Origin of the sequence: Pseudoalteromonas sp. PPB1, assembly GCF_015356275.1 — a bacterium.
GTDB classification, from domain to species: Bacteria; Pseudomonadota; Gammaproteobacteria; order Enterobacterales; family Alteromonadaceae; genus Pseudoalteromonas; species Pseudoalteromonas rubra_D.
On sequence record NZ_JACEQV010000004.1, the window covers coordinates 173,015 to 288,357 of the forward strand.

General features: G+C 46.3%; 82 protein-coding genes (2 of these 82 running past the window's edge). 39 read left to right on the plus strand and 43 right to left on the minus strand.

The genetic code is table 11. From position 1 onward, the window contains the following. Positions 1 to 160 carry the start of a fibronectin type III domain-containing protein gene (locus IY568_RS05865; RefSeq protein ID WP_194867022.1) on the minus strand. 974 nt of this gene lie to the left of the window's left edge, so the window shows 160 of its 1,134 coding nt (coding positions 1-160); it begins with the start codon at positions 158 to 160; its stop codon lies off the left edge, out of view. Positions 161 to 433: 273 nt separating this feature from the next. Between IY568_RS05865 and IY568_RS05870 the strand changes: the two genes are divergently transcribed. Further along, positions 434 to 907 (plus strand): GNAT family N-acetyltransferase, encoded by a 474-nt coding sequence (locus tag IY568_RS05870; RefSeq protein ID WP_323744723.1) that lies wholly within the window; start codon positions 434 to 436, stop codon positions 905 to 907. Between the two features lie 105 nt (positions 908 to 1,012). Here the strand turns inward: IY568_RS05870 and IY568_RS05875 are convergent, their stop codons facing one another. Then, complete coding sequence (locus IY568_RS05875; protein ID WP_194867023.1) at positions 1,013 to 2,134, minus strand: response regulator; 1,122 nt, start codon at positions 2,132 to 2,134, stop codon at positions 1,013 to 1,015. Between the two features lie 17 nt (positions 2,135 to 2,151). Beyond that, positions 2,152 to 3,231, minus strand: a complete 1,080-nt coding sequence (locus IY568_RS05880; RefSeq protein ID WP_138539238.1) for an HD-GYP domain-containing protein — start codon at positions 3,229 to 3,231, stop codon at positions 2,152 to 2,154. A gap of 91 nt (positions 3,232 to 3,322) precedes the next feature. Here IY568_RS05880 and IY568_RS05885 point away from each other — a divergent pair, with 91 nt between their 5' ends. The 4 genes from IY568_RS05885 to IY568_RS05900 all read left to right on the plus strand — a co-directional run bounded on the left by IY568_RS05885 (position 3,323) and on the right by IY568_RS05900 (position 10,754). Then, positions 3,323 to 7,324 carry a hybrid sensor histidine kinase/response regulator gene (locus tag IY568_RS05885; protein WP_194867024.1) on the plus strand — a complete coding sequence of 1,334 codons (4,002 nt, stop codon included), beginning with the start codon at positions 3,323 to 3,325 and terminating at the stop codon, positions 7,322 to 7,324. Between the two features lie 220 nt (positions 7,325 to 7,544). Next, positions 7,545 to 9,578 carry an alpha/beta hydrolase family protein gene (locus IY568_RS05890; RefSeq protein ID WP_194867025.1) on the plus strand — a complete coding sequence of 678 codons (2,034 nt, stop codon included), beginning with the start codon at positions 7,545 to 7,547 and terminating at the stop codon, positions 9,576 to 9,578. Between the two features lie 50 nt (positions 9,579 to 9,628). Continuing rightward, positions 9,629 to 10,387, plus strand: coding sequence for an alpha/beta hydrolase (locus IY568_RS05895; RefSeq protein WP_194867026.1), 759 nt, complete (start codon positions 9,629 to 9,631; stop codon positions 10,385 to 10,387). A gap of 76 nt (positions 10,388 to 10,463) precedes the next feature. After that, positions 10,464 to 10,754: an energy transducer TonB gene (locus tag IY568_RS05900; protein ID WP_194867027.1), complete on the plus strand. Its 291-nt coding sequence runs from the start codon at positions 10,464 to 10,466 to the stop codon at positions 10,752 to 10,754. 441 nt (positions 10,755 to 11,195) lie between these two features. Here the strand turns inward: IY568_RS05900 and IY568_RS05905 are convergent, their stop codons facing one another. After that, the gene (locus IY568_RS05905; RefSeq protein WP_125557654.1) at positions 11,196 to 11,549 is read right to left on the minus strand and encodes a MerR family transcriptional regulator; all 354 of its coding nucleotides are present in this window, start codon (positions 11,547 to 11,549) and stop codon (positions 11,196 to 11,198) included. A gap of 81 nt (positions 11,550 to 11,630) precedes the next feature. Here IY568_RS05905 and IY568_RS05910 point away from each other — a divergent pair, with 81 nt between their 5' ends. Beyond that, positions 11,631 to 12,446, plus strand: a complete 816-nt coding sequence (locus tag IY568_RS05910; protein WP_194867028.1) for an aminotransferase class IV family protein — start codon at positions 11,631 to 11,633, stop codon at positions 12,444 to 12,446. A 59-nt stretch (positions 12,447 to 12,505) separates the two neighbouring features. Here the strand turns inward: IY568_RS05910 and IY568_RS05915 are convergent, their stop codons facing one another. The 4 genes from IY568_RS05915 to IY568_RS05930 form a co-directional block, all read right to left on the minus strand. Beyond that, the gene (locus IY568_RS05915; protein WP_194867029.1) at positions 12,506 to 13,108 is read right to left on the minus strand and encodes a hypothetical protein; all 603 of its coding nucleotides are present in this window, start codon (positions 13,106 to 13,108) and stop codon (positions 12,506 to 12,508) included. After that, positions 13,105 to 13,593, minus strand: coding sequence for an RNA polymerase sigma factor (locus IY568_RS05920; protein ID WP_194867030.1), 489 nt, complete (start codon positions 13,591 to 13,593; stop codon positions 13,105 to 13,107). The genes IY568_RS05915 and IY568_RS05920 overlap by 4 nt, the downstream gene beginning before the upstream one ends. Before the next feature lie 183 nt (positions 13,594 to 13,776). Continuing rightward, positions 13,777 to 15,939, minus strand: coding sequence for a S9 family peptidase (locus IY568_RS05925; RefSeq protein WP_194867031.1), 2,163 nt, complete (start codon positions 15,937 to 15,939; stop codon positions 13,777 to 13,779). Positions 15,940 to 16,229: 290 nt separating this feature from the next. Continuing rightward, positions 16,230 to 17,102: a LysR family transcriptional regulator gene (locus tag IY568_RS05930; protein ID WP_194867032.1), complete on the minus strand. Its 873-nt coding sequence runs from the start codon at positions 17,100 to 17,102 to the stop codon at positions 16,230 to 16,232. Positions 17,103 to 17,203: 101 nt separating this feature from the next. On the opposite strand from IY568_RS05930, the gene IY568_RS05935 reads away from it, so the two are divergent. Further along, the gene (locus IY568_RS05935; RefSeq protein WP_194867033.1) at positions 17,204 to 17,557 is read left to right on the plus strand and encodes a DoxX family protein; all 354 of its coding nucleotides are present in this window, start codon (positions 17,204 to 17,206) and stop codon (positions 17,555 to 17,557) included. Between the two features lie 42 nt (positions 17,558 to 17,599). On the opposite strand, the gene IY568_RS05940 is transcribed toward IY568_RS05935, so the two are convergent. Together IY568_RS05940 and IY568_RS05945 are read right to left on the minus strand one after the other, a co-directional pair. Further along, positions 17,600 to 18,589 carry a tetratricopeptide repeat protein gene (locus tag IY568_RS05940; RefSeq protein WP_194867034.1) on the minus strand — a complete coding sequence of 330 codons (990 nt, stop codon included), beginning with the start codon at positions 18,587 to 18,589 and terminating at the stop codon, positions 17,600 to 17,602. A 90-nt stretch (positions 18,590 to 18,679) separates the two neighbouring features. Beyond that, complete coding sequence (locus IY568_RS05945) at positions 18,680 to 19,135, minus strand: DUF6326 family protein (protein ID WP_194867035.1); 456 nt, start codon at positions 19,133 to 19,135, stop codon at positions 18,680 to 18,682. Positions 19,136 to 19,344: 209 nt separating this feature from the next. On the opposite strand from IY568_RS05945, the gene IY568_RS25260 reads away from it, so the two are divergent. Continuing rightward, entirely contained in the window at positions 19,345 to 20,535 is a 1,191-nt protein-coding gene (locus IY568_RS25260; protein WP_194867036.1) for a helix-turn-helix domain-containing protein, read from the plus strand. Between the two features lie 33 nt (positions 20,536 to 20,568). Here the strand turns inward: IY568_RS25260 and IY568_RS05955 are convergent, their stop codons facing one another. The 6 genes from IY568_RS05955 to IY568_RS05980 form a co-directional block, all read right to left on the minus strand. Then, entirely contained in the window at positions 20,569 to 20,982 is a 414-nt protein-coding gene (locus tag IY568_RS05955) for a GNAT family N-acetyltransferase (protein ID WP_194867037.1), read from the minus strand. Then, positions 20,975 to 22,930 carry a methyl-accepting chemotaxis protein gene (locus IY568_RS05960; protein ID WP_194867038.1) on the minus strand — a complete coding sequence of 652 codons (1,956 nt, stop codon included), beginning with the start codon at positions 22,928 to 22,930 and terminating at the stop codon, positions 20,975 to 20,977. Before IY568_RS05960 ends, IY568_RS05955 begins: the two co-directional genes overlap by 8 nt. 194 nt (positions 22,931 to 23,124) lie before the next feature. Then, on the minus strand, positions 23,125 to 23,280 hold the full coding sequence (locus IY568_RS05965; protein WP_155946430.1) for a hypothetical protein: 156 nt from the start codon (positions 23,278 to 23,280) through the stop codon (positions 23,125 to 23,127). Between the two features lie 193 nt (positions 23,281 to 23,473). Then, entirely contained in the window at positions 23,474 to 24,814 is a 1,341-nt protein-coding gene (locus IY568_RS05970) for a sigma-54-dependent transcriptional regulator (RefSeq protein WP_194867039.1), read from the minus strand. Continuing rightward, positions 24,814 to 25,350 (minus strand): hypothetical protein, encoded by a 537-nt coding sequence (locus IY568_RS05975; RefSeq protein WP_194867040.1) that lies wholly within the window; start codon positions 25,348 to 25,350, stop codon positions 24,814 to 24,816. Before IY568_RS05975 ends, IY568_RS05970 begins: the two co-directional genes overlap by 1 nt. After that, positions 25,347 to 26,756, minus strand: a complete 1,410-nt coding sequence (locus IY568_RS05980; RefSeq protein ID WP_194867041.1) for a HAMP domain-containing sensor histidine kinase — start codon at positions 26,754 to 26,756, stop codon at positions 25,347 to 25,349. The genes IY568_RS05975 and IY568_RS05980 overlap by 4 nt, the downstream gene beginning before the upstream one ends. A gap of 284 nt (positions 26,757 to 27,040) precedes the next feature. Here IY568_RS05980 and IY568_RS05985 point away from each other — a divergent pair, with 284 nt between their 5' ends. From IY568_RS05985 to IY568_RS25265, 3 genes are read left to right on the plus strand one after another with little or no spacing between them, the layout of a single operon-like run. Next, on the plus strand, positions 27,041 to 27,265 hold the full coding sequence (locus tag IY568_RS05985; protein ID WP_228553151.1) for an EF-hand domain-containing protein: 225 nt from the start codon (positions 27,041 to 27,043) through the stop codon (positions 27,263 to 27,265). A gap of 26 nt (positions 27,266 to 27,291) precedes the next feature. Beyond that, positions 27,292 to 27,519, plus strand: coding sequence for an EF-hand domain-containing protein (locus tag IY568_RS05990; protein ID WP_125557622.1), 228 nt, complete (start codon positions 27,292 to 27,294; stop codon positions 27,517 to 27,519). Next, on the plus strand, positions 27,482 to 27,736 hold the full coding sequence (locus IY568_RS25265) for an EF-hand domain-containing protein (protein WP_323744724.1): 255 nt from the start codon (positions 27,482 to 27,484) through the stop codon (positions 27,734 to 27,736). Before IY568_RS05990 ends, IY568_RS25265 begins: the two co-directional genes overlap by 38 nt. A 109-nt stretch (positions 27,737 to 27,845) precedes the next feature. Here the strand turns inward: IY568_RS25265 and IY568_RS06000 are convergent, their stop codons facing one another. Together IY568_RS06000 and IY568_RS06005 are read right to left on the minus strand one after the other, a co-directional pair. Next, complete coding sequence (locus IY568_RS06000; RefSeq protein ID WP_194867043.1) at positions 27,846 to 28,403, minus strand: GNAT family N-acetyltransferase; 558 nt, start codon at positions 28,401 to 28,403, stop codon at positions 27,846 to 27,848. Positions 28,404 to 28,423: 20 nt separating this feature from the next. After that, the gene (locus tag IY568_RS06005; RefSeq protein WP_230090695.1) at positions 28,424 to 29,590 is read right to left on the minus strand and encodes an MFS transporter; all 1,167 of its coding nucleotides are present in this window, start codon (positions 29,588 to 29,590) and stop codon (positions 28,424 to 28,426) included. Positions 29,591 to 29,697: 107 nt separating this feature from the next. Between IY568_RS06005 and IY568_RS06010 the strand changes: the two genes are divergently transcribed. After that, positions 29,698 to 30,582 carry a LysR family transcriptional regulator gene (locus IY568_RS06010; protein WP_125557616.1) on the plus strand — a complete coding sequence of 295 codons (885 nt, stop codon included), beginning with the start codon at positions 29,698 to 29,700 and terminating at the stop codon, positions 30,580 to 30,582. Positions 30,583 to 30,669: 87 nt separating this feature from the next. Here the strand turns inward: IY568_RS06010 and IY568_RS06015 are convergent, their stop codons facing one another. Further along, positions 30,670 to 31,260, minus strand: a complete 591-nt coding sequence (locus IY568_RS06015; RefSeq protein WP_125557614.1) for a hypothetical protein — start codon at positions 31,258 to 31,260, stop codon at positions 30,670 to 30,672. Positions 31,261 to 31,454: 194 nt separating this feature from the next. On the opposite strand from IY568_RS06015, the gene IY568_RS06020 reads away from it, so the two are divergent. Next, the gene (locus tag IY568_RS06020; RefSeq protein ID WP_194867044.1) at positions 31,455 to 33,638 is read left to right on the plus strand and encodes an OsmC domain/YcaO domain-containing protein; all 2,184 of its coding nucleotides are present in this window, start codon (positions 31,455 to 31,457) and stop codon (positions 33,636 to 33,638) included. A gap of 192 nt (positions 33,639 to 33,830) precedes the next feature. On the opposite strand, the gene IY568_RS06025 is transcribed toward IY568_RS06020, so the two are convergent. The 8 genes from IY568_RS06025 to IY568_RS06060 all read right to left on the minus strand — a co-directional run bounded on the left by IY568_RS06025 (position 33,831) and on the right by IY568_RS06060 (position 47,920). After that, the gene (locus IY568_RS06025; protein ID WP_194867045.1) at positions 33,831 to 35,879 is read right to left on the minus strand and encodes a YcaO-like family protein; all 2,049 of its coding nucleotides are present in this window, start codon (positions 35,877 to 35,879) and stop codon (positions 33,831 to 33,833) included. Next, positions 35,876 to 37,009 carry an amidohydrolase family protein gene (locus IY568_RS06030; protein WP_194867046.1) on the minus strand — a complete coding sequence of 378 codons (1,134 nt, stop codon included), beginning with the start codon at positions 37,007 to 37,009 and terminating at the stop codon, positions 35,876 to 35,878. The genes IY568_RS06025 and IY568_RS06030 overlap by 4 nt, the downstream gene beginning before the upstream one ends. An 8-nt stretch (positions 37,010 to 37,017) precedes the next feature. Next, positions 37,018 to 37,788, minus strand: coding sequence for a phytanoyl-CoA dioxygenase family protein (locus IY568_RS06035; protein WP_194867047.1), 771 nt, complete (start codon positions 37,786 to 37,788; stop codon positions 37,018 to 37,020). Positions 37,789 to 37,831: 43 nt separating this feature from the next. Continuing rightward, the gene (locus IY568_RS06040; protein WP_194867048.1) at positions 37,832 to 38,818 is read right to left on the minus strand and encodes a hypothetical protein; all 987 of its coding nucleotides are present in this window, start codon (positions 38,816 to 38,818) and stop codon (positions 37,832 to 37,834) included. A 166-nt stretch (positions 38,819 to 38,984) separates the two neighbouring features. After that, positions 38,985 to 40,502, minus strand: coding sequence for a YcaO-like family protein (locus IY568_RS06045; RefSeq protein ID WP_228553152.1), 1,518 nt, complete (start codon positions 40,500 to 40,502; stop codon positions 38,985 to 38,987). 487 nt (positions 40,503 to 40,989) lie between these two features. Next, positions 40,990 to 42,804: an asparagine synthase (glutamine-hydrolyzing) gene (asnB, locus tag IY568_RS06050; protein WP_194867050.1), complete on the minus strand. Its 1,815-nt coding sequence runs from the start codon at positions 42,802 to 42,804 to the stop codon at positions 40,990 to 40,992. A 76-nt stretch (positions 42,805 to 42,880) separates the two neighbouring features. Beyond that, positions 42,881 to 43,981, minus strand: a complete 1,101-nt coding sequence (locus IY568_RS06055; protein WP_194867051.1) for a BMA_0021/BMA_0022 family TOMM bacteriocin — start codon at positions 43,979 to 43,981, stop codon at positions 42,881 to 42,883. A 9-nt stretch (positions 43,982 to 43,990) separates the two neighbouring features. After that, positions 43,991 to 47,920, minus strand: a complete 3,930-nt coding sequence (locus IY568_RS06060; protein WP_194867052.1) for a TOMM system kinase/cyclase fusion protein — start codon at positions 47,918 to 47,920, stop codon at positions 43,991 to 43,993. Positions 47,921 to 48,375: 455 nt separating this feature from the next. Between IY568_RS06060 and IY568_RS06065 the strand changes: the two genes are divergently transcribed. From IY568_RS06065 to IY568_RS06115, 11 genes are all read left to right on the plus strand, one after another. After that, entirely contained in the window at positions 48,376 to 49,104 is a 729-nt protein-coding gene (locus IY568_RS06065; RefSeq protein ID WP_194867053.1) for a hypothetical protein, read from the plus strand. Positions 49,105 to 49,200: 96 nt separating this feature from the next. Continuing rightward, entirely contained in the window at positions 49,201 to 50,439 is a 1,239-nt protein-coding gene (locus tag IY568_RS06070; protein ID WP_125557598.1) for a hypothetical protein, read from the plus strand. Between the two features lie 10 nt (positions 50,440 to 50,449). Next, positions 50,450 to 51,421, plus strand: a complete 972-nt coding sequence (locus IY568_RS06075) for a methionyl-tRNA formyltransferase (RefSeq protein WP_194867054.1) — start codon at positions 50,450 to 50,452, stop codon at positions 51,419 to 51,421. 172 nt (positions 51,422 to 51,593) lie between these two features. Beyond that, on the plus strand, positions 51,594 to 52,067 hold the full coding sequence (locus tag IY568_RS06080; protein ID WP_194867055.1) for a hypothetical protein: 474 nt from the start codon (positions 51,594 to 51,596) through the stop codon (positions 52,065 to 52,067). Positions 52,068 to 52,236: 169 nt separating this feature from the next. Further along, positions 52,237 to 52,851 (plus strand): phage tail protein, encoded by a 615-nt coding sequence (locus IY568_RS06085; RefSeq protein ID WP_010380455.1) that lies wholly within the window; start codon positions 52,237 to 52,239, stop codon positions 52,849 to 52,851. 136 nt (positions 52,852 to 52,987) lie between these two features. Beyond that, on the plus strand, positions 52,988 to 56,317 hold the full coding sequence (locus tag IY568_RS06090) for a beta strand repeat-containing protein (RefSeq protein ID WP_194867056.1): 3,330 nt from the start codon (positions 52,988 to 52,990) through the stop codon (positions 56,315 to 56,317). Between the two features lie 32 nt (positions 56,318 to 56,349). After that, positions 56,350 to 71,241, plus strand: coding sequence for an Ig-like domain-containing protein (locus IY568_RS06095; protein WP_194867057.1), 14,892 nt, complete (start codon positions 56,350 to 56,352; stop codon positions 71,239 to 71,241). Between the two features lie 264 nt (positions 71,242 to 71,505). After that, positions 71,506 to 73,176 carry an O-antigen ligase family protein gene (locus tag IY568_RS06100; RefSeq protein WP_194867058.1) on the plus strand — a complete coding sequence of 557 codons (1,671 nt, stop codon included), beginning with the start codon at positions 71,506 to 71,508 and terminating at the stop codon, positions 73,174 to 73,176. Between the two features lie 156 nt (positions 73,177 to 73,332). After that, positions 73,333 to 73,653, plus strand: a complete 321-nt coding sequence (locus tag IY568_RS06105; protein WP_058798168.1) for a hypothetical protein — start codon at positions 73,333 to 73,335, stop codon at positions 73,651 to 73,653. A 16-nt stretch (positions 73,654 to 73,669) separates the two neighbouring features. Then, entirely contained in the window at positions 73,670 to 78,226 is a 4,557-nt protein-coding gene (locus IY568_RS06110) for a hypothetical protein (protein ID WP_194867059.1), read from the plus strand. Positions 78,227 to 78,347: 121 nt separating this feature from the next. Then, positions 78,348 to 79,283 (plus strand): class I SAM-dependent methyltransferase, encoded by a 936-nt coding sequence (locus IY568_RS06115; RefSeq protein ID WP_194867060.1) that lies wholly within the window; start codon positions 78,348 to 78,350, stop codon positions 79,281 to 79,283. Here the strand turns inward: IY568_RS06115 and IY568_RS06120 are convergent. After that, the gene (locus IY568_RS06120) at positions 79,280 to 80,023 is read right to left on the minus strand and encodes a substrate-binding periplasmic protein (RefSeq protein ID WP_194867061.1); all 744 of its coding nucleotides are present in this window, start codon (positions 80,021 to 80,023) and stop codon (positions 79,280 to 79,282) included. The genes IY568_RS06115 and IY568_RS06120 overlap by 4 nt on opposite strands. 147 nt (positions 80,024 to 80,170) lie before the next feature. After that, on the minus strand, positions 80,171 to 80,932 hold the full coding sequence (locus IY568_RS06125; RefSeq protein ID WP_125557583.1) for a hypothetical protein: 762 nt from the start codon (positions 80,930 to 80,932) through the stop codon (positions 80,171 to 80,173). Positions 80,933 to 81,340: 408 nt separating this feature from the next. Here IY568_RS06125 and IY568_RS06130 point away from each other — a divergent pair, with 408 nt between their 5' ends. The 3 genes from IY568_RS06130 to IY568_RS06140 all read left to right on the plus strand — a co-directional run bounded on the left by IY568_RS06130 (position 81,341) and on the right by IY568_RS06140 (position 87,357). Next, positions 81,341 to 83,356 carry a sensor histidine kinase gene (locus IY568_RS06130; protein WP_194867062.1) on the plus strand — a complete coding sequence of 672 codons (2,016 nt, stop codon included), beginning with the start codon at positions 81,341 to 81,343 and terminating at the stop codon, positions 83,354 to 83,356. Between the two features lie 335 nt (positions 83,357 to 83,691). Next, a complete protein-coding gene (locus IY568_RS06135; protein WP_194867063.1) occupies positions 83,692 to 85,929 on the plus strand; it encodes a M14 family zinc carboxypeptidase in 2,238 nt (745 codons plus the stop codon). A 369-nt stretch (positions 85,930 to 86,298) separates the two neighbouring features. After that, positions 86,299 to 87,357, plus strand: coding sequence for a hypothetical protein (locus tag IY568_RS06140; RefSeq protein ID WP_125557577.1), 1,059 nt, complete (start codon positions 86,299 to 86,301; stop codon positions 87,355 to 87,357). Positions 87,358 to 87,387: 30 nt separating this feature from the next. On the opposite strand, the gene IY568_RS06145 is transcribed toward IY568_RS06140, so the two are convergent. The 6 genes from IY568_RS06145 to IY568_RS06170 all read right to left on the minus strand — a co-directional run bounded on the left by IY568_RS06145 (position 87,388) and on the right by IY568_RS06170 (position 97,941). After that, complete coding sequence (locus IY568_RS06145) at positions 87,388 to 87,744, minus strand: gamma-glutamylcyclotransferase family protein (RefSeq protein WP_194867064.1); 357 nt, start codon at positions 87,742 to 87,744, stop codon at positions 87,388 to 87,390. 357 nt (positions 87,745 to 88,101) lie between these two features. Then, positions 88,102 to 90,276, minus strand: coding sequence for a DUF6351 family protein (locus IY568_RS06150; RefSeq protein ID WP_125557573.1), 2,175 nt, complete (start codon positions 90,274 to 90,276; stop codon positions 88,102 to 88,104). A gap of 62 nt (positions 90,277 to 90,338) precedes the next feature. After that, complete coding sequence (locus tag IY568_RS06155) at positions 90,339 to 91,559, minus strand: response regulator (protein WP_194867065.1); 1,221 nt, start codon at positions 91,557 to 91,559, stop codon at positions 90,339 to 90,341. 28 nt (positions 91,560 to 91,587) lie between these two features. After that, on the minus strand, positions 91,588 to 91,956 hold the full coding sequence (locus IY568_RS06160; protein ID WP_125557569.1) for a response regulator: 369 nt from the start codon (positions 91,954 to 91,956) through the stop codon (positions 91,588 to 91,590). Next, positions 91,953 to 93,158, minus strand: a complete 1,206-nt coding sequence (locus IY568_RS06165) for an EAL domain-containing protein (RefSeq protein ID WP_125557567.1) — start codon at positions 93,156 to 93,158, stop codon at positions 91,953 to 91,955. Before IY568_RS06165 ends, IY568_RS06160 begins: the two co-directional genes overlap by 4 nt. Before the next feature lie 67 nt (positions 93,159 to 93,225). Continuing rightward, positions 93,226 to 97,941: an ATP-binding protein gene (locus IY568_RS06170; protein ID WP_194867066.1), complete on the minus strand. Its 4,716-nt coding sequence runs from the start codon at positions 97,939 to 97,941 to the stop codon at positions 93,226 to 93,228. Positions 97,942 to 98,016: 75 nt separating this feature from the next. Between IY568_RS06170 and IY568_RS06175 the strand changes: the two genes are divergently transcribed. Beyond that, positions 98,017 to 98,511: a GAF domain-containing protein gene (locus IY568_RS06175; RefSeq protein ID WP_194867067.1), complete on the plus strand. Its 495-nt coding sequence runs from the start codon at positions 98,017 to 98,019 to the stop codon at positions 98,509 to 98,511. 22 nt (positions 98,512 to 98,533) lie between these two features. Here the strand turns inward: IY568_RS06175 and IY568_RS06180 are convergent, their stop codons facing one another. The 6 genes from IY568_RS06180 to IY568_RS06205 all read right to left on the minus strand — a co-directional run bounded on the left by IY568_RS06180 (position 98,534) and on the right by IY568_RS06205 (position 104,792). Next, positions 98,534 to 99,316, minus strand: a complete 783-nt coding sequence (locus IY568_RS06180) for a substrate-binding periplasmic protein (RefSeq protein ID WP_194867068.1) — start codon at positions 99,314 to 99,316, stop codon at positions 98,534 to 98,536. 18 nt (positions 99,317 to 99,334) lie between these two features. Continuing rightward, positions 99,335 to 100,072 carry a substrate-binding periplasmic protein gene (locus IY568_RS06185; RefSeq protein ID WP_194867069.1) on the minus strand — a complete coding sequence of 246 codons (738 nt, stop codon included), beginning with the start codon at positions 100,070 to 100,072 and terminating at the stop codon, positions 99,335 to 99,337. Positions 100,073 to 100,214: 142 nt separating this feature from the next. Next, complete coding sequence (locus IY568_RS06190; RefSeq protein ID WP_194867070.1) at positions 100,215 to 100,841, minus strand: hypothetical protein; 627 nt, start codon at positions 100,839 to 100,841, stop codon at positions 100,215 to 100,217. 170 nt (positions 100,842 to 101,011) lie between these two features. Beyond that, positions 101,012 to 103,447, minus strand: coding sequence for a TonB-dependent receptor (locus IY568_RS06195; protein ID WP_194867071.1), 2,436 nt, complete (start codon positions 103,445 to 103,447; stop codon positions 101,012 to 101,014). Positions 103,448 to 103,706: 259 nt separating this feature from the next. Then, a complete protein-coding gene (locus IY568_RS06200; protein ID WP_194867072.1) occupies positions 103,707 to 104,417 on the minus strand; it encodes a helix-turn-helix transcriptional regulator in 711 nt (236 codons plus the stop codon). A gap of 57 nt (positions 104,418 to 104,474) precedes the next feature. Further along, positions 104,475 to 104,792: an antibiotic biosynthesis monooxygenase family protein gene (locus IY568_RS06205; RefSeq protein WP_125557551.1), complete on the minus strand. Its 318-nt coding sequence runs from the start codon at positions 104,790 to 104,792 to the stop codon at positions 104,475 to 104,477. Between the two features lie 1,105 nt (positions 104,793 to 105,897). Between IY568_RS06205 and IY568_RS06210 the strand changes: the two genes are divergently transcribed. The 10 genes from IY568_RS06210 (at position 105,898) to IY568_RS06250 (ending at position 112,540) form a co-directional block, all read left to right on the plus strand. Next, the gene (locus IY568_RS06210; protein ID WP_194867073.1) at positions 105,898 to 106,224 is read left to right on the plus strand and encodes a hypothetical protein; all 327 of its coding nucleotides are present in this window, start codon (positions 105,898 to 105,900) and stop codon (positions 106,222 to 106,224) included. A 118-nt stretch (positions 106,225 to 106,342) separates the two neighbouring features. Further along, entirely contained in the window at positions 106,343 to 106,825 is a 483-nt protein-coding gene (locus tag IY568_RS06215) for a hypothetical protein (RefSeq protein ID WP_194867074.1), read from the plus strand. Between the two features lie 157 nt (positions 106,826 to 106,982). Then, the gene (locus IY568_RS06220) at positions 106,983 to 107,210 is read left to right on the plus strand and encodes a hypothetical protein (RefSeq protein WP_228553153.1); all 228 of its coding nucleotides are present in this window, start codon (positions 106,983 to 106,985) and stop codon (positions 107,208 to 107,210) included. Further along, complete coding sequence (locus IY568_RS06225) at positions 107,207 to 107,533, plus strand: low molecular weight protein tyrosine phosphatase family protein (RefSeq protein WP_125557545.1); 327 nt, start codon at positions 107,207 to 107,209, stop codon at positions 107,531 to 107,533. Before IY568_RS06220 ends, IY568_RS06225 begins: the two co-directional genes overlap by 4 nt. A gap of 468 nt (positions 107,534 to 108,001) precedes the next feature. Next, positions 108,002 to 108,472: a hypothetical protein gene (locus IY568_RS06230; protein WP_125557543.1), complete on the plus strand. Its 471-nt coding sequence runs from the start codon at positions 108,002 to 108,004 to the stop codon at positions 108,470 to 108,472. Positions 108,473 to 109,138: 666 nt separating this feature from the next. Beyond that, positions 109,139 to 109,579: an SUKH-3 domain-containing protein gene (locus IY568_RS06235; protein ID WP_194867075.1), complete on the plus strand. Its 441-nt coding sequence runs from the start codon at positions 109,139 to 109,141 to the stop codon at positions 109,577 to 109,579. Then, entirely contained in the window at positions 109,566 to 110,456 is an 891-nt protein-coding gene (locus IY568_RS06240; protein WP_194867076.1) for a hypothetical protein, read from the plus strand. Before IY568_RS06235 ends, IY568_RS06240 begins: the two co-directional genes overlap by 14 nt. A 487-nt stretch (positions 110,457 to 110,943) precedes the next feature. Next, positions 110,944 to 111,399, plus strand: a complete 456-nt coding sequence (locus IY568_RS06245; RefSeq protein ID WP_194867077.1) for a hypothetical protein — start codon at positions 110,944 to 110,946, stop codon at positions 111,397 to 111,399. 256 nt (positions 111,400 to 111,655) lie between these two features. Next, positions 111,656 to 111,787 (plus strand): hypothetical protein, encoded by a 132-nt coding sequence (locus IY568_RS25090; protein WP_267251319.1) that lies wholly within the window; start codon positions 111,656 to 111,658, stop codon positions 111,785 to 111,787. Positions 111,788 to 111,919: 132 nt separating this feature from the next. Further along, a complete protein-coding gene (locus IY568_RS06250; RefSeq protein WP_125557534.1) occupies positions 111,920 to 112,540 on the plus strand; it encodes a LysE family translocator in 621 nt (206 codons plus the stop codon). A gap of 3 nt (positions 112,541 to 112,543) precedes the next feature. On the opposite strand, the gene IY568_RS06255 is transcribed toward IY568_RS06250, so the two are convergent. Together IY568_RS06255 and IY568_RS06260 are read right to left on the minus strand one after the other, a co-directional pair. Then, positions 112,544 to 113,197 carry a hypothetical protein gene (locus IY568_RS06255; protein WP_125557532.1) on the minus strand — a complete coding sequence of 218 codons (654 nt, stop codon included), beginning with the start codon at positions 113,195 to 113,197 and terminating at the stop codon, positions 112,544 to 112,546. Positions 113,198 to 113,231: 34 nt separating this feature from the next. Further along, on the minus strand, positions 113,232 to 114,662 hold the full coding sequence (locus tag IY568_RS06260; protein WP_194867078.1) for a PLP-dependent aminotransferase family protein: 1,431 nt from the start codon (positions 114,660 to 114,662) through the stop codon (positions 113,232 to 113,234). An 86-nt stretch (positions 114,663 to 114,748) separates the two neighbouring features. On the opposite strand from IY568_RS06260, the gene IY568_RS06265 reads away from it, so the two are divergent. Further along, positions 114,749 to 115,343, plus strand: the 5' end (the start) of a protein-coding gene (locus IY568_RS06265) for a pyridoxal phosphate-dependent decarboxylase family protein (protein ID WP_125557528.1). Its footprint extends 785 nt past the window's final position; the window shows 595 of its 1,380 coding nt (coding positions 1-595); it begins with the start codon at positions 114,749 to 114,751; the stop codon falls past the right edge of the window.

The following is a 115,343-nucleotide window of genomic DNA, read 5'->3' on the forward strand; positions in this document are numbered from 1 at the left end:
TGTCCCAGCTCATAGGCGGCGCGCCCGGTTGGGTTCTGGATATTTCACAATATCCACTTTGCGTCGCTGCGGTGGCAGAGAAAGTGGTGAGAAGTCCGAGTGCCAGAGTGGCGCTCACACATAGCGCTGAAGCACAGCTTGGTAATAACTTAGAGATCATACTTACTTTCCTTTTATAGTCTGTCCTAAAAAATGTGGGGCTGGCACATCTTGCCAGCCATGAGAAAAGTGCACTTTTAATTACAAAGGCCATTTGATGTTATATTAAAATATTCATCAGGCAATTGATTTAATCGGCATTCCAGATGCGAATTTTCGAAGTTGAAAAGCCTTGAGTGTTTAGTACATACAGACAAAAGGCACGGAGTTATTACTTTCTTGCAAGTCTGTATCAATATTGAGACAGCTGACCTATTCAACAAACAGACAAGGCATGATGACACTGGAATTTTGTTTTCTCGCTGAAAGACCGGAGTTTACGGCGCTGGTTGCTCACTGGTATTTCAACGAGTGGGGGGCGCTGGCACCTGGCGCCACAGTAAACTCGTTTGAAGATAAGCTCGCAGGGTATCTGCAAAAAGATGCTATCCCACTGGCGTTGCTGGCAATGCAGGCAAACAAACCTGTCGGCGTTGCTCACCTGCGCTTTCACGAAATGACCATTTACCCGGATAAAACGCACTGGCTGGGAGGTGTGTATGTCGCACCTCAAGCAAGAGGGGAGCAGGTCGCTTCTGCGTTGGTAAAAAGAATCGAGCAGTTGGCTCAGTCTTTTGGTGTCCGGGAACTACACTTACAAACCGAACAACAAGACGGCGGGCTTTACCAGCGTTTAGGCTGGCAGGCACAGGAACGAGTAAATTATCGCGGCGTGGATGTGGTTGTAATGAGCAAGTCGCTTTCCTGATTTGAGCCCCCGGTGTATGCGGTTTCTTTGCTTAGCATGGCACTCGCTTTCGATGTAAAAACACTGAGTGCCATGATGCATTTAACCTTGATATTACCCTCAGCATTAATCGATTAGCTTATCCAGCTTGATAAAAAAGTCATTAAAGGTTGTCGACATGTCTTCTGAATGTGCTTGTATCTGTTGCAAATCGTCCTTTGCTCCGTCGAGGGTCTCGCGAATTGTCCGCTCCTGCGCATCGCTGAACCCAAATGTTAGCATTGACTCCTCGATATCAAAGATAAGTCGTTCAATCAGCTCCTGACACGATTCATTATAGTGCTTAAAAATGTGCTCGATACTTTCTAAATCTTTGCTGGCAATCTGGCTCAACTCCCTAAGGCCCTGGTTTTTTGCCTGAATGGCCTGAACATTGCTCTCCAGGCTTTTTAGTCTGGCATTCGCCCCTCTGACGACCAGAGCCAGGATGTCATTGAAGCGCCCATATTTCTCTTCGTCGTCTGTGGGCATATTTTTAACCAGCAAGGAGCAATAGGCGCTGTTAAAGAAGCTCCGCTTTTCAATATTGATAACGGTTTTGCTCTCGCGGCCTTTTTTTAATAACTCGCGCTCAAGCGGGTTAATTACACCAAAGTTGCTAAAATCCCGAAACTCTCCCAGTAACCCGAGCTGTACGGACGCTTTCAGGTTAAGGTTTTGACAGAGCGCCAGGATGGCTGTGGAGAGCTCTGAGAGTGTATTACACCGATATGTGTTTTCAATAAACTCAAGGCACAGTCCCAGCTCGCTGCAACTGGTTATGGCAGTCATCGTGACTTCTTCAGCGGCTTCGCAGTTTACTTTCAAAGTATCTATTTCATTGCTGTACTTCACCAGGCGCTCGATTCTGAAAGCCAGCTCGTCTGCATCAAATGGCTTGGTGATGTAATCATCACCACCCGCCTTAAAGCCTTCCAGTTTGTCGTCAATACAGTCTTTGGATGACACAAATAAAACCGGGGTATCGTTATGACTTGAGGCATTACGAATTGCCTGACAAACCTCGTAGCCGTTCATTCCCGGCATGACGACATCCAGTAAAACAGCATCGTACTTTCGTTCACTGAACAGTGTCAGTGCGTCTTTCCCATTAAATGCCGAAAAGTAGCTATGTGTGTCGCCCAGCATGGTCATTGCGATGTCATGGTTTACCTCATCATCGTCCACCAATAAAATTGAGTAAGGCATAAGTCCCCCGTTCGATCTTAGTCCCGGTATTGTTGAGAAATCTTAAAAAATGCGCTTTCTTGTGCCAGAAATTCATCTAATAGTTCGGGGTCAAAATGACTACCTCGGCCTTCTTTCATAATCGCAATTGCGTCGCTGTGTTCCATGGCATCTTTATAAACTCGTCGACTAATGAGCGCATCGTAAACATCGGCAATGGCCATCAGCCTGGCACTGAGTGGGATATCTTCTCCTTTGAGGCCTTCGGGGTAACCTGAGCCATCCCATTTTTCATGGTGATAATGAGAAATCTCTTTTGCTGTTTGTAAAAAGCTGTCGGTCTGGCCCAGCGCTGACTCGGCTGTTTCGATAGCATTGCGGCCAAATACGGTATGGCTTTTCATAATCTCAAACTCTTCAGCTGTAAGCCGGGCTGGTTTGAGTAGTACATTGTCCGGTATGCCAACTTTGCCAATATCATGCAGTGGCGCAGATTTGTAATAAATATTGATGACTTCGGGGGTCAGTATCTGCTTATACTTTTCTTTGCCACTGAGTATGGTGGCGAGCAACTTGACATAAAGCTGTGTACGGCGAATATGATTACCGGTTTCCTGATCCCGGGTTTCTGCAAGGCTTGCCATTGCCTGAATAGTAACGTCCTGCAGCTGCGACATTTGCTCGGTCCGTTTCTGGACTTCTTCTTCTAAGTAATTGTTTTTGTTTTTAAGAATATCTTTAGATTCTTTGTTTAGCAGATGCGTATTTAGGCGAGCCAACAGGATGGGGGGGCTAATTGGTTTGTTGATATAATCACATGCGCCCAGCATAAAGCCCTTTTCTTCATCCGAGACACTGGTTTTTGCGGTCAGGAAGATGACCGGAATTTCACAGTGAGACTCATGTGACTTCAGATACTTGATGACATCGTAGCCATTCATTTGTGGCATCACAACGTCCAGCAAAATGATATCTATCTGATTGTTCTCAACAAGGTTAATCGCGGCTTCGCCACTTTTTACTGCCAATACACGATATTTGTCTTTGATAATTTCCGCCATGAAAGCCAGGTTCTCTTTCACATCATCTACTACCAGCACGGTCTTCAGTTCTTCCATAGCCTCTGTTACCACTATGTTGCACGATTGCACGACGTACTCAGAAATATAGGTCTATTATTAGTGAAACGCCAAATAGGGATAGAGTAAAATGAAAAGCTTAAGAGCTAGCTTCTTTATCACTTTTTTAATGATGCTGGTTGTGAGTTGTGGGATCGGCTTGATGTCGCATTTTGTCAGGATAGAGGTCAATGCCTTATCACAGAAGCAAGCTCAGTTATTTCAGCTTACGGAACTTGCCCATGAATTGAAACTCAGCTCGGATAACTTAACTAATTTTGCCCGGGCCTATGCAGTAACCGGCGATGAAAAATGGCAACAGTTGTTTCAGTTTGTTTTGCTTGTACGGGATGGCAAAGTGCAAGCGCAAAGCGCCAATACTTTTGATTATTGGGATAATCTCGCATCACCTCATGCCAGCTTGCCAAAGTTAGAGCGGATAGAAGACGGGCATAATATTATCGAGCGCTTCCAACAACTGGGGGCACAAGATTTTGAGCTGTTGCAAATGCAAAATGCCCTGTCCACGTCGAATGGGTTGGTGGGATTAGAAAGACAGGCTTTTAATGCCATTCAGGGGATCTATCGGGATGAGTATGGGAATTGGGTGGAAGGCGGGGAGCCCGATTTAACAAGTGCGCAGAAAATTTTATTCAGTGATACGTTTTTAGCCGAAAAATCAAAAATTATGACCGCAATTGGCGAGGCGCACAGGGCCATTGCAACACGTCTTAATAATGAATTGCAAAGCCATCAAGAAAGCCTCAGCACTGCTTATATGTTCAGAAACATATTTAACCTGATTTTACTCATCAATATCGCATTGTCATTTTATCTGCTGTGGAAATTGTATATTAACCCCGTTGCCTCCATCCAAAAGCAGGTGGTCAAGAATGTGGAGCAAGGTAACTATAATTTTACGCTTGATGAATCCGTAAAAGGGGAGCTGTCGGAACTCTCTATGTCTATGAACAAGCTACTTAATGACTTATCTGAGCAACTTGAGTTTAACACCATTATGAAGGATTTTGGCCTTGCATTGCGAGGCAAGAAAAGTCCGCATGATCTTGGTGAAGAGCTGTTACAGTTTCTGGAGCAGCGGTTATCTGTGCCATTACTTGGCTTATATGTGTTTGAAGATCAGAAAGCACTCAACCGAGTTGCCGGAACAGGCTATAGCAGCAGCTGCGCCACAACATACAGCAATTATGACTCCATTCACTTTCATGTTCTTAGCACTCAAAAGCCCTACTCTATGAAGTTTGAAAAAGAGCAATATGCTATCGAGTTGAACGGACAAAAGCTCTCTATTAGTGAGCTATATTACTTCCCGCTGGTGGTGAGTAACGACAGTATCGGGTTATTGGAATTAGGTAGCCTGGTTGAATTGACGGAGCAGGACTACAAGTGGGTTAAATCGGTTATTAATGATCTGGCGGTGAGTTTGCAATTGACCCAGAATATTGACCTACAGTCTAAAGCAGAAAAGCGCATTGTCGAGCAGCTTGAGTTGAATAAGAAAATTCTCGACGCCATCCCCAGCCCCATGTACTACAAAAATAGCGAAGGCCAATATTTAGGCGTAAATAGCGTTTTTAATCAATATTTTGGGACATTCGATGCCGATGTGTTGGACGCCACGGCTGAGGATATTTTCGATTACGAGATTGCTCAGGTTTTTGAGCAATCCCATCAGGATTTAATCGACAGAGAGTCAAACCACCATTATGAAATAACAATCGAGAATGCAGAAGGCGACCCCAGAAATTTCATTGTGTATGAGGCGTTATTTACCAATGCTGAAAATCGGCTTGCAGGCGTGGTCGGTTTGCTGCTTGACGTGACAGAGCGCAAACAAATGGAGCAAGAATTAAGGCAGGCTAAGGATAAAGCCGATGAAATGAGTACCGCAAAAGGGGAGTTTTTGGCAAATATGAGCCACGAGATCCGAACCCCGATGAATGCCATTATCGGAATGAGCCATTTGGCGCTTAGAACCGATCTTACCCCGCAACAGATGGGCTATATCAATAAAATAGATCAAGCCGCGAAAAGTTTGCTGGGGATCATTAACGATATATTAGATTTTTCCAAAATTGAGTCAGGTAAACTTGAGATTGAACACATCGACTTTTCTTTACAAGAGGTCCTGGACAATGTGGTCAACATCAATGTGATTCGGGTGCAAGAGAAAGGCCTGGAGATGTTGCTAGATATCGCCCCTGATGTGCCAATTAGCCTGGTTGGCGATCCCCTGCGCTTGGGGCAGATCCTGATTAATTTGTGTGGTAACGCCATTAAATTCACTGAGCAGGGTGAAATTACTATTTCGGTGACCGCCGCCGAGCAAATTGAAGACCAGGTAACCTTAAAGTTCTCGGTGAAAGATACGGGCATTGGCATGTCTCGCGAGCAGCAAAATAAGTTGTTTCAGGCCTTTTCGCAGGCAGATGGTTCAATCACACGTAAGTATGGTGGTACTGGGCTTGGTCTGAGTATCTGCAAGAAGCTTGTGGAGCTCATGGGGGGCTCTATTGGTGTTCACAGTGAGCAGGGGAAAGGCTCTGAGTTCTTTTTCACCATAAAGAGTGGCTTACAGTCGGCTAAGCTCACCAATGTAATTTGTCCTGACAGTCAGCTCGCGGGTAAGCAAGCACTGGTTGTCGATGATAATGAAAGTGCACGGGCCATTTTAACTAATTTGCTTAAAGCAATGAAGTTTCAGGTGACATGCTCTGCCAGCGGTTCAGGTGCCGTCGAACTGGCGCAAGCCGGGGGCTACGACATTATTTTTATGGACTGGAAAATGCCGCATATGAGCGGTATTGATGCGATAAAACATATTCGGGCATTAGAGCTGGAAACAGAACCTAAATATGTGCTTGTGACAGCATATGGAACGGATATTGGCATGAACTCAGAGGTGCATGAACTTATTGATTCGGTCATTTTGAAGCCCGTGAATGCGTCTGTGCTGCTCAATTCGATCATGGAGTCTTTTCAGTTGTCGGATCAGAAGGGGGGCAATGAGTCATATAAAAAGATCGACAATACTGCGCTTTTGTTTGAGCAGCAGCATGTACTTTTAGTTGAAGACAACACCACAAATCAGGAAATCGCCAAAGAAATGCTGTCCTCGTTAAACCTCCAGGTGAGTATTGCTGAAAATGGTCAGATTGCGGTCGAAATGATTAAGGCACAAGCGTTTGACATTGTACTGATGGATATACAAATGCCTGTTATGGACGGGTATTCTGCAACAAAGTACATCAGAAAGCTCAGTCAGTTTAATGCATTACCAATTATCGCAATGACAGCAAACGTTATGAAGGAAGATCTTCAAAAGTGTCAATCTGCCGGAATGAATGGCCATATTGGTAAACCAATCAACTTCAATCAAATGGCAGAAACAATACGCTGTCACTTATATAAGCAATCTGAGCCTACTGAACCTGTTGCGCTGCAAACTGAAATGCAGCTGGATAAAGGCAAGGAAGCGAAAAACGATGAGCAAATCGAGATAGCTGGTGTAGACGTTGAACGTGCAATCAAGCGGCTGGGCGGCAATGACAAGGCGTTTTGGAGCATTATTAAGAAATTTGCCAGAAACCAAATTGAGGAAACCATCAATTTGAATCAGGCGCTGGTCATAGGTGATCTGGAACATGCTGAGCGTATTGCTCACTCTTTGAAAGGCGCTAGTGCCAATTTATGCATGGATGACTTATCAAAACGCGCCGCAGAGATTGAAAAAGCGATTGGCAGCGGTGAGCAAGTCGAGTTGGAACAGGTAGAGCATCTGACTGAATTCCTGAGGGGGCTACACAAGCAGCTGAGTGAACTAAATCAGGAAGATACGCCTTTAATTAAGCGAACAAATGTGGTTAGTTTAAAGGTAACGAAAGAGGATTTTATTCAGCTGAAAGCACTGTTGCTCAGTTGTGATACGCAATCAGTTGAACAGGTGCGTGAGCTTGCCGCCAGCCATAAGTTGGACGAGGCGACCAGCAAGCGGTTGATTGATCTGATTGAAGACTTTGAATTTGAGGAGGCTTCCAAGGTGGTTGCCCATTTGTTAGAAAAATCAGCGTAGTGAACCCACAGTGCCCATCAAGGGATACAAACAAAAGCGTATCAAGCTCAACCGATTAACAGCCAGACATTGGTTTGGCTGACTTAAACGACATTCAATATCTGTGTGACTTTATAACACATCGGGTTTTTATTCCGTTTTATCGCGTATTAGATGACATCTGTATTCAGCTGAATAACTATGTGGCCTTTATTAAAATGATAACAATAGGAGGCTGCCCATGCCTTTTGGACTGAAACGTACTTTGCAATGTTCTTTACTGGCGTTTGCAACACTACCCGTATTGGCGCAGGCTAATGCCGGGCTACAGGCTGAAGATATTTTTGAGCTTGAATATGCAAGCGATCCGCAAATATCGCCTAATGGTGAGCAAGTGGTGTACGTACGTAACAGCAACGACGTTATGAAGGATGCCAAAAGACAAAACTTGTGGTTGGTCGATGCAAAAACGGGCGTACAGTCTCCGTTGTTTTCTGACGAAAACCGTTATCATCAGCCGCGCTGGTCGCCCGATGGCAGCAAGGTAGCGTTTTTGAGTGATGTGTCTGGCAGCACTCAGGTGCATGTGCATTACATTGCGCAAAATCGCACCGCTTTGTTGACTCAGTTACAGGCTGGGATCAGTGATTTGACCTGGTCGCCTGATGGTAAATGGCTGGCATTTAGCCAAAAGGTAGAAGAAAAGCCTGCGGTCATCGCCAAAATGCCGGCAAAGCCAAAAGGCGCCAAGTGGTCCGAGTCGGCCATTGTGATTGATAAAGCCTATTATCAGGCGGATGGACGCGGTCTGGTTAAGCCAGGATATCGGCAGATTTTTGTGTTGCCAAGTGAAGGCGGCACGCCCCGTCAGCTGACTTCAGGTAACTATCACCACAGCGGTAAACTGGCCTGGCGCAGCGATTCCGAAGGTATTGTGTTCTCGGCAAATCGTATTGCGGACTGGGAATATAAGCGCTTAGAGGGTGATCTGTTTGAAGTAGATTTTGCTGGTAAGATCACGCAATTGACCAATGCACCGGGTCGTGAGCACTCTCCGAGCTTTTCAGAAAATGGCAAGCAGCTGGCGTTTTTGAGTTCATCGGGCGAGCTGAACCCGTATCGTAATCACAAACTGAACATTATGAACTGGCAAAGCAAAGAATCGCGCATGATTGCGAAAGACTTTGACCGTTCAATCCAAAGCCCAAGCTGGATAGGCAGCGCTAAGCTAGCAATAGCCTACGACGACCACGGTATGCGCAAGCTGGCGACAATCACGACTAAAGGCAAAATTAAAGATCTTACCAATACGCTGTCAGGCACCACGCTGGGCCGTCCTTACCTGAGCGGTCAGTTCAGCGCCAACTTTGATGGTGAGATTGCCTTTACCAAAGGCTCAAGCTCGCGTCCGGCTGATGTCGCAGTGACAACCAGTAAAGGCAAAGTGAAATCGCTGACTGCGCTGAACGAGGACTTACTGGCACACAAAACACTGGGTAAAGTGCACGAAATCACATACAAATCATCGTTTGATGGTGAGCAGATCCAGGGCTGGTACATCACGCCACCAAATTTTGATCCGAATAAGAAGTATCCATTGTTGATGGAGATCCACGGTGGTCCACACCTGGCTTATGGCCCACATTTCTCGGCTGAGTTACAACGCTACGCAGCACAGGGCTATGTGGTGTTTTACGACAACCATCGTGGTAGTAGCTCATATGGTGAGCGTTTTGCCATGCTGCTGAAATACAAGTACAGCTCAAAAGAAGACTTTGCCGATCACAACTCTGGTGTTGACGCCATGATTACCAAGGGCTTTATTGATCAGGATAACCTGTTTATCGCGGGTGGCTCTGCAGGCGGTATCGCCACTGCCTATGCCATTGGCCTGACAGATCGCTTTAATGCTGCTGTGGTTGTTAAGCCAGTGATCAACTGGTTGAGCAAAGTACTGACGGCCGACAGTGGTCTGGTGCAGATCCCCACTCAGTTCCCAGGGATGCCGTGGGAGCATGTTGATCATTACTGGGAGCGCTCGCCGCTGTCTTTGGTAGGCAATGTTACCACGCCAACCATGTTAATGACTGGAGAGGAAGACCTGCGTACGCCAATGGCTGAAACAGAGCAGTTCTATCAGGCACTAAAACATCGTAAAATAGACTCCGTGCTGGTGAAAATTCCGGGTGCACCCCATGGTATCGCCGGGCGTCCTTCGCGGATGATCAGTAAAATAGAACACACGCTTGCGTGGTTCGAAAAGTACAAAAAATAATGGAAAAGCCGCGCAATGCGGCTTTTTTAACAATATAGTTCAGGAGTTTTATGAAGTTTCTAAAAGGATTTGGTGTGGTGGCTGCCTGCTGGTTGAGTACAGCTGCGGCCGACGTTCAACCTGCCAGTGTTTACGATAAAGCCCGTGATAGGGCCATTCCGGTGGAGATCACTTACCCCAAATCTCAGGCACAATGCAGTGAACAAGCCCTTTGCCCGGTGGCGTTCCTCGGAGCAGGCTACGGTATGTCGCATACTGATTACACCTTTTTATCCAAAGTGCTGAATAAACACGGGTATCTGGTGGTCGCAATCGGACACGAATTACCGGGCGATCCGCCGCTTTCTGTCTCTGGTAATTTGTTTGAAACGCGCAGTGAAAACTGGCAGCGTGGTGCAAAAACACTGGCGTTTTTACACGAAGAATTGCAACACAGCATAACCGGATACGATTTTAATAATTTAACTTTGGTTGGCCACTCAAATGGGGGTGATATTTCTGCCTGGCTGGGTAATGAAGGCAAGCCCTATGTTAAACAGATCATTACCTTAGACCATCGCCGTGTGCCATTACCAAAAACTAAGGATATCAAGGTGCTGTCTATACGTGCCAGCGACTTTCCGGCAGACTCGGGCGTGCTGCCCAGCGAAGCGGAGCAAGTCGAGTTTGGCAGCTGCGTGGTGACCATTCCCAAAGCGCGCCATAATGATATCTCCGACTTAGGTCCAGGCTGGTTGAAGGATAAGATCACGCAATTGGTACGATTACACTTTGATGGGAAGCCGTGTTCACAGTTGCAAAAAGCATAGTGGGCTGACAGAAAATATCATGGCAGTGTGCCAGTCGCATTGCCATAGTCACACATAATCATAAGCGCACTTTCATATGAAATACTTATTGACCGCCCTGTTTACCCTTATTTTTATCGGTGGTTGCACGTCAACTCAGCAGGCAGATCCTCAGATTAAAAACGGCTATGTTCGGATGCAATTCGATATTAACGAGCAAGGCAGGCCCGAGAATATTCGCATCATTGAATCGAGCCATAATGGCTTATTTGATCAAGAAGCCATACGCTCACTAAAAAAATGGAAATATAACCCTAAGACAGAGAATGGCACACCCGTTAGGCAGACCAACCAAAAGGTACAGCTGGAATTTGATATTAAAAATTAAGCAGGTAGTTCGTGAACGAATTTATTTCGTTTTGTTCTGCTTATAGGCAATTTGACGCGCGGTTCTTCGTTTAGTGCCTATTCTAGATTTGACTTTCAGCGGGCACAACAAAGCAGCAACTGCGGCCAACAGTGGAATTATCACAAGGCCCAACAAAATCACGTCGACAGACCGTTTAGTAAAAGCGAAGACTGACATGAGTATTATACTCAGGCTCATAGCGCCTGTTATCGTCCATAAAGCGCCTTGGTGAAGATAAAGTAGCGAACCACATAGTTTACAACGGACTTTTGTATCAAAGATAAGAAGCGATTTCTGCAGTGGAGAAATCCCATTTTGGGCACAGTCAGGGCACAGTCAGGGCACTTCATTCAAAAATTCCATTGAGCAAGGTGAGTAATATACTACTTTGATTTAACAACAATGGGTATCGACGCTGACTTACCCTTGCTCAATTTCCTCTAAAAACCGACTGAGTATCGCTTTGCTCTTGGCCAGCTGTACCGTTTTCTCATCAACGGCTTTGATTTCGCTGTGTAACAGGTTTCTGAGCTCGTCACAGGGCTCAAAAATGGGCCTGTCGCCGCGAATACAGGGTAAAAACTGCAAAATGGTATTGAGTGTCATGCCTGCCGCGCTCAGTAACTGAATACGGGTCAGAGTCTGGATATCGTTCTGTGTGTAGTGGCGATAGCCTGAGGGGGAGCGGCTGGGGTGAAGTAAGCCTTGCTCTTCGTAATACCGCAGCATGCGAATGCTGATCCCGGTTTGTTTTGATAATTCGCCGATTTTCATGATGTACTATTGACTCTCACAGTGCTGTCAGGGTTTATAGTACTGGCTTCCAAAAAAGGTTTCAAACCGGGAGTTAATTGTATGAAAGAACAAACCTTTACGGTGCAAACTGTGGTTAACGGCACGCTACTTCAGAGTTCACAGATGAGCCAGCTGGCCTTCTCTGGTTTTGCACATTTTACCGCCATGCAGGTACGAGATGGCATGGTTAAGGGGATGGATCTGCACCTGGACAGGTTACGTCATGCCTCAGTCGAATTGTTTGGCCAGGCACTGTCTGATGAAGAAATTCTGACGTCTGTTCGTACGGCCATCGCTGCGGCGGGGACGGACTTGTCTTTGACGCTGACTCTGTATTCTGCCCATGGCGAGTTCACCCTGGATAGTATGGACACCCAGCCGAGTATTATGGTTCGCACTAGTGCACCCGCGAATGGACCGAGTGGGTCGCTGAAACTGCTGGCTACCGAATACAGCCGGCCGTTACCTCACATTAAACATGTCGGGGAGATCAGTAAAACTTACTACCTCCACAAGGCTGCACAGCAGGGCTATGATGATGCGGTATTCATAGATGATACCGGTTGTCTGAGTGAAGGGACCATCTGGAATCTGGCCTTTTGGGATGGTGAAACGGTGATTTGGCCACAGGCTGCAAAATTACAAGGCACTATGATGAGCATGGTCCAGCGGCAACTAAGGTTACTTAATATCAAACAGCGCACTGAGTCTGTGACATTGGCGAGTTTGCCATCGCTTTGCGGGGCTGTGGTGATGAATTCCTGGACACCAGGTGTCGAAGTGGCGGAAATTTCAGGGCACCGCCTGAAAGAGTCTCAGTCCTTATCTGCGCTTCTTCATCGGGCATATCAGGCAGAGCCCGCTCAGGTAATCTAGTGCGCTGAGCCCCGTTGCGTCAGCAGTTCGGGGCTCGATGATGCATGGTCGTAATGTGCCTATTCGTCGCTCAGTTCATTAAGCTGTTGTTCGACGCGCTCCAGCAAAGGTCCAAACCTCTTCTCGGCGGCGCGTTTATTCCAAAAGTAGATCCCCACCATACCAAGCAGTACGACCAGGTAATACAATTGCATGTGGGTATCGAGTTGAATCACCCCATTGTCATCCATGTTGGCGCCCAGCGTGATCAACATGACACTGACAAAAATGGGCGCTATGTACCACCATACTATACTCTCTAAAAGTTGCTTTTGCTGAGTAAGCCTTTGCTGCTCCTGACGTAAATATGCCCGGATGCTGTCATCTTTGCAGGGGGAAAGGCGGCGAGCTCTAAGCAATTTATAGGGGATGTACAGGCTCGTCAGGGTGGCCAGAATACAGCCTAAAGACTGGACCCAGTTAAAGCTAATTGTGAGGCCATACAGCCAGACAGGAATAAGCAACAATGAAATGGCGATTTCCATAAAATCGCGCATTTTAATATCACGCTGATATTTTTTAGTTTTGACTTTAAGCTCATCGATTTGCAACGCCAGTTTTTTTTCTGAGCTGTTCGTTTCGATTTGCTGTGCAAAGTTGTGTTTTAGATCATCCAGCTTCATGACTCGTCTCCTACAAAGTTTTGTTCAAACTCACGCTTAATGCGCTTTATTCGTGAGCGCACTGCGTTGTCACTTATCCCTAATACCTGTGCAATGTCTTCCGATTTCAGGCCATCCAGATACATCATCAGGACACCAGCATCGATATCACTGAGCTTGTCCATAAACTGATTCAGAATATCGGCCTGACAGCCTGCTTGTTCAGCGTGAGGTTGCTGTTTGCTGTGCCTGGAAACGGATTGTTTAATGTCATTGTGTTTAATTCGGGTTTTGACAAAGGTGTTGGCCGTATTCAGTGCCACCTTATACACCCAGGTGCCGATAGAGGACTGCCCCGAAAAGCTTTCATAGCTGCGCCACAATTGCAGCAGGATTTCCTGATACATATCGTCGCGGTCACTCACTCCGCCATAGCGGTCGGCGATGTATCGGATCCGCCCGTCGTTGTCAGCGAGCATCTGTTTGAATGCGTTTTGTGTGTTCACTATGTCCCTGCTTGTTGTTATTGATGATACTTAGTTAGTCGTCCACAGAAGTGGAATGTGTCACAGCTTGGCAAAAAAGATAAGTGTATCGGGGTAAAAGCAGGAAAAACGCAGGATTGCGGCGGGAGCATGATGATATGCCAAAGCCCCGCAGGAGGGCTTTGGCAGCAATGGAGCACGCAGTTACAGCTTGCCCTCAGCCAGGCCAATGATAAAGCCATAGCTCAGCGCGATATCATGAATGCGCTTAAAGCGACCCGATGCGCCACCGTGACCGGCAGACATATCGGTTTTTAACAACAGCGTGTTATCGTCGGTTTTGTACTCGCGCAGTTTCGCAACCCATTTCGCAGGTTCAAAGTACTGTACCTGAGAGTCATGCAAGCCAGTGGTGACAAGCATGTTCGGGTAGTTTTGTGCACTCACCTGATCATAAGGTGAGTAAGAGCGCATATAGTCAAAATAGACTTTGTCATTCGGGTTACCCCACTCATCGTACTCATTGGTTGTCAGCGGTAATGACTCATCCAGCATGGTGTTGATAACATCGACAAAGGGCACAGCCGAGTGCACACCGTGATACAATTCAGGCTCCTGGTTGATTACCGCGCCCATCAGCAGGCCGCCAGCACTGCCTCCCCGAGCATATAGACGTTTTGGATCGCCGTATCCCGACTCAGTCAGTGCCTTGGTGACGTCGATGAAGTCATTAAAGGTATTCTTCTTATTGAGCTTTTTACCATCTTCATACCAAGGTCTCCCGAGTGCCTGAGAGCCACGAATATGGGCAATGGCATAAACAAAGCCACGATCCAGTAAGCTCAAAGTACTGACTCTGAAGTAAGGGTCACGGGTTGAGCCGTAAGATCCATAACCATACTGTAAGAGTGGGTTAGTACCATCTTTTTTGAATGTTGCCTTTTTATAGACCAGGGTTACCGGCACTTTGGTGCCATCCCTGGCCTCGATAAACAGACGTTCAGAGGCATAATCATTAGCGTTAAAGTCGCCCAGTACTTTAGTTTGCTTGCGCTGGGTTTTTTTCAGAGTAGTCAGGTCAATATCATAAATGGTTTTCGGCGTGGTCAGGCTCTGATAGCTGACCCGGACAAACTGACTATCCAGGGTTCGGTTGCCTGTCATTGACACCATGTAGGCGGGATCTTTAAACGTGAGCGCTTTGTGCTGTTTGGTTTTAAGATCTAACACGTTCAGGGTACCTATCCCTTCAACGCGAGACTGATAAACCAGATGCTGATTAAACAGTTCTACTTCTTCCAGCTTAGCATCGGGGTTGTGCGCAATGATGGTTTTCCATTTCCGCTTGTCAGCCACATCATTTTTGTGGGCTTTCATTAGCTTGAAGTTAACGGCATTGTCATTGGTATAAATAAAGTAGAAGTCGCCCTGTTTGATCAAGCTATATTCATGGCCCTTGGTACGTGGCAAGAGGCGTTGTGGCTGAGCGTTAGGGTTGTTGGCATCAATGACAGACACCCCTTTGGCTTCTGTACTGTCGTGGACAATGTAAATTTCACTGCCTTCTTTGCTTTTTTCCAGGTAGGTATAGTAGGTGTTGTCTTTTTCTTCGTAGACCAATTCATCTTGTGATTGTTCTTGGCCCAGCACGTGACGATAGACCTGATATCCCAGCAAAGTGACGGGGTCTTTTTTAATGTAGTAAAGGCTACGATTGTCGCTTCCCCACTCAATGCTATCCGCAGCACCCTCGAGTTTATCGGTATAAATTTCGCCAGTGTCAAGGTTCTTAATACTGATGGTATAAATGCGACGGCTGAGGGTATCTTCCGCAAATGCCATGAGCTTGCCATCCGGGCTGATGCTAATCGCACCCAGCGCATAATAAGACTGGCCTTCGGCTTGTTTGTTGGCGTTAAAAATCTCAGTGGCATTGCTGCCGTCTGCGCTTTTACTGCGATAGAAGTTGCGGTATTCCTGATCGCCTTTCACTTCACTGAAATAATAGTAGTCGCCACGTTTATAAGGGACGCTGCGATCGTCTTTGGCGATTTTATTTTTAATTTCTTCAAACAGGGTCTCACGCAATGTCTCAATAGGCGCCAGCTTCACGTCTGCGTAGCGGTTTTCCTGCTCAAGGTGAGTAAGCACTTTTTCTGAACTTCTTGAATCATCGCGTAGCCAGTGATAGTTGTCGACCAGCTCATAACCATGGATTTGGGTAACATGGGGCACTTTTTGCGCCACAGGGGGCTGAATTTGCTGCTGCGTTGTTTGGGTGTCTGTGTTGTTATTTGATGTGATCTGGCTGCAGGCGCTGGCCAGTAAAACGGCACCAGCAATGGTGCTGAATTTAATCGTTGTCATGTTTGTCCTTGTTGATTGCAGAGGGAGTGACTTTGCATGGCTCTGAATGAAATTGGGATTCATTGCCTGAATCAATTGTTGTCGAATTGTAGTCTGAATTTTAATAAATGGTCAAAGTGGCTGAGATAAACCGAATAGTTTTGCGATTAGCGGCATAAAATAATGGAAAACTAGTTGAACTTATTACCGAGGCGACTGATGTTCAACTGCTGGGGTGAGCTTGGTTTAAGCTCCTTGGGTGCGCAAAGCGTAGGCGCGCATCACATATCACCCGGGGCAGGACTGTAGGGTTAATAAGCAAAATGCTCCGCGAGGAAGTCAATTAGGGCTCTAAACCTTACTGGCGTAAACTCGGTATTTTTATATAGAGCGTACATAGGCAGGGTATGGCCTTGCCAGTTATCAAATAACGTGACGAGCGTTTTGTCTCTTAGTTGTTGGGTGATCATCCAGTCTGGCATTGCCGCGATACCGAGCCCGGACAAAGCCAACCTGACAATCATCTCGGGACTATCTGAGCGAATATACTCGTTGAGTTTGTAGTGTGTTTTATCAAATAACCAGACATTTGATGGTTTGTTCAGCGAATAGGTGAGGCATTGATGCGCTTTTAATTCGTCAGGAGAGTGTGGCATACCTTGACGTTTCAGATAATCAGGTGATGCAAAATAGCAAACTGAGTGATCCAACAACTTCTTTGCTTTTAATCCGGAGTCCTTCAGGACTGACGCTCTGATGGCTATGTCTACGTCTTCGTTGATCAAATCTACCTGTTGATCGCTGACACTGATGTCTAACGTAACTTTTGGGTAACGACGCATAAATTCAGCAAGTGGCTCAGCCAGGCGCTGTGTTGCGAAGGCACTGGGCGCGGAGAGTTTTATATGGCCATTTACCTGTGCCTGTTCATCGCGGATCTGGTGTTCTACTTCGGCCATAGTATCTAGTAGTGACTGGCTGTAGGTGAGGTAAGCCTTGCCTGCTGAGGTCAGGGCTATGGCGCGGGATGTCCTGTGAAATAAGGCGAAACCAAGATGTTGTTCAAGCCAGGCCACTTTCTTGCTTACAGAACTTTGCGTCATATTGAGAGCGTTTGCGGCATGCGTAAAGCTGCCCTTATGTGCGACTTCGGTAAATAGTCTGATGCAAACGAGTTTGTCCATATTGATTCCAATTTGGAATAGTAACTAGCTTAATAATACGGTTCTTAATGTTGTTTTGGAATGTTTTAATGCATTCACTTTAACTTGTCAGGAACATTTTTATGCTAATACTCGCAGGCTTGCTGGCCACTTTTTTCACTCTTGCCGGTTCTCAAAAGATATTTTCCTGGAGCACACGGGTGTTCACTATACAAAGTGCGTTTTTCAGGCGATATGGGCTTGGCAGAAAGCACATGTATGCGATTGGACTCATTGAGTCGCTTGCTGCTGGGTTGATGGTGTTTGCTATTTTGACTGAGCACGCAGAAAGTTTGCTGCTTGGTGCAGTATTAATACTAATAACCTCAGTAGGGGCGTGCTACTTCCACTTTAGGTATGACACCTTTAAGGATGCCATTCCCGCAATATTAACGGGAACTGGCTCAGGAGTTTTGCTGGCTTTAGGGTTGCTGTGATGTGAGAAAGGGCTTGTTGTAAAGCCCACTGGCAGAGTGCGCTCAGGCCCTGGCTAACTTTTTCAAAGCGGAGCGGGCTTTTTTCTTTAGCTTATCACTCAGCGTTTCAGTTATGACTTCGTTTAATAGCCGCTGCGCGAGTGTGGTTTTCTTTTGTGCCATGGCTATCGAAGCCAACCTGAATTTGACCAGGTTTTTGTCGGGCAGGTCGTAGTGATGGGCTGCCTCATTCAGGTACTGCTGAAGCGCGTTCTGCCCCTCGTCGTAATTGCGCTTCAGTTGCTGACTTAAAGTACCAATTAACACCAGAGACTGATATCGGGCTTTTTCTTGTTTCAGGTTTTTTGCCTGCTTGTTAGCTGCACTTCTGAACTGATTTAGGGCCATTTCAGACTCTTCCTGATCAAGATAGATTTGGCCTAAAGTATAAAAATAGCGGGGGTCGGCGGCAAAGTTTTGCTGCCCAATCTTTATCAGACGAGCGAACTCTTCTTGTTTATCTGACTTAGCGGCCAGGTATAAGCGAGTCAGAAAAGCATCAAAGGGCGAGACTTTTTCCAGTGCCTGAATGTGCGTTAAAGCGGCCTGTTTGTCACCACCAAACATGCTGGGCGCATTGATGTAAAACTTGATCAGCGTACTGCGGTATTCACGATTGTCTGGTGCCAGTTCGACTGCTTTGATGAATGAGGCTTTGAGTTTTTTGATATACCCAGACACGCTAAAAATACTGGCTTGTTCGGCAATTTTAGCGACGACTTCGGCATGTGCAAAATAGAGCTCCGGATTGTTTGGGTGCTGCTCTATGGCTGCTTCTAAGTGTTGCAGTGCCGTTTCGTCCTGATCGCTTCTAAGTGCTATGCGTGCCAGAAGCAGTGGTTTTTGATAATCAGAGGTTTGCTGTTGCGACAAAATGGATTTCGCAAGGCGCAGATTACCTTTGTCGAATTCTGCCTGGCCCAGTTCAACACTGGCTGTGGTTATGTTGCAATAAACAAGCAGAGTAAGGGGAATAAGCAGTTTGCTTTTCATGAGTCTGTTTCCTTCTTAAATGTTCTAAATACAAATGTAATCTGCTGAATCCTTGGGTGCTTATGGTTCAGAGTCCTGTCATCTATCGATTCAACTTTGAGCTGTGCTTAACACTGCCGCTTCAGGTGCTCGCCACCGTATGACCAACCAGGCTATGCTTAAAAGTAGGGTGAGCTGTATGCATGCCAGAAACAGGTAGAAAGGATCCGTTTCAATACCACCCAGTACAAACAGAAAAGTTAACGGGACAGCCACCAGATTACAGAGGCGGTTTAATCGATAGCTGAGATATTGGGACAGGAAAATCATCACGATGGGAATCTCGATGAGTATGGCTGAGACCAGAAGTAACTCTTGGGTGAGTTTAACTGAGCCTGAGTAGCCGCTCATCAGTGTGTCTATTACCCCCGGAGTGATAAAGGCTGAAACAAAGGCCAAAATATCGGCATAAATCATATTCAGCATAACTAACAGCCATAGTGTCGCGATTTTGATGCGAGTGCGGCTATCCTGTGATGCACTGGTGGTTAAAATTGCGTTTGTCATAAGCGATTCCTTAAGTCATATTGAATGTCCCTGCAAGGTTTGCCAAAAGGCATGTGCCCTGTTTTATCCAGGTTAGTATCAGGCTAATCACTTTGCAGGGATACGTCGTCCTGGCGTAAAGGCGCGGACAGTCTTTGTGGAAAGGAAAATTTAAAAGCAGATAAAACAAAATATTATGGATAAATTTATTTTGGTGTCAGGGGAGTTACGTGACTGAATCTATCGTGATGTTGCTGATTGCTATGCTCATTGGGCAAATCGTGTTGAGTGTGCCTGTGCTGCTACTGCCGCGAGCGACACGTGTTTATCGTCTGCCTCTGGTGCTTTTTCTTTGTGCCAGTGGGGTGCTTGCGCTCAATGCAATCGTGCCGGTTCTATTACCCGGCTGGTATCAGGTATATACCGTTTTGGGTTTTCCCATGCTCTTCGTGTTGTGTCCGGCGCTGCGCTTGTATATTGAAGGGATTACCACACATAAACGATGGATACTTAACAGAGCCAAGTTAAGCAAATTTGTTTTGTTATGGCCTGCCGTGCTGATTTCCGGCGCGGTTGCGCTATTGCCTGCACAGCATCACAGGGGAATGTTCGTGACAGATGATATGCCTGCGGGTCCTTATGTTGTGGTGTTGGCCTGTGCGATGCTGGTTTTGATGTGTTTTTGGTTGCTTGAGTGCGGGTTTACGCTACTGGTGGTCATCAGGCGTCTGGCCAGATTCAATGCGCAGCTAAAAGAAAGTTACTCTAATCTGGACAGCCCCAAGCTCACTGTTATCAGAAAGCTCATTTTTATCGCCGTTTGTATTTGGATTTTTGTGCTGGTGTCAGTCTTCTTATCTAGTCTGCTAGAACACGCATTACTGTCGCGCAGCGCCGAAGTGTTTGTTGCATTGGTGCTTATCTGGAGCGTAACCTTTTTTGCAATGCAGCAAACAACGCCGTTGCTTCAACCACAGCCCGCTAGCATGGTTGAACGCACTGATGCTCCGACTCTGTCGCCCAGTGAAGATACAGGGAGCAAGTATCATAAATCAGCACTGGATGAGTGTCAGTCAGCCCGGATAGTTGAAAAAATTACGCAGGCTATGCAAAACAGTAAACTCTATCTGGATGCCGATCTGACTCTGCAAAAGCTATCACAGGCAAGTGGGATATCACCTAATTACCTGTCACAGGCTTTAAATGAAACCCTGAAAATGAACTTCTTTGATTTTGTCAATCACTGGCGTATCAAGGCTTCGAAATCCCGCCTGTTGAGCAGCGATGAATCGGTGTTGAATATTGCTCTTGAGGTGGGGTTTAATGCGCGTTCTTCGTTTTACAAAGCATTTAAGAAAGAAACAGGTATGACACCAGGCCAGTTCAGGCGTGAACATGCAAACCCACCAACATGCGAGTAGCGCAGTGATGCAGGCAACCGTTATCGTTTGCGACTAGTAAAACTTACACATCCCCAACCCCAGTTTTTCGCCGTCTCGCAGTGAATAACCGTAGCGCTGGTAGAAGGTTTCTTTGCCAGCCGCAGCCAGCAAAGCGGCGGTCGCGCCACTTTGGCAATGTGCCGCCAGATACTGTTCTATGTTATCCATAATAAGGTGGCCAAGGCCCTGGCCCTGGTGGCTTGGGTGCACTATGACATCCTGAATGTAAAAGTACATGTGCCCGTCGCCTACAATCCGACCACAGGCAATTAATTTATCTGCCTTCCGACACCGCACCCAGTAAAGTGACGCAGTAATGCTGGCCGCAACGATATCGGGCGCAGGGTTTTGCCAGCCTACACTTTTGCGCAGCGCGCTAAATTCCCTGGGATCAGGAGGGGTATGCAGGATCTTTAGTTCAGTCATCGACATCAAACCTGTCAACCAATTGATCCAGGTTGTTGGCCAGTTCAACCAATTGTGTTGCACCTGTATGCAGCGCATCGGCAGAGTCACCCACTTGTTGTACTGACTGACTTACGCCGTGAATACGAGATTGGGTGTCCTCAGCAGCTTGCCCTTGCGCATTGGCCTGCTGAGAAATGTCAGCAATGATCCCCTTAACGCGGGAAACTGAGCTGGCAATATCATCGAATGCCTGATGGGCTAGCTCCGACTGGTCGATGGCATGTTTTGATTCCCCTACACTGGCAGTCATGCGTTCAGACACACTGCGAGTTTGCTCAATCAGCTTAGTTAAAACCTGTTCAATATCCTGAGTGGCATCGTGAGAGCGCTGTGCCAGCGTCCGTACTTCGTCGGCCACAACTGCAAACCCCCGGCCTTGCTCACCGGCACGGGCCGCTTCAATAGCGGCATTAAGGGCCAGCAAGTTAGTTTGTTCGGCAATGGTGCGGATCACCTCCAGAATATTGGTGATGTTGTTACTTTCATTTTCAAGCTTGCTCATGGCCGTCGCTGAGTCGCCCAGAGAGTCGTTAAGCTTAGCGACCTGAGCCACAGTGCTTTGGATCATCTGGTTACCAGTCTGGGTGTGTTGCTCCGTCGTCGAGATTTCGTTGAGTGCATCACCACAGTTGTCGCTGACTGTCATGGCCATGCTTGCCATGGATTGCGTGGTATCCGTCGCGGTTTGCGATGTTTTTTCCTGATGACGGCACTGGCTACGAATATCATTGATCCGTGATTGAGAGCTCTGGGCTTCACTATTCAGGGTGCGTGCATTGCCCTGAATGTCTTTCACCAAGGCATTAATGGAGTTGAGGAATTGGTTAAACCAGGTTGCCAGCTCGCTTATTTCATCATTGCCAATGACCTGGAGTCGTTTTGATAAATTACCCTCACCCTGAGCGATTTCTTTTAGCCCGTCCGATACCATTTCAATGGGGTAAACGATTTTGTTAGCCAGCACAATGGCAATGACCACAAACAGCGCCAGCATGATGACCGCAATGATACTGATGCTGTAGGTCATATTATAAGACGAGGTGAGGATCTCATCTTCTTCAATGATGGCGATGAAGGTCCAGCCAAGTTCTTCAGAGCGATAAAACTTGGCATAGAAGGCTTTGTCCTGATACTCCAGCGTAATGAAAGGCGCATTCCCCGCGTTCTGTATTGCCTTATAACGGGCATCATTCAAATCACGAATGTTCTTAAAGTTACTGTCGGCATTTTTCGGATCTGCCAGCACCGTCCCCTGATTGTCGAGCAGCAATAAGTAGCCGGTTTGGCCGAGTTTAATGTTGCTCACAATGTCGGTGAGTGTCGATAAGGTTACATCCAGTGATTGTACGCCTAACATCTCGTTGTTTTTCATGATCCCGGTGGCGACGGAAACCATCGCCTGTCCGGTGACGCCTTGATAGGGTTCTGTGATAATGACCTGAGATGGGTTTGAGCTAACTTGCTGATACCAAGGGCGCTTACGAGGGTCGTAGTTACCAAGTGGCTCTGCGGGATACTGAATAAAGCCACCCTCACGGGTACCGAGGTAGACAAATAATAGTTCGGGGTGGGTTTTGCCAAAGGTGGTGTACAAATCGAAGATGGCCGCCTCGGCCTCGCCGGACGCGTCGGGCATCATCATCTTTTCGGCGCCCAGGTAGGTTGTGGTGTCTTTGCTCACCGACTGTACCGTTTTGCTCTGCGCTAAGAATCGGGCATTACTTTTCATCTGATCAAAAAAGATGATAAATGCATTCTCAATTTGTCTGATCTCGTTAACCGATGTCTCTAAGAATCGGTCCAGTGACTCCTGTTTGGTGCGCGAGATACTCATGATGGATATTGCAAGAATAGGAATGATAACGGTCATAACAAAGCTTAAGATCAGCTTTTTACGCATTCTCATGGGCAACCACCTCGTTTTTTATTCTAATAATAGTGTAGTTGTGAACGGAGCATGTTGCTCTGATGTGATGTCAATTTATGACATTAATTCGAAGATACTATTGCAAACTTTGCACGGGAGGACAAGGGGCGAGGCTGAAGGATGTACGGCTTTCTTATCGATGCAGAGTTCTGAACTCAGAACTCTGTTTTGGCTTAACGGCAATAGTGGTACAAGGAAAACATATCACAAATTTTGCCTGATAATGAGGCGGCCACATCACCACCCGCGATTTGCGGCGTCGCCTGTTGAGGAAGTGAATGAGACTCCGAAAGGCGTTTTAAATTGGTTTTCTTTACCTTTATTTTCATGTTGTTATCCAGTTTTTGTTGTATTAGAGATCATAGCTTTTCAATCCCTGTATGATAGTGATAAATAACCAGGCTCACTCAAACGTACTAAAAGTACAAAAGTAACCTTGTGACTGAAGGGCTAAGCACTCCTTGCCTGCCTTCATATTCATTTAAGCGCATGTATAATAATTGGTCAAATGTTTTTACTAATTTATTTTATATCGTGTTTTTTCATCAGTTTATAGAAGTCTGAGCGATTTCTTTGAGCCAGTTTGGCGGCCTGAGGGACATTGTTCTCACACAGGGCGAGCACTTTTATCAGATAATCACGTTCAAACTGACGTTTAGCTTCATTCAGTCCGACAAAGGCTTGCTTGTCGTCTTGTTCTGGCAGTGCGCTGATAATACTGTCTGCAGTGATTAATTTGCCGGGTGTCATCGCTACACAGTATTCAACTACGTTATGTAGCTGACGAATATTGCCTGGCCAGGCATAACTTAACAGCGCCGTTGTGGCGTCTAAAGAGAGGCGTTTTTGTCCAGCGGCGAGTTGCTTGATAAACAAGTCTGCCAGTAGGGGGATGTCTTCCACTCGCTCACGCAGCGCAGGCAACTGAATGGCGACGACGTTGAGCCGATAGTACAGATCTTCTCTGAATTTTCCTTCGCTGACAGCCTGCGCCAGGTTCTTATGGCTGGCGGAGAGAATACGGACATCAACCGTTTGTTCGTGCTGCCCGCCGATCGGCCGGACCGTTTTTTCCTGTAATACCCGTAATAGCTTTACCTGTAAATCGAGTGGCATATCTCCTATTTCGTCCAATAATAAAGTGCCTTTATCGGCACTTTGGATCAGCCCCTGTTTATCCGAAATTGCGCCGGTAAATGCCCCCTTTTTATGGCCAAACAGCTCTGATTCAAGCAAGTGCGCGGGCAGGGCACCACAGTTGATGGCGATAAAAGGACCCTGGGCATGACTGCTCGCCCGGTGAATGGCGCGTGCGGTGACTTCCTTACCCGTGCCACTTTCACCCTGGAGCAAAATATTAGCCTGACTGGGCGCGATGGCTTTAATCTGCTGTACCAGTTGGCGCATGCTCGCGCTCTGGTGATACAAGCCGTGAAAGTTATCCGGATCAGTGAGTTGTATCACCCTGTTTTTAGGTAATGCTTTGTCGATCGCTGCCAGTAGTTCTTCGCTGTTTATCGGTTTGGTAATAAAAGCGGTGATCCCTTGCTCAATGGCATCCACAGCATCGGGGATCGAGCCATGCGCAGTCATCATGATCACAGGCAGGCCTGGGTATTGGGCTTGTAATTTCTGGTTCAGTGCCAGACCGTCCATGTGCTCCATTCGTAAGTCGGTGATCACTACATCAACAGGTATACTGGCCAGTTGTCGCAAGGCCGCATGGCCACTACTGGCCAGGGTTACGTCAAAGCCATGACTTTCCAGGCGTATTGCCAGCAGCTCGCTCAATGCCGGATCATCATCGACCAGCAAAACAGAGAGGGTGTGGGTGTCTGAGGTAGGCGGTGTTGTATAAGACATTATTGCTGCTCCGGCGTTTGAATGGGCGCATTCAGGGGCATGTCCTGAAGCCTTTGTTGTTCGATCTCGGCCAGCGCCTGTTTGAGCGTGAGCAGTGCCTGATTGGTTTGGGTCAACTGCGTTTGGATCTGGCTCAATTTGGCGTTGCTTCGATGCAAACGGATCTTTTGTCCCCGCAGCACCTGCGTCTGTTGTTTCAGGGTATCGAACCACAGATGGTAGTGTTGGGGCCAGGACTGACTTTGTTTGATCTTTGCAATTGCTTGCAACTGTCTGGTTGTTGACACGGTATTGCAGTAGCTGTGTATGAAGGTCTCAATAGCGGCCTGACCGATATAAGGTTCAGGCTTTTGTTGCTCAACAGCTTGATTGTTTTGACACAGCCTCAGGTAGCGTTGCAGTAGTAGCGCCAAAGAAGCGTATTGTGGCTCAAGCGTTTTGCGAGGCCCGACAAAGTGGGTGTTTTGCTGTGTTGGACTCAGTTGGCAACCGCTCAGGCCGATAACGAGTGTCACGATTAAAAAGAGGGGTTTCATCTGCTTTCTCCGTGTTTTGGCAGTGTCAGAGTAAATTCGCAGCCTGGCCGGGTATTTTGCCACTGTAACTGGCCACCGCACTGGCTCATACATTCATGCGCAATGGCCAGGCCCAGTCCACTGCCTGCTATTTTTTGGCTGCGCTGGCCTCTGACAAAGGGTTTGAATAAGTGACTGGCCTCCTGGGGATCGAGCCCGGGCCCATCGTCCCGGATACTGATCTGCCAGTGGCTTGAGGTAGCCAAAAAGTCGATGCGGATCTGGCTGTGTGTATATTGAATTGCATTACTGAGCAGGTGTGTCAGAGCCAGTTTGACTGGTAGCTCAGGTAAGTCTGCGAGTTGCTGCTCAAAGTGCCAGTGAATACGGATATCTCGCCTCTGCAGCCGTTGTGCAAAGTGGTCCTCCAGTTGTGCTTTGATCGCCCGGGCACTACAGCGTGCCTGTTGGCTGTGTGGGTGACTGGCAGCGCTAAACGTAAGCAGATCGTCAATGAGCTGAGTGAGCTTGGCGACAGAGACGTGGAGAATATCGGTTACGCGTCGTTGCTTGTCATTGAGCTGCCCAAGGTGATCGCTATTCAGCAACTCTGTGCCCTCTTTAATGGAGGCGAGTGGGGTTTTCAGTTCGTGCGATACGTGGCGTAAAAAGGTTTCCTTTTGATGTTTGCTGGCAGCCAGCTCCTGGCGCAATTGCTCAAGACGCTCACCCAGCTGGCTGAACTCGCGGCTGCCTGCTAGCTGGATTGGCGTAGTAAAACGGTCTTCACCAATGACTTCTATGGCTCGCTCCAGCTGAAATAGCTGACCGGAGATCCGCTTGATAAGCCAGATACTCATGCCGACTAGGATAGGTAACAGAATGCTCAGTCCAATTAAAAAGCGCTGCCGGATGAGACTTTGCTGCAAGAGCGCATCCGTTAGCTGTTTGTCCAGAGTCTGTTGCAGCGGTTGTGACTGGCGAGTTAGTGCATCGGCCAGTGCTGACAGGGTGTTACTGTCTGGTGTCTGGGTGTGTTGGAGCAGGTGTTGCCAATTAGCAACTGTTGCATCTTTCTCAAGTCGCGTAAGCAGTGATATAAGTCTATTTTTTTGCACCTGCCAGCTTTTGTTAATGCTTATTTTTAATTGTTCGCTTTGTAGTAACTGATTGTTTTGTTGTGCTTTCTGAAGTGCCTGAAAGGCGTTTTTTAACTCACTGAATTCTGATTTAACTTTCTGATTTTCAATATAAATATCCTGAACTCTATGCTGCTGATAGGCAACAGACTGAATAAACCACAAGGTCAACAGCAACAGAGGAACCAGGGCCAGCATTAATGCCATAAGTGCCTGTTTCCACAATGCCTGAGAAAAAAAGGGTCTGAGTGGCGTGTGTGAGCGTAATTTTGAGCTGGCATGGAGCATAAAGAGCCTGATAGTTTGCGCGCTTTTGGTTGACTGTTGCCAATTAGCGACAGATATAAGTAACTGATTTTAAATAGTAAGCTAAAAACGCGAGTTGAATTTTGTCGCCATTTAGCAACAAATCGCCTTAATGTCCCCTGAACTTTTTTACCCAAGAAAAACTAACTTATTGAAAATTAATATCTAATTAAACCTGGCATCAAAGTTGGAATAGTCTTGTCAAACGCAGCCGGAAAGCTCAGAACAGTTTCGCGGCGGCACACATTCAAAAACAGAAGGAAAATATGATGAAAACAGCGATGACAATGATGACAGCTATGGCTCTGACGGTGTTGGCGACACAGGCAATTGCAGGCGAGGATTTTGAAAAGTATGACACGGATGGTGATGGCACCATTAGTTTGAATGAGGCGACGGCAAACTCCTTGCTCATGGGCCAGTTCAAAGTTCTGGATAGCAATAGTGATGGCTTGCTGAGCAGAAAAGAATTCTCTGAGTTTAACGGCTAAATCGCGTTTTAGCCGGAGGATCAGATATGCAAATTACATACGTTTTTGCGTTGACCCTGGGAATGTTCACCTGTGCGTTAGCGTTTGCAACTGAAGTCGATTTTGCACTTTTGGATGACAACAGCGATGGCCTGATCAGTCGCTCAGAAGCAGCTAAGGTCTCTCTGGTCGCTGACGCATTTAAACGCCTGGATACAAACCGGGATGGCGCGCTGAGTGCCAAAGAATTTAAACACTTTAACAAGCATTTATGAGGAACTTGATATGTACAAGCTTATGTTAAGCACCATTTTGATGGCAGCCAGTATTGGCGCGCATGCTGCGGACAGTTCGTTTTCAACTTTTGATACCAATGGTGATGGGTATATCTCTAAGTCGGAAGCCGCGGGCTCGGATACATTGATGGTCATTTTCGAAAAACTGGACACCAATGGCGACGGTAAACTATCGGAACAGGAGTTTAGTCAGTAGGACATCATTCTGACACAGTTTTCTTCTCCCAATTTTGTATTTTTACGCAACGATCTTCATGGGTCCTTCCATGAGTCAAGGCACCTGATAAGGGTGCCTTTTTCGTTTATCAGGCTGTTGCTGCCATGATATGTTCACTACGTAGTAGGCCGTACATATAGCCATCATAGTAACCATGGCTAAATTTAAAGTGCTGACGTAAATGGGCCTCACGTTGCATGCCGAGCTTTTCCATTAAGCGCCAGGAAGCCTGATTTTCGACAGCACAAAATGCACAGACTTTATTGAGTCCAAATTGCTCAAAGGCAGCTTCAATCAGCCCGTTTGCAGCTTCAAACGCATAACCCTGGCCAATATATTTTTCACTCAAACGATAACCGATTTCGGCTGTTTTGGCGTTATGGCACAAAAATTTATACATGAGTTCACCAACCAGTACATTGTCTTCACGTCTGATGATGGCCAGCAGCAGTCTTTCATGCTCATTTGCCTGCCAGGGGGCTGTTGCCTGATCAATTCGGTCCTGAGCATCTTTTAGTGTCGCTGGTTCACCAATATACCTGGAGGTATCCGGATTACGCCGGCTCTCGTAAATGGCATGAAGGTCACTTTGCTGAAGCGGCCGGATAGTAAATCGGGCAGTGTTAAAGTGGAGTTTTTCGAACATGATTGATCCCAATATTATACTTATGTGTGTTCAAAATGAGGTCGCTGAATACGGATAGTACGCCAGCAAAGTAGCAACAATGCAGCACAGACAGCGATCAGTAGCGCGATGGCTTGCGTGTTATCTGGCAGCCATTGATTCACCAGCCAGGCAATGACAGAAAATATCAGTAACTCAATTGCCCCGACCAAAGCGTTTGCGGTGCCCGCGTGAGTAGGGTGTAGTAAGCCAATCAGGTGCATATAGCTTGGAAAATATCCGCCAAATACCAACATAATGGCGGCATAGGCCAGTAATATCGCTATGGCGTTGTCGCTGGCTAATACGAAGGTCAGTGCACTCAGTAATAGTGCAGGCCACAGCCACAAAACAATTTTCATATAGCTAACGTGGCGCTGTAAGACTTTAGCAAACACAGCGCCCAACAACAGACCCACCATAGGCAGCATCATGGCTTGTCCGGTCTGGCTAGTGGTGAAGCCAAAGCGGTCCTGAAGTAAAAACGGCAAATGTAGCTGGAGCGTCAAATACAAAAAGGTTGGCACCCATTTGAGACTGGCCAGCGATAAAAAGACCTGACAGCGCACCATATTTTGATAGTGCCGAACCAGGCTCATTGGGTTAATCACAAAAGGTTGAGGTTCGCTGGCTTTGAGCAGACTCAGCCCGAATATGGTGATGAACAGATAGTATGTAATGAGCACCAGTGACAAACCCTGCCAGCCAAACCAACTGCTCAGCATACCGCCGAGCAGGGGGGCAATAATTGCGGTGACGCTTGCCGAGATGGCCACGGTTGCCATGGCACTTTTTAATCTGGCCCCCGACAGTCGTTGAGCCAATAATGTGCGGCTGATTAACACCGGTGAAGCGGAGCCCGCACCTTGCAAAATTCGTCCGAGTAAAAAAGTGGTGCTGTCTGGTGCAACGGCACATAACAGTGTACCTGCCAGTAAGATGGCTTGCCCGGCGATAAACAGTGGCCGATCACCGTACTTGTCGCGCAGCGGTCCAACAATCAGTTGAGAGGCGCCAAGCGTAATGAAATAGCTGATGATCATTGCCTGACTCATGCCATTGGTTAGCACCAGGCTGTCTGCAATATCTGGTAAAACAGGCATATACACCTGGCTGACCAGCTGAGAGCAGGACATGAGTAAAACAGCAAGCATGGTAAATAGATGCACGAGCACTCCAGCGCGAAGTAAATTTGACCCGGGCACTATACGCCGCTTTCATTGTCCTAAAAATAAGGTAATAATTAAAATACTATTTCCTAATAGGAATTAATTTAATGGATTGGTTAACGGCAACACGCAGTTTTTGCGTTCTGGCAGAGCTGGGTAGCTTTACTAAAGCGGCTGAGCATCAAGGGGTTTCGGCATCTGCTATGAGTAAACGAATTGACTGGCTGGAAAGGCATCTGGGGCAAAGTTTGTTCATTCGCACGACCCGACAGGTTAATCTCACGGAGCAAGGGCAGCATTTTTTTCCTCGTGCCAGAGACTGGCTTGCCCAGTTTGAAGCACTGCTAGAAACCGCGCAATCTGAGCAATGCGAGTTACAGGGCAGTTTGAAAATAGCGGCGACACAGGCGGTGGGCAGCAGTGTATTAATGCCCAAAATTGAGCAGTTTTTGTCGCAATATCCGCAGATCACCATTCACCTGAATGTACTGGCGCCGGGAGAGCCGCCGGATTTACAGCACGATGTGGTGATCACCCGGTATAACGAGTCGTTTGATTCAGTCTCGCACAAAGGCACCCGGTTGTTTGACTATCAAATGCAGCTGTTTGGGGCCCCTGAATATCTGGCACGTTGCGATGAAATAACCTGTGTTGAGGACCTGGCACAACATAAGATGTTGCTGAGTAGTTATTATCATAAAATTGGGGGCGTTGTACTTGAAGATGGCAGATTGTTTGAGTTTACCAACTATAATTTTGTGACCGATCATCTCGATGCCATTTTAAAAGCGGCAGTGCAGGGAATTGGTTTGCTGTTTATCGCACCAAGCTATATTGAGCGGGAGTTAAGATCTGGCGCCCTGGTGCCCATTTTGCCGGATATTCGCTCTGAGATAAAACAACTCTGGGCCTATTACCCAAAGGCTAGCTATACACCCCGTAAAACCAGGTTGTTTATTGAACACCTTAAAAATAACGTTGTAACTCTGTAAGAGTGGGCACTTGTTTAGTGTGACCGTGGCTAATTACAGCGTTACCCCGGCCAACGAGCCGGGGCTGATAGCGATGCTGGCGATTTTTTAAAAGCGGTAAGTCAGGCCCAGACTCAGCTGGAATTGGTTAAGTACATCGCCATCAAAGTGCCATGCACAGACGTCCTCATCGCTGCCATCACAGCGTACTTTAGACGAGTTTTTGATAGAAGACGCAAGCCAGCGCAGCTCTGTTTGCGCGCTGAACCCGGCTCCTAAATGATATTTCAGGCCACCATAAAAGCCCGCAGCAAAAAAGTGATCAGCTTCTTCAAAATTGGGAGTTACTCTATTTACACCGATCTGAGCACCGATATAGCTGTCCAGATTATCTGTGATATCCACATCTATGGCGCTTTGAAACATCAGATATTCCATATCCACTTTCTGGATTGGTGCATCTTCAAATTCAGTTTCTAGCATGCTGTAAAACAGGCCATAGCGTTTTTTATTCAGATAGCGATCAAAGCTGATGCCAAAGTGGTTTTCATCGGCCAGGTTAACCACTGCTTTTTGACTGGTATGCAATTCCTGATTGCTACTTTTGCCACCATACAGGGTGACACCAAAGCCGTTATTGGCCAGAGCAGAGCCGGAAAACAGGCCTAAACCAAGTGCTAACCACACATAGCTGCGCATAATAAATCCTTGTTATCTCGTGTGTTGTCTGATGAGTTTATTTGCCAAGAAAGTAACATGCCTTTACGACCAATAATAGGTATTTAGTAACTTAATTTGTGTTGGCAGGGTTATTTGTGTCATCAGCATTGGCGCCGTCTTGCAACCTCAAGTACAATAGGGGTTTTCGATCGCAATACACCGGACTCTTTCCTATGGAAATCAAAGTAAATTATCTCGATAATCTTCGAATTGACGCCAAATTTGATGATTTTTCTGTCATTGCCGACCAACCTATTCGTTATAAAGGCGATGGTTCGGCACCCAGCCCGTTTGACTATTTTCTGGCGTCGTCTGCGCTGTGTGCTGCTTACTTTGTGAAAGTGTATTGTAATGCGCGTGATATTCCGACCGATGGAATTCGTGTGGCGCAAAACAACATTGTTGACCCGGAAAATCGTTACAACCAGATCTTCAAAATTCAGGTTGAGCTGCCAGAGAGTATCTCTGAGAAAGACCGTCAGGGCATCTTGCGTTCAATCGACCGTTGTACTGTGAAAAAAGTGATCCAGACCGGACCTGAGTTCCAGGTTGAAGCGGTAGAGAGCCTGGATGACGATGCACAAGCCATGCTGATGGTAAACACCGACTCTGACGCCAGCACCTTCATTCTGGGTAAAGATCTGCCACTGGAGCAAACCATTGCCAATATGACGGGTATTCTGTCAGAGCTGGGCATGAAAATCGAAGTAGCCTCATGGCGTAACATTGTGCCCAACGTTTGGTCTTTGCATATTCGTGATGCTGCATCGCCTATGTGTTTCACCAATGGTAAAGGTGCGACTAAAGAAAGCGCGCTGTGCTCGGCGCTGGGCGAGTTTATTGAGCGACTGAACTGCAATTTTTTCTATAACGACCAGTTCTTTGGTGAAGAAATTGCCAATGCCGAGTTTGTTCATTACCCCAATGAAAAGTGGTTTAAGCCGGGCCACAACGACGAGTTGCCAGCCGAGATCCTGGATGGCTACACGCGTGAAATCTACGATCCGGAAGGCGAGCTGCGCGGCTCTAACCTGATAGACACCAACTCGGGCAATATCGAGCGTGGTATTTGTTCTATTCCTTACACGCGTCACAGCGACGGTGAAACGGTTTATTTTCCATCTAACCTGATTGAAAACCTGTTTCTGAGTAACGGTATGAGCGCCGGTAATAACCTGTTTGAAGCCAAAGTACAGTGTTTGTCTGAGATCTTTGAGCGCGCGGTGAAAAAGCAGATCATTGAACAGGAAATTGTACTGCCAGACGTGCCTGAAGACGTACTGGCCAAGTTCCCGGGTATTGTGGCGGGCATTAAAGGCCTTGAAGAGCAGGGCTTCCCGGTTGTGGTAAAAGATGCATCCCTGGGCGGCCAGTTCCCGGTGATGTGCGTGACTCTGATGAACCCGAAAACCGGCGGTGTGTTTGCCTCTTTTGGTGCGCACCCGAGCCTGGAAGTTGCGCTGGAGCGCAGCTTAACCGAGCTGTTGCAGGGCCGCAGCTTTGAAGGTCTGAATGATGTGCCAAAGCCGACTTTTAACAGCATGGTAGTGTCTGAGCCGGAGAACTTTGTTGAGCACTTCATTGATTCTACCGGCGTGATCTCATGGCGTTTCTTCAGTGCCAAACATGATTATGAGTTTGTGGAGTGGGACTTCACGGGCACCAACGAAGAAGAGTGTGACAAACTGTTCGCCATTCTTAAAGATTTGGGCAAAGAGGCGTATATTGCAGAGTTTACCGATATGGGCACCGCCTGCCGTATTCTGGTGCCTGGCTACTCTGAGGTTTACCCGGCCGAAGACTTAATCTGGGACAACACCAACAAAGCCCTGCAATACCGCGAAGACATTCTGAACATTCACTCGCTGGAAGACGAAGCACTAGCCGATTTGGTTAATCGCCTTGAAGAAAGTCAGCTTGATAATTATATCGATATCATCACGTTGATCGGGGTTGAATTCGACGAGAATACAGTGTGGGGTCAGCTGACCATTCTGGAGCTGAAGATCCTGATCTATCTGGCGCTGGGCGACATTGAAGCGGCCATTGAGCTGGTTGAAACCTTCCTGCAATACAACGACAACACGGTTGAACGCGGCTTGTTCTACCAGGCTATGCACGCCACGCTGGAAGTGGCGCTGGACGAAGAGCTGGAAATTGAAGACTACATCCACAGCTTTACCCGTATGTTCGGTAAAGAAGTGATGGATGCGGTGATTGGCTCAATCAACGGTGATGTAAAGTTCTATGGTCTGACACCGACCAACATGCAACTGGAAGGCCTGGATAAGCACCTGCGCCTGATCGACAGCTATAAAAAGCTGCACGCCGCACGCGCTAAGTTTGCGAAGGGGTAAATTGTACTGTGTCATTCAAGCTTGCTGGGTTAATTGCCAGCCAGCTTGAGTGACTTAGGGTAAGGTGAGAGGGAGCCTCTACCAACAATACTCCCTCTCGCTACAAAGTGAGCTCGCATTCTGCTATACCGGCCTTGAGCTGGTATTTTGTCACAAGTATTTTAGGTTATTCACAGCCATCAAGGAGCGTAGTTAAATATACAACCCTTGCTGATTAATCGTTTTCTCCGTCAATGCTTTATCCAGCCAACCGAGTTTGACAGGTGTCTCGTAAAGCCGTGGATTACCTAGTTGTGGCCAGATGTGGCACAGTCCGGGTACAAAGACTTTAGCAGTGCTCAGTGGAATAGGCGAGCGTGAATAATCCAGTGCCAGTGTTTCCATATCCAGTCTGTTTAACTGTTCAACAATGGCCAGAATATCATCCTTCAGATCACCGCTTTGCGTTAGCTGATAGCTTGCACGAGATGCATTGGCCTCAGGCTGAAGGAAACTATCATCGGTAATGGCATCAAAATCAAAGGGGGCACCATTTTGGTCCCGGATAGGAATAAGCTGACATAACTCAGTGAGCGCGCGTTGTGCGGCCATTTCCGGCTTTAAGTGGCAGCCGAAGCCAAATACATACCCCTGAGTTGCTTTGTTACGGCCAATCGCTGCCATTACGGGCACGCCGGTATCCACGGTGAGGTCCAGCACCCAATAGTCGTGTTCAGCGGTGATTGTTTGGTGCAGCGGTGCCAAATAATCCGGATCCAGGCCGCTTAACTCAAACTGTGGACGCGGTAAGCGGTTGTACCACCAGACAGCAGTTGCATCACGCTCAAGCAATTCAAACAAAGCCTGTAAAATGGCCTCTTCCAGGTTATTGCCTGCGGCACAGCCATTAGAATGCCATTTGCCAAAGCGGTCTTCTTCAAACGGCGTATTGGCAAAGCAGCAAACGGTGGGCACAAAGACTTTTTCATCGCATGTAAGCGACCACAGAGCAGTCCAATTGACAGCCTCTCCAGTATAGGAAAGCGCGGCTTGCTTACGCTGAGACTCTGAGTCCGCAGGGTCCGCAAAGCGCGCATACTGTTGCTCGCTGTAGGGTAACAACTGAGAAAAGTTATAACTGCGGGCGTCCAGTTGATGAGCCTGTGCGACTTGAGTTAGCTCATCGCCCACATACTGTGCATTTTTACGTTCGATAGCTTCGCATAATGCACTGGCCTTAGACTGTTCGTGTGTGACGCCTTTGCCTAAGCAAACTTGTATAAAGCTTTGTGAATCAATGTTTTCTGAAGCCCTAACGGTTGGGGTTTTAAAAAATGCTGTTCTATAAATTATGATTGGGGTGTCGCTCTTTTGTGAAATAGGCTCTAGGTGAGTAATTGCCCCAACTTTTGTACCTACAAATGGCATTAATCGTTCAACAGTCGCTTTAGCAGTTTGAATACGAGAGCCGCCATCGGAATTTGTTACCATCGCTGAAGAGGCTAGGGTGATATGGTGATCAACACTAAGAGGTGAGTTGAGCCTCAGTGGCACCACATACTCTTGAGTATTAATATCTCTGATATCAATACATAACAGTGTCTGTTTTTCTGTATCGATATGATGATTTAAGCGCATGCTTAAACTGTCGAGGTTTTTTTTCAGGTATGTGGCAGTATCCTCATTAGTTGGTGGGTTGACGTCCTGTCCAGGCAACTTTTTGGATAAGTAGTGTATTACTGGTTTATTGTGCAACAAGAGCTTTCTAAGTGTCGTAAAGTCGCCATAGTTACAGAGCTTAGGTGTGATGCTTACCGTGTGCCCAGAAACTTCAATCAGATAACCAGGTACATTCTCACTGGATAATGTCCTGTTGAGCTTGTCACAAAGGAAATTTTCAGTTATTTGGATGTGGGTATCAGGCAGTTTACTAATCAACCTATTGAAAGTGCCATCACTTTCGAGCGAGTTATTGATATTACGTGCATACTCTGAGTCTGGCTCTACGAGTTGTAAAAAAGTCCCTTTACGCAGGAAATTGCCAACATATCTTAAGAAGTGGTTGGCATCTTCATGAGAGGTAGGTTCATCTATAATCGACTTGATAGTTCGCTTACCATCAATACACGATATAAGAGGGAAGTCCTGATTGCTGAACAAAACCTCACCTTCAGTAGATATTACAACAATATCACTGTTATTTAGGATGATAGGTTTATATTGAGGTTGCCAGCCAATTATCAAGTCAAAATTAAGTGTCATAAATTGAATAGAGGCCTTGGGTTATTTTGCAAAATATCTGAAATTTGCTCATTGCTAAGACTGGGCATTTCATTAGCCATTTGTGCAAGGTCAAAGTGAAGGTGGTCCGGGTGAGGGTAATCACTCCCAAAGATGAGCTTTTCGTGACCTATCGCGTTAACCGTTTCACTTATAGGCTCTCCAATTTCAACACCAACCCAACAGTGCCTGATAAAGTATTCAGACGGGCGCATTCTTATATTGGTATGTGTGATGGATGGAAACTCGTTGTGACAAATATTATCCAGCCTCCATAACCAGTGGGGTACCCATGAACAACCAGCTTCCAGAAAAGCTATTTTCAATTTCGGGTTGCGCTCAAAGACGCCAGACTCGAGAAGAGAAACAAATGCCATTTGTGCCTCCATTGGATGAGAGCACGCATGGAGTGAGAAGCGATTCTTGAATCGATCCATACCAACAGTCTCACCTTGCAAGTGTGTACCGCCATGGAATGTAACTGCTAATTCATGATGCGCACACGCTTGCCAAAATTGTTCGTATCGATCATCGCCAAGCGATATGCCAAGTATTGGTTCTGGTCTTAGCGCAAGAGCACTCCATCCCTTTCGCACAGCATCTTCAACTTGTTCCAGTAAGGAGCTGGGATCATGACGGCTAATCAGATAAGCTGGAATAAATCTGTCTTTGGCATAATTGCAATAGTCCTCAATCCAACGGTTATAGCCTTTCGCAAACTCCCGCGATGTCAGCGCATCTACCTTACTGTGATTTACGATAAGGCCAGCAAAAGTAGGATATATGATTGCCTTATCCACACCCGTTCTGTTTAGTTCTTCTAGGTGATCAATTGGATTTGTAGCAGAAATTCGTTCATTGATACTTTCGCTATTGATTAGCGCTGAGGCGATTTGTAGATCTTTACCCCAGTTACTGAATACTGGTTCTTCACCGACCATATAGCTCGGAGGAATAGGGATCTGTTTGCCCGATTCGTCTTTCAGGTCAATTTCCGCACTTGCAGGTTTTAACCAGATAGGCGTTTTTTCGTATACTTCTTTGCTTATATATTCTTTCCAGATTTCAACTGGCTCAATTACGTGTCTGTCACAGTCAATGACTTTTTGCATGCTAAAAATTACTCTCTTTCGTATATAATAGGGCAGAATCGTTCATCATTAATTACTAGTGCATACCCGTAATCTTCTACGTTATTATCAAATTCAACCTCGTCCGTGAAAAGGCCAACGGTGATGACGATTCTGTCTGTTGGAGATTCGTTAGGATAACTACCATGTAAAGCGTTGAAATCATGGAAACTGATCCCACCTAAGGGCAATGTCACTTGTTCCTCTTTCCAATTCTGAGTTTTGTAGAAGTTTTGTAAGAGAGGTACTTGTGAGTTCATATTTTGGATCTCGCCACCTGTATGCTCAAGCGTTGGCTCCCATGTATGTGAGCCTGGTATGATCACCAGTGGGCCAGAGTTTGAATTAATATCAACCAGAGGGATCCAAGCAGTCAGAGTACCTTTTTTAAAAAAAGGCATATGTTGCGAATCTCTATGAAATCCTACGTTGCCCTTGGATTGGGAGCCACTCGGTTTATAAAATAGTTGGCATCCCCATACATTTATTTTTGAAGCACCTGTTAATTTAGCTGCTAGATTACCAATTTGAGATTGTGTAATTGCCTGATAAATACGTTCATCCGACATGTGTATCTGTGTCAGACGAGTTAATTCTGAGTTGCCATCGCCAAAGTGACACCAAGGCTGAACTCCTGTTTGGTATTCTTTTTCGAGGACTTGTTTTACACCCTGTTTGGCTTTAAGTAGTAAATCTATATCCAGGATAGGTTGGTCAAAAACGGCATAGCCGTTTTCGGAGAAAAAGTTTTTTACCGTCATTTTAATTCGAGGCCATTTATTAAAACGGCCTCACTCCAGGTTGTCAGGTACTGGTGAATGGCTGGTTTGCTCGAGCTGCGACAAGGTCTGCAAGTGCCATTGGGGAGACATCTTCAGAGTAATCAGGTGCAGGCAAGTCAATAAACAGCGTGCTGGTGTATTCGTTTACGTTATACACTTTTTCTCCAGCCTCTTCTGTAGCCGGCTCTTTGCTTGCATATGACAGATAGATATTTAGCTCATCAGCAACTCTATACCCCAGGTTTTCCAGCAAAACAGGGTAATCTCTTAGATTTGGCTTTGTAACAGGATCAATACACTCAGTTGTACTCAAAGCCCAGTTATAAGAGATCAGGCGAGGTACAAAATGCAACCAGCTGTAGTCGTCATCAACACCTTCGCTGCCGCCTCTGTCTGAATTTTCAACTTCATTATTGCCTATGGCAGAGTTTATGTTGCTATAGCCACTAGCTTTATGACTTGAACTTGAATCGACCAGAGCATCTATTTTTAGGTTTAGCGGGATATGATCAGAAGAAGTTGAACTAGCTGGATAATGAAATAATTGAGAAAATGGAAAAAATCTTTGCATTGAGATGTAGTCCGATAACACGCTACTTCTCTCTGCATTTATATTATGGGGCGGTAGCTTGACTTCCAAGTCTATCAGTAAGTTTTTCCAACCATTTTTACTGGACCAAAAGGTAGATGAGTCATATATTGGTGTCCGATTTTCTTCATTTCTTTCGCAAATGTTAATGATTGAGTACTGTTGACTCGCGTCTTTACCTGTCAGGTTTGATAATAGGCTCACCCCATGTGAAGCACTACCGTCTTTGTTAAAATGGGTGTATTCTCGGATATTAGAAATGCCCAGATTCTTCATTATGTAAAAAAGTCGGTTTTCTCCCGCGTTAGCTAATACGCGTTCCTTGTTGTCCCATAAATAAGATATTATCTTTTGGAAGGCAATATCCCACTCAGAGTTTGTTGTTACTTTCCAGTTAATTTCATTTGTGCTGTTTGTCATGGTAGTTCCTTTTGCTTACAGAATGTAGACCTGTTACTCGATACGAGTATAATTAACACAGCGTTTGTAGTGAAGGCTTTCCTTTTTAAGTTTCATCAATCAATAGTTATAGAATTTGATCAGGCTTGAAATATAGTGACTGTAGTGTAAGTCACAGCTCTTGTCGCTAAATATACAACCCTTGCTGATTAATCGTTTTCTCCGTCAATGCTTTATCCAGCCAACCGAGTTTGACAGGTGTCTCATAAAGCCGTGGATTACCTAGTTGTGGCCAGATGTGGCACAGCCCGGGTACAAAGACTTTAGCAGTGCTCAGTGGAATAGGCGAGCGTGAATAATCCAGTGCCAGTGTTTCCATATCCAGGCTGTTTAACTGTTCAACAATGACGAGAATATCATCCTTCAGATCACCGCTTTGTGTTAGCTGATAGCTTGCACGAGATGCATTGGCCTCAGGCTGAAGGAAACTATCATCGGTAATGGCATCAAAATCAAAGGGGGCACCATTTTGGTCCCGGATAGGAATAAGCTGACATAACTCAGTGAGCGCGCGTTGTGCGGCCATTTCGGGTTTTAAGTGGCAGCCGAAGCCAAATACATATCCCTGGGTTACTTTGTTACGGCCAATCGCTGCCATTACGGGCACACCGGTATCCACGGTGAGATCCAGCACCCAATAGTCGTGTTCAGCGGTGATTGTTTGGTGCAGCGGTGCCAAATAATCTGGGTCCAGAGCGCTTAACTCAAACTGTGGGCGCGGTAAGCGGTTGTACCACCAGATAGCAGTTGCATCACGCTCAAGCAACTCAAATAACGCCTGTAAAATGGCTTCTTCTAGATTATTACCAGCGGCACAGCCATTAGAATGCCATTTGCCAAAACGGTCTTCTTCAAACGGCGTATTGGCAAAACAGCAAACGGTGGGCACAAAGACTTTTTCATCGCGTGTAAGCGACCACAGAGCAGTCCAATTGACAGCCTCTCCAGTATAGGAAAGCGCGACTTGCTTACGCTGAGATTCTGAGTCCGCAGGGTCCGCAAAGCGCGTATACTGCTGCTCGCTGTAGGGTAACAACTGAGAAAAGTTATAGCTGCGGGCGTCAAGTTGATGAGCCTGTGCGACTTGAGTTAGCTCATCGCCCACATACTGTGCATTTTTACGTTCGACAGCTTCGCATAATGCACTGGCCTTAGACTGTTCGTGTGTGACGCCTTTGCCAAGCGTTTGTTGGGCAAAATCGCCACCACTAATTAGCTTTGGAGCTTTCATTGGGCATTTGTAAAATCCTGAAGTGAATATCTTAATTGAGTCCAAAGGAGAGGACAGTTTAGTTTCAGGAAAAATATAACCCAGTTGGCGGCCAATAAATGGTGCAAGTTTTTTGAGTGTGTCTTCTGCTTTATAAGCCCTTGAACCACCATCTGCGTCATAGGTGATTGGAGTGCTTTTAAGAGATAATTCAGACGTGCTATTAGAGTGCGGTATACGCTCCAAATTATCAAAATTATACCTGGCAGATGAGCCATGCTGAATATCAAAAACCAACGCTTCAACGCAGTCGAGGGTATTAACTAGCGAGCAAAGCTGTTTTGGTATTTTCGGGAAAGACAGCAAGCGACCTTTGCCTTTACCAAACTTATCCATAAAGAGGTCGAGTGGCCGGCTGGCAAAAATCCATGCCAAGTAACTCTCTAATTTGTCAGTACATGTTATAACCGGTGAAATATAAATGCTATTTTTATATACTTCACAAAACCTTAGGGGGAAATGTTCCTGTAGATTTGTTACTTTCCTAATATCTTCGATTAGTATGCAAGAGTTCTGCAAGTGTGATGATATACGCTGCCAGTTTTCTGCGAAGCTTTGTACGAAACAACTTGATCCATATATTCCTTCGATAAGTTCTGTTTTCGTATCTTGTAGATCAACCGCTTCAACTAGCCAGCCTCTTTTAGTCGCGTTTTCTACTTGATAATAAAAGTGGGCTAAAAGTTCGGCAGGAACACTTTTCGCCAGCTCATCAACATTTGTCAGGCTTTTGAAGTGTGAGAACAAGGGGAAATTCTTAGCATCCAAAACAAATTCATTAGTTTGGCTGTTAAGCAGAACGTTATCATGCTTATCCATAAAGAAACTGAATTTGCTATTAAACTTGAGTTTCATAATATAGTTACGTTTCCAAATTAAAGTGTTTTTGCAAAAACAGAACACTTAGGAAGTGGCAAACAATAATGTCATCTGAAAAATCTAGCTGAGTCTGATTTTTTACAACAGACTCAAAAAAAGTGATGACTTTATCTATATCGTAAATACCCAATTGTGATTCTCTGTTAGACAATTCATATAATTCATCTAGCAGATAAAGTGTAATGTTTTTGGTTAAGTTAGTCGGAGCTAAAAAAGGTTTTTTGATTTGCTCTACATGCAAATGAGGGAAGTTCACAGTAAATGCATCTCTTAAAATTCTCTTATTTTTACCGTTGCAATACTTGAAGGCAGTTGGGAGTGAGTGAATGAAAGCGACCAATGAGTTATCCAGGAAAGGCTGGCGACCTTCTATTGAGTTTGCCAGTTCAGTTTTATCTCCCAGAGCAAGCAAGTTATAGTCCTGATATACAGTGTTATAGTGAAGCCATTGGCTGTATCCAATGGAGGAGGTAATTATGTCACTGTGCGGTGCGGTTAAGTGCGTTGTGTAACAAGCATCAGAGAAACCAGCAGAGCGCAAAGCTTTGAATAACTGAAAGTTCGATGTAGCACTTACAATTGCGCTGGGTGTAAAATTCAATGCAGCCTCAAGTATGCTTTGACCTTCAAAAAGCAGAGTGTGTTCGCCTTGTTGTGTTAGAGGAGAATTCAAATCATATTGGAAAAACTGATAGCCAAGCAATGATTCATCAGCCCCTTCTCCTGTCAGTGCAATTCTAATCCCGCTTTCCTGTACTTTACGGCTCAACAGGTATTTGGCTGCAACATTTAAATTTGGCACTATCGATTCTGCATGATAGATAGATTTTTCAAATGATCCAATGAGATCGCTGTGATCTAGTTGAAGTGTATGGTGTTTAATTCCAAGCTGCTTAGCCAATTTTTCAGCTGCCAGACTTTCATCTAGTGGACTATTAGAGAATCCGATACTGAATGATTCAGCTTTGTCGCTCAGTCGAGCTGATAAAGCGCTGATATATGATGAGTCTATGCCAGAGCTTAAGTAACAAGCAAAACGCTCTTGAGGTATTCTTTTGTGCACGGCTTGCTCAAACTGCCGGCTAAACTCTTGCGTTGCTTGTTCGTAAGAAATATCACACTGTTCAAATAAATCGGGGTTAAACGGAGACTGCTTGCAAAATGGATAGCTTTTTAGGTCTTGATTTGTGAACTCAACTATATGACCTGGGGGGACAGAAAAGACTCCTTTAACAAATGTTTCTTTGGCACCTACTAAAAATCGTTCTTTTGCAACTAAATAGTGCTCATTCCATACAGCTGGTACACCCGCAGATAGCAAAGCTTTAATTTCTGATGCGGCTATAAAATAATCATTATTATGGTAGTAATAGAGTGGCTTGCTGCCATTTCTGTCTCGGGCAAGGTATAGCCTATTGCTTTCTCTGTTGTAAGTACATAATGAAAACTCACCATCGAGACTCGCTACAAAGCTGATTCCAAAAAGCTCTATACCTTTGAGTACATATTCGCTGTCAGAATTTGTTTGAAATACAGCTCCTTTTGCCTTTAGTTTTTCTCTGTCATTATATATCTCACCATTTACAGAAATTATCCATGGGGTATTATCGGACAGCATTGGTTGGGTTGCTATTTTGCCACCATTAATTGCCAGTCTATTATGACCTATGTAAGTGTTATGGTTTTTATCTGAATAGAGTCCCGTTTGATCTGGCCCCCTGTGCTTCATAGATACAAGAGCTTGTGGGAGGTTCAATGATGAGGTTTTACTATATTGAGCTGCTAATATTCCACACATAAAAACTAACTAATGTAGAGAGGTAATAGAGTTTTACATGTAAATTTACATGTAAAACTCTAATGGATTTATGTTTTTAACAGGTGAATGGAAAACCTGGGCCATCGTTATTATAACGAGTTAGTGCAACAGGTTGACTCGCTTTATCATCTGGTGCTTCAGGGAAAGATAAAATAATACCAAGAGGAGTTTTTTGAACCTGCTGATAATTTCCTTCACTTTCAACGCACCAAACCCACTTATCAATTGCAATGGTTGACTCTGATACTGAAATGGATTCAATATTTGCTTTTTCAATAGAACTTTCATTTGCAAATAGGAAGTCGCTCAAATTGGATGTTAGGTTATTGAGTTTCTCTTCGTAGTTCTCAGTGTTTAATGCAAAGGCGACATTGCACTCAATTGACTCACCTGAGGTTAGCTTTACAGTAGCAGGGAAAGTTCTGGCGTACTTAGCATTCTCATCTTCTCTGACAACAAGATCAACATCCCAAGGGTAGTCGTAATCAAGCCACTCTTTCAAGAGTACCGCGGACGCACCAATTTCTCTTGTTTCAGATTGGTTAGTATTAATAAAGCTGTTTCTAAAGACTTTGTTAGACCAACTCAAAGCCAAAGCAGAGAACATGACACCGCCGAAATTGGTAAAGTCTGTATTGCTGTTACCTAAATCATAGCTTGCTTCAGGAATACGTAAGTCTTTGACTGGATGAGAGCCTGCACCTTCTGAAATATCATCGTTGTTACTATTAGAAGGAAGTGCTTGATGAATTAAATCGTCAAAGTTCTGCAAGAACGAAGTCAATTGAGATAGATCTTCCTCGTGCTCGTGCTGTTTATTCTCCAGCAACCAAGTATTTTGACTGTAGTAGTCTGCAATGGCATCAACTGGCGTTGGGATGCTTGGTTTTTTTGGAACATAGACAAGAAATCTATCGAACGATAGTGCACTTGTCATATATACGCCACGAAGTGAGTTATAAAAAGGACCTTCTCCTTTATCACTAATTGTAAATGTAATATTCCAAGGGCAATCATAATCAAAATATTCTTTGAAAATACTTAGCGCGTTATTTTCAGAGCAAAGCTTAGTTCTAAAATCTTTATCATTCCAAGCTTTCGCTAGAGATTTCATATATACAGAGCGGAATTCAAGTAGTTGTTTTGTGAGTTCCATTACATTCTCCTAAGTGCATTTTATGCTATTAATTTTAATACTATATAATTTACTATCTAAGTTTTCTTTAAGTTCTCTAAATTTAGAGGTGTCAATGTGTAAGCCATTTACTTTTAAAACTTTGGACATTTCTATTAGAGGGGAGATGTACTCGTTCTCACCAAATCTTTCTGCATGGAGTAGGCAGGACTCAATAATATCCTTGGCCTTTTGGAAATCACGCAGTTCAAGGCATGTTTCAGCTGCAAGGGATGAGTAGTAACTATTTAGTAAGTTACATTTTAACGTTAAAAGCTGCTCAGATAGGGCTATTTGTTCATCAATGTTGTTATCTGTTATGGCCCATTTATGGACTAGTATCGCAAATGCTTCATATGCAGGTAGGCCATACTTTTCGCAAAGGGTCAATAGAGCTGCAGACGAGTTCTCAGCCTCTTTTTTATCCGCTAGTAAGTGATGCACTTTAGCCTGAAACAGTAAAGCTAGTCCCAGCGTTGGGATATGGTTTATTGACTCGCTCCACTCGACAGCTGACTTAGATATTTCTTTTGATGAGCTAACATTCCCTAGTATTGCCTCGTTAAAAGCTAGAGAAGCGAGAGACCAGCCCTTGGCATCAATACCAAAAATATTCAGGTCAAACTTCTTTTCTCTTTCGTAGTACTCTATAGATAGCCTGAGAGTATTGTTTGCTTCCTGAAACTGACCTTCAATATTAAGTAATTGCCCTTCCAGACAGTAAAGAGAAGCAGCCAAGTTGTTGCTGTCAGTTTTCCTAATCTCAGATTTTAAAGTATCTATGTCTTCGCGCATTTCTGAATATGCACCAGAAACATAGTTATGTGTTGCAGAAGCCCAAAAAATCGCCAGAGAACTCTCGAGATCTTTGACACCTGAAAGTATTTTTTTGCTCTCTGCTATTTTATCTCTCACGTTTGGACCGGCCCAGCCCTCGGTCATCATTAGTGCTTTGATTAGTAAGTTATTGACCCGGAGGGATTTTTGGCTGTCAGAATCAATACATTTCTCTTTGATATGCGTCAAAATTTCATTCGACATATCAATAGCTTCATTGTTGGAAGCGGTAAGAAGGCTGTGAGCGATAATTTTTAAGCCTAATTCAAATCGTGTATTATGATTACTAGTGAATTTGACGTGGTAATAAAGGCTACGATTTAACTCATCTTCAGGCATATTTGCCAAATTTACAATTCCGTCAAACACTTTCTGGTGAGCTGATGGAATCAGTTGTTCCTGAATACTCCCATAAGCCGCATCTCTCACCAACGCGTGTTTAAAGATATAGCTATCATTCTCAACCCGGCGTTGCTGGATGATGAGGTCTTTTTCTATCAGCTCGTTGAGGTCGTTTTGGATCTGATCTTCACTGAGAGAAGAAGCGGCGACGAGCAGGTCGTATTCGAATTCCCGGCCAATGGTGGCGGCGAGTTGTGCCGTTTCTTTAGCATGCACTAAGCTATCAAGCTTTTGCTGTAGTGATTCACGCAGGCTACTGGGGACCTGATCGAGTTTATCCGGGCTGACGAAATTGACTTCGCCGCTTTGCTCGCTGACGAGTGCTTTTTGTTTCAGCATATCAACCAGCTCTTCGATAAACAGTGGTATACCGTCGGTGCGGCTGACCAGGATGTCGCGCACGTTTTGTGATACGGCTTTGCCCTCGAATAACTGTTCGATGAAGTCTTCGGTTGCTTTGGCGGTGAGCTTGTGGAGCTCCAGCTCAAGCAATGTGAGGTCGTGCAGGCTATCCGGCTTAGGTTGACGCGAGGTGCTGATCAGCACGCTACCATCACTAAGATTCTCGGCAAAGTGATGAATAAATTCTAAGGTGGTGGAGTCTGCCCAGTGAATATCTTCAATGATGTATAGTTTATGGCTGCTGAGGCTGAATTTGTGTGACAGCAGCAGTGCACTCAGGCCGTTGAACAGCAGTTCTTTTTGCGCGTCCGGAGCCAGTGACGACGGCTGCATGTCTTCTGGTAATTCGATGTTCAGCCAGACCATCAGAATTGGCAAAATGGCATCTGTGTTGAGTGTGCTGTTCTGCTCGTTAAGCAGTGACACAAATAATTCTATTACTTCAGCATTGCTGAGATTGCTGGTATTAAACAGATAACGTACTAGTGTCAAAATCGGGTAGAGTGCATTGTTCTGATGTTCCGGCAAGCACTGGGCAACCAGGTGCTGATATTTACCGGCGTTGGCGCGAATTTCCTGTAGTAAACGTGACTTGCCGATCCCTGCTTCACCATAGATATGGGCAACCCGGGTGTTCTGTTGTTCGTTGTTGATGATCGACAGGGTTTTATCGAGCTCGCTCTGACGGCCAATCAACTTGTGATGGTGACGTGTGCCGCGCATAAAGCCGAAGGCTTCGACCCGCTTTTCACCCTTCAGGTTATAAATGGCTTGTTGCTCAAACGCCATGCCAAGCTGCATATTGTCGAAATAGTCAAACTCACTGTAAGGCTCAAGGATGGCGCGTGACTCTGCGGTACACAAAATTTGTCGTTCACCAGCAAGACGCGCGAGTTGCATTGCTGTATTGGCGATGTGTCCTTCTGGTACCGCGTTGGCGTAAGTCACAAAAATGCCTGAATGCAGGCCAATATGGGCATTCATTTGCACGCCGTGGGCTTCCTGCATCAGCGCATTACGTTTTCCCAGTTCACTCACCACGTCCAGCGCGGTACGTGCGCTCAGGCGAGTATCGTTATCGCTGGCGACAGGATAACCGAAATAGAATAACGCGGTATCGGCGAGGTTGCCGACATGGTAGGCACCAAAACGGGTCGCGATATCGATACAGGTGTTGCGCTGCGACTTAAACAGGGTGTCTATGACATCCAGATCTTTGGCGTTTTCATCCAATATTTTAGCGCTCAGTCTCAGCGCCATGACGGTGATTTGTTTACGCTCTGTCAGCGTTGTGTAATCTTGCTGACCCGGGTGAGCCGGATCATCAGTACGCAGCACCACTGTGGCATCGTCGTAACCATGTTGCGCTTGCACATCTGCCAGCACGCCAACAAGATTTGAGACGTTCATGGAGTTGAGCTCAGCAAATGCTTCCTCACCGGAGATGACTCGCTCAGTTGCATTTTTTTGTAATACGCGGCGTAGTAATCCGGATAATGGGTGGCCTAGCAGGGCGCTTGGTAGCGGAATATGAACATCGCTCAATTGCTTGTGATAAATCGAGGCAATACTAGAGCCGGTTACAGCAGGTAATCCTGTCAGACATTCTAAAAATACCAGACCCCAGACGTAGATATCAGTTTTGGCAGACGCAGGCTCACCGCGTAATTGCTCTGGGGCGCTGTAAGAAGGCGTACCCAGAGTTTCTTGCGTGAGTGTTAGTGTCGCAAAGTCCTGATGGCGGTTTTCCTGGCTAAGCGTACCAATACCAAAGTCGAGAATCTTTGCATAGGTTTTGGCACCAGCCTGAGTCAGCATGATATTCGCAGGTTTGATGTCCCTATGAATGATGCCTTGTTTGTGTGCATGGATCAGTGCGTCGAGCACCTGCAACATAATGTCGGTTGCGTCTACTGCGTCTAACGCGCCTTCCTGGATCAGGTGCTCGCGCAGGGATTGACCCTCCACATACTCAAACACACCGTATAGCAGGTTTTCATCAACCTGGCCTTTGTCTAGCAGCCTCACGATATGCGGGTGCTGCAACTGGCTGCTCAGAGTGGTTTCGCGTTTAAATCGCTCCACATAACGGTGCTTCTTGGCTTCGTCCAGATGTGGTTCAAGTGCCAGGAACTTGATTGCCACGATCTGATCGGTGTTTTTATTCTTCGCTTTATAAACCTTACCAAAACCGCCTTCACCGATCTTGTGGATGAGCTCATACTGAGTCGACTGAAAGCGATCCTGAATATAAGGATCGGAAAATTGAGTTAGTGGCATAGTATTTTGTTTTTATCTAATTTGTTAACAGGGCTCGAACTTAAGCTCTAAATTATTGTTAAGAATTACGATTATTACAATGTTTTTTCAACATCCTTGCCCATAGCATCGTTTATTTGACATCAGACAGATTTCACTAAGATGAAGATCGTAAGGATTACTGGAAACTCACCTCATAGCATGAGTAAATTTCAATAATTTCAATAGTTACTGACTAGTCTGAAGCATGCTAAACCTGCCGACTGTTAATCTTTACCGATTATCAATAGAGGGTCAAATGCTTCTGGCTTAGTATTGGGATAAATTACGGTGAAAAAGTGCTAAATTACTACGTTTTTGACATATTCCAGTACTAAATTGGTATATGTTGCTTGCGATGTAATATAGTGTAATATCTAATTATTCAGTAGTTTGTAATAATAAACCAGTTTTTCGGTCGCTAATGGTGTATAAAGATGGAACGTCGTACTTTTCTAAAAACAAGCTCATACTTATGTGCGAGTGGCGTATTGCCGGTCACTGCCCTTGCCGCTAATAGCACTTCATTTACATTTTCAGAGCAGGATACACAACGTATAAGTAGTGAACAGCTCGACACGCTGGCGATTGAAGCGCCGAAAGTCTCAATAGAATCACCAAACGGTGATGCTGTGCAAATCACCTTAAAACCCGCAGTGGCGAGACGCTATAGCTCAAACATCTTTGTTTATTTTGAAACGAGCAGTGAGATAAACGTATTCGATTTGTCCGGTAACCCTAGCGGAACGATTAAATTACCGCAAGGATTTAGCAGTCTCAACGATTTTGCCATTGAGCCAAATCAGCAGTTGCTGTATCTCATAGAAAGAGGGCAACACTCTGTCACTGTGGCAAACTTTTATGGTGATAAACTCACAGAGATCAGTGAGTTTGGTACTGAAGTAGACGCCCAGTTAAACGGGCCTAAAAAAATTACACTGGATACCCATGGCCACGTCCATGTTCTTGAAATGGGTACGGCCAGCATCAAAGTATTCAGCAATAATGGCGCATTTTTGTACTCATACGGCCGTTCTCGGTTGGGTAAAAAGCCGCTTTACAGATCACTGGATGGTACCCAGCATATCCTCGTGTCAGGGGGCAAACTGAACGACAGAAAGTGGGTTTTTAATATTGATACTCGCAAATTGTCAGCACTCAACTAGACTGAACAGTGAACGCTGACAGGCGTTACGTATGGCATAAAAAAATGTCAGGTAACGCCTTGTAATCACGGAAATATCATACTTAGGTAGCGCCCGATGGAAAAACATCAGATGCGTAATGTGTCAGTGACAGATTATGCCGATCCAAAAATAGACCAACTCTTAAAACATACCGTCCGAAATCAACTTGAATCTCTGCTCAAGGCCAAGCTCACCACCGCACAAAGACAACAGGCGCTTACTCAGAGCTTTGTAGATGCGATGGCGCTAATATTCAGCACCACGCAAGCGACTCACGCGCAACTTACAGCAGCTTTTGAGGCGATGTACGAACATGCTTTGCAGTCAATGTCGATGGCTGAGCTCAGTGAAGAATTGTTGACTCGTCAGTATATTGCACCGACGGGTCTGATCATGTCCCCTTACAATAGCCGCCACACAATTAAAGACATTTACCGCATTCAGGGTTATGCAAAAGGCATTGATAAGGCAATTCGGGGCATGCTGTCTCATAAAGATTCTGTAACTATTTTGTATCCAGCCTGTGGTCCATTTGCACCTTTAATATTGCCTTTACTCAGCTACTACAAAAACCAGAACGAGTTTAACCACGAGCAAATTAAGGTGCTATTTGTAGATACTCATCCAGGTGCCATCGTCACGCTAAAACAGCTGATTGATGACTTACAGTTAGGTGAGTTTGTCGCAGATATTATCGAAGAAGACGCCACGGTATATGAGCCAGAGCAGGCCGTTGACCTGCTGGTGCTGGAGGCCATGCAACATGGTTTTACCCGAGAAGGGCAGCTGGCCATTGCAAAGCACTTAGTTAAATTTCTGACGCTTGATGGCTGGATGATCCCACGCTCTGTATCGATTAAAGGCATGATGATCCATGGCGAAACAGAATACAATCAGCAATGGAAAGACGCCGAATACTGCCACTCCGATCACTTGCGTGACAGCGCGTTAAACGAACGCGTTGAACTGGGCGAACTGATGCGTATTGATAAGTCTGCGCTGTTAGAAATGACAGAGATAGAGCTTGATGATGACATTCGGGTTGTTGCAGCGAATACAATCACAATACCAACTGGTGTTGAGGATATGTCGACCCGTATTTTGGCGGTTTATGCCCAAATCAACACGTTTGGTGATGAAGGGCTGGATCAATACGATTCAGGTATTACGCACCCTAAACCCGACATGAATTTTTATGTTGATGCCCGGCCCAGAGAGCTTGAACACACGCATTTTGTTGCCAATAGCGGTGATACAGTGCAATTTTACTATCAATTGAGCGGTATGCCCGGATTTGTCCCGGTAAAAGCATAGGGAGATAACCATGGAAGTGAAATATGCTTTGTTCAGCGGCAGTTGCCTATGCCTGACCGCCGTGCAGTACCTATTGCAAAGAGGCCAACTGAGTTGTGTGGTGTTGATTGAAGCAGAACCCAATCCGGATCTCGTTCAGTTGCAGCGCTTTTTGCACCACCATCAAATTCCCATGCTGCAGTATAAAACAGAATCGGACGACGCCTTGATTGCCGATCTTGACAGACTGGGAGCAAACAGTGGCATAGCCTATTTGTTTAAACATAAGCTTCGCGCCAAGTTGATAGACTTTTTTGCCGGTGATGTACTTAACATTCACCCCAGTGCATTGCCTGATTATCGTGGCCCAATGCCCGTGTTCTGGCAGCTTAAAAGTGGCGCGGATACCGTCAGGTTGACGTTACACAAAGTCGCGGAACAGCTCGATACAGGCGATATTGCAACGCACATTGATTTACCGGTGCATCCTTTTGATACCTCACAGTGCTTTCACCAGAAAATAGCCCAGGCAGTTCCCGCTTTGCTCGAGCAATTTGCTCAGCAGCAGGCCGCAGGGACTTTGAACTGGCAAGAACAAAAAGAATACATCGAAATGGATGGTGAGCAGTGTGAACCTCGCTATGCAGCGCATGTTCAGGTGGAAGATTTATTGATTGACTGGCGACGTCATACAAGTATTGAAATTGTTAATCTGGCACGTGCAGCCAATGCTGAACTGGGCGGCGCTCGCTTTAAATTTCGTGAAGGCATGCTGCAGCTTATGCAGGCCAGCACTATGGAGTGCAAGCTGGCAGGCATTAAGCCGGGTACGATTTTAGAGCTCGACAGAATCAAAGGGTTGTTAGTTAAAACGGTTGATGGCGCTATTCGTCTGGATACGATTTTAACCGAACAAGGTATTTTTGATGGCTACCGGTTTGCGGTGCTGTTTGGACTGGAACCTGGTTTAGAAGTAGCTGCCTCATCTGAGGGCAGAATGTAAGGTTCGAAATTAAGTGTTTTGATTGAGGTATATCAATTGCAAACCGATACCTTTGTACTAAATTTTACAATGGTAGCTTAGTTGAGAAGGACTTGTGAGTGGCCCAGCCGATGTACTTATCATCCTGCATTTCTAACTATGCTCTGAACTTTAACTCAGAAGCGAGATAGATATGAATATAAAGATCAATCTGACCAACCGATATGGTTATGATCTTACGCTGTTTCCTTATAACGGGGGCGATTTACCTAGCGGTGAAGGGCAGCGTATTGCGAAAGTTGAAGGCACTGGCGAGATAGTTGTCGTACAGGGCGAGAGCAGTATTTTGGAAGTACCCGGAATGGGCAGTTTGTTAGTCCAGTTTTTGGGAGAGCAAAAGCTCGTTGACTGCCACGAAAGGTTCTGCGACAGCCCCAGCGAATTTGACGGTTACCCATTAATGGCACTCTTACGTTACAAAACCACAGAACTATACTGGCGCTTCGAAAGCAGTGATGATCCGGCTGAGCTAAATGTCAGTATTAATGATATCGGTACAGTCTGCCTTGATAAGGTCTTAAGCGGAGAGGCGCGCAGGGTGCAGTTGCCTGAGTTTTTCATCCCACCTGTTTTTACGCCACATTTACCAGAAGGAAATCCTGATTGATCACCGAGCAGTGATAGCTCTGCAACACATATATGCCTTTCAGGCAAAGCAGTAATTGAAGTAGTTGGTGCGAACTCGTCGCAACAAGTCGATAAATCACTGAGTGAATTTTAGTGGTACTGAGCGTTTATCGTTAAAGGGTATGTTTACGAATTAGAGAGGAATTCATATGTCTACTGACCCGTATATTGGCTCAATGGGTACCTTCGGCGGTGCTTTTACAATCAGAAATTTTGCAATGTGTTTAGGCCAGACTATGGCTATTTCACAAAATCAGGCGTTATTTGCGTTAATCGGGACTATTTATGGTGGTGATGCGCGTACCACATATGCACTACCAGATCTGCGTGGCCGCAGCCCGGTAGGTCAGGGTGTACGCCCAGGTGGTATGGATTATCGTCAAGGTGAAAGACAGGGTACTGAGTTGGTAGGTATTGAGATTATTCATATGCCTGCGCACTCTCATACCGCGATTTTCACGCCGTTGGGTGGTACAAATCCAGTGAGTGGCACGTTGCAGGCCGCTACTAATGCGGCAAATACTAAGACTCCGGATAGCAGCTCTTATATCGCGGCAAATAATAGCGAAGGCTTCTTCAAGGAAGGTTTTGCATCAGCAGATCTGACAACCATCAAGGGGCTAACCGTATCCGGTGGTGGCTCTGCGGGTGGTACTGTCACTGTTACTAACACGGGTGGCTCAGCCCCTTTGAATATATTAAATCCGGTATTACCGGTTAACTGGCTGATTGCAACAGACGGGGTGTTCCCACCTCGTAACTAATCAGTACTGAAGTGGGCTGGGCATATATTGTGCCGGCCCGCTTTTGCGTTTGATAGTCATCAAATTGCGTTGAAATTAAAGTAAATATTAAAACAAAAAAATGTCACTGGACCAGGAATAATAACGGAGTAGTAAAATGAGATTAAGTAAAGTTGCCACCGCTGTCACATCGGCCGGTATATCTGCAGCATTGTTTTCCGGCAATATCTGGGCAGGTCAAAAGACACTGGATTACTCCTCCGGTACAGGCACCCCTACTGACGTGAGAGATGGCTCAAATGGCGTTCCGGATATTTCTCTTGATTCGGCTGGCGCGGTTACCTTTATTTTGGATGGCGGTGAGAGCGGAGACAGCTATACAGCAGAGAGTTTTGCAGTGGCCTTTAGCTCATTTTATGCGACTGGTTTTATCGGCAACTCGGGAGCCAGTGCGACTGACAAAGGCTATAAGCTCCTTGAAAATTCTGGCACACACTTTAGTTTTGATGGCATTACCTTCGTTCGTGCTGGAGACACAGATGCGGAGCGTAGGGTTCGGTTTACTGGGTTTAAAGACAGTGCGCAAACGGTCACCGTCGACTTAACACCGCCGGTGGCATCGGGGGTTGGTACAACTTTTAGTTTTACACGCAGTAGTGATTTTAATAATGCGCTCTGGCAAGACATTGACACATTAATTATAACATTCCCGGATACGGACCCCGCCAGTGCTTATGATTCACGTATTGCTATACGTGATATTACACTGGATGATGCAACTGCGTCTGATTCAACGGCTCCTGCTTTTGTTAGTGCAAGCTCAACTCCCAATGACAACGCGACGGATGTGTCAGTCAGTAGCGACATTGTTATCGCCTTTGACGAAAACATTGCGCTGAGCACTGGGAATATCACTATTCGTAATGTCACCGACAGTAGCGACTTTGAGGTATTTGATGTTGCCAGCGAAAGTGATGGCACTACCACCACACCGGGGTCTGGGCGGGTAAGTATTACCAGCGATAAGGTTTACCTGAATCCAACCAGTAATTTAACCGGTAACCGGACATATGCGATCCGAATCGACTCAGGTGCAGTAACAGATACCTCTAGCAACGCCTTTACTGGGATCAGTGATAACACCACCTTTAATTTTAGTACAGCCAATACAACGCCTGTTGTTGATCTGGACACGGGCAGTGGCAGTAGCGATAGCAGCGCTAGTTTTTCTGAGGGCAGCGGCGCGGTTAACATTGCCAGCAGCGCCTCGGCAACGGATGCAGACAGTGACACCATAACAACCATAACAGTTACTCTGACCAATGATCAGGATGGTGCATCTGAAGGCCTGAACGTAACAGCAGCAGCGCAAAATGCCCTGACAGGTGTGTCGGGTGCATCCGATATTACCTTGCAGGATACCATTTCTATTACGGGCGCAACGGCGACACCAGCCGAAGTCACAACTTTCCTGCAGGCCATCACCTATAACAATACCTCGAGTACGCCAAACGAAACTGCACGTACAGTGACTGTGGTGATCAACGATGGGTCTGCGAGTAGTACATCGCGTACAGCCACTGTTAGTGTCACGGATGTCACGGCTGCAAGCTCCACAGCTACTGGCTTTAATACCAGTAATGGCACAAATCTGAGCCCGGCTATTACATTTGCCGGTGGGGATGAAACCCTGACTATTGCGGATGCCAGCCATGTATCAGGTTCAACGGCCAGTGGTGGTACGGGAACAGATATCCTTTCTGTGCCAACCAGCACAAATCTTGCAAATCTAACATCCCTGAGTGGCTTTGAGACGCTGACACCGGATAGCGGTGCATCTATTACGTTGACTGAATCTCAGCATGAGTCATTTACCACCATAAATGGTGCGGGAACTAACCAATTTACACTTAGCAGTGCTGATGGCAATGCCGTTATTACCGGTGATGCTGATATCGAAACGTATGTATTGGGTGCCGGGTTTACCTTTACCTTGGGCGGCGCAGCGCAAAATGTGACGGGCAGCAGCTCAGCTGATACGGTGGCAACTGGTTCCCTGACTGCAACGGGGACGCTGACCGGGAGTGGCGGTACCGATGTTTTACAGCTGGGCAATGGTGCCAGTATTTCTGGTGCGACAGTAAGTGGTTTTGAAACACTGACCGTGGATGCCAATGCATCCGTAACTATGACTGAGGCGCAGCATGATGCCTTTAGCACAGTTACTGGTACTGCAACGGAAAGTATTACTATCTCCGCAGCAACCGACGGTTTGACGGCTGCGAGCGCAATTGAAACCTACGTGTTAGGCGCTGCGAACAGTATCACGCTTAGCTCCGCCGGGCAAAACGTCACAGGTAGCAGTGGCAACGATACCATCGACATAGCGGCATTGACTGCAACGGGTACGTTGAATGCGGCCGGTGGTACAGATACCTTATCAATGAGTTCTGGTGCCAGTATTGCTGGTGCGACGGTATCTAACTTTGAAAACCTGACATTAGCCAGTGGGGCCAGCGTCTCTATGACTGCTTCTCAGCCTGCACTCTTTAGTGGCACAATCACCGCGGCTGGTACTGAAACAATTAATATTTCAGGGGATGGTGACTTTACCACACTTGCTAATGTAGAGAATTTCTCGGTCGGTGACTCTTCGACTAATAGCCGTACAGTGACCGTTGCGGCCGCAGGCACTTCTGTTACCGCATCGTCTTCTACTGATGCCGTGACATTTAATGTGGGGACGCTCAGTTATACTGGCACACTGACCGGTGATGGTACAACGGCAGATACTGTGTCGCTGTCTTCTGGCGCTAATATTTCGGGTGGTACGCTTGCAAACATAGTTAACCTGACTTTAGCCAGCGGCGCATCAGTGACCATGACGCCTGTGCAAAATGCTTCTTTTAGCGGTACTGTCACGGCAGCAGGTTCGGAAACCATCACAATTTCCGGAGACGGTAATTTTACAACGTTAACTGGTATAGAGACATACTCGGTTAACGACGATAGCACTAACACTCGGACTATTACAGTCACCAATGCGTCGGCCACCGTAGATGCAACTGTGTCAAACGATGCCATCACATTCGATATAGCGGGTAGTGCGTTCAATGGCTCTTTGGTGGGTGATCCGACGACGGGGGATACAGTTAGCGCTTCAGATGGCGCAGATGTGACCAGTGGTGGTTTTACCAATATTGGTACCTTGTCACTGGCCAGCGGGGCAACGGTCTCCATTGATGTGGCAAATGTAGCAAATAACTTTACTACGGCAATCACAGGCGCTGCGGGCTCTGAAACCCTAAAACTGATGGATGGGGGCACGTTTAACTTTGGTAATACCAGCGTCTCTGAAATCGAAAATCTGGCGATTGGTACCAACAATATTTTTACCATTACGCTAACTGATAACTTTGACTCCAATGGTAACTCAGTCACTATCTCCAATGCAGTTGGCTTTGCGCTCAGCACGCTATCACACTAAACGCCAGTGCGTTGAGTGGCGACACCATAAATATGACCGCGACTGACTTTGACGGTAACGATACGATCACCGGTGGTAGTGGTACCGATACCATCCGCCCTGGTGGTGGTACCGACTCGATGACAGGTAATGCGGGCAATGATAACTTTGTCGGCGACGCGTCTGATCTTAATGGTGATACCATCACAGACTTAAGTGTGGGTGATATTATTACCATCAATAGTGTGACGGGCCTGACAACCAGCAATGTTCGCTTTAACGGCACGAGCACACTGCAGGTGGATACTGATGCAACTGACTTCAGCGCTGTTGAAGTAGCAATAACGCTTTCAAATGCGCCAGCCAGTTCGCTTGATTTTACTGTGGCGGATAATGGTGCAAATACTGATATCACCTTTATCTCACCAAACAACGTACCGACCTTCAGTAATCTGAATGGCGGCCAGACGTTTACTGAAAACGGTTCAGCCGTTATTATTGATTCGGACGTTGTTGTTGCAGATACCGAACTGGACGCACTAGACAGTGGTGCGGGTAATTATAACAATGCAACCCTGACGATTGCCCGAAATGGCGGTGCCAGCTCACAGGATGTCTTTGCTAATAATGGCCTGTTGGGCACGCTTACAGAGAGCAGTACCTTCACCTATAACTCAACGACAGTTGGTACGGTAACAACCAATTCGTCCGGCACTTTAGTGTTGACGTTCAACACCAGTGCGACTTCAGCGATTGTTGATTCGGTGTTGCAAAACATCACTTACCAGAATAATTCAGAAGCACCGCCGTCATCTGTGACGCTCGATTATACTTTTAATGATGGTACAGCAAACAGTACAGGCACTAACCAGGCAACAGTGACCATTACTGCACAAAATGATGATCCAACAGACATTAGCCTGGATACAACCTCAATTAATCAGTCTGCAACTGGCGCAGGTGCCAACATAGGCACATTAAGCACGACAGACCCTGACACCAGCGACAGCCATACGTATACGATTGTCAGTAGCGGAGCCAGCGCGAATGGTACTTGTAGCGCAGATACCAATAACGGTAGTTTCCAGATCAATGGTTCAAACCTTGAAACGCAAGCCGCGTTATCGGCGGGAAGCTATGTGGTTTGTTTGCAAACCAGTGATGCTACAACGACATTCCAAAAGGCGTTTACTATCACAGTGAATGATGACGTAGCACCTAATGCGCCATCAACGCCAGATCTTGATGCTGGATCTGATACGGGTAGTTCTGATAGCGACAATAACACCAATGACACGACACCAACATTCAGTGGTACAGCTGAAAGCGGTTCAACGGTTAGATTGTATAGTGATCAGGAAGGCGGAGGTACAACCGTAATTGGAACTGGTACGGCAACAGGCGGTAACTGGCAAATTACTACCAGTGCACTGACTGCCGGTGTAACGCACGCCATCACTGCAAAAGCAACCGATGCAAGCAGTAACGAAAGTTCAGCATCGAGTAGTCTGAGTGTGACGATAGACACAACTGCGCCGTCGGCACCGGGTACACCGGATCTGGATGCAAGCAGTGATACTGGTACATCCAATACGGATAATGTGACCAATGATACAACTGCGACGTTTACTGGTTCAGGCCCCAATGGTGGCGCGATTACTCTGATTTCAAGCATTGATGGTACTGTGGGCACGGGCACTGCCACTTTAGGTACCTGGACTATTACAACGTCTGCTTTGTCAGCAGGTACGCACACGATGACAGCACGCTCAACAGACACAGCAGGTAATACTGCTGATGGCTCTGGTTTGTCTGTTACTGTTGATACTAGTGTAAGCGCAGTTAGCATCACCACGCCGATTGAAGTAGATGGTATCGTTAATGCAGCAGAAGATAATGATGTACTGATTGCCGGTACCGGGGCGGAGTCTGGCAACAGTGTGACCGTGAGCATCACGGATAACAACAGCACTGTGAGCCGCACAGTGACCGCAGATGGGTCTGGCAACTGGACACTGAGCGGCAGTGAACTGGATGTCAGTAGCCTGAACAATGGCACGTTGACGGTGTCAGCGACCCAAACTGATACAGCTGGTAACACTTCGACTGCTGCGACTCAGACGATTACATTGGATAACGCGGCGCCTTCGGCGCTGACCATTACCACGCCGATTGAGACTGATGGGGTAGTCAATGCCGCAGAAGACAATGACGTCTTAATTGCCGGTTCCGGTGCTGAGTCGGGTAACAGTGTGACCGTGACTATCACGGACAATAACAGTTCGGTCAGTCGCACTGTGACCGCAGACAGCTCTGGCAACTGGACGCTGAGCGGCAGTGAGTTGGATGTCAGTGGTCTGAATAATGGCACGCTGACGGTGTCGGCCACCCAGGCGGATACGGCAGGCAATACTTCGACTGCTGCAACTCAGACGATTACACTGGATAACGCGGCGCCTTCGGCACTGACCATTACCACACCGATAGAAACCGATGGCGTCGTCAATGCCGCAGAAGACAATGACGTGCTGATCGCCGGTTCTGGTGCTGAGTCGGGCAACAGCGTGACGGTGACCATTACAGATAACAATTCAACTGTCAGTCGTACCGTAACTGCAGACAGTTCAGGGAACTGGACGCTGAGCGGAAGTGAACTGGATGTCAGTGGCCTGAACAATGGCACGTTAACGGTGTCGGCCACCCAGGCGGATACGGCAGGTAACACCTCCACCGCTGCGACCCAGACAATTACATTAGATAACGCGGCCCCTTCGGCACTGACCATCACCACACCGATAGAAACGGATGGTATTGTTAACGCAGCGGAAGATAACGATGTGCTGATCGCCGGTTCTGGTGCTGAGTCGGGCAACAGCGTGACGGTAACCATCACGGATAACAATTCAACAGTCAGTCGTACTGTGACCGCAGACAGCTCTGGCAACTGGACGCTGAGCGGCAGTGAGCTGGATGTCAGTGGCCTGAATAATGGCACGCTGACGGTGTCTGCCAGTCAGGCGGATACGGCAGGTAACACTTCGACTGCTGCGACTCAGACGATTACGCTGGATAACGCGGCGCCTTCGGCGCTGACCATCACCACGCCGATAGAGACTGATGGGGTAGTAAATGCCGCAGAAGACAATGACGTCTTAATTGCAGGTTCCGGCGCTGAATCGGGTAACAGTGTGACCGTGACTATCACGGACAATAATAGCTCAGTAAGTCGTACTGTGACCGCAGACAGCTCAGGTAACTGGACGCTGAGCGGCAGTGAGCTGGATGTAAGTGGCCTGAACAATGGCACGCTGACAGTGTCGGCCACCCAGGCGGATACGGCAGGTAATACTTCGACTGCTGCGACTCAGACGATTACGCTGGACAATGCAGCACCTTCGGCCTTGACCATCACCACACCGATAGAAACCGATGGCCTTGTTAACGCAGCAGAAGACAATGACGTCTTAATCGCCGGTTCTGGCGCTGAGTCGGGCAACAGTGTGACGGTGACCATCACGGACAACAATTCGACAGTCAGTCGTACCGTGACCGCAGACAGCTCAGGAAACTGGACGCTGAGCGGCAGTGAACTGGACGTCAGTGGCCTGAACAATGGCACGCTGACGGTGTCTGCCACTCAGTCGGATACGGCAGGCAATACTTCGACTGCTGCAACTCAGACGATTACGCTGGATAACGCGGCCCCTTCGGCACTGACTATCACCACACCGATAGAAACGGATGGTATTGTTAACGCAGCGGAAGACAATGACGTCTTAATCGCCGGTTCTGGTGCTGAGTCGGGCAACAGCGTGACGGTGACCATCACAGATAACAATTCGACAGTCAGTCGTACCGTGACCGCAGACAGCTCTGGCAACTGGACGCTGAGCGGCAGTGAGCTGGATGTCAGTGGTCTGAATAATGGCACGTTGACGGTGTCGGCCACTCAGGCGGATACGGCAGGTAACACTTCGACTGCTGCGACTCAGACGATTACGCTGGATAACGCGGCGCCTTCGGCGCTGACCATCACCACGCCGATTGAGACTGATGGGGTAGTCAATGCCGCAGAAGACAATGACGTCTTAATTGCCGGTTCCGGCGCTGAGTCGGGTAACAGTGTGACCGTGACTATCACGGACAATAACAGTTCGGTAAGTCGCACTGTGACAGCAGACAGCTCAGGAAACTGGACGCTGAGTGGCAGTGAGCTGGACGTCAGTGGCCTGAACAATGGCACGCTGACAGTGTCGGCCACCCAGGCGGATACGGCAGGTAATACCTCGACTGCTGCGACTCAGACGATTACGCTGGACAATGCAGCGCCTTCGGCAGTGACCATCACCACACCGATAGAAACCGATGGCCTTGTTAACGCAGCTGAAGACAATGACGTCTTAATCGCCGGTTCTGGCGCTGAGTCGGGCAACAGCGTGACGGTGACCATCACGGACAACAATTCGACAGTCAGTCGTACCGTGACCGCAGACAGTTCAGGTAACTGGACGCTGAGCGGCAGTGAGCTGGACGTCAGTGGCCTGAACAATGGCACGCTGACGGTGTCGGCCACACAGACGGATACAGCGGGTAATACCTCGACTGCTGCAACTCAGACGATTACGCTGGATAATGCAGCGCCTTCAGCGCTGACCATCACCACACCGATAGAAACCGATGGTATCGTCAATGCGGCTGAAGACAATGATGTGCTGATCGCCGGATCCGGCGCAGAGTCAGGCAACAGCGTCACCGTGACCATCACAGACAACAACAGCTCGGTAAGTCGTACCGTGACCGCAGACAGCTCAGGTAACTGGACGCTGAGTGGCAGTGAGCTGGATGTCAGTGGTTTGAACAATGGCACGCTGACGGTGTCGGCGACACAGACGGATACAGCGGGTAACACTTCCACTGCAGCCACGCAAAGCATCACACTGGACAATGCAGCACCGTCAGCAGTAACCATCACCACGCCGATTGAGACGGATGGTATCGTTAATGCGGCTGAAGATAATGATGTGCTGATCGCTGGCTCGGGGGCAGAGTCGGGTAACAGCGTGACGGTAACCATTACGGACAATAATTCAACAGTCAGTCGTACCGTGACCGCAGACAGCTCAGGTAACTGGACGCTGAGCGGCAGTGAGCTGGACGTCAGTGGCCTGAACAATGGCACTTTGACGGTGTCGGCGACACAGACGGATACAGCGGGTAACACTTCCACCGCAGCCACGCAAAGCGTCACACTGGACAATGCTGCACCGTCAGCAGTAACCATCACCACGCCGATTGAGACGGATGGTATCGTCAATGCGGCTGAAGATAATGATGTGCTGATCGCCGGTTCGGGGGCAGAGTCGGGCAACAGCGTAACGGTAACCATCACGGATAACAATTCAACAGTCAGTCGTACCGTGACCGCAGACAGCTCAGGTAACTGGACGCTGAGTGGCAGTGAGCTGGATGTCAGTGGCCTGAATAATGGCACACTGACAGTGTCGGCCACTCAGACGGATACAGCGGGTAACACCTCCACAGCAGCCACGCAGAGTATTACGCTGGATAATGCAGCGCCTTCAGCGCTGACCATCACCACACCCATTGAAACCGACGGTATCGTTAATGCTGAAGAAGATAATGATGTGCTGATTGCTGGATCCGGCGCAGAGTCGGGCAATAGCGTGACCGTGACCATCACGGATAACAATTCATCAGTTAGCCGTACCGTGACCGCGGATAGCTCTGGTAACTGGACGCTGAGTGGCAGTGAGCTGGACGTCAGTGGCCTGAACAATGGCACGCTGACGGTGTCGGCTACCCAGGCGGATACGGCGGGCAATACTTCGACTGCTGCGACTCAGACGATTACGCTAGATAACGCGGCGCCTTCGGCCTTGACCATTACCACACCGATAGAAACCGATGGCCTTGTTAACGCAGCAGAAGACAATGACGTCTTAATTGCCGGTTCGGGGGCAGAGTCGGGCAACAGCATCACCGTGACCATCACGGATAACAATTCAACAGTCAGTCGTACCGTGACCGCAGACAGCTCAGGTAACTGGACGCTGAGCGGCAGTGAGCTGGACGTCAGTGGCCTGAACAATGGCACGCTGACGGTGTCGGCGACACAGACTGATACGGCAGGCAACACCTCCACTGCAGCCACGCAAAGCATTACCCTGGATAATGGAACACCATCTGGCCAGTCTGTGGCGATAGATCAATCATTAATTAATCGGGATAATGAATCGGCGCTCAGCTTCACCTTATCAGGTCTGGAAGGGAGTGGTACATTCACCTATCAAGTCAGTGATGGCACCAATACAGTCTCAAGCGACAGCGCTACAACAATCACAGCAAGTAGCCAGCAAGTAACTGGCGTCAATGTAAGTACCCTTAATGAGGGAACCTTGACACTCACTGTGATTGTGTCCGATGAAGCAGGCAACGCGGCAGAAGGTGTCACGGCCAGTGTGACGAAAAAATATAATGTTGCACCTGTACTGTCGGGTACACCAGCTTCCACGATAAACGAAGATGCAGCCTATAGCTTTACTCCGACACTGACCGACTCAGATGACGGTGATACACATACCTTCAGCATTGTGAATAAACCAGGTTGGGCCGAGTTTGATACGGCGACGGGCGCCCTTACCGGGACGCCTACGGATAGTGATGTTGGCACGCATTCTAATATCCAGATTTCAGTATCGGATGGCACTGAACAAGCCATGCTCACTGCATTCAGCATTGAAGTGAACAATACCAACGATGCGCCGGTTGGACAGGACTTTACCTTCACACTAGATGAAGAGGCTACGCTGACAGTCGCTGCGGCCAATGGTTTATTAAGTACTGCTACAGACGATGATACGGATAGTGGTGATACGTTAACGGTAAGCGCAGTAAGTCAGCCACAGCATGGCCAATTGTCTTTGAATGCAGATGGTAGCTTTAGTTATCAACATAATGGCAGTGAAAATCACAGCGATAGCTTTACCTTCCAGGTCGTTGACAGTAGTAATGCAACATCGGCGACTCAGACGGTTACGCTGACTATTAATGCAGTCGCAGATGCGCCAACAACGGTCAATGATACTGCGACAACAAATGAAGACGAAGCTGTCACCTTCAATCTCTTAAGTAATGACAGTGACCCTGAAGGTGATATGGTCGCTTCTTCGGCGGCTATAGTGACTCAGCCAACGAAGGGGTCTGTGTCTATTGAAAATGGGGTGGTTACTTATACACCAAATGCGAACGCAAATGGTCAGGACACCTTCACCTATACTGTAAAAGATGCCGCGCTTAATACATCGAGTGAAGCGACCGCGACAGTGACGATTACTGCGGTTAACGATAGACCGACTGTGCAGAACTTTGCGGTTAATATTGACGAAGACAATGCCAGTGATGCATTGGCTGTGCGAGCGGGAGCAAGCGATGTCGAAGATGGCAACCCGTCTGGCGACATCGCTGTTGCAACGCAACCGACCAAAGGTAGTGTTGCGATAGACCAAAATGCTGGCACATTAGTTTATACCCCAAGTGCCAACGAAACTGGTACGGATAGCTTTACTTACACCATTACCGACAGTGAAGGCAGCACTTCTGAACCCGCAACTGTGTCTGTAACGATTGGTGCTGTGAATGATAAGCCAATTGTTGCAGGTGACAGTGTTACTACCAATGAAGACGTGGGTGTGACCCTGGCAATATTGAACAATGACTCTGATGTAGAAGATCAGGGCTTTAACGGTGCCAATGTTACGCTTGAAGATCAGGGGAACGGTGCTGGAAGTTATGCGAAGGCTGACGTGAGCATTTTGGCTGACGGTAGCTTGCAAATTTCACCTAAACAGGATGAAAACGGCACCTTTAGCTTCACCTACACTTTAACTGATAGTGAAGGGTTAACCTCAGATGCAGCAACCGTTACAGTTACTTTGACGGCAGTTAATGATGCGCCTGTCGCAGTGGGCAACACCGCTGAAGTAGCGGAAGAGGGATCGTTTGAAGTCAACGTGCTGGGTAATGATACTGATGTAGATGAGAATGACAGTTTCAATTTGGCAAGTGTAACGGTGGTGCAAGCACCTGCAAGTGGTCAGACGCAGGTCAACGCTGCCGGTGCGATTGTTTACACACCAAATGCAAACTTCTCTGGCGAGGATACATTTACCTATACTGTGGCAGATGCAGCCGGAGCTGTTTCTAATGAAGCGACTGTCACGATGACTGTGACACCGGTGAATGATGCGCCGGTGATTTCTGGTGTACCTGCTACTGAGGTAAATGAAGATACCAGTTACAGCTTTACGCCGACGTCTAGCGACGTTGATGGTGATACTCTGACGTTTAGCATTCAAAATGCACCTCAATGGGCAACTTTTGATACCAGCACAGGCACCTTGTCTGGTACACCGTCAAATGATGATGTGGGTAGTTACCAGGGTATTGTGATCAGTGTGACAGATGGCACTGAAACGGTCAGCCTGACATCCTTTGATATTATGGTATCTAATACCAATGATGCACCAACCATTTCAGGTACACCAGCTACCAGTGTGAATGAAGACACCGCATATAGCTTTACGCCGAATGCAAGCGATGTAGATTCGGGCGATACGTTGACATTCAGCATTGCGAATCAACCTGATTGGGCAAGCTTCGATACACAAACAGGCACACTGTCTGGTACACCTGCTAATGAGCATGTTGGTACTACGTCCGACATTGTGATCAGTGTGAGTGATGGTTCAGAAACGGTCGCACTAACTGGATTCTCAGTTACGGTTGTCAATACCAATGATGCGCCAGTCATATCGGGCACTCCGGCAACCAGTGTTAATGAAGACAGTGGATACAGTTTTGTGCCCAGTGCATCGGACGTGGATGCGGGTGATACGCTAACGTTCAGTGTGGCTAATTTACCTTCGTGGGCGAGTTTCTCCACATCGACTGGCGCGATTAGTGGTACACCTGGTAATGCCAATGTTGGTGTCTATCAGGGTATTGTGGTTAGCGTGAGCGATGGCACTGAGACAGTGAGCCTTGATGCCTTTGCCATTACTGTTATTAATGTTAACGACGCGCCGGTTATTACAGGTACCCCGGGCACCTCTGTGAATGAAGACAGTGCATACAGTTTCACACCTGTGGCATCTGACATGGATGGCGACAGCCTCACGTTTAGCATTGCTAATAAACCAGACTGGGCCAGTTTTGATACTCAAACAGGCACATTGTCGGGTACTCCGGAAAATGGTGATGTTGGCACCAGCAGTGATATCGTTATATCGGTCTCTGATGGTTCTGTCTCTGTGTCGCTTTCAGCTTTCTCTCTCACGGTTGTGAATACGAATGATGCACCTGAAATTAGCGGAACACCTGCGACCAGCGTGAATGAAGATTCAGTATACAGCTTCACGCCATCCGCATCGGATGTGGATGCTGGTGACGTGCTGACTTTCTCTGTCAGCAATAAACCAAACTGGGCGAGTTTCAGCACTGCAACAGGTACTCTATCTGGTACGCCGACAGATAGCGACGTCGGTACCGATACCCAGATCGTGATTACAGTTTCAGACGGTACAACGCATCAGTCACTTAGCGCCTTTGACATTGAGGTTGTTAATACGAATGATGCACCGACGGCTCAAGACTATAGCTTTGGTCTTGATGAAGGGCAGCTGCTGACAGTGACTACGATGCTTGGCTTACTCAGCAACGCGAGTGACGACGACTTAGATAGCGGTGACAGTCTGTCTGTTAGTGCACTGTCGCAGCCTCAGCATGGTGTGCTGACGTTAAATGCTGATGGTAGCTTTAACTATCAACATGACGGTTCGGAGAGCACCAGTGATAGTTTTACCTTCCAGGTAACAGATGCGCAAAATGCAGCCTCTGCAACGCATACTGTGTCGTTAACTATCAACCCGGTAGAGGATGCACCGACAGCAGTCGATGACAGCGCAACAACGAACGAAGATACAGCGGTACAAATTGCTCTATTGGATAATGACAGTGATCCTGAGGGTAATATGAACGCGGCGTCTGCAGTTGTTGTAACTGCGCCGAGTAAAGGGGCGGTGTCCATCGTAAATGGTATTGCGACTTATACGCCTGCGGACAATGAAAACGGTCAGGATAGCTTTACTTACACGGTTGCAGATACTGCACTCAATACATCGGAGCAGGCCACGGTTGTGGTGACAATTACGCCAGTAAATGACGCGCCTGTTGCTGCTAATTTAACGATCAGTACAGATGAAGACACGCCATCAGCAGCACTAACTGTACGTGCAGCAGCGACGGATGTTGAAGATGGTATCCCTACAGGGACTGTGACGCTGACCAGTACCCCGAGCCTGGGCGTGGTGTCGCTAGACCAGGATGCCGGTACTTTGGTGTACACACCAAACAACAACGAGGTAGGGGAAGAGACCTTTACTTATACCGTTACAGATAGCGATGGGCTGGTCTCTGCATCGGCTAACATTACCGTCAATATCGGTGCTATCAATGACCGTCCAGTGGTCGGTGACGATACAGTAACCACAGACGAAGATGTCACGGTTGTTCTGGACATTCTTGCCAACGATTCAGATGTTGAAGATCAGGGCTTCAATGGTGCCAATGTCACTCTGGAAGATCAGGGTAATGGTGCTGGCAGCTACGCCAAAGCTGATGTAACCATTTTGGCTGATGGCACTTTGGAAATTGCACCTAAGCAAGACGAAACGGGCTCCTTTAGTTTCACTTATACACTCACTGACAGTGAAGGGCTTGCCTCACTGCCTGCGACCGTAACCGTTACTTTAACACCGGTTAACGATGCACCAGTAGCCGTCGACAACAGTGTTGAGCTCCAGGAAGAAGGCGCTTTCGAAGTTAACGTGCTGGGTAATGACTTTGATGTGGATGAGGGTGATAGCTTCGATTTAAGCAGCGTTACTGTTGTAAGTGTGCCTCAAAATGGCCAGACAACGGTCACAGCACAAGGCACCATTATTTATACTGCGAATACCAACTTCTTTGGGAACGATAGCTTTACCTACACGGTAAGAGATCAGGCTGGCGCTGTATCAAATGAGGCAACTGTTTCGTTGAGTGTCACGCCAATAAATGATGCGCCAGTTGTTGAAGGGCAGGCACTATCACTCAATGAGGATGATACGTTGCTCGTTACGCTCAGCGGCACGGATCCGGATGCGGATACGCTGACATACAGTATTGTGTCGGGTGTGTCGTCGGGCGCATTGCAACAGCAGTCAGAGACAACCTGGCTATATACACCGAATGCAGATTTTAACGGCTCTGATAGCTTTAGCTTCATGGCAAATGACGGGGCGCTAGATTCGAATACGGCGACGGTGACGCTTACCGTTAGCTCAGTAAACGATGCTCCGGTTATCTCTGGTACACCTGATACGTCGGTTGTACATAACACGCTATACAGCTTCACACCGCAGGCATCAGATGCCGATGGTGATGCACTCACATTTGCGATAACCAATCAGCCAGTATGGGCGCAATTTGATACTGCAACGGGGACTCTGTCGGGTACGCCGAGCAGGGATGACGAAGGTGTCTACAGTAATATTGTGATCAGTGTGACCGATGGTACTGCGCAGACTGCTTTGAGTGCATTTGAGATTGATGTTCAATTTGTCAATAATCAGCCGATTGCCAACAACATGGATATTGTGGTGAATGAGGATGGCACGACCAGCTTTGTGGCCGACACATCTGATGAAGATGGCGATACCGTTACAGTATCCATTGAGCGTCAGCCAGTGAGTGGTCAGCTGGTACTGCAGGGCAATACCTTCACTTACACACCGTTTGGGAACTTTAACGGGCTGGACAGCTTCAGTTATATTGCTAACGACGGTAGCCTGAACTCAGCCGCTGGCGAAGTAAAAATCACCATTAACTCGGTGAATGATTTGCCGTTGGCGGTTAACGACAGCTTTGTTTTTGAGCCGCAGGCTAACAATACTTATATTCTGGATGTGCTGGCTAATGATACGGATGTTGATGCAGGTGATGTACTGAGTATTGTTGGTGCCAAAGCTTCTGTAGGGAGTGTATCCATTGCTGATGGTGCATTGTCTTATCAGGCACAGGCGGACACTCAGGGCTTAATTGTCATTGATTATCTGATAGAGGATAGCCAAAAAGCGCGTAGCAAAGCGACCGCTCAGCTGCAAATTAACTCAGCGCCGGCGAATACGCTACCTGTCATCACGGTACCGACAGACATAACTACCAATGCAACGGGATTATTTACTAAAGTGTCACTGGGCACGGCTACCGCTGTTGATGGTAACGGTAACACCATTGCGGTATCTTTGGTTGACGGTACAACCCTGTTCGCGCCAGGTACGCACTTTGTGTATTGGCAGGCCACAGACAGCCAGGGACTGCAATCCATCGCGACGCAAAATGTGTTTGTTAATCCTCTTATTTCTCTAGAGAAAGACACTACAGTGGCCGAGGAGCAAAGCCATACAGTAAATGTGTTCCTGAATGGACCTGCACCGAGTTATCCCGTGACCATTCCTTATACCGTTTCGGGCAGTGCAAATGCTGCAGATCACGATTTAGTCGATGGGCAGGTGGTAATTGAGTCCGGCACTTCGGCGCAAATCAGCTTTAATGTGTTTGGCGATGGTGTCATCGAGGGTAATGAAAATATCGTCATCACGCTGGCTGATTCATTAAACCGAGGAGCGAAATCATCCTCAACAGTGACCATCGTTGAAGAGAATGTTGCGCCAACTGTGTCAACCAGTGTAACTCAGGCGGGCGAAACACGTTCTCTGCTGACAATTAACGATGAATTAGTCACAGTGACTGCAACTGCCAGAGATGCGAATCCACAAGACAATGTTACGCTAGACTGGAATGCCGTTGATAGCGCACTGACAGACCTGAGTGCAGAAGAAAATACATTCGTATTTAGTACCTCGGGGCTAACAGAAGGTATTTACCGGCTGACCGTAACTGCAACGGACGATGCACAGCCTAGCCTTTCTTCGGTAAGTGACATTTATCTCGAAGTTGTCGCTGAGCTTCAAGCATTGACTCAAGTTGATACCGATGGTGACCTTATTCCTGACGATGAGGAAGGTTATGCGGATTCGGATGGTGATGGTATCCCTGACTTCCAGGATGCCATTACTGACTGTAACGTGATGCAAGAGCAAGCTGCTGAGTCGGCTCAGTACCTGGTTGAAGGTGAGCCAGGTGTCTGTCTGCGTAAAGGTGCGACCGTTGCGCAAAACTCCACAGGTGGTGTTCAGTTGCTCGAAAGTGAGCTACCGGGAGATGGAGATGCGATTAACATTGGTGGGTTGTTTGATTTTATCGCAACCGGATTGCCTCAGGCAGGTGACACTTACACTATTGTTATACCTCAACGTCGGCCTATTCCGGCGAATGCAGTCTATCGTAAACTCAAAAATGATGAGTGGGTGGACTTTGTGGTTTCTGGTGGTAACGCAATTCTGTCCGCGACAGGCGAACCAGGATACTGTCCGCCTCCAGGCAGCAATGAATGGACCGATGGACTGACTGAAGGCGACTGGTGTGTGCAGCTACAAATTGTCGACGGTGGTCCGAACGATGATGATGGTATGGCCAACCGCAGCGTAGTTGATCCAGGCGGTATTGCCGTGCCCAGAACTAACAATACTTTACCAGTCGCTGTTGCAGATGAAGTCACCATTGCATCGGGTCAACAAATTACGATTGATGTTTTGGAGAATGATACTGATGCAGATGGCAACGCGTTAACCATAACGGGTGCAACCGTTGACTTTGGTACTGTAAGTATTGTGGACAACAAACTGGTCTATACACCACCTGCGACGTTTGTTGGCGTTGCAACCATTGAATACAGTATTTCTGATGGTCAGGGCGGTACATCTAACAGTCAGGCCATTGTCAATCTGACCGTTAACAGTGCGCCAACAGCAGTGTTGGATGTGGCGTCAACCGATGATCGAACCACTTTGGTTATTGATGTACTTGCCAATGATACTGATGCCGATGGCGATGAACTATTCCTTATAAGTGCGGTTGCAACGCATGGTAAGGCAACGATTAATATTGACGGTACACTGACCTATGAGCCTAAAGTAGGTTACTCAGGGGAAGATGTCATTGTGTATCAGGTGAGAGACAGCAAAGGCGCAGTGAGCAAAGGGATCGTCAAAGTGACAATCTCTGGTTATCAAACTGTGAGTGTGGAAAATAAATCTTCAGGTGGTCTGGGAGGACTATTAGTGATAATGATGTCGGCATTAATTTTACGTCGTCGCAGAAACAGCAAGTTGCCAGCCTACACCTTGCTTACAACGAGCTGCTTATTGGCAGATCCTGTGTTGGCAGAGCAGTGGCGTGTTGAGGCTATGGTTGGTAAGGCTGAAGCGGACTATCAGGCCCCAACCTCTGTTGGTGGGCTAACTGTCGGGACGGTTGATGATAGCAGTGAGTCCTGGTCAGCAGGGGCCTATTATGAGCTAATGCCAAAATGGGAAGTTGGGATCCGTTATATAGATCTGGGTCAGGGGCGCCTTGCCTTGACAGGTCAGTCTTTAACGCCGGATACAGCCCATGAATTGGTTGCCCGGGCGACGCCGGTATTGCCAGAAGGTTTTGCTTTACAAACCGGGTTTGAATTGCTCCGTCATGAGCGTTTTAGTGCAGCATTGTTCTTGGGCGCTTTTGACTGGGAATATCAGGTTGATAGTACACGAAACAGTAAACACTTGCTGCAATATGAAAAAGAAGGGACCAGCGCCTATGGTGGGATCACTCTGGGCTATGATGTTCTGGAAAACACTGCAATTAATGTGAGTTATAGTTACTACAATATCAGCGAAAATGCCGTTAATGAGATATCAGCGGGCGTAAGTATGAAATTCTGATAGCTTTATATCTAACCGGGGTTGTTTATAACAACCTCGGTTGCTTTATCTACATAGAAAAACGACAGCGAGTTATCTTTGCTGTGACAGCAACTAAAATACCCACCTAACATCATCTATAAATTTTGATACCAGAGTACTTATAAATACATTTCAAGCATCGAGTGTGTTAGAGTCCGCATGGTAAGTACCGGTATGACCTACGAGTAAAGTAAACAATTCGAGTTTTCAGAGTGTAGTCGATTGTAAAAATGGAGAGTAATTTTGCGTAGTAATGGAATGAGTGAAGGCCTGCCCTGGATCGGTGTTTTAATTATTCTTGTTTCGGTGTTGATATCTTCAGTTTCTTCGAATGCGTTTTTTTATAAGTTTGACGTGCCCAAGTGGATTGTATTTGACCTTTTCATTTGTGCTTCCTTAGTTTACGCGTATATTAAAAAGGTTGATATTGAAGTAGGCGGCTTTGGTTGGCTGTGTATTGCTTTACTGCTCCCGATGTTCGTGTCATTGTTAAATGCCGTAAATTACTATGAAGGGGTGATGTTTATCCTCAGGTATGTGGGGAGCCTACTGATTGCTTGTTTTATGCTCAAGAGAGTGTGGCAAAGATATGGCATAAAGCTACTCTTCGATAGTATCATTTTTTCTTCTGTAATTTTTTCACTGATCTATGTTGAATCCCGTATAAACGATTACGAACTGATTCATGTAACGGCATTTTCTTCGTTTGGTTTCATTAATAACCTGGGTCAGGTTCTAAACATCTGGTTACCGGTTCTTGTTGCTGCGATATTGTATCAGGGCAAAGTAAATGCTCGTTCTGTTTGTGGCTTATTATCATTTATTGTCTGTATTTTTGCGTTACTTGAGTCAGGTACTCGCGGCACAATCTTAGGTTTACTTTTAGGTGAGTTGATTCTATTCCTGCTGATGTTTAATAAGCTAAAGCGCCAGGCGTTCACCTATCTTGTCATTACAGCGAGTTTAATTGTTGGAGGGGTTGCATACAGTCAGCTAGACAGTTATTTAGATGGCAGGCTGAGTAAAAAAATACAAAGCATCAAAAACCTTGATACGGGAAGAGCAGAGTTATTTGCCAATACGTTTGATATGGTCCTTGAAAAACCACTTGGGGTTGGTGTAAATAATTTTGAGTATCTTCACCCGAAATACGCAAGGCTTGGTACCGAAGGTGCCTCACCTAAGGTTGGACAAAATAGCATTCTAAAAACGCCTCATAATATACTATTGAAATTTTACAGCGAAACAGGCTGGCTCGGCGGTTTAGTATTTTCTGTGATGTTCGCTCTGTTGTTTTTTAAATCAATGGTGAATGCATATTATGGAAGTCAGAGTGACAGATGGCTACTGGTTGCTGTGGTGTCTACTTTGTTTCATTCACTGTTTACGGCTCTTTTCTTGACCCCTGGAAGCCTGTTTTTTGCAATACTGCTATTCTCATTTGTGCTGTATAGGAACGAGCAGTTAACTGATAAAAAAACCACTAAAAAGCAGTTTGTCAGATTTAGTTATTTACCTGTGTTACTCGTTATATATGTGGGGTTTTTCTCATCTAATCATTTAGCAAGTTACTATTCCCACACTGGGTATGTGTCGGGCAATGAGTTATACATGCAACGTAGCTTTGAATTAAACCCTTATGATAGTAAAGCGTTATTTGATTATTATATCCTTCAGAGACATTTGTACAAAGATAATGATAAGGCGCTAAGCGCACTGGAGAATTTTCTGTCTCTATACCCTTATCATACAAGTGGTCTCCTTGCGACTGCTGAACTAATGATACAACAGCATGACTATGCTGGTGCAATGACCAAGCTAGATTTTCTTTTGACATTTTACCCTAGCCTGGCGCGTGCCCACGAAATGAAAGCCATTGCACAAAAACAATTGGAACCCTCCCCATCACTTTGAAAAATTCAGTGTGCTGGGGAGTTTTATTCCCATTAAGTTTTTGTAAAAAAAGAAAAAAATGTTGTCCGTAAAGAAATGAGTTGATAGACTCTGCATGCTCTATGGACCGACAATAGTTCCAAGTTTAAAAAATAATACCAATTCAGGAAGAAGAAAATGACTAAGGATTTACCTTCATTGTTGTTGGCGGTTGTAATGGCTGCATCGCTTTCAGCTTGTGGGTCAGGGGACAGTGAGGATACAACACTGCTAGATGGCAAAGATCGTAATGTCGATCAGCCAATCACACCTGAGCCCAAACCAAGTCCCACCCCAGGAAAGGCGATACATACAGTATCTCAAACGGCACAAGCTCAGCCGGTAATTCAAAGCGCTTCATCAGGACGTCATGACTTAAAAGCCTCAACGGTTATCGTGACTCAGAAAGCGAGTTCCAACAATTTCCAATTAGACAATGCTCAAACTGCTCTAGACTAACTTTTTAAGGGATATTATGTTTAAAGTTAACGCGTTAGCGGCAATGATTGCCGCTGCCAGTGCTATTTCTATGCCTGCTATTTCAGCTCAATTAAACCACCAAGGTACGTTGACCAATTCCAATACTCAAGAAGTAGTTAACGATACTCTGACTATCACATTTACGCTTTATGCAAATGATCAAAATCTCTGGCAGGAAGTCAGAGAAGTTCAGGTTGTTGATGGCCAATACAGTGTCCGTCTCGGTGAGAATAACGATATTGATGCCGCAATTTTTCAAAATACAGAGTTAGAACTGGGCATTAAAGTTGGAGATGATATTGAAATGTCTCCTCGTTTGCGAGTTGACGCAGTGCCCAGCGCATACTATGCCGACGTATCTGGATCAGTAAAGGGTTCGGTTGACGCAACTCAAGTCTCTGTAGCAGGGATCCCTGTGATTAATGAAAACGGCGAGTGGGTTGGTTCAACCGTTGGTTTAAAAGGTGAACCAGGTGCTGATGGTCGTGACGGTATTGATGGTGCAGATGGCGCAGACGGTAAAGATGGCGCTGACGGCCAGGATGGCGCTCCGGGTGCCAATGGTCTTGATGGTGCCAAAGGTGAAAAGGGTGATCAGGGTGAAAAAGGCGATCAAGGTGCCCAGGGTGAGAAAGGCGAACAAGGTGAACAAGGCGAGCAAGGTGAAAAGGGAGACAAAGGTCTTGAGGTTAAAGGTGCCTGGACTGAACTTGCTGCCTATGTTGTTGATGATTTAGTTAGTTTCAATGGCAGTGCTTATATTGCCATTGCCGATGTTGCTGCTGTAGAAGAAGGCGGTGAAGCAAACCCGTCACCTGATGTTGCTGCTCAATGGCTACAGTTAGTGGCAAAAGGCGAGCAAGGCGAAGCTGGTGCTGATGGTAAAGATGGTGTTGATGGAGCCCAGGGCGAGAAAGGCGACCAGGGTGAGAAAGGCGACCAGGGTGAGAAAGGTAACCAGGGTGAGAAAGGTGACCAGGGCGAGAAAGGTGACCAGGGTGAGAAAGGTGATCAAGGTGAACCCGGTCAGAAAGGAGAACAGGGCGAGAAAGGCGATCAGGGTGAGCCGGGTCAAAAGGGTGACCAAGGTGCTCAGGGTGAACCTGGTGAAAAAGGTGAACAGGGTGAAAAAGGCGCTAAGGGACTTCAGATCCGCGGTGTCTGGTCGCAGCAAGATGCCTATGTTATTGACGATGTTGCCATCCACAATGGCAGTGCATACGTCGCGGTAGCAAATATCCCTTCTGCAGAAGAGGCGGGAAGTATTAACCTGTCTCCTGAAATCGCAACGGATAGCTGGTTGTTATTAGTCGCGAAAGGTGAACAGGGCGCTGCAGGTGAACAGGGCGAGAAAGGTGACCCAGGCGAGAAAGGCCAGAAAGGAGAACAGGGTGAGAAAGGCGACCCTGGTGCGAAAGGAGAGCAAGGCGAACGCGGTGAAAAAGGTGACGCGGGCGAAAAAGGTGAGCCTGGAGCAAAAGGTGACCAGGGTGAACAAGGTGAGCGCGGTGAGAAAGGTGACCAGGGCGAAAAAGGTGACCAGGGTGCCAAAGGTGAGCAAGGTGAAAAAGGCGATCGCGGTGAGAAAGGTGACCCCGGCGCGAAAGGCGACCAGGGCGCAAAAGGTGATCAAGGTGAAAAAGGCGACCGCGGTGAGAAAGGCGATCAGGGTGAAAAAGGCGACCGAGGAGAGAAGGGAGACCGAGGTGAACAAGGCGAGAAAGGTGACAAAGGTGATCGTGGCCTGACCATTAAAGGCAACTGGTCTTCAGAGTCTGCGTATAGCGCAGATGACGTTGTTGTTCATGAAGGACAAGCCTATATCGCTCGGGTAGACATTATCGCTACGCAGGAATCGGGCTCAATTAATGAGGCGCCCGTGACTTCTAATAACTGGCTATCTCTATTCGCTGGCGTGGGATCTGGCATGCCAGGTAAAGACGGCCTGGACGGTAAAGATGGTAAAGATGGCTTGCCAGGTCAGGATGGTGTGAATGGTCAGGATGGTGAGCGCGGCGAAAAAGGGGACCAAGGCGACAAAGGGGACAAGGGCGACAAAGGCGACCAGGGCGAGCAAGGTGAACGCGGCGAGAAAGGTGACCAGGGCGACAAGGGGGAGCAGGGTGACAAAGGTGACCGTGGTGAGCAAGGTGAGCGTGGTGAGAAAGGCGACCAGGGTGAAAAAGGAGACAAGGGTGACAAAGGTGACCGTGGTGAGCAGGGTGAGCAGGGTGAGCAGGGTGAGCGTGGCGAGAAAGGCGACCAGGGTGAAAAGGGAGATAAGGGCGACAAAGGTGATCGTGGCCTGACAATCCAAGGAGATTGGTCTGCAGAATCAGCCTACAGCACGGATGACGTGGTTGTACATGAAGGGCAGGCCTATATTGCGCGTGTCGATATACTGGCTACTGAAGAGTCAGGAACGGTTAACCCTGCACCAGCAATTTCTAATGACTGGTTATCTTTGTTTGCTGGAGTTGGTTCAGGCATGCCGGGCAAAGATGGTTTAGATGGTAAAGACGGTGCACCTGGTAAAGATGGCGTTGACGGTGCGCCGGGCGCAGATGGCGCGCCAGGTAAAGATGGTGCACCAGGTAAAGATGGTGCACCAGGTAAAGATGGTGCACCAGGTAAAGATGGTGCACCAGGTAAAGACGGCGCACCAGGTAAAGATGGTGCACCAGGTAAAGATGGCGTTGACGGTGCTCCGGGCAATGATGGTGCGGATGGTGCACCGGGTAAAGATGGCGCACCTGGCGAGAAAGGGTTGCAAGTCAAAGGCATTTGGAGTGCTCAGTCTGGCTATGACATTGATGACGTTGTTACGTTCGAGGGCAGTGCGTATATTGCTTCCGTCGCTGTAGCTGCGACAGATGGTAACAATATGTCTCCTGTCCAGGATACACAAAGCTGGCATCTGTTAGTTGCTAAAGGCTCAACAGGCATTAATTTCATTGCGTCTGGTTACCTGCTGACCACAGAATATGTGGTGGGCGATGTGATCAGTTACATGGGCAGTGCATTTATAGCGACTCAGGAAGTCATTGGTGTTCCGCCTATGGATTCTCAAGGCAATATTCAGCAGCCGTGGTCTATTTTAGCGAAAGGCGTAGATTACGATGAAGAACAACTGGTTAAACGTGCAGAACTTCCGAATTTTGATACGTTTGCGTTGAGTGCTGATGTAACGGGAATGCTGGCCAGCTATGTGACCGCAGCGCAGCTGACCCAGGCATTGGGCACCAAGGCAAATCAAAGTGATGTTGACACCGCGCTAGCGAACAAGGCTAACCAAAGTGATATGGCTACAGCGCTGGCAGCTAAGGCGAACCAAAGTGAAGTAGACACGGCATTGGCGAGCAAGGCGACTAAGGCCGAACTGACTACTGGATTGGCAGCCAAGGCGAACCAAAGTGATGTAGATACGGCACTGGCAGGCAAGGCTAATCAGAGCGATGTAGATACAGCACTGGCTGGGAAAGCGTCTACGGCCGAGTTGACAACTGGACTGGCCGCCAAGGCTAACCAAACAGATGTCGATACAGCACTCGCGGGCATGGCGACTAAGACTGAGTTGACAACTGGATTGGCCGCCAAGGCGAACCAAACAGATGTCGATACAGCGTTGTCGAGCAAGGCAACCAAGACCGAGTTGACAACTGGACTGGCCGCCAAGGCGAACCAGAGTGACGTGAATACGGCACTGGCGAGCAAAGCAACTAAATCTGAGTTGACAACTGGATTGGCCGTCAAGGCGAATCAAACAGATGTCGATACAGCGCTGGCAAGCAAAGCGACCAAGGCTGAGTTGACATCTGGATTGGCAACTAAGGCGAATCAAGCTGAGATGCTGACGGCCTTAGCATCCACTCTTAAGTTTACGCCAACTAAGCTGTCCTGGGCTTCTGAGCATGCTTACCAAACTGGAGAAGTGGCGCGTGTTGAACTTAGCAACAGCCTTTATGTCGCAACGCAAGACATTGCCGCAAACTCTAATAAATCGCCACTTTTGGATACTGAGCGCTGGTCCTTGTTACTCAAAGGGTCTACATCTACGGTTAAAAACGTGATGTTTGTAACAAGTACTGAGCACAACGGCAATCTGGGAGGCGTTTCTGGGGCAAACAGTATCTGTAACACACTGGCCAATAGCGCCGATTCTAAAGTTCCTGCTGGAACTTACAGAGCGTTACTGGACTATACAAATAACAGGGTCGATAACTCTGCCAGTGTATACAGTATTAACGGAGAGTTAGTTGCAAATACTGGTGCAGATTTATGGAAAACCAATGTCACACCATTACAAGCTGGTATTGTGTTTGATGAAAAGGGCAATGATGTTTCCGGATCACGCGTATGGACGAATCTGACATCTGGAGGAAGTTCAGTGCATTGGAGTGCATGTAGCAACTGGAATAGCAGTATGGCTTTTGATAACTATTCGTATGAGGGCGCTATGACAGGTATTGCTGGTTCACTCAATTCTAGCTGGGTAGCAGACAGGACCTTGACTTGTGATTCTAAAGCTCGTTTATACTGTGTTAAACAGTAAAATCTGAACAAGCTCAATAGCACATAAGCCCGGCCGATTTAAGCCGGGCTTTTTTGTCATTTGCATCAGACAAAGAAACCCAAGTAAAATAGGGGTCAATATTGAAAAATACTCAAAGTAAATGACAGCCACACCACTTTCCACTTTATTACAGCATCTTTCTCTACAAACGTTACCCAATGAAGTGTGTCGCCTTTTCCATGGCCGGGGCCGCTGTTATCCGGGGCTGGAACAAATCACGGTTGATTGGCTTCAGGGGCAACTCCTGATCTCTTTATTTAAAGAACATGAGCAGCAATGGCTTGAAGCGTTAAAGTCTGAGTTACTGAAGCTGGTTGAGTCTCAACCATGGGCCGAGCGTGTTTCAGCTGTGATACTGCAACATCGCTATGCCAATGGTGCGCCGGTTGATCTTGTTTATGGTGAGCTATCAGCTATGCCGGTTGTAAACGAACAAGGGCTAAAATTCGGATTATCACTGGGCGCTAAGCAAAACATGGGGTTGTTTTTAGATATGCGATTGGGACGTCAGTGGGTGAGAAGCCAGTCTAACGGCAAGCGCGTGCTCAACCTGTTTTCTTATACCTGCGGCTTCTCGGTCGCTGCGCTGGAAGGAGGCGCTGAACATGTCGTGAATCTCGATATGTCGAAAGCTGCGCTGAAGCAGGGCAAAGTAAACCACCAGTTGAATGGCCATGATTTAGGAAAGGTGTCTTTTCTTGGTCATGAGTTGTTTAAATCCTGGGGCAAAGTAAAAAAGCTGGGCCCCTATGACCTGATAGTCATTGACCCACCTAGCTTCCAGAAGGGCAGCTTTGCGTTGACAAAAGATTATCAAAGGATCTTAAGGCGTCTGAGTGATTTACTGACTGAACAAGGGTGTGTGCTGGCATGCGTTAATTCTCCCGACGTGAGTGCCCAGTTTTTGATAGACGAAATGGCCAGAGAAGCACCGCAGATGCAATTTGAATCAAGGTTATCAAATCCACCAGAGTTTCCAGATATCGATGAGGAAAGTAGTCTAAAGTGCCTGGTTTTTAATACCAAAAGCGTTTAATTGAGCTGCCATCTGGAAAGTATCTGCTGATATTGTCCTGAGTCTTTCAGACTTGCAAGTGCGCTCATTAGCTGGTCGGCGTGTTGCTGGTTAAAGTCTAAACTGGTTGCCAGATGCAGCTCTGAAGGAAAGGCTGGCACAGCCATCTTCCGTTCAACTTGCTCAGCAGGCAACCCCAGTGCATTGAGTTCCTTGTTGATGGTTTGTGCATTGGTCAGTACCAAATCAGTGCGGCCTTTGAACAGCATATGCCACAAGGTTTGATAGTGCGACACCAAGACTAATTCGTGGTCTTCTGAGTAACCCGCAGCGCGTAAAAATCGTTCACTGTAATATCCGCGAATGGTACTGACGCGGTGCTGCCTGGCACTATTTAAATCTCTGAGAGAAAAAGTACGATCTTTAAGGCCAATTAAGTAGGCCTGAGCGTGGCACATGACACCCAGAAACCGGTAGTGTTGAGCACGCTCCGGGGTCTTTAACCAGGACAATAGCAGGGTATCGTCTTTCGCCCGCATTTCATGCAGTGCACGCGCCATTGGCATAATCTCTATGTTACCCTTTAACCCGGTTTGTGTGAGCAATTGTCGGGCAACCTCAACTAACGCGCCTGTGGGTTTACCTGTTGGGTCCAGATAATGATATGGGGGGAGATCCTCTGCGACAAAACGTATGGTTGCGGTATGGCCGGATAAGGGTATCAGAGCAACAATAAAAACGAAAAAAAACGCAAAACGCATAGACACACTACATACAGCCTAAAACCAGCAGTTTGCCGTGTTTCTGAGCAAAAATCTAGCTCAGCACCTCAGACCACCTGATACGGGTACGTTTGAATAGAGCTGAAGAGGGCGTGCGAGGATCCAGAGTGGCACGCCCTGCGGGGTTTAGTTTCTAAGGCGAATTTCAAACTTATCAGAGTAGCGTTCCTGCACAGCTTTTGCAGAACTACCACTGGCATAGCTTGGGTCAACTGTACCTGCCCGAGTACGGGCGAGGTAAAATTCTGCACTACATTCCTGACGGGTATTGATAGCTGAATCCTTTAATTCCTCAATGCCATTCAGGTCAATCACCTGGGTGCCGTCATCGGTAAGCTGTTCATTATTAACATTAATGAAAATACTGTCGCCATCGTTTTTCTTACATTCAATTGTGAGCTTACTTTCAAATTTTGTGTCGTCTTCTGTACCCGGTGTCCAGGTGAGTGTGAGTTCATCATTCACCGAAAAAGACTGGTTTTTTTGCGGGGTAATAATATTAAATGGACGAGGTAAGTTCATGGTTGTGGTCAGCGTTTTATTCTCTGACCCTCTGGTAAAGTCTACCGTAAATTGGGTGCCACCTGATGCCACATCAAAAATTGCGCGATAGTCCACGTCAAAGAGCTCGTCTTCTTCGCTCATAACCTGACTGATATTGGCCGCTCTGGCTACCAGCTTATCATTTGCCGTCAGCCTGATATTGTTACCGTTTGGACCATCTATATTGAGCTCTGCGATAACCCGTGACGTTTCACCTGTTGTTGTAACATAAATTTTAGACCAGATGGCCTCTGTTTTAACGTGCTCAGAGTTTGTTGTTTCTGTTGAGCATGCCAGTAGTGTCGAGCATGCTAACGCCAGTATTGAAAATTTAAAAGAATTCATGTTGTCCCTTACAGGTTTGAGTCATTGCAGGCCTCATTCTAATCACGAACTACTCAAGAAAACATGGTGTTTTACATTTTTAAACAAACAACGTGAATTTTTGAACAAATTGCAGAGTATGGGTTAGCCTGATTAATTGGTATTTCACTGTTGAGTATATTGTCTGTGGCTAAAGGGGAAATGGGCTTATTCTCAATCACATACAACGTATTACGGCACGTTGAACTAGTTGTTGCGAGTAACTTTGATCAGACTCGAACACCGGTGATGTACGATGAACACACATTTGGTGCTGATAAACCCAGTCGGGTTCTTTTTCGCAGAGATCGTGGGCAGCATGTGAGGTGTTGCTCTGGGTTTTCCTGCTATGCTTTGAAGAGTTGGGGCAGTTGCGGGAGCGGATGTTTGATGCTGATACGGTGTGTGATTTGGGTAGGGTTATTGCTTAGCAATGCGGTATTGGCCGCGTCATTTACGGAAGCAGAGTTCGAACAGATAAGAGCTGAGATCCGCTCCACATCAGCGCAGTCACCGCTGGTTGCGATCAAAGTTACAGACGAAATGCTTGCCAGACACGATAAGAAACTTTCAACCAGACAAAAAATCAGGCTTCTTTATGGTAAAGCCTGGTTTCAGATCCAGACTGACAATATAGAAGAAGCTATTGTGACGCTGTCTCAGTGCAAAAAAATGAGTGCAGATGTGTCAGATCCCACCATCTTGTTTAGTTATTACAGCCTCACAGCTGGTGCACTTACCCGCATGAGTATGTATGAACGGGCTTTGGAAAACTATCTAGAAAGCTACCGGCTTGCCGGTCTGATGGATACCGAGCTTTACCTGAGACAAACCGAAAACAACATTGGTAATGTGTATCTGAAATTGGGTCGTTATACGGATGCCAGGGTCTACTTCGAACGCTTTTATGAGGATGCCAGAGATAGAGAGTTACCGCAACAAATGGGTGTTGGACTAAATAACCTCGGAGAGGCTTATTTTGGTCTGGGAGAGTTTGATAAAGCACTTAAATTTCATACCAATAGCCTTGCTCTCAGGGAAGAACACAACCTGACTTATCACAGCTCCTGGTCTCATCATAATTTAGGCAAAACGTATTTAGCGTTGGACAAGCCAGAACTGGCAGAGCAGCATTTAATTGCTGCGGTTGAACTGCGCAAACAGAGCAACGCTGAGGCAGACAGCATTGGTCCTCAGATTGAACTTGTCAGATTGAAAATTGCGCAAGGTGCAAAAGAAGAGCTGGTTCCCTTGCTCAATGACGTCATCGCATTGAGTGATAAGTATGAGCGATTTCAGGAAAAAGTCGACGCATACCAGCTGCTGGTTGATTACTATCAGCAGATCCAGGATTGGAAAAGCGCATTGCATGCAGCTGATTTGTACATGCAGAGCAAATTTGATTTTCTGCAAAGGCAAGCTGAAACCGGTGTGGCATTTTATGCAGCTCAAATGAACCTGGCGATGAAAGAGCGAGATATTGCAAAGCTGACGCAAGAAAATGCGGTGTATCAGCTTCATACCCAGGCGGCGAAAGACCAGCTGGTTTTAGTGCTGATAGCCGCGATAATCATTGTTGTGTTGATCTTGTACTTTATGCGCAGAATAAAGGCTAAAAACCAGGCATTAACAGAAACACTGCAAAACCTGAAAGCAACTCAAAAGCAGTTACTTGAATCAGAAAAAATGTCAGCGATGACAACACTGGTGTCCGGGATGGCGCATCAGTTGAATACGCCACTGGGGCTGGTGGTGACTTCTGCATCTTGCCTTGAAGATAAGCTAAAAGAAATCAGTTCCTTACTGAGTGATCAAAAACTCAGTGCCGGGCAGTTGAAAGCATTTCTGGAAGAAGCCTCCGAGATGCTCACTTTGACGGCAAACAACTCCAGTCGAGCAGCGGAGCTGATAGCGCGTTTTAAAATGGTCGCTGCAACGCTCGATGCGAGTGAAGCGGTACACTTCGACGTGCTGGAATACCTTAAGCAGCGTGCTGAGCTGATAGTTCAGAGCCTTGACAAGCCAACAGAGCTGGACGTATTTGGCCAGTCTGTTCAGTTGTATTCTCATCCTGAAACGCTGCTCAAAGTGGTGTCTCAGCTCGTAAATAATTCGTGTTCACATGGGTTTATCAATCAGGCCAGCGGTAAAATCTCGATAGAAATCATAGACGATGACGAAGTCATTAAACTGGTTTATCAGGATAACGGCGTGGGGATCAGTGAAACCGATCAGCAGCAAATGTTCGACCCATTTTATACCAGCCAACTTGGGCAGGGTAAGTTGGGCCTGGGGTTGAATATTGTCTATAACTCTGTGGTACAGGTGCTAAAAGGCGAAATTAGTTATGTGCACCAAAGTGGTGGTGCCAAATTTGTTATTTTGATCCCAAAAACGCAAACTTAAATTTGCCTTACAGTGGCATTTCGTTGCATACGCTGCCAAAAATGTACCTATGAGCCTTCTCGTCTGTTAGTTATTCTCTGCCTGGCCAGTCGTAAGGTCCCGCAAATTCATCAGTATAAAGCTGTCTAAGTCTATTAGTGGCTCAATTCAATGCCTGTCAATTTTTAGTGTTTATGTAAAGGCATCGGGGTTATCAGCTTAAACTGCTAAGTACAATTAATGAGCATTTTTATATTTCAGTATGTTTACACTTGGGGAGTTGCCTCAAATTTTTTAACAAGGAATATATGTTTGAGCGAAATTTTAAACACTCATAAACAACTGAAGGAAACACTATGAAAAAGAACTTATTGAGTATGCTCCTCCTGAGCACGATAAGCTTAACAGTTACGGCACATAGCGACCCACGCGTAGTAAATACCCAAGCATTTCCTGTTGAAAGTCACACTTTATCAACTTATCAGCTAGCCTTTTCCAGCGAAATTCAAAAAGCGGAATATCTGTCCCGGTTTCATACTGCCATTCTGGAAGTAGCAGATAACTACCTGGTTCTTTCACTCACTCAGGATGAGTTTGTTGAGTTGCATGGTGCGGGTGCACTCATCTTTTCAAAACCAGGTGATCATAACCAGCCAGAAGTCAAAGCGCAGGGTGATAAGTCAGTGACAAGTCGTATTCAAAGTGCTGAACAGGAGTCTGGTATCCCGAACTTCTCGTGCTACCCCACTTTGGCTGAAACACAGCAATTGGCTCAGACCTTAGCGCAAACTTATCCCGATTTTGTCGAGTTAAAGCATATCGGACCATCCTGGGAGAAAAGTCAGGGGCTTGGAGGTCATGATTTGACCGTCCTGGTATTGAAAAACAAAAAGAGAAACAAGTGGCGTAAGCGTCCGGCATTGTACATGCAGGGGGCTTTGCATGCCCGTGAGTATACACCCGGGGCAACCACATTGAAGTTTGCACAGTACCTACTTGAAAACCGTGAGACGGATGCTGACGTTAACTGGATCCTGAACCAGCGCGAAATCCACATTCTGCTGATTGCAAATCCAGATGGCCGGGTGTTGGCGGAGCAAGGGCAGTTATGGCGTAAGAACACCAATACAGCATATTGCGCGCTTGATGATACATTACGCGGTGTTGACCTTAATCGTAACTTCGACTTTGCCTGGGCTTCTCCCATTGGCGGTTCAACAGATGACCAATGTGCAGCCACTTTTCACGGGCCCAGCGCCGCATCAGAGCCTGAAACGCAGGCGATCCAAGCTTATCTCCACGGTCTGTTTAAAGATCGCAGGGGTGATTCACTGACAGATCCAGCGCCACTCAATACTCAGGGCGTATTTTTGGATCTGCATAGCTTCAGCCGTTTTGTGATGTGGCCATGGTCTAGTGAGCTAACGCCGAGTCCTAACGCGGATCAATTGTCTATGATGGGCCACAGAATGGCAGCGTATAACGGGTACTGGGCGTTTCAGACCCAGGAGATATTTAAAGCCGGAGGCAGCGCTGATGGATATGCTTATGGGCAGCTTGGTGTTGCGTCCTTTACTTTCGAGTTAGGCAATAAGTTCTTTGAAAGCTGCGCCAACTTTGAAGGAGAGATCTTTCCAAACAACCTGAACGCACTGATCTACGCGGCCAAAGTAGCAAAACGGCCTTATAAACTGCCTGCCGGTCCGCAATTTTTTGATCTGCGTTTAAAGGGGGCTGGAGAAGAAGCGGTGCCTGCTGGAACGCCTGTGGAGATAATTGCTACTGTTGCTGATGATCTTTTTGGTCCTTCACTGACAGGTCAGGTACCACCCAGTCAGGCGATTAGCAAAGTCGAATTAACCATCAAGAAAAAGGGTAAGCGTGCCAGGAAGCGCATTTTACTACCTGCGGCAGATGGCGCATATGACACGGTAAGTGAATCAATCAGTTATGCATTGGACACACATCGTTGGCGCCAAGGCCGCTACACATTGACACTTCGTGCTCAGGACGCTTCTGGTCAGTGGGGTCCTAAGTATGCGAAATTCCTGACAATAGATAATGACGCTATACCCGGCGCTCAGTCACCTGTCGCTGATTTTATTGCCGACTGTCGAAAAGGTATTTGTGGTTTTGATGGTTCAGCAACTCAGGACGACCGCGATTCACTAACATACACCTGGGTGTTACAAGGTGGTCAGTTCTTTAGGGTATTCCATGGTGAGCAGGTTGAGATTGAGTACACTTTGGCTGGCGATTACCAACTGACGCTACAGGTTGATGATAGCCATGGTAATCGTGATGTGAAAGTCGTTCAGCTTGAACTGGATGGTGTAACGCCACCTGTTGTGCAATTTAGCTATCAGTGCACGGGGCTGACCTGTGAGTTTAATTCTTCCGCTTCATACGACCCTGATGGTGAAATTGTAGAGCGCTTGTGGCGAATGGGTAACGAGCCCTACATTTCAGGCACAGAGACGGTTATGCATACTTTCCCTGCACCAGGTGAATACATAGTGGTGTTTGTCGCGATAGATAATGATGGTCAATTCAGTCAGGTAGCGCAAACCATTCAAGTAACCAGCAACGAATAACGGGAGCGTAAAATGAGCGCGCAAGCGCTCTTAAATATACCGAGTTAGTACCAAAGTGCTTATTGCGCTGAGGGGATCACCTGGTTCATGAAGTTCCTTCCAGCAAGGTTTAGTTTGACGATATTGGTGATGGTGTTGCTGAACAAGGTGAATATTACCATTGAACTGTCTCGTCTATTTTACTTACGCAGAGGCACTCCATTGGCGAGTGCCTGCCTATTTCGGTTTCGAAAGGGGCTGCTCATTTAATTACCCATTATGAAGTTATAGTTTCAATTTAAACATAAACTTAACAAAAGTGTCGTTAGATTGTTGTTTTCATATACTACTTTGGCCTGCGCTAATAACCAAAAAACAAGGAAAAAGTATATGAAACATAACTATAAATTAGCACTCTGCGTGGCCGTTGGTCTGGCTGCTCAATCGGCCAATGCGGGCGAAACGACACTCAAGCTGACTAAACCTTCAGGTAATCCTAATTCGCCTCAAAAAGTGCGTACTGTGAATCTGGGCTCCCTGGCAGATAGCTTGTTCTCAGACATGAGACAGCTTGAGTTAGAAACTGAAGCGGATATTCGTCGCGATCTGAATAACATGAGCGCTGTAAAATACATTTATAGTGTCGATCTTGATGCAAAAAATATCTCAGCAACCTTCACGGGCACAGATAACTATAAGATCCGCCTGACAGTAGGTAACCTGGGCTTTTATACAAAAGTGAAGTTTGATGGTGTTGACGTATTTTGCCCAAGTGTCAAAGTCGCCGTTCGTCTTGAAAATCTGAGACCTACAGTGACTTACAACTACTATACCGGCGCGTTGGAAAACATTGATGTTAGCTATGGCCGCGATGTCGATGTAAGCTGTTCTGGTGGCATATTGTCTTTACCTGGTGTCAGCCAGTTTGTTAATTACTTTGCTTCTAATTACGCAACCGCCAAGGCGGATGATTTGATCAAGGCAAATCTAAGACAGTTCGCTTCACTGGAAAGACCTGGTGCGCTATTTGGTATGCAGCAAATTCTAGCGGATAGTCGGGTACGCGGTAACGTTGACGCAGCAGAGCGTTACCTGGATATTGATATCAACAATATCATTGGCAACCTTGTCACTGGCATGAACCTGAATGTTAGCCTAAACAGAGACGCTAACGGTTATAATAAGCACCAAGCACACATTGGCGTGTACCAGAGTGCACCGACGATTACATCCAGCTGGGGTGGTCGATTTAATGCCAGTGCACCTGGCGCGAACCGTATCAGCAAATATGCACTTAGCGGAACGTGGCGCAGCAGCAGCTGGACACCTGGTGTGTTATATAACAATCAGTTTATCGGTGCTATTGCTTACAACCGAGTCTATGGTGTTCCAAGTTACCTGGCCCAGAAACAGGTGACAATTGGCAACTGTGGTAAAGCATGCGAGTAAGTTAGTATATGAGTAACAGGCGTGTGTCTGTTACTCTTTCACTAAGTTAGCGCTATCACTTGCGGCGTAGATCCAACAGGTTTTTCCTGATTTCAGCTTGGCTTCCTGCCTGGCATAATCCGCTACCTCGTAACTGTCTGCACACATTAGTTCTTGCTGGGTAATTAGAAAAACGGTACCTGCTACCTGGTCATTCTGGTTTGCAGTGTAAATAAGAATAGGGTGGTAGGTTTTACCGCTACTTTTCAGCACCTCAGGATCCGTAATCCTGACTTGCCCTAGCCGGTAACCAACCAGATAATCTGCCTCCCCCTCAAGTAGCCGACCAAAATTATCCAACTGAACCTGAGACTGTTGTAATGTACCGTATGAGAAAAGTGCTTCCATGGGCGCCCTTGTGTTTTTGTTTGTATCTTATACCAATTTCAATTAATAGCTGTTCAATTTGAAGGAGCAAATATGACGCTAACAGCGTTAAAAATTTCTAATTTAGAACGACTAAACAGCAAAATTTTCGCCTCGCCTACATGGATGTAGATGCCTCAGCAGTAGCAGGGCGCGGGAGCGGTGTTATCGACCCTATTTTCTCGCCTCAAATTAGAACACTTAATTAAGCAAATTGGTATTAATCAAATCCATTGATGCTGTAAAGTACCTGAGCAACCTTGCATGGCAGATAGGCCCAAATGAGGGCCCATATCTGGTAGCACAAGTACTGTGGTGATGAACAGAACTCTTTAATGATTACAGGTCGCTGGGTCTGCCGAGATCACGGCCGCTATAGTCACACACCCCGTCAGGAAAGGTTGCCTTAAGTGTATCCATGTGTGCATGCGCGTTAAAAGGCAAATACCAGCCTTTCTCAATGGCTGTGTCAACGCTCACCAGAGTGCACTTAAACAGATCACCGCCCCAGCCTCCGCCCGCCTGAATACGACTTGTGCTAAACATAGGAAAGCGGCTCTGGCACTGGCCCTGAGGTTTATCATTCCATTGTCCGTCAAACACGCGTGAGCCTGTGGCATAAATACTGCCGTCTTCGTTGAAGCAGGTATCCTGTATAGAGACAGGTTTGGCGGCAGCGGCACTAAGTTGCGGGTTTTGTCTCATTGCGAGCAACCAGTCATCCATGGCAGCAAAGGCCTTTGTTGTTGGGTTGTGATCTTTATGTGCAACCCAGATAACATGGTTGTCGCTGTGCCCCTTATGCTGGGCGATTCGAACGCGGCTGTAAAATGAAGCCGACATGTGATGCATGTCCAGCTCGTTTTCAAGATAGTGGCGGGCATCAATAATCGGCAAGTCGACTTTGCCAATGAAGACTTGCCCGGAGCGATAGGCTTGTTCCATGGCTGGTATTGAGCCGCTGTGTCTTGATGCCGGGCCATCTGAAGCCTTGGTGATATTATGGTTGCCCCATAAAGTGAGCCATATTGGTATACGTGTGCCCAACGGCAGGGCAATTTCTTCCTGGCGCATTTCTGATTGAGGCTTCCAGCCACCAATGTGATGGTTGATATGTATAAATTCCTCAAAGCTAATATGGCCCTCGCGCAGCGCATTTAGCCCATACTGTACGCCAACATTGTCCCAGGTGCTTTGACCAAAGCCTTGTTCGTCTGTACCAAAAATGTGTTTAAGATCTTGCCAGTAACTCCAATGGGTTTGTGCAATGACTTCATCAGAGAAAAAAGGGCGTAAAAAGCCTTGTCTGGGGTTATTGATAAAAGCAGATAAGCCAAAGTAGCCGTTGATGCATTCACTATTACCATCCGGGAATGAGGGGGCAAAGCCCGCCATGAGCTGATTGAGGGGTTGTAAAAACCCAGCCTTTTGTGGGAACTCATTTATCGCATTAAGACCTTCTATCAGTCTTCTTCGTTCCCAGTCTCGCCAGGCTTTTGGATTGTCTGCGCGAAAGGTAAAATAGTTGTTGAGCAGATCACAATCTAACGCATAAGTGGTCTGTGTGATCATGTCAGGGTAGCTGTATAGAGGGATTAGGCCATCTAAAATGCCCTGGCTATTTTGACCAATCAGGTATTGTGCTAATCCCCCCCCGGAGCCTCCAATGCCTACGGTATAAAGCGGCTCGCCGTAGAGGCTGACAAACTGTCGTTTAACGCGTCTGGCCGTGTCTTCTGCCAGCAACATGTTGTAGGTGTAGCTGGTTTTATTGCCGCTGGAGCTGATCACAGCATAGCCGTCTAGCAGTTGTTGTGCCTGGCGGGTCATCACCCGAGTGGCCTTTTGCCGGCCTTGTCGATAACCAATGCCTGAGCCGCCATTAAATTGATAAATTAGTTTTTTGTTCCACTGAGACTGACCTTGCCTGTTGCCTACTTCCTGGCGGGAGATAGGCATGACCAGCGTGTAAATAAAACGATTGATGGTGCCTTGTTCTACTCTGAACAGAGGCGAAGAGTGGTGAGAGCGGGCCGCCTCTTCATCAAGCCTGACGGCAGAGAAGTTACCATCTTGTTCAATGAGGGTAAAATAAAGCAATTGCGACGGCAGGGAACAGTCTTTGCTGTATCCGATAACCTGCTCGCCATTATAGATTGGGATCCCCAGGCCCTGCTGATTGTCTACCAGTGGTTGTCCAAGTTCTGACTCTTGTGTCATACAAAAAAAGGGGTATTGATTAGGTCCAGAATAGAGGTTGGTCACGGGGCCCGTTTCGCCCAGTGCTATAGGGAACTCAAATGACTCTGCTGGCCTGGGCACATTAGATACATGGGGAGTAAAGTTGAGCAGCGTATTTGCGTTCGGCTGCGCAATAGCGTTAATTTGTCGGGTGCTTGCTTCATCATGGTGTGGATAATATCGAAAGACTGCAACAAGGATTGCGCCAAGGATCAAGGTGATCAGAAAAATGAAGCCCGTTTTTTTGCCCATAACTACCTCTGCTGTGATCATTGCTGCTCATAGTATAAAGTGTAGGGCGAAAGCACCAGAGGCATTGTTGTTTATTTGTTATTTCAGTGGACAGGGTTGTTACTGTTCTGAACTTTATCGATGGCCTTAAGAATAGCCAGTTTGGTTGAGGGCTTAGTGATATATCCTGTTAAACCCAGACTTGCCCATTTGCGGATGAGCTCTTTATTGCGGTTAGTAGACAAGGCTATAATAGGGAGCTTTTTGCAATGCTTAAAGGTACGTATGTTTCTGGTGGTGTTGTAGCCATCTAGTTCGGGCATGAACAGGTCCATAAACACCATATCAAATTTCTTTTTCCTCAGCAGTTTAATGGCTTCAAGGCCGGTTGTTGCGTATTCGGTAACGTGGTCTTCCTCGCGAAGTATTTTTAGCAGCATTTCTCGGTAGATTTCATTGTCTTCGACCACCAGAATACGCATTTTCCTGGTTTCTTCAGGCTCTGGAGGCTGCGATTGGGTTGGCGTGGGCTCATGAACGTCCAACGAAGGAGTGCCTGATTGTGTCTGAGCCGCTACCACACTGCGAGGGACTCGCTTTTCAGTCAACAGTGCCGATAATTCAGCAAGCGAAACTTGCTTGTCTTTTAGTTGAGATTTAAGTAGTTCGACACTGGCTGTAAGCTGATGCTCCAGCTGTTCCATTAGCGGGTTAATATGCTGCTCTTTGAGCTGATCAAACATTTGTCTTTGCACGTCATTATGGCCCTGTTGTTGGGCAATTTGATCGCGGGTTTGGGCGAAATTTTCTGCGGATTTAGCCCGATGTTGAGCAACCTCATCAATAAGTCCCCGCAGTTTGTCATCTATTTTGCCAAAATGCGCTTCCTGCAATTGCGCGCTTTTATTACTGCCTGAAACTTCACTCAATGTGTTATGCAAAATCATTCTGAAGCGATAATTCTCATACATAGGTTTATGCACAAAGTAGTCGCTAAAGATGTCCTTCATACAACATTTAAAGGCTATGCCTGACTCTTTATTTTCGCACAATAGTATATTTTTATGAGGATAATTGAGTAACCCTTGTTTTGATAACTCTGTGTAGGTTTCTATACTACTGGCAACATCATTTTTTGCCATGATGATGATGGCGGGGTTGGCTTCCACTATGAGTTCTGCTGTTTCTTCCCAATGAAATACGGTACGGTAGGCCTCAGTATGTGCCTCAACAATGTCAATCACACCTGTCAGCTCATCTGTCTTGTCACAAATAACAATGACCTGAGGTCGACGTTGTGCGTGGTTGGGGCTACTTACTGTCATTGTGTTCGGCATCCTGGGAACATTCGGGTTACTCTGTTGTTGGGCTGACAAGTGTTCTGAGCTGAGCCAGGGTGATAGGCTTAACAAAATGTCTGCTGATGCCAGCATTGGCGTAACGACTGGCACAGATTTCGTCACCCGACATGCCGACTAAAGTACATGGCCGCTCATGTTGCACTTGCTGCTCGATTAATACATTGGCCAGTTGTAGCCCACATTCACCGTCTTCCAGGTGTGCATCGATAAACGCCCAGTCGTACCAGTTTGTTTCAAGGTGTGCCAGTAGCTCCTTTTTATCTCGTGCCTGAGTGACTTCAACCCCCAACGAGGCCAACTGGCTGCTCAGTAATTTAAGAAACAAAGCATTGTCGTCTATCAGAATTGCGCTTTTACTCATGTCCCCCACTCCGCAAGAGGCTTGTCGAGGTTTTGCGTTAGCCAGCTTAGTAAGGCGTCGGCTGCCAGAGGGCGGGCGAACAAAAAGCCCTGTGCAACATCAATTCCACATTTACGTAAATAGTTTAGTTCACCCGCGTGTTCTATGCCTTCAGCAACGGTTTTTAACGACAGTTTTTTCGCTAAATCAGAGGTGGCAGAAACAATTGCCTGTTTTTTGCTGTCGGTATCGCAATTGCTAACAAAACTGCGATCGATTTTAAGCTCACTAAAGGGCACCTGATTTAACTGAGTAAAGCTCGAAAACCCGGTACCGAAATCGTCTATCGACAGCGGAAAACCTTTTAACCTGAAGCGCAATAACACTTCCAAAGTGCGAGGTAAATTATCGAGTAGCTGACTCTCGGTGATCTCCAGAATGATTTGCTTGCGAGGCACTGAGTACTCGTCACACAGGGTCGCAAGCTTGTTTGGCAACTCAATGTCATATAAGGCTCCGGCGCTGAGGTTGAGGCTAAAACTCAGCGATTTAATCTGCTCATAGTTGTTATCGTAGAGCGCCAGAGTCTGTGTTAGAAGCTGCAATGAGAGTTCGGCTGAATATCCGGCGCGTTCCAGCTGAGGAATGAACTCTCCCGGCGACACTAAGCCATCAAAAGGGTGGTACCATCGCGCCAGGATTTCCATGCCGATAACATTGAGGGTTTCCAGTGAAACTTTGGGCTGATAGTGGGCTTTAAATTGTTGCCGGTCCAGTCCAGTTCTAATGTCACTGGCGTTGTAGGTTTTTTCTGGTTGAGCTGGAGAAGTTCTATGGTGTTGATCCAGGCACTCAAGCAGCGCTTTTAGGCGCTGCAAAGACACGGGTTTGTCGATGTTAGAGATAATGTTCAGGTTGTGCATTGTGCCCAAATTACTGGCCGTTTCGAGAACATCTTTATCTTCACCGCTGAGCAATACGATAGGTGTTGTCAGTTTGGCATCTGCAAAAATGCGCAGTAGTTCTATGCCATCAATCTCAGGCATGTTTAGATCTAAAAAAATTAACGACGCAGAGTCACACATCCCTGAGTCCAATGCATGGCGGCCTGCGGTAAAGCCATGATAGTCGACGTCCTGGGCGACTTGTTTTAGTAACAGTTCCAGCTGAGTAATAATTAACTGGTTGTCATCAATTGCGATTACTTTGATAAGATTATTCATCTTGCCTATTGTGATCCTGCGTTATAAGCATGTGTAGTCCTGATTACGACCTGGTAGAGCCTACTTTTCACCCAAGTATAGTTTCTATTTCAACACATGCGGCATAAAACTTATCGTCACAGGCCTTTTGTAAAGCCCGGACCTTTGTCACATCTTCCGCTTTGGCGGCTTGCTCCAGTGCAAAAAACTCGTCTGCAAGTGTTTGAGCACCTATTGCTTTTGCAGAAGACTTTAGCTGATGTGCGGTATTTTTGATGGTCAGGAGCGACACTTCCCCAACATTCATGCTTTCAACCAAGGGACGAGAGTCAGCCAAAAAGCCCTGTAAAAACTGCTTTTGGATGGCCTTATCATTACCAACATAATTTTCCAGCACACTCAAATCGACGATACGTGTTGCAGGCTGAATGGGTTCATCATCTGATGCTGGAAGGCGCGTTGAAGCTACCTTGGGTCTGTCGCTCACGTTGTCAGGTTGAATACTGCTGTGGCCATTCAGATTGGCCGATCTCGCTGGTTGTGACTGATTCAGCCACTGTTCTATGGTGGCGCGCAGAGCATGCAATACAATGGGTTTACAGATATAGTCGTCCATCCCGGCATCAAGGCACTTCTCACGTTCGCCGCTGAGTGCATTTGCCGTTGCCGCGATGATGGGCAGCCTGGGTAGTTTGCCCTGTGATTCAAGCTCGCGATAGGTTTTAGCAAAGGTGTAGCCGTCCATAACGGGCATGTGGCAGTCACTGATGATTAAAGAGAATTGATATTTCTGCATCAGCTCCAATGCAATGGCCCCATGCTCGGCGATAATGCATTGCAATCCAAGCAAAGCCAGTTGGCGTTTAAATAAGTCCTGGTTATACACATTGTCTTCAATCACCAGAATGAGCGCATTTTTATTCTGCGCTTGCTCAATCGTTGGTAACTGTTCGTCACTTGAGAGCAGATTCATGTCCGGCTCCGGACTGATTTGTCCTTCCAGTGTGGCGATTTTTTCAATCACTCTGACTGCATAATAGGGGTTATTGTCGAGTGCATAAATGTTCCGTTCGTCAATGATGGGCATCTGGATGTTGGCATGTTCGAGCACCAGGCACTTAAGCTCACTGTTGGTTGAAATAATATCCTGGCCATTGGTCACCAGTTGTTGATACTTTTCGTTGGTAATGATGAGATAATCAACATCCAGGCGGGCAAGCAAATAGGCATTCAGGTCGTCATCGTTAATTAACTGGCAGCGCATACCATGGGCGCTGAGGTTGCGTGCCAGATCTTGTTCAAATTTATCACCGTCAGAAACAATATATGCTGTTAGCTCTTGAAAATTAATTGTGATCTCTTCATCACCTGTTGCACTGGGCGCAAAGGGCAGGGTGACAATAAAGTTACTCCCCACATCTTCAAGGCTATGGCAAACGATAGTGCCGTGCATCAGCTCACACAGTCGCATCGTAATGGAGAGTCCAAGTCCGGTACCTCCATACTTTCTCTGAATACTATCATCTGCCTGCACAAAGGGCTTGAATAAGCCCTGGGTTTGTTCTTCACTCATGCCTTTACCATTGTCTTTGACGCTGATCTCCAGGTATCCGGTCTCAGCGGCAGGCGACACAAAGACCTCCACATTGCCAATTTTACTGGCTGATGTTTTGGTAAATTTAACGGCATTGCCAACCAAGTTTAGCAAAATCTGCCGGATCCTAATTGGGTCACTTTGATGCCAGTAGCCAAGAGAAGGGTCAAAGTAAAAGTTTAGGTTTATACGTTTTTCATGGCACTGATGGCTCATCAGTTCGCAGAGTTCTTTGGTCAGGTTTTGCCAGCTAAAAGAGGTATGCTCAATGATCATTTTACCCGCTTCTATTTTCGAGAAGTCGAGTATGTCGTTGATTATTCTCAATAGCATCATAGCTGAGTTTTTCGCGACTGAGGTCAGGTGGCGCTGTTCATCACTCAATCGAGACTGAGACAAAATATCCAGCATCCCAACAACGCCGTTCATGGGAGTTCTGATCTCATGGCTCATTGTGGCCAGGAAGCGGGACTTAGCTTTATTAGCCGATTCGGCGGTTTCTTTGGCATTGGCCAGGATGGTGGCGTCGTTTTTACGCTGAGTAATATCATGCTGGTATAGCAACATGTACTTTTTATCGTTGCAGATTAGGTTTGTTAAAATCACTTCAAACCACATCTTAGTGCCATCGAGCTCGTAGCAGATTTCCATATCTTTGTAATATAAATCCCGTGTTTTTGCGGCTGATAGTGCACCTAGTAATGGTTTTTTATTAATTAGCGGCAACAAGGAGATCACGTCAATCAGGTTGTCATTTATCCGCATCAGGGTATTAATAAACAAGCCGCTTTCTTCAAGATTAAGGCGTTTGCTCTTATACCAAAACCGGTTGATCAGGCGAATGTTAGCCTCACCATCCAATAACAAAATAAACGCCGGGATACTGTCCAGCGTGGCTTCCAGCAAGCTTTCTGTCTCGTGATTACGGTGCAGTAGCTGCTGGACTTCGTGACGCTGGGTCTCCGCTTCTTTCATTCGATCAAGCGCTTCCTGACGGGCGGCTTGCAGAGATGCCTGATATTTGCTTTGTCTTTTCTGCTGCGCAATCTGCTCAGAGATATCGCGTACGACACCGACAACACAGGTTGGCTGAGTAATGTCACTTTGGTGTGATGTCATGATCACTTCAAGTTGTTTCTCAGACGCCTGTTCATCGCAGAAATTCAGCGTGAGTCGAACTTGTGAATCCAGCCCCTGCGTACGCAGATGTTTGAACAAAGTGCGTCTGCTGGGGCGCGTTAATTTATTCAGCACCTGTGTGTACGGCACATATTTTCCGCTGCTGGTCACTTGTAGTAGTGTTTTCAGAGTTTTGGATAGTAATACATGACGGCTACCATGTTGCCATTCCCAGCTTCCCATGCCAATTATCTGCTCAGAGTTAGAGAGTAAAAGGCGCTCTTTATCAAGTTGAGTTTCGGAATGCTGGAGCTGTTCAATAATGCGATTTTGAGCCCGGTGGGCGAGTACCAAGGCTGTCAGACTCAGTGTTAGCAGCAGAACCAGTTGCACAGAAAATTCTTGTTGTAGGGTATTGATATAGCCCTCAATTTGTTTCGGATCCTGAGTGGCCCTGACGGTAAATCCGAGCGCAAAGTTTTGATGCACAAGCTCAAGTCCGTTTCTGCGCAATGAGGGACCTTGTATGTTGGTGTGGTCATTACGGCCAATCACAATGTCATTAAACAGCAGGTGTGTCGTGATGCCCTGATAGGCCACCGGCATTTTTAGGATTTTAGTAAGTGTCTCGTCTACAGGCTGAATGAGCACCAGGAGGATATCTGATAAGCCGGTTGCACTTGCCTGTGGTGCGGTAGAAACACTATATAACTTATTGTTACTGTCCGAGATTAACGCCAGTGAGATTGATTTTGCCCCTTGCCTGGTTATGCTGTCTGTAATGATTTTTTGTAGTTTCTGGACAGGCAGAGTGGCAGGGAACAGCCCAACCAGATCATTATTTGATAGGGTAAATTTACCTATGTACTCAGTGCCTGTTGCATTCGAAAAAACGGGTTGTTTCGTAATGCTGAGTGAGTGCAGGCGCTCAGACAGTGGGGCCAGCCATAGATTATCAATGGCGATAACAGAATAGGCCAGATTATTACTGAGTTCGTTTGCTGAGCGCGTGTAGAGGCTGTTGCTCAGCTCACCCTGGCTTATATCGTGCTCCGAAGTAATAAAAGATACGATAAGCCCTAATAAAAGCAGTAGCTGAGAGAGTTTGACGGGGGTCTGGTGTCGTTTCGGCGTGGTGCTGTGGCTCAGGGCGCGCCACAGCAGAATACTGGAAACAGCCACACAGACAAATGCAACTATGGCAAACAGGGCAAATTGTGACTGGATGGCGTCTTGTTCTTTAAACTCGGCGTTAAGTCGTTGTTGATGCGTGACTAGTTGTGCCTGGACAATAGCGATCAGCTGTTCAAGATAGTGTGTTTTTTGCTGCCACCAGCGTTGTGCATTGAACGTACTTTGCCCGGTGCGTTCGAATGATAATAGAACGCCATTGAGCGCCTGATTTTCAGGTTGTGAAAGTAGGGACGTTATCTGCTGCGCGATGTCATCGTCGTAGGGGGTGTTGGTGAGTAATGCAAGGTGTGTGTTGTGTAAAGTCGCAAGCTCAAAGATAGCACTGGCACGATTGTCCACAGGGGTATTGAGCATGGCATAAGTATGCGCTCTGAGTTTGCCTGCCTCCTCAATCGCTTTGGTCAGGCTATATAGGTGTATGTTGACGGCGTCCGCGGTAATTTTTAATTCGATCGCTAAAAACAAATCCAACAAGGCATTAATTTTGGCGGTATACAGGGTCATAGCCTGCTCCCGGGTGAGCAGGCGTTGGTCAAACAGGGCTCTGAGGTTCAGTAGCTCAGCGGTGCTGGGCAGTGATGATAATAAATTGGGGTTTTGCGTACTCTGGGTTGCTATTTTTGATAACGCGGTATTACTGGCACTGCGATATTGATTGAGCTGGTTAAGCGTCTGTCCTGATGCTCGCTCAGACAAACCGAATGTATAGCCACGTTCTTTTTGTAATGCGAAAATGGCATTGCTGATCTGCTGCATATACACGACATTTTGCAAGCTGTCCCGGGTAACTACGATCGTGTGATGAGAAACAAAATATGAGCGCGCAAATCTATCAAGTGACAATAAACTGGCCAGGACGACTGTTAACCAGATAACAATTTTGAGTTGCACTTGCACGTGTGCTTTCCTTAAATTAGACGTTCAGGCATTTTTAACTATAGTTTAGAAACCACATGTAAATTGGTTAATTGGATGAAAAGTCCACCACTTCCGGAAAACGAAACACTGCGACTGCAAACCCTACATGACTTAAAGGCGCTTGATACCCTCCCAGATTCAGAGCTGGACAGACTCACCGAATTTGTTGCCCACGTATTTAATGTACCAATTGCTTTGATCAGTCTGGTTGATAGCGACAGGCAGTGGTTCAAATCCAAAGTTGGGCTGAACGCTGAGCAAACACACCGGGATATCTCATTTTGTGGCCACGCAATCTGTCAGGAAGGTGTATTTGTGGTCGATAATGCACTACAGGACGAGCGATTTTTTGATAACCCTTTGGTAACAGGGGAATTGAGTATCTGCTTTTATGCGGGTTGTCCGCTCAAACATCCCAATGGCGCTCAGATCGGGACTTTGTGTCTGATTGATTTTGAGCCCAGGGAGTTTAACGAGCATGATGCCTCAATTTTGGAGCAGATTGCTGCTGATGTGGTTGAGCGACTGATCAAATTAAGCCGCGAATAGAGTATACAAGGATTCGTTTTTGTTAATATTGATATTGCCCCTTAATAGACTGGATAAGGGTATCGGGCAACGCTGCTATGGCTGCTTCAAGCTGGCTGGCAAGACGAGCATTACTATGCCGGTATCCAATGTATTGGGGCTCTGAATGAAAGTCCTGAGCCAGTATCAATACTGGTAAGTTAAACTTTTTAATCATATGCAGCGCCCATTGCTTGTCGACCAATATGGCGTCGACGCGTGCTGTTGCCAGTATGCTAAAAAAGGTTTTTGCATGTTCGTCGTTTTCTTCATAATAAGAGCGTCTGACTAACCGGGCATTTAACGCTTCTAACTTTCGATACACAGCTTTGGGATAAGGGTACTCGGTTGCCAGCATGATCCTGGGCGTATTAATGCGATTGAAATCATCCGAACTTTTTAATCTGTCAGCAGAGACTGCCAGGCTCAGTTGCCATGATGTTGCGGAGTCCGAAAAAGTTTCCAGCCCGTCAGTCTTGTCCACATGCAGCGAAAAATCTGTACTGCCATATTTTACATTGGCAATACAGCGTTTGAAGGGAAGCTCAGTGAACTCGACACGACGATTTATGGACTTAGCCGCAGCTTTGATCAGATCAACTTCCATACCACGGGCAACCCCACTTTGATCGATAAAGCTAAAGGGACGCCAGCGTTCAAAGCAGACTCTAATTGGTATTGGGTGGGTATCACGCTCAGGTTGCAATGTCCTGGCGGTGTTACTCATTGATGCCCCAAATAGCGTAAAGATAAATGATGTAATCAGTATTGATTTAAAGCGTGTCATTGGCTCCTCTGAAAAGCGCTAATAGGATTGTGGCAAAAACAGTGAAGGTGCATCTCGACGTAAGCGTCGCAGTGCCTGATTCATACTGTGAACCCACTGAGCATTTACTTGCTTGTTGCAGGCAAACCCCAGGTAGGAGCGAGCTAATGGGAGGACGACCCTGTAGTGTGACGGATCAATACCTGCCCGTTTAAACTGAAAGCGGGCGATAATATCGCCATAGGCAATTAAGTCAATACGTTTCAGTTTGAGCATTTGAACCAGCTCAAATCCAGAGGCCAGAAAAACAAGATTGTCGTTATTGACACCAGACTGGCGTAGTAGCTGGTGGCCAATGTCGTTTTTTACGACACCAATTTTATAGTTTTTTAGATCTGAGAGATTTGACACCTCGTAGTTGTTTTCTTTGTGCCCAATCATGGCCACCTGATTGTCGATCGATGGGCCGATAAACTGGAATAGTTTGGCCCGCTCCTGAGTGTAAGTAATAGAAAAAATACAGGTTTTAGGGGAGGTCATGGTCATACGGTAGGCTCTGGGCCAGGGCACCAACATGATGTCTCTTTTGTCCAGAGTCCAACCAAGCTCCCGGTATATGCCATCCAGAATGCGGATTGATAAGCCTTCTATTTCACCGTTGATATGATAATTAAAAGGCGGGTAATCTTCAGTTACCCAGTCCAGATCGGGCGTATTATAGGTCGCACCGAAGCTTAACAGTGGAAATAGAGCCAGTAAACGTACTAACTGATACATTGCAACTCACCTCATAGTCAGGCTGGTGCTGAATTTCAGCAGAGATCTGCAAATTCACATGATTTCAGTATAGTACGTTGAGCGTAATTGCACGGCTTGTTGGCCTCGTGTTGTACCAATTGACTGCAATATCACGCTTGATTTAAGTTGGTTGATATAACGAAAATACATCATCGGCCGTGCGGTTTGAGTTTGTTTCTAATGGTGCATCCTCGCTGTCGCCCAGCAGGGTGTCGATAGCCTCTTTCAGCCTGGCTTTGAGTTCATCCACTTTGTCTTTTAATTTGTCTTTTTCATAGTCAGGAAGTGCTTTGTCGTTATGTATTTCTTGCTCTGTGAGGTCAAGCATCTCCACTCTAATTTTTAACGCTTTATAGGCGAGAAAATCTATCCCCAGGTTGTTGAACAGTAAGGCTTCATTAACCTCGTGAGGTTCAACGTTCACCTCGATTGGCATTGCCATGATTTCACTCATGGTTTCCTGATAAAGCTGGATTTGCTGGTCTTTCTCTGGCTGGCCTAAATCGACGCGTTTGTAAGCGTTGTCTCTGGCGACCTGGTAATAATTCCTGGCCTGATCAGAAATGCCTTGATAATCAACCCCAATGGACGCCGCAATATCTTTGTCCGGTTGTGTTCGCTCGGTTGCATCCAGGGCACTGTTTAGTTGCTGTGTGAAGTGCATCTGTTTATCCAGCTGTGCTTTATTGTGTGCAGTATACCGGTTAGCAGAAAAAGTGGTTTGAGGGGGAATCGTGTTGATTTTCATTCGGTAATTCCTTTGCAGAGTCGGGAATAACTAAGCAAAGATTGTACCTAAACTTATTCTTAGGCGGGGTTATCAAAATAGTAATAAAAAAGCGAAATAGGCAGGCCCACTTCGCTTTTGTGTTTTGCTAATGCGTTGGCAATCGGTAACCAGATACCGGAACCTTTGCTTTAGAACTGATAGTTTACAGACAACTTAACGTTACGCTCGTTACCCGGTAAGCCACCCAGGAACAGGGCTTTGCTGTAGTAGCGCTCGTCCGTCAGGTTCTCAATATTCAGCTGGATCTGATACTTGTCACCCTGATAGCGCGCCGCAGCATCCCAGCGTGTATAGCTGTCAATGATAGCGGTTGGCAGACCAAATGATGCTGAGTTTACAGTGCGCTCACCCATATAGCTGACACCCAGGCTGACAGTCAGGTTGTCTATCACTGTTGCAGGCAGCTGATAGTTTACCCACGCACTGGCCATTTTTTCAGGTACGCCTTTTTTCTGCTCAGAGCGTTCCTGTGCACGGATCTCGATAGCATCCTGCCAGGTGGCATTCAGGTTTAAGTCAACTGATTCTGCCAGTGCCAGATTCAAGTCGACTTCTACGCCTTTTGATTCATCTTCATCATCGTAGAAGTATTGCGTGACACTGACGTTATACTCAGGATCTTTCGGATCATCGTTATACAACGGGTTGGTGTAACGCAGGTTAGTACGACTGGTTTCAAACCACACAATTGAACCCAGCAGGTCTTCGTCCAGCGCGGTGAAACGGATACCTAAATCCAGCGATTCTGACTCAGAATCCGGGCGATTTGGTGAGGTCGTGTCATCAGACAAAGAGCCCAGAATGCTGTAGGCTGTGCGGCCTTTAGCAATATTTACAAATGCTGATAGTTGAGGGTGAACCTGATAGTTCACGCCAAAGTTATAGGTCATGCCTGAGTCATCTGAGTCCAGCTCTTTGCTGGCCTCTGGTGCACGATCGCTGCCCTTGTGCTGATACGCCTGTTCAATTGCTGAATAGGCAAGACCCGCACGTACGGTTAGTTGCTCGTTAAGATAAAGTACTTCCTGGAAGCTTATCCCGTAAGCATCCAAGGACTTGTCATAGTTGCTGCGTAGTGATGGGTCGTAGTCCATGATATCGCCGGTCGCCCAGTTTGGATTACGAATATCCAAAATATACGGGATAGCATTATCGCCTTTGGCGCTGTCGGCATCATAAATCGACCAGCTCTTCAGGGCCATTTCACGGTTTTCATAGTTTACGCTGAGCAGGTGTTCACCCATAATGCCACCCAGGCTCCAGCCCAGTTGTAAATCGGCAAAGTATTGCCAGGTTTTTTCCTGAGCAACCTGGCGGCGATATTCTTGTCGACGCGCGGCAAAAGGGTGCAGTTCGTCATCAATGACTAAAGGTGCACGAGGGTCGGCGTTAATGACACCACGGCGGTCCCAGTAAACATAGTTATATGCGCCTGTCTGACGGGCAAATTCTGAATCATAGCTGCGCCACAAGACTTGTTGCGTCAGGGTTGAGTCGTTATTGATATGCCAGTCGTGACGAAGCTTGATTCTCAGCTCTTCACCTTCATTAGGTTTAGAAAGCGGAGAGATCAAGCTACCATCGCCCAGGTTGTAAGGCTTAAGGCCGTCTGTGGCAAGGATTGAAGTTGCAAGCTGCTCGCGTTGCTGTGCAGTCAGCTGAACGCCCAGGTAGTTTTTGCCTTCTTCATCCATTTGGGGATCGTTTGGCAAGTTTGCTGCGCTGAGCATACCCGGTGTGCCAGAGGTGCTGTCCCAGTTCATGATGCGAACAGGGTCACCAATTGAGTCAATTTGTAATGCGTCATCAATATAAGCGGTTGAAAGTAGAAGCTTGTGACTAGCGTTTACGTCAAAGCTCAGGCTGGCATAAATTTCGTCTCTGTCTGATTGCAGGTCACGATAGCCATCACTGCGTTCATGGTTAGTGACAAGACGATATGCCCATTGATCATTCAGGCCTCCAGTGGCGTCAAATCCAATACCATAGCTATTCCAGCTGCCTGCTTTGGCACTGACCTCGAAAGCATCCTGTTGTTGCGGCTTTTTCTCAACCAGATTGATTACACCACCTGCTGCGCCGATGCCGTATAAGCCAGTTGCCGGGCCCTTTAATACTTCAATACTTTCAACATTAGTCATTGAACGCGTAGGGTTAAAGCTGTTACCCAAATCAGCACCACCGTACATGCCATCATAAGTGTAATTCACACCCAGGCCACGTATGGTCAGGTTGTCGCCGATCCCATAGTTATTACCTGCCTGCCCCAGACCACTGACGTTACGTAAAGCTTCCTGTAAGGTGGTCGCATTTTGCGCTTTGAGCAACTCTTTATCAACAACCACAATGGCCGCCGGCGTTTGCATTAAGGCCATGTTGGACTTAGTGGCTGTGCCTGATTCTAGAATTAGTTTGTTGTGTTTACCGTACACACTAATTTTTTCGATATTCTCGTCAGCGCTTTGAGCGACAACGATTGTGCTGTTAACAGCGGCACCTAACAGGGCGACTTTAACGGCATTGGCCAATAGATTTGGTGAATTCTTTGAGCGAGAGAATTGCATTTTACACTCCATACAACTAAGGAACCCGGCTTCGGGACTGCAGAGGGAGCGCATACTAACAGTGATTTTAAATGATAACAACTCTCATTTGCGTTTAATAAATGTTGCTTGTGTGGCGAATTATTTGATCTGGTTGATTGGCTGAGAATGAATTATTGATAATTTATTAAATAAAAACAATCGTATAAAAAAAGCACACAGATCAGATGAGTATTTACACTCAGTCGATAATTAGCAGTAACTGGGAGCACATCTGCAGTTAAGGGGTCGTCTGAGTGGTGTCTTCGGCGTATTTTGCTTTGACCAGGGCGATATAGTGCTGCAGGTTCTTTTCTTTAGTGAGTTCAAAGGGGTGCGTCAGCAAGGAGATGTCACAGACCCGGTCGAGTCGAAATTCGCGGTAATCGTTGCGCAGAAGGCAATGGCCGATAATGGTCCATTTACCTCCCCAGTAGACAAGTCCGAGCGGCTCTATATCTCGCTCGCTATATGCCTCTTTGGCATCTTTATAGTGTAACCTGACCTGGCGTTTCTGAACCACAGCTTCGCGCAATGTACTACTAAACCTTTGATGATCTTCGGTGTGGCCAAAGCTGGCGGCAACATAAGGAAAGTCATCAAGCTGTTGTTTAAGATGCTCAGGAAGCGCTGCCTCAATTTTAGCCATCGCGCTGCTGGCATGTTCTGATAAGACTGGATCAGTCCAGGCGCCGGCCATGCGGGTGCCCAACAATAAAGACTGTAACTCCGCAACGGTAAACATCATGGGAGGTAAGTCACACTGGGCTATCAGGTAACCAATGCCAGCTTCGCCCTCGATAGGCACGCCAGAGCTTTGAAGATGTTGGATGTCGCGGTATATAGTGCGCTCAGACACGTTCAGCCGTTCGGCAAGTTGCTTGGCCGTAATGGCCAGGCGTCGTCCTTTGAGCAGGTTAACCAGCTGAAATAAACGCTCAGATTTGTGCACTAAATTACTCCGGGGAAAAGCCGGGGAATTATCCCGGCATTGATATGCTGAGTCAGGTTACTCACTGCAAGGGGTTTGCGCAACTACCTCAGTTAAGGTGAGTGACAGGCTATCTTTATCAATCACCGCCGCAAACTGCTGACATACTTGCTCATGCTCAAATGCCTGTTGAACGCGTTGGGCATCTTCCAACGTATTCCAGTATACAATGTCAGTGTAGACACCGGTTTCAGCATGCTTTGATACGGAGCGGTATAGCAGGCCCGGTTGTGTTTTAACGTAAGCCATAAAGTGTTCATTTTGAATCAGAAAGTCTGCTTCAGTGACACCGTTAGCCAGTTTGAAGGTGGCGATTTCTACGATATTTGTGCTCATGTTTTTATCTCCTTGTTTAAGTTGGTGACAGTAAAACACGCGGCTTTGTCAGGGAGTGTCAGTAGGTTTTTTTAGGCTAACTATTTTGCTATCGATCTTGTTGATTTAGCATGAGTCGTCCTGCAATTGGCTAGAAAAACGCGAAACTACATTATTAAAATTGTATATAAATCATAATACTAAAGAACTATCCCTTCAAACATTGCACTGAATAATGTGGCGGATTTTTCGGATTGTTCTTAAGGTTATGTTGAGGTGGTTGCCCTTAATGTGTCGTAGCCCATATTTGCTCTTACAGCTGAGCAGGAAAGGTTTAGGCTTGACGGCCCGTGATGAGCGATCAACAGAAGGTCACGCTCTCACTAATCTGGGTAGTGCTTTTCTGATTCCCGCCAAAATATTGATCCACTCAATGCGCTCTTTGTTGGGTTTGCCATCGAAAAACTTTGTAGCAATCAATTCGTTCAGTTTTATACGGTTCAAGCTTATGAGTAATGGGCTGTCCATTATCGTAATCAGTAATTTCGATCATTCTTCTAAAATTAGGTATAACCTGAGTTTCTACATAGTTTTCAGGTTGTTGAGATCTAACATTATTTTTAATTAGCATATGATTTACGATAACTTTTGAAGCTTTATTGGTTTGTCTATACATTGGTTACCACTTATCTTCCAAGGTAGTGTACCTTGCAAGGCCTTACTAATTATCTGTTATAAGCCAAGGGTAGCATCATTAATAAACTCCTAAGAATCTTGCTAATTCCACTTGTTGGAGTTTTGCTATTAGTCTGTTTTGTACTATTTCTTACTTTAGATAAGGTTAGTTTGACTATTGTCATGGCATCGGTGTTTGTACTTTTCAGTGCTGAGCATGTTTTCAATTTTATTGGTCGTTCTGACGTTTCGTTTTTAAAGAATATTGCTGGTTCAATAATTCAAAAAGTACTGGCGTTTTTGCTACCGGTGATGGTTTTGTTTGCTATTTTCGGTGTATTTGGCATATAACAAGTTAATAAATAAGAACATAAAATCACAGGCTTGCCGCGGGGCGGCAGTGTAGCCTATAATTTTTTTGTCTATTATCAAAGCGTTAAATTTTAGGTACATGCAGAAAGAGCTTACAGGTCGAGAAAACGACTTCCTTATCCTGCTCGAAGAGGAGTATGGCTATAAACATTGGTTTTGGTATCCAGAAATGGAGCCAAGAATTCTCATCCAATGGTGGAAAGCTCTTAAAACAGTAGAACCGTATTTCATGACACCAGAGCCACTTCCTGGCAGTGTGGTCTTCGCAGAAGACATGGATCACTGGTACTCTCTGGAAATGACAGGACAATATTACGAAGCCCATATCCATTGTGATGATGACAGCTGGATAAAAATACCAAATCAAGGCTATATTTACCATGCTGGGTATATTGGCGAAAAGTGAATTTAACAATCCAACGAAGCTGACCCAGTAAGCGCCGCTGGGTTGGCACGAGGACGCCACCAAGTATAGCTGCGCTCACTGGGCAGTTTATTGGGGCGTTAAGCACCAAGGAGAAGTCATGAAGTATTTAATTTACATAATGTTCTTGTTTTTTTGTTCTGGGTGCGCCAGTCCCTACATTCCGAAAACGGAAAAGGAATTACGTGAAAATCCCTATCAAATTATGGAAGTGTGTAGTCAACTTCCTCTGAAAAAAGCATTTAATATTATTGTCGTAAATACAATTAGATGTCATGCCGAGCAAGAAGAAGATGGAATATTAATGCCCGCAGGTGGTGTGTTTTTACCAATAACGACATCATCGGAAACAAATGTATATCACGAAATTTCTGATGATCTGGAAGATGCAAAAGTTTCCATTGAGTTTAAATCATCGACCAACGGGGGCTTTTTACAATTAATTGAAATAAGAAAGACAGGTGCATGCCCGGCATCTATTTCAATCTATAAACTAAATGAATCTAAAAAGTGGAAAACTGCTTCAGAAGCCGTTTTTAAGTGGCTTGAAGGTGACACTGAAACCTGCTTTGAGTCGTTTTGATGCCTAACAATACAAGTAAACACGAACACCGCATTGCAGGCTCTTTCGATTTAGCCTGTTCTTCATTGTCAGTTATTTAAGAAGTTAGGACCACAGGCTCAGAAAATATCCTCCGTATTATCGCGGCTGCTGAACCCGATAATCTAAAGAGGAATGAATGATGAATATCTTAAGAAATAAAGCCTGGAGAAGGTTTAAGGCAAAGGTGAAGTCGAGAAAAAACAACGAGACTACTGAAAAGCAATGGAGCGCTGAAAAAAATTGGAAGCTTATGTATACGCGCAGTGAAAAACTTCGTAGAGCAAAGCAGCTTGGTATCGAGTACTCAAAGAAGACTGTGCGGCAAACTTTGGATAGTGAACAGCCTTTGGATGACGATAAATGAAAAATTTACTATTTATATGCAGCCGTAATCAATGGCGTAGCCCTACGGCTGAAGCTATATGGCGAAAGCATGCCGATTTTAATGCCAAATCGGCTGGAACAAGTCCAAAAGCAAGGAAAACTGTCAGCTCAACGGATATCTGCTGGGCTGATGTGATTTTTGCTATGGAGTCTAAACATAAAAATCGGCTTAAAGCTGAGTTCGCTCGCTTGCTTGATCACAAGCCCATATATGTATTAGATATTCCAGACAATTATAAATATATGGACCCCGAACTGGTTCAGGAGCTAGAGAGTTTAGTGTCTGCGCATTTGGAGGAGTAAGCGCTTAAAAGGCTATCGACCTGACCTCCACTGCGTGGTTCAATTTTGTGCTTTAATAGCACAAAACCAATCCACTAAGTTTCGTCAGGTTATGGCAGCGTAAGCCAAGGTAAATATGAGTATATCGAAGGAACAATTTGCTAAAGTTAGAACTCCATTCAGAGTGCTGTCAGGCTTTATTTTTGTATTATCATTTTTGCTAGTTCCAATGATAATCTTTGTTGGTTTCACAGAGCCATATGACCATTTTATTTGGGTTGTCACGGCAGTGGCTTTTTTAATGGGTTATATATCTGGTCATGTAACAATCACAGGATATGCCCCAAAATTTTTACTGTTTGCACACGGTTCTAAAGATGTCTCATAGCGAGCCATGGCAAAGGGCAGCTAACAGCTTGCTTGGTTCCGCTGCGCTGCATAATTTTATCAGGCTATTGATCGGTCTCTCAATGGGGGGTAGAGAGCACAATGAAATCATTTTTAATTTTACTATTGAGTATTCCCGGGTGGGCTATAGGGAATCAGCTCCTCACAAACGAGGATATCTTAGAAGCCGAGCAGCCAATCTATTGGCATGTTAAAAAGTTGGTAACAGTCAACGAAGCGGTAACTCATCCTCTTTTATTCGAATTTACTTCAAAAGGAAACGGAAGTGTTAAAGTTAAACACGGACAATGGATCAAAATATATGACTGTCATGACAATGGTTATTTATATTCTCCGTGCTTAATGAATCAGGTGGTTAAAGATGTAAACTCTGATGGTTATAACGACGTTGTTTTTGAAAGTGAACTAATTTATACAGGCGAAAAAGAGTCTGACCCTAGGATAAAAATGGGAAGAGTTTTTGTTGAATTAGTTTACTCAAAAAAAGAAAAAGGTTTTACGCTTGGGAATTATAGCACTTCAATTAAACCTTATGAGTATTACGAGGAATAGCTCCCTAACAAATTTTTAAATCGGAACAGAATTTATAGGGGTATGTGCCTGAGGTGATATGAACAAATCTATTACCACTTTATTTTTTCTATGTTGGCCGCGTTGCAAGGGCATCCGCTTCAATCCAGAACATAGGCACAACCGATTTTTGAATTTACCGGCGGGTATCACTTGAAAAAGGTCGACTGCTAAAAAGGTCATTTTTTTAGCAAAAACCGCAGAAAAAGCGCCCATTTTGTTAGCAGCTGCAGTAGGTGTTATGTGTGATTATGAAAAAGTATGTGTTTATTTTAATAGCTTGGTACTTTTTGTTTGTTGGCTTTTACATCTCATATTTTATCGGTGTTGAACAGCCATTCTTGACTAACTCACTTTTCTATTTTTTGTAATACCATACTATGGCTTCGGTGCAATGGTTTGATCTGTATTTTCTGGTGTAGGTATTTTTATTTTTCTTGCAAGTGTTGTATCCAGTGTCTTATGGCTTAAAAAGGGTAAATTAGTTTACTTATATTTGTTACCGATTATAGGCTTGATAAGCGGTGGTATCTTCCGTTACATTGCCACATAATAATCGTTTTATGGCGGAGCCAAAAGCTTGGCTTGGTTCGTGCCTCTCCAGTTCTGCCAAGCATTTTGCTGCCATATGTGGGGCGCTGGGCTTCTATGAACTCTGAACAATATGTAGAAAATTTATTCAGCAATGCTGGATGGCATAAAGGCCGAAAGATTAAGGTAAAGAAGCAAGTCTTGAACTCTTTCAAATCAGCTTATCAAAACGCAATTAAAGTCATTACTGAATTCGGCGGTCTCAATGTAGGCAAGGTGGGCGCAGGTCGTGAATGTTCGGCAAGTGATATTTGCTTCAGAACAGAAACCTTTGACTTTGGGGGCGAGTTTCACAACTACTGGGTAAATCTAAATACCTCATTGTTTTCTATCGCATCGGCACATCATGATCATATGATGTTATTAGTAGACGATAACAATGAATTTTACATTTTTACTGATCCAGATGAACAGCTATACAAAGTAGGTAGCTTCGACGAAACAGTAAAAAGAGTGTTGTTGGGTATAAATTATGGGAAGGCACTTGAAAAAGCCTAACAAACGCTTAAACCTTGGACACAAAACCGCTGGCTTGTGTTCCTTCTTCGCCAAGTTTCGCACATTATTTTTTGCCGTTTATGGCAAGCGTCAGGGGTCAAGTATGCTCATGAAATATTTTCTAATTTTGCTGTTGTTACCAGTTACTGTTTTAGCAGAGGACTGCTCTGGAATTAATAGTTGTAATTACACTTCTATGTGGTCACAGTACTCAAAATTTGAAGTGACGTATTCAAACTCTGAAAAAGAAAAAGGAACCAATTTCGAGTATTTTATTGACAATAATGAATCTTTAATGACCTTTGAGACAAAAAATGGACGTGCCTATGTCTATACAATTCCTAAAGTAGCAACGCTATGGAAAGGTGTTGGTGAAACAGGTATAAAAAGTGCAAAGGAATGTCGGGCTGTAGTAAAAGATACGCATGCAATTATTCAAAGTTACGCTGTTAGGCCTTTATTTTTTCTGGGCTATGGGACTAAGCTAAGCCCGGAACAGCTTGGAAAAGAAAACATAATTGAAATATCAAACAACGAGGATACAAGAGTTCAAATAAATCCAGGTGATCACATGGTCATCGGTGGACCATGGAAGCTGGAAGGGACCATATTAAAAGATAAGTATGTTAAATACAGTATTGCTCATGAATACAAAGGTAAAAATGGCAAAAATTCGAGCTTACATCTAAAAGGTGAATGGGTTAGTCAGCCACACTCTATACCAATAGATGCTAAAGAATCACTAGATGAATGGCTTGTGTGTATTTGGGGGAGTTACTCCTACAAAGATGGTAAAAGTATTTTTACTCCCAATTTCAGTGAAACGTCAAAATTAACGACGATTTCAGATATAAAAACCTTAGCAAGCGCATTGTGAGCGGAGTCAGGAAGCTTGCCTTGGTTCGTACCTCACCAATTTTAGCCAAATATTTTTTCTGTATATGCGGACGTTATCTGCTTGGGGGAATTATGGACTTTATTGTTATAGTTATTTGGGCTGCTACTCCTTTTGCTCTAATCGTTCCATTTCTATTAAAGCTTCAAAGTTTGCAATGGGTTTCGCAAAAGTGGTTACTTGTATTTAGCTTTGTTCTAAGCTCACTTGGTGTAGTATTGTCGCCAGAAATGTTGTGTGTAGGTACGTGCAGTGTAATCACTGGAAGCATAATTACATCAGTGTCAATTAATGCTGTTTTCCTCTCAGCTTTTCTACTTTTCAGCTACAAAAAACATAAAGTAAAAAGCACTTAACAAAACAAATTAAATTGCGGACAAAAAACAGTTGGCTTTGCGCGTGCCTTACAAGTTATAGCCAACTGTTTTTAGTCGTTTATTTGCGGCGCTTAGAGGCAAAGATGGTTCGAATGATAATTTATATTTTCACCGTTTTTTATAGCAACATGAGTGTAGCAGAACGCTTGCTGTCGGCTGAGACAGATGCAAGCAAATTCTATGAAGGGTTTCGGGAGCTTGTGTTAGCCAACGAGCGAAACAAAGTGTCAGAGCTATTTGCCTATCCGCTCTCTAATCAAGTCAAAACTAAAGCAGATCTCCTCGAACAATACGAAACTGTTTTTACTGAGCATCTGGTTTCGATAATCAAGTGTACATACACTTTAGAACATGTTGGGTGGCGCGGTTATATGCTTGCGGCAGGAGCGCTTTGGATTGACGGCAAGTACTTCGGTGACATAGATCCGATTAAGGGATCACCATCCTATGTCGATGACATAAAGGCCAAGTTGGCAGACACTCAAAACTGGTACATGCGAATTCAAGGAGTTAACCAAGGTGTTGGTAAGTGCGAAAATGCCTCTTAATAATTTAATTATGAGGGAGTTACACTATCAAGCTCTGGCCAAAGTGTGCGGTTCACTTTTCTTTGCCAGTTTCAATTTGACAAAATGAACAGGTAAATTTAGACCGCTACACAGTGGCTGGCAGTTGCTGTGTTCATGGACTTTTATTTCTCTGCATAAAATGATTGGTACGAACTCTCGGTCACATTCTTGGGGTGGATTCAGGGAATGTCATGTCGCTAAAGTACTGAAATATATTCAGTCAAGGAGAGAGGACATGAAAACTGAAAAGAACAATAACCTCGTAGATGTGCTGGTAAAGTGGGTCGCTATTGCAGTTGCTACACTATTTTCCTTCAGTGGCATCATTTGGTTGGTTTATATTCTGGTTACAGGCCGCGATGACTGACTCAGGGCTGGATATAAGCGCTGCACAAAAGAGTGGGTAAGTGTAGAGCCTTGCTATTTAGGCGCATTAAAATATTGGCCCGCACTTTTAGCTCGGTTAGAATGAGCACTTTTTGTAATGCGGGAAAATGTGATGGAATTAACGGCTTGGTTGAGTTTGGCGTTTATATGTTGTGTGGGAGCTATGTCTCCGGGGCCAAGTTTGGCAGTTGTGTTGCGTTACAGCCTGTATCATAGCGCTCAACATGGTATTGTCGCGAGTTTGTCTCACGGTTTGGGAGTGGGGATATACGCGAGTTTATCTTTACTGGGTTTAGCGAGTTTGATTGAGCAATTCCCGTTGGTCTATCAGGGCCTGGTATATGCCGGCGCCGCCTATCTTGCCTATATGGGTTACAAGATCCTTACCAGTAAAAGTAGCGGTATTGAGGTCGCCACTGAGCATGATGCTAAGAGCTATGTTGCAGCGGCAAAAGATGGCTTTGCTATTGCCTTTTTGAACCCAAAACTGGCTATTTTTTTCCTCGCATTATTCTCTCAGTTTATCGACCCTGAAGCGTTAACACTTCAAACGGCGGTGATTATGTGTATGACGGTGCTGGTGATTGACGCGCTGTGGTATTTCTTTGTGTCCGTCGTGACAGCATCAGCCCGGGACAGATTCGACCTGACAGCAAAGCAGGCTGTTATCGACAAGATACTTGGCTGCACGTTTTTACTACTGGCAGCCCGGGTTGTTTATCAGACTATCTAGCGCTTAGTGCCAGCCATGCAATCGGACATAATTGCTGACTACAAAGACTTTTAATGTTGGGCTTGCCACGGTGTAATGATCGAATTTCAATGCCAGTCGATGTGAACCCCGGCTGGCCACTGATGCGATATCTACATGAATACATTGTCCGTTTGGTAGCACCAGGCTGGCACCACGCACGGTAAACATGTCTTCATACTGCGAAGCGTTGAGCGGGAAAGTACAGATGCGGGCACCAGTGAGTGACAAAGAATCGACATGAAAGGACGCCCTGGGGAAGTTCAGCAATAACCGTACAGACGGGTAAGGGGTGAATCGCCAGCTGCGTGGCATGCCATGCCCTTCGACAATATGCGGCAGGTCATCAATAATGGATAGCAGCGTTTGGTGATCTGGATGCCACTGACTGTTATTTTGGCTAAACGCAGGGCTCATTGGCTGAGCAGGGAAGTCAACAATATTGGCTGAGCGCAGATGTGAATCGAGCAGACGCTCAGTTTGGGCGTAACTGGCCTCATGCTGGGCCAGTTCTTCAAGCAGGTCACTGGTAAACGCCTTTAACTCGTTGCACAAATTGGCGTGCGCCTGAAATAAATCGAGCTGAGAGGTTTCCACCACCAGGTGAATGTAGTCCAGCTCATCCTGTGTCAGATCCATGATAGTCATTACCGCATAATTCGTAGTTTAAAAATTAAGCAGGTTTTGTACCAGTTTTAGTTTCATCTTTGACTGATTTTTGACACCGATTCTGGTCGATGAGCTGAGTAAAACGAATAAGCTGCGACTCAATTTCTGAGCTCAGACATTGACCAAAGTTCAGCCGAACATAGTTATGATAGAGTTCAGTCGTCGAAAACGCATCGCCACAGAGTATATAAATCCGCTCATCACGCAGTTGTGCCTGAAGTTGCTGAGTATCGACCTGTGGTAACTCAAACCACAATACCAGCCCACCCTGCGGACGGTTGAGTTTGATGTTAGCTGGCAGCAATTGTGTCAAAATCTGGATGTATCGGTTGCATTGTAAGGCTAGCGTCTGATTGAGTTTTCTCAGATAACGGGCGTAGTGTCCCCGGTTGATGTAATCTGCCAGTGCCAGTTGGAGTGGCCGATTACATCCTAAAGAGCGAACTCGGATCAGATCGCTATAGGTTTGGTGAAAACGTCCAGGTGCACACCAGCCAAGCCGGAACCCCGGCGCCAGTGTCTTGGAAATACTGCTGCACCATATTACCCAGCCGTCTTCATCAAAATGCTTTACAGGCAAAGGCGTCGTGCCTGTGTGGCTGAGTTCTCGATATACATCGTCTTCAATCACTGGAATTTGATACTGCTTTGCCATGCGGGCGAGCATCTGTTTTTGCTGCGTGCTAAGGCTATGTCCCGTTGGGTTCTGAAAGTTAGCGCTGATCAGACAGGCCGCAATTTCTTGCCTGGCCATGGCACTTTCTAACTGGGCCAGATCTATACCATCCTGATTACTTGGGATTTCCAGCACTTGTCTGCCCATTACGCTCAGTGTATCCAGTAAGCCGGTATAGCATGGCGAAGGGATTGCTATCACATCCTGTTCTTTGGTTGTGATCTCCAGCGCTGTTTTGACCGCATCCAGGCAGCCCTGTGTGATGATCAACGTCTGTTCCTGCAACATAAAGCCTTGCACTTGGAGGTGCTCTGACAGGGCTCGTCTCAGTGTTGGCTCACCGAGTGGATCGCCGTAATTAAACATGCTGAGGTTGCCTCGCATCGTCCGGTTCAGTGAGGCACGTAGTTGTTGCGTATCTATCAGGTTGGCGTCGAGTTGTGCGGTGGCAAACCCCGACCTGAGTCGCCGTGGTGGGCTTTTTGGTAACGTACTGATCTGGGCATTAAATTGTGCGTGTTCAGTGAGTGGGACTGGATTATGTTCTGAGCAGGGAAAAAAGCCGCGTTTGGGATCTGCGCGAATGTAGCCTAGAGACTCAAGATATCTATAACAGGCCAGTGCCGTGGTCATACTGACCTGATGCAGGGCGCTGAGTTGACGTAATGATGGTAAAGGCTGATCTTGTGGATATTCCCCGCCGTCCATGGCACAGATAAACTGCTCTGCCAATACTTTATACTTTGCCTGTTTGCCCATCTGTTATCTAAAAAATTATATTTTTTGTATCTGTTACCTTTTTACTATCACGTTACAGTGAGAGCGTAAAGTCAAAAGGAGCCATCATGCATTCATTATTATCTCAGTCGTTACCAACCTACGCTCAGCTACTGGCTGCACTGGAGCTAGCCTGCAATGAGTTTCGGGACTCGCTCGATACCCGCAGGGTCAGCAATTCGAACGTTAGTCTGGAAGCAAGAACGCTCGGCGACCAGCCTGCGGGATTTGAGGCATTCAGCCAGATCTTTAACGATGAAATTGCACCACAACTTTCAGCCAGTAACGGCGGGCGTTACTGGGGCTTTGTCACTGGTGGTGCCAATCCCGTGGCTACTTATGCCGACTGGCTGGTGACCTTGTACAACCAAAATGTATCGAAAGGCGGAGATTCGGTTGCCAGTCAGGTAGAACGTCAGGCTATCAAATGGTTAACTGAGCTATTTGAGCTTCCCGCGGTGTTTGAGGGGGTGATGACTACAGGTGCCACAGCCGCCAATGTGTTGGGCGCAATGACCGCCAGGCAGAACGCCGGACTGAGTCAGGGGATAGACGTTGCAAAAGTCGGGAGCAAAGGTTTGGACTGCACTGTGTTTGCTGCGACGCCTCATGCCAGTATGGTTAAAGCACTCGGATTGGCCGGCTTAGGTCAGGAAACCTGGA

Bases quoted from the DNA above. Each gene is read 5' to 3' on its own strand.
- IY568_RS05870 (WP_323744723.1), top strand. From the start codon at position 434: ATGATGACACTGGAATTTTGTTTTCTCGCTGAAAGACCGGAGTTTACG.
- IY568_RS05875 (WP_194867023.1), bottom strand. From the start codon at position 2,134: ATGCCTTACTCAATTTTATTGGTGGACGATGATGAGGTAAACCATGAC.
- IY568_RS05880 (WP_138539238.1), bottom strand. From the start codon at position 3,231: ATGGAAGAACTGAAGACCGTGCTGGTAGTAGATGATGTGAAAGAGAAC.
- IY568_RS05885 (WP_194867024.1), top strand. From the start codon at position 3,323: ATGAAAAGCTTAAGAGCTAGCTTCTTTATCACTTTTTTAATGATGCTG.
- IY568_RS05890 (WP_194867025.1), top strand. From the start codon at position 7,545: ATGCCTTTTGGACTGAAACGTACTTTGCAATGTTCTTTACTGGCGTTT.
- IY568_RS05895 (WP_194867026.1), top strand. From the start codon at position 9,629: ATGAAGTTTCTAAAAGGATTTGGTGTGGTGGCTGCCTGCTGGTTGAGT.
- IY568_RS05900 (WP_194867027.1), top strand. From the start codon at position 10,464: ATGAAATACTTATTGACCGCCCTGTTTACCCTTATTTTTATCGGTGGT.
- IY568_RS05905 (WP_125557654.1), bottom strand. From the start codon at position 11,549: ATGAAAATCGGCGAATTATCAAAACAAACCGGGATCAGCATTCGCATG.
- IY568_RS05910 (WP_194867028.1), top strand. From the start codon at position 11,631: ATGAAAGAACAAACCTTTACGGTGCAAACTGTGGTTAACGGCACGCTA.
- IY568_RS05915 (WP_194867029.1), bottom strand. From the start codon at position 13,108: ATGAAGCTGGATGATCTAAAACACAACTTTGCACAGCAAATCGAAACG.
- IY568_RS05925 (WP_194867031.1), bottom strand. From the start codon at position 15,939: ATGACAACGATTAAATTCAGCACCATTGCTGGTGCCGTTTTACTGGCC.
- IY568_RS05930 (WP_194867032.1), bottom strand. From the start codon at position 17,102: ATGGACAAACTCGTTTGCATCAGACTATTTACCGAAGTCGCACATAAG.
- IY568_RS05935 (WP_194867033.1), top strand. From the start codon at position 17,204: ATGCTAATACTCGCAGGCTTGCTGGCCACTTTTTTCACTCTTGCCGGT.
- IY568_RS05940 (WP_194867034.1), bottom strand. From the start codon at position 18,589: ATGAAAAGCAAACTGCTTATTCCCCTTACTCTGCTTGTTTATTGCAAC.
- IY568_RS05945 (WP_194867035.1), bottom strand. From the start codon at position 19,135: ATGACAAACGCAATTTTAACCACCAGTGCATCACAGGATAGCCGCACT.
- IY568_RS05955 (WP_194867037.1), bottom strand. From the start codon at position 20,982: ATGACTGAACTAAAGATCCTGCATACCCCTCCTGATCCCAGGGAATTT.
- IY568_RS05960 (WP_194867038.1), bottom strand. From the start codon at position 22,930: ATGAGAATGCGTAAAAAGCTGATCTTAAGCTTTGTTATGACCGTTATC.
- IY568_RS05965 (WP_155946430.1), bottom strand. From the start codon at position 23,280: ATGAAAATAAAGGTAAAGAAAACCAATTTAAAACGCCTTTCGGAGTCT.
- IY568_RS05970 (WP_194867039.1), bottom strand. From the start codon at position 24,814: ATGTCTTATACAACACCGCCTACCTCAGACACCCACACCCTCTCTGTT.
- IY568_RS05975 (WP_194867040.1), bottom strand. From the start codon at position 25,350: ATGAAACCCCTCTTTTTAATCGTGACACTCGTTATCGGCCTGAGCGGT.
- IY568_RS05980 (WP_194867041.1), bottom strand. From the start codon at position 26,756: ATGCTCCATGCCAGCTCAAAATTACGCTCACACACGCCACTCAGACCC.
- IY568_RS05985 (WP_228553151.1), top strand. From the start codon at position 27,041: ATGATGAAAACAGCGATGACAATGATGACAGCTATGGCTCTGACGGTG.
- IY568_RS05990 (WP_125557622.1), top strand. From the start codon at position 27,292: ATGCAAATTACATACGTTTTTGCGTTGACCCTGGGAATGTTCACCTGT.
- IY568_RS06000 (WP_194867043.1), bottom strand. From the start codon at position 28,403: ATGTTCGAAAAACTCCACTTTAACACTGCCCGATTTACTATCCGGCCG.
- IY568_RS06010 (WP_125557616.1), top strand. From the start codon at position 29,698: ATGGATTGGTTAACGGCAACACGCAGTTTTTGCGTTCTGGCAGAGCTG.
- IY568_RS06015 (WP_125557614.1), bottom strand. From the start codon at position 31,260: ATGCGCAGCTATGTGTGGTTAGCACTTGGTTTAGGCCTGTTTTCCGGC.
- IY568_RS06020 (WP_194867044.1), top strand. From the start codon at position 31,455: ATGGAAATCAAAGTAAATTATCTCGATAATCTTCGAATTGACGCCAAA.
- IY568_RS06025 (WP_194867045.1), bottom strand. From the start codon at position 35,879: ATGACACTTAATTTTGACTTGATAATTGGCTGGCAACCTCAATATAAA.
- IY568_RS06030 (WP_194867046.1), bottom strand. From the start codon at position 37,009: ATGCAAAAAGTCATTGACTGTGACAGACACGTAATTGAGCCAGTTGAA.
- IY568_RS06035 (WP_194867047.1), bottom strand. From the start codon at position 37,788: ATGACGGTAAAAAACTTTTTCTCCGAAAACGGCTATGCCGTTTTTGAC.
- IY568_RS06040 (WP_194867048.1), bottom strand. From the start codon at position 38,818: ATGACAAACAGCACAAATGAAATTAACTGGAAAGTAACAACAAACTCT.
- asnB (WP_194867050.1), bottom strand. From the start codon at position 42,804: ATGTGTGGAATATTAGCAGCTCAATATAGTAAAACCTCATCATTGAAC.
- IY568_RS06055 (WP_194867051.1), bottom strand. From the start codon at position 43,981: ATGGAACTCACAAAACAACTACTTGAATTCCGCTCTGTATATATGAAA.
- IY568_RS06060 (WP_194867052.1), bottom strand. From the start codon at position 47,920: ATGCCACTAACTCAATTTTCCGATCCTTATATTCAGGATCGCTTTCAG.
- IY568_RS06065 (WP_194867053.1), top strand. From the start codon at position 48,376: ATGGAACGTCGTACTTTTCTAAAAACAAGCTCATACTTATGTGCGAGT.
- IY568_RS06070 (WP_125557598.1), top strand. From the start codon at position 49,201: ATGGAAAAACATCAGATGCGTAATGTGTCAGTGACAGATTATGCCGAT.
- IY568_RS06075 (WP_194867054.1), top strand. From the start codon at position 50,450: ATGGAAGTGAAATATGCTTTGTTCAGCGGCAGTTGCCTATGCCTGACC.
- IY568_RS06080 (WP_194867055.1), top strand. From the start codon at position 51,594: ATGAATATAAAGATCAATCTGACCAACCGATATGGTTATGATCTTACG.
- IY568_RS06085 (WP_010380455.1), top strand. From the start codon at position 52,237: ATGTCTACTGACCCGTATATTGGCTCAATGGGTACCTTCGGCGGTGCT.
- IY568_RS06090 (WP_194867056.1), top strand. From the start codon at position 52,988: ATGAGATTAAGTAAAGTTGCCACCGCTGTCACATCGGCCGGTATATCT.
- IY568_RS06095 (WP_194867057.1), top strand. From the start codon at position 56,350: ATGACCGCGACTGACTTTGACGGTAACGATACGATCACCGGTGGTAGT.
- IY568_RS06105 (WP_058798168.1), top strand. From the start codon at position 73,333: ATGACTAAGGATTTACCTTCATTGTTGTTGGCGGTTGTAATGGCTGCA.
- IY568_RS06110 (WP_194867059.1), top strand. From the start codon at position 73,670: ATGTTTAAAGTTAACGCGTTAGCGGCAATGATTGCCGCTGCCAGTGCT.
- IY568_RS06115 (WP_194867060.1), top strand. From the start codon at position 78,348: ATGACAGCCACACCACTTTCCACTTTATTACAGCATCTTTCTCTACAA.
- IY568_RS06120 (WP_194867061.1), bottom strand. From the start codon at position 80,023: ATGCGTTTTGCGTTTTTTTTCGTTTTTATTGTTGCTCTGATACCCTTA.
- IY568_RS06125 (WP_125557583.1), bottom strand. From the start codon at position 80,932: ATGAATTCTTTTAAATTTTCAATACTGGCGTTAGCATGCTCGACACTA.
- IY568_RS06130 (WP_194867062.1), top strand. From the start codon at position 81,341: ATGCTGATACGGTGTGTGATTTGGGTAGGGTTATTGCTTAGCAATGCG.
- IY568_RS06135 (WP_194867063.1), top strand. From the start codon at position 83,692: ATGAAAAAGAACTTATTGAGTATGCTCCTCCTGAGCACGATAAGCTTA.
- IY568_RS06140 (WP_125557577.1), top strand. From the start codon at position 86,299: ATGAAACATAACTATAAATTAGCACTCTGCGTGGCCGTTGGTCTGGCT.
- IY568_RS06145 (WP_194867064.1), bottom strand. From the start codon at position 87,744: ATGGAAGCACTTTTCTCATACGGTACATTACAACAGTCTCAGGTTCAG.
- IY568_RS06150 (WP_125557573.1), bottom strand. From the start codon at position 90,276: ATGATCACAGCAGAGGTAGTTATGGGCAAAAAAACGGGCTTCATTTTT.
- IY568_RS06155 (WP_194867065.1), bottom strand. From the start codon at position 91,559: ATGACAGTAAGTAGCCCCAACCACGCACAACGTCGACCTCAGGTCATT.
- IY568_RS06160 (WP_125557569.1), bottom strand. From the start codon at position 91,956: ATGAGTAAAAGCGCAATTCTGATAGACGACAATGCTTTGTTTCTTAAA.
- IY568_RS06165 (WP_125557567.1), bottom strand. From the start codon at position 93,158: ATGAATAATCTTATCAAAGTAATCGCAATTGATGACAACCAGTTAATT.
- IY568_RS06175 (WP_194867067.1), top strand. From the start codon at position 98,017: ATGAAAAGTCCACCACTTCCGGAAAACGAAACACTGCGACTGCAAACC.
- IY568_RS06180 (WP_194867068.1), bottom strand. From the start codon at position 99,316: ATGACACGCTTTAAATCAATACTGATTACATCATTTATCTTTACGCTA.
- IY568_RS06185 (WP_194867069.1), bottom strand. From the start codon at position 100,072: ATGTATCAGTTAGTACGTTTACTGGCTCTATTTCCACTGTTAAGCTTC.
- IY568_RS06190 (WP_194867070.1), bottom strand. From the start codon at position 100,841: ATGAAAATCAACACGATTCCCCCTCAAACCACTTTTTCTGCTAACCGG.
- IY568_RS06195 (WP_194867071.1), bottom strand. From the start codon at position 103,447: ATGCAATTCTCTCGCTCAAAGAATTCACCAAATCTATTGGCCAATGCC.
- IY568_RS06205 (WP_125557551.1), bottom strand. From the start codon at position 104,792: ATGAGCACAAATATCGTAGAAATCGCCACCTTCAAACTGGCTAACGGT.
- IY568_RS06210 (WP_194867073.1), top strand. From the start codon at position 105,898: ATGCAGAAAGAGCTTACAGGTCGAGAAAACGACTTCCTTATCCTGCTC.
- IY568_RS06215 (WP_194867074.1), top strand. From the start codon at position 106,343: ATGAAGTATTTAATTTACATAATGTTCTTGTTTTTTTGTTCTGGGTGC.
- IY568_RS06220 (WP_228553153.1), top strand. From the start codon at position 106,983: ATGATGAATATCTTAAGAAATAAAGCCTGGAGAAGGTTTAAGGCAAAG.
- IY568_RS06225 (WP_125557545.1), top strand. From the start codon at position 107,207: ATGAAAAATTTACTATTTATATGCAGCCGTAATCAATGGCGTAGCCCT.
- IY568_RS06230 (WP_125557543.1), top strand. From the start codon at position 108,002: ATGAAATCATTTTTAATTTTACTATTGAGTATTCCCGGGTGGGCTATA.
- IY568_RS06235 (WP_194867075.1), top strand. From the start codon at position 109,139: ATGAACTCTGAACAATATGTAGAAAATTTATTCAGCAATGCTGGATGG.
- IY568_RS06245 (WP_194867077.1), top strand. From the start codon at position 110,944: ATGATAATTTATATTTTCACCGTTTTTTATAGCAACATGAGTGTAGCA.
- IY568_RS25090 (WP_267251319.1), top strand. From the start codon at position 111,656: ATGAAAACTGAAAAGAACAATAACCTCGTAGATGTGCTGGTAAAGTGG.
- IY568_RS06250 (WP_125557534.1), top strand. From the start codon at position 111,920: ATGGAATTAACGGCTTGGTTGAGTTTGGCGTTTATATGTTGTGTGGGA.
- IY568_RS06255 (WP_125557532.1), bottom strand. From the start codon at position 113,197: ATGGATCTGACACAGGATGAGCTGGACTACATTCACCTGGTGGTGGAA.
- IY568_RS06260 (WP_194867078.1), bottom strand. From the start codon at position 114,662: ATGGGCAAACAGGCAAAGTATAAAGTATTGGCAGAGCAGTTTATCTGT.